Source organism: Streptomyces lavendulae subsp. lavendulae, from assembly GCF_002803845.1.
GTDB classification, from domain to species: Bacteria; Actinomycetota; Actinomycetes; order Streptomycetales; family Streptomycetaceae; genus Streptomyces; species Streptomyces lavendulae.
Map to the genome: position 1 here is coordinate 1 of NZ_CP024986.1, position 110284 is coordinate 110284.

At 71.9% G+C, this 110284-nt stretch carries 111 protein-coding genes and 5 pseudogenes (1 of these 116 cut by a window edge); 49 read left to right on the forward strand and 67 right to left on the reverse strand.

Annotated features, from left to right (window positions below):
* Positions 1-388 precede the first annotated feature (388 nt).
* Entirely contained in the window at positions 389-1159 is a 771-nt protein-coding gene (locus tag SLAV_RS39425) for an IS5/IS1182 family transposase (RefSeq protein ID WP_031943809.1), read from the reverse strand.
* Between the two features lie 350 nt (positions 1160-1509).
* Here SLAV_RS39425 and SLAV_RS39430 point away from each other — a divergent pair, with 350 nt between their 5' ends.
* Positions 1510-1971: a hypothetical protein gene (locus SLAV_RS39430; RefSeq protein WP_031943808.1), complete on the forward strand. Its 462-nt coding sequence runs from the start codon at positions 1510-1512 to the stop codon at positions 1969-1971.
* A 1418-nt stretch (positions 1972-3389) separates the two neighbouring features.
* On the opposite strand, the gene SLAV_RS39435 is transcribed toward SLAV_RS39430, so the two are convergent.
* The 3 genes from SLAV_RS39435 to SLAV_RS41410 all read right to left on the reverse strand — a co-directional run bounded on the left by SLAV_RS39435 (position 3390) and on the right by SLAV_RS41410 (position 4914).
* A complete protein-coding gene (locus tag SLAV_RS39435) occupies positions 3390-3698 on the reverse strand; it encodes a hypothetical protein (RefSeq protein WP_030240997.1) in 309 nt (102 codons plus the stop codon).
* A 231-nt stretch (positions 3699-3929) separates the two neighbouring features.
* Positions 3930-4727, reverse strand: coding sequence for a helix-turn-helix domain-containing protein (locus tag SLAV_RS39440; RefSeq protein ID WP_031943807.1), 798 nt, complete (start codon positions 4725-4727; stop codon positions 3930-3932).
* Between the two features lie 10 nt (positions 4728-4737).
* The gene (locus SLAV_RS41410) at positions 4738-4914 is read right to left on the reverse strand and encodes a hypothetical protein (RefSeq protein WP_159038078.1); all 177 of its coding nucleotides are present in this window, start codon (positions 4912-4914) and stop codon (positions 4738-4740) included.
* Between the two features lie 883 nt (positions 4915-5797).
* On the opposite strand from SLAV_RS41410, the pseudogene SLAV_RS42995 reads away from it, so the two are divergent.
* The 3 genes and pseudogenes from SLAV_RS42995 to SLAV_RS39450 form a co-directional block, all read left to right on the forward strand.
* Positions 5798-6046, forward strand: a pseudogene (locus SLAV_RS42995) (TniB family NTP-binding protein); the annotation flags it as partial.
* Positions 6047-6141: 95 nt separating this feature from the next.
* Positions 6142-6984: a hypothetical protein gene (locus SLAV_RS43000; protein ID WP_031943805.1), complete on the forward strand. Its 843-nt coding sequence runs from the start codon at positions 6142-6144 to the stop codon at positions 6982-6984.
* 1109 nt (positions 6985-8093) lie between these two features.
* Positions 8094-8867 carry a class I SAM-dependent methyltransferase gene (locus SLAV_RS39450; RefSeq protein WP_030240989.1) on the forward strand — a complete coding sequence of 258 codons (774 nt, stop codon included), beginning with the start codon at positions 8094-8096 and terminating at the stop codon, positions 8865-8867.
* Positions 8868-9041: 174 nt separating this feature from the next.
* On the opposite strand, the pseudogene SLAV_RS39455 reads toward SLAV_RS39450, so the two are convergent.
* Positions 9042-9236: pseudogene (locus SLAV_RS39455) on the reverse strand (MFS transporter); the annotation flags it as partial.
* A gap of 2 nt (positions 9237-9238) precedes the next feature.
* On the opposite strand from SLAV_RS39455, the pseudogene SLAV_RS39460 reads away from it, so the two are divergent.
* Positions 9239-9538, forward strand: a pseudogene (locus SLAV_RS39460) (MarR family winged helix-turn-helix transcriptional regulator); the annotation flags it as partial.
* Between the two features lie 306 nt (positions 9539-9844).
* Positions 9845-10660 (forward strand): SAM-dependent methyltransferase, encoded by an 816-nt coding sequence (locus SLAV_RS39465; RefSeq protein ID WP_030240982.1) that lies wholly within the window; start codon positions 9845-9847, stop codon positions 10658-10660.
* A gap of 8 nt (positions 10661-10668) precedes the next feature.
* Here SLAV_RS39465 and SLAV_RS39470 read toward each other — a convergent pair.
* Positions 10669-11210 (reverse strand): annotated as a pseudogene (locus tag SLAV_RS39470) (LOG family protein).
* A 348-nt stretch (positions 11211-11558) separates the two neighbouring features.
* Positions 11559-12731 (reverse strand): hypothetical protein, encoded by a 1173-nt coding sequence (locus SLAV_RS39475; protein ID WP_030240979.1) that lies wholly within the window; start codon positions 12729-12731, stop codon positions 11559-11561.
* Between the two features lie 204 nt (positions 12732-12935).
* Here SLAV_RS39475 and SLAV_RS39480 point away from each other — a divergent pair, with 204 nt between their 5' ends.
* Positions 12936-13502 (forward strand): 2'-5' RNA ligase family protein, encoded by a 567-nt coding sequence (locus SLAV_RS39480; RefSeq protein WP_051841507.1) that lies wholly within the window; start codon positions 12936-12938, stop codon positions 13500-13502.
* Here SLAV_RS39480 and SLAV_RS39485 read toward each other — a convergent pair.
* Entirely contained in the window at positions 13476-13913 is a 438-nt protein-coding gene (locus tag SLAV_RS39485) for a DoxX family protein (RefSeq protein ID WP_030240973.1), read from the reverse strand. The genes SLAV_RS39480 and SLAV_RS39485 overlap by 27 nt on opposite strands.
* Positions 13914-14011: 98 nt before the next feature.
* Here SLAV_RS39485 and SLAV_RS39490 point away from each other — a divergent pair, with 98 nt between their 5' ends.
* Entirely contained in the window at positions 14012-14611 is a 600-nt protein-coding gene (locus SLAV_RS39490) for a TetR/AcrR family transcriptional regulator (RefSeq protein WP_031943800.1), read from the forward strand.
* 45 nt (positions 14612-14656) lie between these two features.
* Here SLAV_RS39490 and SLAV_RS39495 read toward each other — a convergent pair whose 3' ends face one another.
* Positions 14657-15145 carry a GNAT family N-acetyltransferase gene (locus SLAV_RS39495; RefSeq protein ID WP_030240969.1) on the reverse strand — a complete coding sequence of 163 codons (489 nt, stop codon included), beginning with the start codon at positions 15143-15145 and terminating at the stop codon, positions 14657-14659.
* A gap of 141 nt (positions 15146-15286) precedes the next feature.
* Positions 15287-16225, reverse strand: a complete 939-nt coding sequence (locus SLAV_RS39500) for an NADP-dependent oxidoreductase (protein WP_030240967.1) — start codon at positions 16223-16225, stop codon at positions 15287-15289.
* Between the two features lie 134 nt (positions 16226-16359).
* On the opposite strand from SLAV_RS39500, the gene SLAV_RS39505 reads away from it, so the two are divergent.
* On the forward strand, positions 16360-17226 hold the full coding sequence (locus SLAV_RS39505; protein WP_051841506.1) for an endonuclease/exonuclease/phosphatase family protein: 867 nt from the start codon (positions 16360-16362) through the stop codon (positions 17224-17226).
* Positions 17227-17280: 54 nt separating this feature from the next.
* Here SLAV_RS39505 and SLAV_RS39510 read toward each other — a convergent pair whose 3' ends face one another.
* Both SLAV_RS39510 and SLAV_RS39515 read right to left on the reverse strand, forming a co-directional pair.
* Positions 17281-17673, reverse strand: coding sequence for a nuclear transport factor 2 family protein (locus SLAV_RS39510; protein WP_030240963.1), 393 nt, complete (start codon positions 17671-17673; stop codon positions 17281-17283).
* 55 nt (positions 17674-17728) lie between these two features.
* Positions 17729-18967: an alpha/beta hydrolase family protein gene (locus SLAV_RS39515; RefSeq protein WP_030240961.1), complete on the reverse strand. Its 1239-nt coding sequence runs from the start codon at positions 18965-18967 to the stop codon at positions 17729-17731.
* A gap of 104 nt (positions 18968-19071) precedes the next feature.
* On the opposite strand from SLAV_RS39515, the gene SLAV_RS39520 reads away from it, so the two are divergent.
* The 5 genes from SLAV_RS39520 to SLAV_RS39540 all read left to right on the forward strand — a co-directional run bounded on the left by SLAV_RS39520 (position 19072) and on the right by SLAV_RS39540 (position 22871).
* The gene (locus SLAV_RS39520) at positions 19072-19641 is read left to right on the forward strand and encodes a TetR/AcrR family transcriptional regulator (protein ID WP_030240959.1); all 570 of its coding nucleotides are present in this window, start codon (positions 19072-19074) and stop codon (positions 19639-19641) included.
* 65 nt (positions 19642-19706) lie between these two features.
* Entirely contained in the window at positions 19707-20231 is a 525-nt protein-coding gene (locus SLAV_RS39525; RefSeq protein ID WP_030240949.1) for a hypothetical protein, read from the forward strand.
* A gap of 2 nt (positions 20232-20233) precedes the next feature.
* Positions 20234-21445, forward strand: coding sequence for a sensor histidine kinase (locus SLAV_RS39530; RefSeq protein ID WP_030240946.1), 1212 nt, complete (start codon positions 20234-20236; stop codon positions 21443-21445).
* Positions 21442-22116: a response regulator transcription factor gene (locus SLAV_RS39535; RefSeq protein WP_030240944.1), complete on the forward strand. Its 675-nt coding sequence runs from the start codon at positions 21442-21444 to the stop codon at positions 22114-22116. Before SLAV_RS39530 ends, SLAV_RS39535 begins: the two co-directional genes overlap by 4 nt.
* Before the next feature lie 104 nt (positions 22117-22220).
* Complete coding sequence (locus SLAV_RS39540; RefSeq protein ID WP_031943796.1) at positions 22221-22871, forward strand: GNAT family N-acetyltransferase; 651 nt, start codon at positions 22221-22223, stop codon at positions 22869-22871.
* A gap of 105 nt (positions 22872-22976) precedes the next feature.
* Here SLAV_RS39540 and SLAV_RS39545 read toward each other — a convergent pair whose 3' ends face one another.
* Positions 22977-23834 carry a DUF8189 domain-containing protein gene (locus tag SLAV_RS39545; protein WP_030240939.1) on the reverse strand — a complete coding sequence of 286 codons (858 nt, stop codon included), beginning with the start codon at positions 23832-23834 and terminating at the stop codon, positions 22977-22979.
* A 146-nt stretch (positions 23835-23980) separates the two neighbouring features.
* Positions 23981-24439 (reverse strand): hypothetical protein, encoded by a 459-nt coding sequence (locus SLAV_RS39550; RefSeq protein ID WP_030240936.1) that lies wholly within the window; start codon positions 24437-24439, stop codon positions 23981-23983.
* Between the two features lie 372 nt (positions 24440-24811).
* Between SLAV_RS39550 and SLAV_RS39555 the strand changes: the two genes are divergently transcribed.
* The 3 genes from SLAV_RS39555 to SLAV_RS39565 all read left to right on the forward strand — a co-directional run bounded on the left by SLAV_RS39555 (position 24812) and on the right by SLAV_RS39565 (position 26262).
* The gene (locus tag SLAV_RS39555; RefSeq protein WP_030240933.1) at positions 24812-25162 is read left to right on the forward strand and encodes a hypothetical protein; all 351 of its coding nucleotides are present in this window, start codon (positions 24812-24814) and stop codon (positions 25160-25162) included.
* 171 nt (positions 25163-25333) lie between these two features.
* Complete coding sequence (locus tag SLAV_RS39560) at positions 25334-25582, forward strand: DUF4241 domain-containing protein (protein ID WP_030240925.1); 249 nt, start codon at positions 25334-25336, stop codon at positions 25580-25582.
* Positions 25583-25860: 278 nt separating this feature from the next.
* A complete protein-coding gene (locus SLAV_RS39565) occupies positions 25861-26262 on the forward strand; it encodes an SgcJ/EcaC family oxidoreductase (protein ID WP_030240922.1) in 402 nt (133 codons plus the stop codon).
* Between the two features lie 71 nt (positions 26263-26333).
* Here SLAV_RS39565 and SLAV_RS39570 read toward each other — a convergent pair whose 3' ends face one another.
* The 12 genes from SLAV_RS39570 to SLAV_RS39630 all read right to left on the reverse strand — a co-directional run bounded on the left by SLAV_RS39570 (position 26334) and on the right by SLAV_RS39630 (position 37269).
* Complete coding sequence (locus tag SLAV_RS39570; protein ID WP_100661376.1) at positions 26334-27188, reverse strand: IS5 family transposase; 855 nt, start codon at positions 27186-27188, stop codon at positions 26334-26336.
* A 407-nt stretch (positions 27189-27595) separates the two neighbouring features.
* A complete protein-coding gene (locus tag SLAV_RS39575) occupies positions 27596-28381 on the reverse strand; it encodes a hypothetical protein (protein ID WP_030241466.1) in 786 nt (261 codons plus the stop codon).
* Positions 28382-28460: 79 nt separating this feature from the next.
* Positions 28461-29201, reverse strand: coding sequence for a dienelactone hydrolase family protein (locus SLAV_RS39580; RefSeq protein ID WP_030241468.1), 741 nt, complete (start codon positions 29199-29201; stop codon positions 28461-28463).
* A gap of 170 nt (positions 29202-29371) precedes the next feature.
* Entirely contained in the window at positions 29372-31024 is a 1653-nt protein-coding gene (locus tag SLAV_RS39590; protein WP_031943792.1) for a serine/threonine-protein kinase, read from the reverse strand.
* A 40-nt stretch (positions 31025-31064) separates the two neighbouring features.
* The gene (locus SLAV_RS39595; RefSeq protein ID WP_031943791.1) at positions 31065-31490 is read right to left on the reverse strand and encodes a hypothetical protein; all 426 of its coding nucleotides are present in this window, start codon (positions 31488-31490) and stop codon (positions 31065-31067) included.
* A complete protein-coding gene (locus SLAV_RS39600) occupies positions 31487-32260 on the reverse strand; it encodes a methyltransferase domain-containing protein (RefSeq protein WP_031943790.1) in 774 nt (257 codons plus the stop codon). Before SLAV_RS39600 ends, SLAV_RS39595 begins: the two co-directional genes overlap by 4 nt.
* On the reverse strand, positions 32257-33003 hold the full coding sequence (locus SLAV_RS39605) for a DUF2071 domain-containing protein (RefSeq protein ID WP_030241485.1): 747 nt from the start codon (positions 33001-33003) through the stop codon (positions 32257-32259). Before SLAV_RS39605 ends, SLAV_RS39600 begins: the two co-directional genes overlap by 4 nt.
* Positions 33004-33032: 29 nt before the next feature.
* Positions 33033-33407, reverse strand: a complete 375-nt coding sequence (locus tag SLAV_RS39610) for a metalloregulator ArsR/SmtB family transcription factor (protein ID WP_030241487.1) — start codon at positions 33405-33407, stop codon at positions 33033-33035.
* Between the two features lie 55 nt (positions 33408-33462).
* Positions 33463-34188, reverse strand: a complete 726-nt coding sequence (locus SLAV_RS39615) for a hypothetical protein (protein WP_031943788.1) — start codon at positions 34186-34188, stop codon at positions 33463-33465.
* 111 nt (positions 34189-34299) lie between these two features.
* Positions 34300-35820 (reverse strand): FtsX-like permease family protein, encoded by a 1521-nt coding sequence (locus SLAV_RS39620; RefSeq protein WP_030241492.1) that lies wholly within the window; start codon positions 35818-35820, stop codon positions 34300-34302.
* Between the two features lie 57 nt (positions 35821-35877).
* Positions 35878-36465 carry a Rossmann-fold NAD(P)-binding domain-containing protein gene (locus tag SLAV_RS39625; RefSeq protein ID WP_030241493.1) on the reverse strand — a complete coding sequence of 196 codons (588 nt, stop codon included), beginning with the start codon at positions 36463-36465 and terminating at the stop codon, positions 35878-35880.
* Between the two features lie 138 nt (positions 36466-36603).
* The gene (locus SLAV_RS39630; RefSeq protein ID WP_030241495.1) at positions 36604-37269 is read right to left on the reverse strand and encodes a DUF4232 domain-containing protein; all 666 of its coding nucleotides are present in this window, start codon (positions 37267-37269) and stop codon (positions 36604-36606) included.
* 187 nt (positions 37270-37456) lie between these two features.
* Between SLAV_RS39630 and SLAV_RS39635 the strand changes: the two genes are divergently transcribed.
* Positions 37457-37813, forward strand: a complete 357-nt coding sequence (locus SLAV_RS39635; protein WP_030241497.1) for a hypothetical protein — start codon at positions 37457-37459, stop codon at positions 37811-37813.
* Positions 37814-37996: 183 nt separating this feature from the next.
* Here SLAV_RS39635 and SLAV_RS39640 read toward each other — a convergent pair whose 3' ends face one another.
* The 6 genes from SLAV_RS39640 to SLAV_RS39665 all read right to left on the reverse strand — a co-directional run bounded on the left by SLAV_RS39640 (position 37997) and on the right by SLAV_RS39665 (position 43314).
* On the reverse strand, positions 37997-38263 hold the full coding sequence (locus SLAV_RS39640; RefSeq protein ID WP_030241498.1) for a DotH/IcmK family type IV secretion protein: 267 nt from the start codon (positions 38261-38263) through the stop codon (positions 37997-37999).
* 32 nt (positions 38264-38295) lie between these two features.
* Positions 38296-39138, reverse strand: a complete 843-nt coding sequence (locus tag SLAV_RS39645) for a hypothetical protein (RefSeq protein ID WP_030241500.1) — start codon at positions 39136-39138, stop codon at positions 38296-38298.
* A gap of 73 nt (positions 39139-39211) precedes the next feature.
* The gene (locus SLAV_RS39650; RefSeq protein ID WP_030241501.1) at positions 39212-40312 is read right to left on the reverse strand and encodes a serine hydrolase domain-containing protein; all 1101 of its coding nucleotides are present in this window, start codon (positions 40310-40312) and stop codon (positions 39212-39214) included.
* A gap of 63 nt (positions 40313-40375) precedes the next feature.
* Positions 40376-41047 carry a DUF4097 family beta strand repeat-containing protein gene (locus tag SLAV_RS39655; protein WP_030241503.1) on the reverse strand — a complete coding sequence of 224 codons (672 nt, stop codon included), beginning with the start codon at positions 41045-41047 and terminating at the stop codon, positions 40376-40378.
* A 281-nt stretch (positions 41048-41328) separates the two neighbouring features.
* On the reverse strand, positions 41329-42117 hold the full coding sequence (locus SLAV_RS39660) for a maleylpyruvate isomerase family mycothiol-dependent enzyme (RefSeq protein ID WP_030241506.1): 789 nt from the start codon (positions 42115-42117) through the stop codon (positions 41329-41331).
* A gap of 66 nt (positions 42118-42183) precedes the next feature.
* Positions 42184-43314 (reverse strand): FAD-dependent oxidoreductase, encoded by a 1131-nt coding sequence (locus SLAV_RS39665; protein ID WP_030241507.1) that lies wholly within the window; start codon positions 43312-43314, stop codon positions 42184-42186.
* Between the two features lie 143 nt (positions 43315-43457).
* Here SLAV_RS39665 and SLAV_RS39670 point away from each other — a divergent pair, with 143 nt between their 5' ends.
* A complete protein-coding gene (locus SLAV_RS39670; RefSeq protein WP_031943785.1) occupies positions 43458-44207 on the forward strand; it encodes a TetR/AcrR family transcriptional regulator C-terminal domain-containing protein in 750 nt (249 codons plus the stop codon).
* Positions 44208-44901: 694 nt separating this feature from the next.
* Here the strand turns inward: SLAV_RS39670 and SLAV_RS39680 are convergent.
* From SLAV_RS39680 to SLAV_RS39700, 5 genes are all read right to left on the reverse strand, one after another.
* Positions 44902-45354, reverse strand: coding sequence for an iron chaperone (locus SLAV_RS39680; protein ID WP_030241515.1), 453 nt, complete (start codon positions 45352-45354; stop codon positions 44902-44904).
* A gap of 29 nt (positions 45355-45383) precedes the next feature.
* Positions 45384-46013, reverse strand: a complete 630-nt coding sequence (locus SLAV_RS39685) for a VOC family protein (protein ID WP_030241517.1) — start codon at positions 46011-46013, stop codon at positions 45384-45386.
* A gap of 5 nt (positions 46014-46018) precedes the next feature.
* The gene (locus tag SLAV_RS39690) at positions 46019-46366 is read right to left on the reverse strand and encodes a helix-turn-helix domain-containing protein (RefSeq protein WP_031943783.1); all 348 of its coding nucleotides are present in this window, start codon (positions 46364-46366) and stop codon (positions 46019-46021) included.
* A 30-nt stretch (positions 46367-46396) separates the two neighbouring features.
* Positions 46397-46807, reverse strand: coding sequence for a VOC family protein (locus SLAV_RS39695; protein ID WP_030241522.1), 411 nt, complete (start codon positions 46805-46807; stop codon positions 46397-46399).
* A 97-nt stretch (positions 46808-46904) separates the two neighbouring features.
* A complete protein-coding gene (locus SLAV_RS39700; protein ID WP_031943782.1) occupies positions 46905-47195 on the reverse strand; it encodes a DUF4287 domain-containing protein in 291 nt (96 codons plus the stop codon).
* Between the two features lie 148 nt (positions 47196-47343).
* On the opposite strand from SLAV_RS39700, the gene SLAV_RS39705 reads away from it, so the two are divergent.
* From SLAV_RS39705 to SLAV_RS39715, 3 genes are all read left to right on the forward strand, one after another.
* The gene (locus SLAV_RS39705) at positions 47344-47811 is read left to right on the forward strand and encodes a DUF3515 family protein (protein WP_031943781.1); all 468 of its coding nucleotides are present in this window, start codon (positions 47344-47346) and stop codon (positions 47809-47811) included.
* Between the two features lie 130 nt (positions 47812-47941).
* Positions 47942-48355, forward strand: a complete 414-nt coding sequence (locus SLAV_RS39710) for a rodlin (protein ID WP_030241530.1) — start codon at positions 47942-47944, stop codon at positions 48353-48355.
* Between the two features lie 101 nt (positions 48356-48456).
* Entirely contained in the window at positions 48457-49242 is a 786-nt protein-coding gene (locus tag SLAV_RS39715) for an aminotransferase class IV (RefSeq protein ID WP_233109173.1), read from the forward strand.
* A 39-nt stretch (positions 49243-49281) separates the two neighbouring features.
* Here SLAV_RS39715 and zapE read toward each other — a convergent pair whose 3' ends face one another.
* The gene (gene zapE, locus SLAV_RS39720; RefSeq protein ID WP_030241535.1) at positions 49282-50334 is read right to left on the reverse strand and encodes a cell division protein ZapE; all 1053 of its coding nucleotides are present in this window, start codon (positions 50332-50334) and stop codon (positions 49282-49284) included.
* 296 nt (positions 50335-50630) lie between these two features.
* Between zapE and SLAV_RS39725 the strand changes: the two genes are divergently transcribed.
* Positions 50631-51266 (forward strand): TetR/AcrR family transcriptional regulator, encoded by a 636-nt coding sequence (locus tag SLAV_RS39725; protein WP_031943780.1) that lies wholly within the window; start codon positions 50631-50633, stop codon positions 51264-51266.
* The gene (locus tag SLAV_RS39730; RefSeq protein WP_030241539.1) at positions 51266-52114 is read left to right on the forward strand and encodes an alpha/beta fold hydrolase; all 849 of its coding nucleotides are present in this window, start codon (positions 51266-51268) and stop codon (positions 52112-52114) included. Before SLAV_RS39725 ends, SLAV_RS39730 begins: the two co-directional genes overlap by 1 nt.
* Before the next feature lie 3 nt (positions 52115-52117).
* Here the strand turns inward: SLAV_RS39730 and SLAV_RS39735 are convergent, their stop codons facing one another.
* From SLAV_RS39735 to SLAV_RS39750, 4 genes are all read right to left on the reverse strand, one after another.
* A complete protein-coding gene (locus SLAV_RS39735) occupies positions 52118-52999 on the reverse strand; it encodes a polysaccharide deacetylase family protein (RefSeq protein ID WP_051841536.1) in 882 nt (293 codons plus the stop codon).
* Positions 53000-53238: 239 nt separating this feature from the next.
* Positions 53239-54294 carry a 2-oxoacid:ferredoxin oxidoreductase subunit beta gene (locus tag SLAV_RS39740; RefSeq protein WP_031943778.1) on the reverse strand — a complete coding sequence of 352 codons (1056 nt, stop codon included), beginning with the start codon at positions 54292-54294 and terminating at the stop codon, positions 53239-53241.
* On the reverse strand, positions 54287-56152 hold the full coding sequence (locus tag SLAV_RS39745) for a 2-oxoacid:acceptor oxidoreductase subunit alpha (RefSeq protein ID WP_031943777.1): 1866 nt from the start codon (positions 56150-56152) through the stop codon (positions 54287-54289). Before SLAV_RS39745 ends, SLAV_RS39740 begins: the two co-directional genes overlap by 8 nt.
* 1 nt (position 56153) lies before the next feature.
* Positions 56154-56894, reverse strand: coding sequence for a 2OG-Fe dioxygenase family protein (locus tag SLAV_RS39750; RefSeq protein ID WP_244225302.1), 741 nt, complete (start codon positions 56892-56894; stop codon positions 56154-56156).
* A gap of 139 nt (positions 56895-57033) precedes the next feature.
* Here SLAV_RS39750 and SLAV_RS39755 point away from each other — a divergent pair, with 139 nt between their 5' ends.
* From SLAV_RS39755 to SLAV_RS39775, 5 genes are read left to right on the forward strand one after another with little or no spacing between them, the layout of a single operon-like run.
* Positions 57034-57330, forward strand: coding sequence for an acyl carrier protein (locus SLAV_RS39755; protein WP_167456843.1), 297 nt, complete (start codon positions 57034-57036; stop codon positions 57328-57330).
* A 16-nt stretch (positions 57331-57346) separates the two neighbouring features.
* Complete coding sequence (locus SLAV_RS39760; RefSeq protein WP_100661365.1) at positions 57347-61318, forward strand: type I polyketide synthase; 3972 nt, start codon at positions 57347-57349, stop codon at positions 61316-61318.
* Between the two features lie 38 nt (positions 61319-61356).
* Entirely contained in the window at positions 61357-62958 is a 1602-nt protein-coding gene (locus tag SLAV_RS39765; RefSeq protein ID WP_031943773.1) for a long-chain-fatty-acid--CoA ligase, read from the forward strand.
* A 6-nt stretch (positions 62959-62964) separates the two neighbouring features.
* Positions 62965-63735 carry a thioesterase II family protein gene (locus tag SLAV_RS39770; RefSeq protein ID WP_031943772.1) on the forward strand — a complete coding sequence of 257 codons (771 nt, stop codon included), beginning with the start codon at positions 62965-62967 and terminating at the stop codon, positions 63733-63735.
* Positions 63736-63772: 37 nt separating this feature from the next.
* Positions 63773-64234, forward strand: coding sequence for a nuclear transport factor 2 family protein (locus SLAV_RS39775; RefSeq protein WP_031943771.1), 462 nt, complete (start codon positions 63773-63775; stop codon positions 64232-64234).
* A 76-nt stretch (positions 64235-64310) separates the two neighbouring features.
* On the opposite strand, the gene SLAV_RS39780 is transcribed toward SLAV_RS39775, so the two are convergent.
* The gene (locus SLAV_RS39780) at positions 64311-64910 is read right to left on the reverse strand and encodes a TetR/AcrR family transcriptional regulator (protein ID WP_031943770.1); all 600 of its coding nucleotides are present in this window, start codon (positions 64908-64910) and stop codon (positions 64311-64313) included.
* Positions 64911-65134: 224 nt separating this feature from the next.
* Between SLAV_RS39780 and SLAV_RS39785 the strand changes: the two genes are divergently transcribed.
* The 3 genes from SLAV_RS39785 (at position 65135) to SLAV_RS39795 (ending at position 68384) form a co-directional block, all read left to right on the forward strand.
* A complete protein-coding gene (locus tag SLAV_RS39785; RefSeq protein WP_159038079.1) occupies positions 65135-66496 on the forward strand; it encodes an MFS transporter in 1362 nt (453 codons plus the stop codon).
* A gap of 359 nt (positions 66497-66855) precedes the next feature.
* Positions 66856-67635: an AfsR/SARP family transcriptional regulator gene (locus SLAV_RS39790; protein WP_233109171.1), complete on the forward strand. Its 780-nt coding sequence runs from the start codon at positions 66856-66858 to the stop codon at positions 67633-67635.
* A 14-nt stretch (positions 67636-67649) separates the two neighbouring features.
* Positions 67650-68384 carry a sirohydrochlorin chelatase gene (locus SLAV_RS39795; RefSeq protein ID WP_031943767.1) on the forward strand — a complete coding sequence of 245 codons (735 nt, stop codon included), beginning with the start codon at positions 67650-67652 and terminating at the stop codon, positions 68382-68384.
* A gap of 29 nt (positions 68385-68413) precedes the next feature.
* Here the strand turns inward: SLAV_RS39795 and SLAV_RS39800 are convergent, their stop codons facing one another.
* From SLAV_RS39800 to SLAV_RS39830, 7 genes are read right to left on the reverse strand one after another with little or no spacing between them, the layout of a single operon-like run.
* Positions 68414-69313 (reverse strand): ABC transporter permease, encoded by a 900-nt coding sequence (locus SLAV_RS39800; protein WP_031943766.1) that lies wholly within the window; start codon positions 69311-69313, stop codon positions 68414-68416.
* Positions 69300-70085 (reverse strand): ABC transporter ATP-binding protein, encoded by a 786-nt coding sequence (locus SLAV_RS39805; RefSeq protein WP_031943765.1) that lies wholly within the window; start codon positions 70083-70085, stop codon positions 69300-69302. The genes SLAV_RS39800 and SLAV_RS39805 overlap by 14 nt, the downstream gene beginning before the upstream one ends.
* A 5-nt stretch (positions 70086-70090) precedes the next feature.
* A complete protein-coding gene (locus SLAV_RS39810) occupies positions 70091-71230 on the reverse strand; it encodes an aliphatic sulfonate ABC transporter substrate-binding protein (protein ID WP_233109170.1) in 1140 nt (379 codons plus the stop codon).
* Positions 71218-72498 (reverse strand): sulfate adenylyltransferase subunit 1, encoded by a 1281-nt coding sequence (locus SLAV_RS39815; RefSeq protein WP_031943763.1) that lies wholly within the window; start codon positions 72496-72498, stop codon positions 71218-71220. The genes SLAV_RS39810 and SLAV_RS39815 overlap by 13 nt, the downstream gene beginning before the upstream one ends.
* Before the next feature lie 2 nt (positions 72499-72500).
* A complete protein-coding gene (cysD, locus tag SLAV_RS39820; RefSeq protein WP_233109175.1) occupies positions 72501-73370 on the reverse strand; it encodes a sulfate adenylyltransferase subunit CysD in 870 nt (289 codons plus the stop codon).
* A 53-nt stretch (positions 73371-73423) separates the two neighbouring features.
* Entirely contained in the window at positions 73424-73969 is a 546-nt protein-coding gene (cysC, locus tag SLAV_RS39825) for an adenylyl-sulfate kinase (RefSeq protein WP_100661368.1), read from the reverse strand.
* Positions 73970-73995: 26 nt separating this feature from the next.
* Positions 73996-74679, reverse strand: coding sequence for a phosphoadenylyl-sulfate reductase (locus SLAV_RS39830; protein WP_031943760.1), 684 nt, complete (start codon positions 74677-74679; stop codon positions 73996-73998).
* A gap of 407 nt (positions 74680-75086) precedes the next feature.
* On the opposite strand from SLAV_RS39830, the gene SLAV_RS39835 reads away from it, so the two are divergent.
* The 3 genes from SLAV_RS39835 to SLAV_RS39845 are packed head-to-tail and all read left to right on the forward strand — an operon-like array spanning position 75087 to position 79705.
* Positions 75087-76799 carry a hypothetical protein gene (locus SLAV_RS39835; RefSeq protein ID WP_031943759.1) on the forward strand — a complete coding sequence of 571 codons (1713 nt, stop codon included), beginning with the start codon at positions 75087-75089 and terminating at the stop codon, positions 76797-76799.
* Positions 76796-77974: a hypothetical protein gene (locus tag SLAV_RS39840; RefSeq protein ID WP_031943758.1), complete on the forward strand. Its 1179-nt coding sequence runs from the start codon at positions 76796-76798 to the stop codon at positions 77972-77974. The genes SLAV_RS39835 and SLAV_RS39840 overlap by 4 nt, the downstream gene beginning before the upstream one ends.
* A gap of 33 nt (positions 77975-78007) precedes the next feature.
* Positions 78008-79705: a nitrite/sulfite reductase gene (locus SLAV_RS39845; protein WP_030237769.1), complete on the forward strand. Its 1698-nt coding sequence runs from the start codon at positions 78008-78010 to the stop codon at positions 79703-79705.
* Positions 79706-79818: 113 nt separating this feature from the next.
* Here SLAV_RS39845 and SLAV_RS39850 read toward each other — a convergent pair whose 3' ends face one another.
* The 3 genes from SLAV_RS39850 to SLAV_RS39860 form a co-directional block, all read right to left on the reverse strand.
* Positions 79819-80448, reverse strand: a complete 630-nt coding sequence (locus SLAV_RS39850; protein WP_030237773.1) for a DUF4865 family protein — start codon at positions 80446-80448, stop codon at positions 79819-79821.
* Positions 80449-80608: 160 nt separating this feature from the next.
* Positions 80609-81493 (reverse strand): DUF2268 domain-containing putative Zn-dependent protease, encoded by an 885-nt coding sequence (locus SLAV_RS39855; RefSeq protein WP_030237776.1) that lies wholly within the window; start codon positions 81491-81493, stop codon positions 80609-80611.
* 197 nt (positions 81494-81690) lie between these two features.
* Complete coding sequence (locus tag SLAV_RS39860) at positions 81691-83100, reverse strand: pyridoxal phosphate-dependent decarboxylase family protein (protein ID WP_030237779.1); 1410 nt, start codon at positions 83098-83100, stop codon at positions 81691-81693.
* Positions 83101-83270: 170 nt separating this feature from the next.
* Here SLAV_RS39860 and SLAV_RS39865 point away from each other — a divergent pair, with 170 nt between their 5' ends.
* Positions 83271-83627: a nuclear transport factor 2 family protein gene (locus SLAV_RS39865; RefSeq protein WP_030237782.1), complete on the forward strand. Its 357-nt coding sequence runs from the start codon at positions 83271-83273 to the stop codon at positions 83625-83627.
* Between the two features lie 98 nt (positions 83628-83725).
* On the opposite strand, the gene SLAV_RS39870 is transcribed toward SLAV_RS39865, so the two are convergent.
* On the reverse strand, positions 83726-84106 hold the full coding sequence (locus SLAV_RS39870; RefSeq protein ID WP_030237785.1) for a cupin domain-containing protein: 381 nt from the start codon (positions 84104-84106) through the stop codon (positions 83726-83728).
* Positions 84107-84264: 158 nt separating this feature from the next.
* On the opposite strand from SLAV_RS39870, the pseudogene SLAV_RS41420 reads away from it, so the two are divergent.
* The 3 genes and pseudogenes from SLAV_RS41420 to SLAV_RS39880 all read left to right on the forward strand — a co-directional run bounded on the left by SLAV_RS41420 (position 84265) and on the right by SLAV_RS39880 (position 86444).
* Positions 84265-84349, forward strand: a pseudogene (locus SLAV_RS41420).
* Between the two features lie 298 nt (positions 84350-84647).
* On the forward strand, positions 84648-85757 hold the full coding sequence (locus SLAV_RS39875; protein WP_031943757.1) for an iron-containing redox enzyme family protein: 1110 nt from the start codon (positions 84648-84650) through the stop codon (positions 85755-85757).
* Between the two features lie 3 nt (positions 85758-85760).
* Entirely contained in the window at positions 85761-86444 is a 684-nt protein-coding gene (locus SLAV_RS39880) for a hypothetical protein (protein WP_030237790.1), read from the forward strand.
* Positions 86445-86483: 39 nt separating this feature from the next.
* On the opposite strand, the gene SLAV_RS39885 is transcribed toward SLAV_RS39880, so the two are convergent.
* Together SLAV_RS39885 and SLAV_RS39890 are read right to left on the reverse strand one after the other, a co-directional pair.
* On the reverse strand, positions 86484-87062 hold the full coding sequence (locus SLAV_RS39885; protein WP_030237803.1) for an HD domain-containing protein: 579 nt from the start codon (positions 87060-87062) through the stop codon (positions 86484-86486).
* A gap of 14 nt (positions 87063-87076) precedes the next feature.
* On the reverse strand, positions 87077-88192 hold the full coding sequence (locus tag SLAV_RS39890; RefSeq protein WP_030237806.1) for a helix-turn-helix domain-containing protein: 1116 nt from the start codon (positions 88190-88192) through the stop codon (positions 87077-87079).
* Between the two features lie 118 nt (positions 88193-88310).
* Here SLAV_RS39890 and SLAV_RS39895 point away from each other — a divergent pair, with 118 nt between their 5' ends.
* The 3 genes from SLAV_RS39895 to SLAV_RS39905 all read left to right on the forward strand — a co-directional run bounded on the left by SLAV_RS39895 (position 88311) and on the right by SLAV_RS39905 (position 89585).
* Complete coding sequence (locus SLAV_RS39895; RefSeq protein ID WP_030237808.1) at positions 88311-88637, forward strand: DUF6415 family natural product biosynthesis protein; 327 nt, start codon at positions 88311-88313, stop codon at positions 88635-88637.
* 180 nt (positions 88638-88817) lie between these two features.
* Positions 88818-89324 carry a glycine-rich domain-containing protein gene (locus tag SLAV_RS39900; protein ID WP_037688299.1) on the forward strand — a complete coding sequence of 169 codons (507 nt, stop codon included), beginning with the start codon at positions 88818-88820 and terminating at the stop codon, positions 89322-89324.
* A gap of 33 nt (positions 89325-89357) precedes the next feature.
* Positions 89358-89585, forward strand: a complete 228-nt coding sequence (locus SLAV_RS39905) for a hypothetical protein (protein ID WP_030237815.1) — start codon at positions 89358-89360, stop codon at positions 89583-89585.
* An 84-nt stretch (positions 89586-89669) separates the two neighbouring features.
* Here SLAV_RS39905 and SLAV_RS39910 read toward each other — a convergent pair whose 3' ends face one another.
* Positions 89670-90386 (reverse strand): TetR/AcrR family transcriptional regulator C-terminal domain-containing protein, encoded by a 717-nt coding sequence (locus SLAV_RS39910; RefSeq protein WP_030237818.1) that lies wholly within the window; start codon positions 90384-90386, stop codon positions 89670-89672.
* A 69-nt stretch (positions 90387-90455) separates the two neighbouring features.
* On the opposite strand from SLAV_RS39910, the gene SLAV_RS39915 reads away from it, so the two are divergent.
* Positions 90456-92180 carry a CocE/NonD family hydrolase gene (locus SLAV_RS39915; protein ID WP_030237820.1) on the forward strand — a complete coding sequence of 575 codons (1725 nt, stop codon included), beginning with the start codon at positions 90456-90458 and terminating at the stop codon, positions 92178-92180.
* A gap of 25 nt (positions 92181-92205) precedes the next feature.
* Here SLAV_RS39915 and SLAV_RS41675 read toward each other — a convergent pair whose 3' ends face one another.
* The gene (locus tag SLAV_RS41675) at positions 92206-92361 is read right to left on the reverse strand and encodes a hypothetical protein (protein ID WP_031943754.1); all 156 of its coding nucleotides are present in this window, start codon (positions 92359-92361) and stop codon (positions 92206-92208) included.
* Positions 92362-92375: 14 nt separating this feature from the next.
* Positions 92376-93389 (reverse strand): bifunctional lysylphosphatidylglycerol flippase/synthetase MprF, encoded by a 1014-nt coding sequence (locus SLAV_RS39920; RefSeq protein WP_030237822.1) that lies wholly within the window; start codon positions 93387-93389, stop codon positions 92376-92378.
* A gap of 271 nt (positions 93390-93660) precedes the next feature.
* Here SLAV_RS39920 and SLAV_RS39925 point away from each other — a divergent pair, with 271 nt between their 5' ends.
* Genes SLAV_RS39925 through serS form a run of 6 tightly spaced genes read left to right on the forward strand, consistent with a single transcriptional unit; the run spans position 93661 to position 99717 of the window.
* The gene (locus SLAV_RS39925) at positions 93661-94803 is read left to right on the forward strand and encodes an acyl-CoA dehydrogenase family protein (RefSeq protein WP_030237824.1); all 1143 of its coding nucleotides are present in this window, start codon (positions 93661-93663) and stop codon (positions 94801-94803) included.
* Between the two features lie 45 nt (positions 94804-94848).
* Entirely contained in the window at positions 94849-95385 is a 537-nt protein-coding gene (locus SLAV_RS39930; protein WP_030237826.1) for a hypothetical protein, read from the forward strand.
* Entirely contained in the window at positions 95382-95975 is a 594-nt protein-coding gene (locus tag SLAV_RS39935) for a flavin reductase family protein (RefSeq protein WP_030237828.1), read from the forward strand. Before SLAV_RS39930 ends, SLAV_RS39935 begins: the two co-directional genes overlap by 4 nt.
* Positions 95972-96955: a ferritin family protein gene (locus SLAV_RS39940; protein ID WP_030237831.1), complete on the forward strand. Its 984-nt coding sequence runs from the start codon at positions 95972-95974 to the stop codon at positions 96953-96955. Before SLAV_RS39935 ends, SLAV_RS39940 begins: the two co-directional genes overlap by 4 nt.
* A gap of 4 nt (positions 96956-96959) precedes the next feature.
* A complete protein-coding gene (locus SLAV_RS39945; protein ID WP_030237832.1) occupies positions 96960-98426 on the forward strand; it encodes an APC family permease in 1467 nt (488 codons plus the stop codon).
* Between the two features lie 13 nt (positions 98427-98439).
* Positions 98440-99717, forward strand: coding sequence for a serine--tRNA ligase (gene serS, locus SLAV_RS39950; RefSeq protein WP_030237834.1), 1278 nt, complete (start codon positions 98440-98442; stop codon positions 99715-99717).
* On the opposite strand, the gene SLAV_RS39955 is transcribed toward serS, so the two are convergent.
* From SLAV_RS39955 to SLAV_RS39990, 8 genes are all read right to left on the reverse strand, one after another.
* Positions 99704-100429 (reverse strand): 4'-phosphopantetheinyl transferase family protein, encoded by a 726-nt coding sequence (locus tag SLAV_RS39955; protein WP_106979784.1) that lies wholly within the window; start codon positions 100427-100429, stop codon positions 99704-99706. The two genes, serS and SLAV_RS39955, sit on opposite strands and share 14 nt — an antisense overlap.
* Before the next feature lie 66 nt (positions 100430-100495).
* Complete coding sequence (locus tag SLAV_RS39960; RefSeq protein ID WP_030237838.1) at positions 100496-101566, reverse strand: C45 family autoproteolytic acyltransferase/hydrolase; 1071 nt, start codon at positions 101564-101566, stop codon at positions 100496-100498.
* Entirely contained in the window at positions 101563-102168 is a 606-nt protein-coding gene (locus tag SLAV_RS39965; RefSeq protein WP_030237841.1) for a GNAT family N-acetyltransferase, read from the reverse strand. Before SLAV_RS39965 ends, SLAV_RS39960 begins: the two co-directional genes overlap by 4 nt.
* Before the next feature lie 3 nt (positions 102169-102171).
* A complete protein-coding gene (locus tag SLAV_RS39970; RefSeq protein ID WP_030237844.1) occupies positions 102172-102447 on the reverse strand; it encodes an acyl carrier protein in 276 nt (91 codons plus the stop codon).
* Positions 102440-104038 (reverse strand): AMP-binding protein, encoded by a 1599-nt coding sequence (locus SLAV_RS39975; RefSeq protein WP_031943752.1) that lies wholly within the window; start codon positions 104036-104038, stop codon positions 102440-102442. The genes SLAV_RS39970 and SLAV_RS39975 overlap by 8 nt, the downstream gene beginning before the upstream one ends.
* Entirely contained in the window at positions 104035-107325 is a 3291-nt protein-coding gene (locus SLAV_RS39980) for a non-ribosomal peptide synthetase (RefSeq protein ID WP_030237850.1), read from the reverse strand. Before SLAV_RS39980 ends, SLAV_RS39975 begins: the two co-directional genes overlap by 4 nt.
* Complete coding sequence (locus tag SLAV_RS39985) at positions 107322-109616, reverse strand: class I tRNA ligase family protein (RefSeq protein WP_030237852.1); 2295 nt, start codon at positions 109614-109616, stop codon at positions 107322-107324. Before SLAV_RS39985 ends, SLAV_RS39980 begins: the two co-directional genes overlap by 4 nt.
* Positions 109613-110284, reverse strand: the 3' portion of a protein-coding gene (locus tag SLAV_RS39990; protein WP_031943751.1) for an NAD(P)/FAD-dependent oxidoreductase. The gene runs 507 nt beyond the window's last position; only the last 672 of its 1179 coding nucleotides appear in the window; its start codon lies off the right edge, out of view; it ends in the stop codon at positions 109613-109615. The genes SLAV_RS39985 and SLAV_RS39990 overlap by 4 nt, the downstream gene beginning before the upstream one ends.

The following is a 110284-nucleotide window of genomic DNA, read 5'->3' on the forward strand; positions in this document are numbered from 1 at the left end:
CCCGCGGAGCGGGTCCCACAGCGCTGCGCGCTGTGCCAACGAACCGCTTCGCTTCGCTCAGCGGGAGGGCGCTTCGCGCCCTCAGGGCCGGCCCTTCGGGCCCCGTCCTTCTCTTCGCTCCGGACGGGTTCGGGATTCCGCTTCGCTTCATCCCGAACAGCCTGCTTCGCAGGCCAGAGTGACCCCGTTTCACGGGGTCTAAGCCTTCGGCCCATTGGGTGGATCCGCTCCGCTCCTCCACCCCGGGTCCCTCCGGCTTCGCCTCCAGGACCATCACGGCACGTCAGGAGCACAGCCCCCAACCCGGTGGAACGATGCGGTCACAGCACTAAAGGTTGTTGCAGAAGGTCTGTCTCGGGCAGGTCGGAGTTGTGCTTGACCTGCTGTTTCACCCTGTCAGGGCGAGGTTGTGCATGGTGGCGATGGCCTGGACGGCGTGGTGGAGGCCGTCGCCCCTCTGACGGCAGTCGCGGAGGATCTTCCAGTTCTTCATACGGGCGAAGGTGTGCTCGACGCGGGCGCGAACGCGCCGGTGCTCGGCGTTGTCCTCCTCCTGCCCACGCAGGAGCGGGCGGCCTGCCCTTCTGCGGTGCGGAACGATCAACCCTGTCCCGAGGCAGGCGCCGTCAGCGATCACCGTGGTACCCACGGCTTTCGCCGGCAGGTCTGACTCCCGCCAGACATGGGCGTCGGCCTTGTTGCCCGGTGCCGGCCGAGCGCTCGCGACGACCAGACGGGTATCGGCGTCAACGATGACCTGCACATTCGCCGAAAACCGGTAGCTACGGGAAGACGCCGCGACGCTACGGTCGCGGACCGGGATCAGCATGCCGTCCACGATCCACAACCGTTCGACGTCCGCGACGGGCCGCGGCGTTGACTCCAACGCGAGGAGCGGACGCAGGCGCTGGATGACCCTGCAGACGGTGGCCGGGGAGATACCGAAGAGCGGGGCAAGCTGCCGCATCGTGAGGCTCGTGCGGTAGTACACAGCCACCAACAGAACCCGGTCAGGCAGCGGCAGGCACCACGGCCGACCACCCCCGGGCCCGTTCCCGCCCCGCTCCCGCACCACCTTCACCAGCCTCGCGAACCGGTCGATCCGCAAGCCCGTGAACGTCTCCACCCACACCGGCTCAGCCCGCAACACCCCACCCATACAGGGAAAATGCCCAAGACTGAGCCTTCTGCAACAACCTTTAGCAGCGCCTGTCTGCTCTCGCAGAGCCGGCGATTACCCTGCGCCACAGCCTGCACTGCTTGAAGCATCTCTGAGTCAGACCGCGGGGCGCGGCTGGGCTGAGGCGGCAGCTGTCCCTTCCGAAAGTCGGGCACCTCAGCCAGTCGCTTCAGCAAGCCCGTGATCTCCTCGGACACACGCTGAGGATCACTCACTCAAAGAGACCAGGGACGATCGATTCAGCTTGCTGTGTTCGAGTGACACGAGGGGTGGGCGAGGATCCGAGGGTTATCAGCGTCCTGGCAGCACAAATCTTTCGGGAGGTCATCATGCGACGTATTCGTACCACCGCTCTCGTGGTCGCGGCGGCCCTGGCCGCCGGTGCCGGAATCGCCTACGCACAGCAGGACGCATCCAACTCTGCGACTTCACGACAGATCACCACTCATGTGGTGTGGGGACACATCGACCTGAATCCCGGAGCGGTCGGCACGGCCCGAACGGATGACTGTCCGGCCGGTCAGCTCGTCACGGGGGGAGGCGGATTTCTCGCGTTCCGCGACCTCGGCGCCTTCGCGATGAGCGCAAGCTCGATTGCCTGGAACAACGGACCGAAGGGCTGGTACGTCACCGGCAGGAACAACGGCAGTGAGCGCGCCACCCTCTACACCTACGGCCTGTGCACCGCGGCCGCTACCGACCTCCCGGCTGCGGCAGACATGGAGGGGCTGGTGCCGGGAATCGGACTGAACCCCGTGCCTGACAAGCCTGATACCCCCGCGACGAGCTGAGTCTGGCACCCTGCTGCCCGCCTCCTTCAGGCAAACGATTCCGGCGTGGACGTGCGCTTGACGCCGACGTCCGGCTCGTCGGAAGACCAGGATGCCGACAGAGTCGGTCAACGGCAGGCGGGATCGGTGATGATGCTTCGGCAGGTACGGTCTTCCCATGATCAGGGGGCGTCGAGAATTTCATGATCTTGGAAGTCCGTGCCTGCTACCTTCCAGGGCCTACCAAGCTGACAGATCGCCACGGACCAGGCCTCACACGAGAACGCTGAGGACCCTGCCTGTCGGGTATCCACCATCGGGACTTCATCGGGGTTCTGCGTCGCAGCTGGAGGCACGGACTCGCTGCACAGGGCCCGGCATCCGTGTCAGCACCTCAGCACCGCCTCGCGCTCGCACATCACCTCCACAGCGTCAGGTAGTCGAGGAAGCGGCCCGGGGTGGGCCTCCCGGATGAGCTTCACCGCATGAAGCCGTCGACCACCTCTGATCAGCTCGTCCACTTCTTCCCGAACCACCGGCAGCAACGCATCCCAGATCGAGTTCCCCATGCGGCGATCCAAGCAACTCACCCTCTCCCACCACCATCGAATTGAACGGTACGACCGCGCGAAGACCTACTCAGTGAGCCGGTGGTAATAACGGGCGACACCCCCACCGCGAGGCCTCACATCAGCACCCCAAAAAGCCCGTCCCTGCTCTGTATGCGGACCGCCGCCAGCGCATATGGGCAATCCACTCAAGCCGTGACCATGCCGAAGCCCTGCCCCTTACCGCAGAACACCAGCCTCTCCAGCACGCCCCCTCCGTCTGGCGGAGAAGCCAGACGGAGGAATCCCACTGCTTCACTCTATCCAGCAGATGAACTCTGGGATCCAGGCCATGCTCCCACAGCCTCCGGCTCGCACCGAACTTGTCGCGGATCGCTGAACCTGCGCAGTACTCAATCAACCTGCGCAACCAGGCCCCACGCTGAAAAATCCGCAGGTCAGACGGCTGCCATACCCGGGAACTGCGCAGATCCAGTGAGCCAACGTGACGCCACCCGCACGGTCAAAGTGCACAACCCCAGGTCAGAAGCATGACAACTGCTCAGTTTCACTGACCGGCGACACAGAGGGCCCGGCTGTGAACTGGCACGCCCATGGCAGCCGGCACTCTTCGCGATTGGCGCCTGACGGCAGCAGCCTGGTCACGCCATGACAGCCATGATCACTGCTTTGCGCAGCGCGAACAGGGACACTCCCCCTGTCCTTGCTGACACCCATCCAGTGCCACCGCCGCACCCATTCACAGCCCCTCCAGAGTGACTATCGTTTCAGGTCTCGCTCGACGCTACGGGCCATCCGTTCTGCTCCGGCCCTTGTCCTGCGCCATTCCCCGGACCGTTCGGCGGGAATGCTCTTCACTCCGCAAGGCGATCACAAGCCGCTGTCGATACCGGTCACAGCTGGCGGGCCGAGCGGGGCATCAGACTCTGAGAGTCCGGCATCCTTCAAGGCTGCCGTGACGATCCGCATGGCGTCGAGCTCCGCCTCGTACTTATCCGGGGCCTCGACCTCGAGTCGGATGGAGAAGGTGGCGTCCTCATTCAGCGTGAGGAGTTGCAGTCCCTCGTTCTCACTGAACTCCGTGTGCCGCGGGGCCAGCTTCCGTTCGACGGCAAGGGGCACGGAATCGGCAACGTCCGACACGAACGTACCGGGGACCGTGATGACGAAGCTGGTCACGGCAACTCCTTACAGCAGGGGAAACTCCAGTGCCATCCGACTGCCCCCAATTCTTCCCAGTGAACTCGAACCATGCCATCTCAGACGCGAGGACCAGCCCGCCCCACATCGCCGACAACAACATGACCGACCACGAGCGGCCCACTTTGATTCAAAATGGCAGTCGGATACAGACATGAACTGGTGGCTCGTAACGAGGAGACCTCGCCACACAGCGGTCGAAAAGGAGGATCAGCGGATCAGCGTGGCACTCACCTTGCCGAACACCTCGTAGTCGAGGGTGACAAACGACTCGTAGAGCAGGCGGTCCCACATGGTCGAAGGCCCAGATCGGCCAGCGGCCCCGGGACGGGGCGGTATCGAGTCGCTGTACGTGACCTCGCTGAGCACCTGAGAGTCCCCGTGGACGACAGCGTTCCTGAGCAGCCGCCACTTCTCCAGACGCTCGCTCCTGACGACAGCGAACCGCCCCGGTCCAACGAGTCTGGACCATGTGTCCAGCCAGGGTCCTTGCTGCTTCTCGGGGACGCTACATGCCCGCAGGAACGCCTGCATCTGTGCGGGGGTGGTCGGGAGAGCCTGACGGTTGATGATTCTCGAAGCGCTACTGATAGCGAGCCACTCCTTGCCCGCGCGGCGTTGCATCTCACGGAGTGAGGGGGCGCCGTCCCTCTGGTAAAGACACACCAGCGCCTGACTCAGTTCTCCCTGCGTACCGATCAGCGAGGCACTGGGCGTACTTCTACCCACGAAACCGCGTTCGGCAGCACGGGCCCGACGCCAGTAGACCTTTCCGGCAGCAATCTCGGGGCCTGAGCCACCGCATGCCTTGAGGTACCTGACAACGGTGGCCTCGGTCGGGGTCTTGCTGCCTGAGGCCGCACGCTTCAGCGTGGCGGACGACAGCCCACTCCGAACAGAGAGCTGTTGGTAGGTCAGCTCAGCGGAAAGACGGGACTCCCGAAGCTGCGCGGCCAGGTGGCCGCGCTCAGGAACGGAGTAGTCCACCGGATTCTCGGAGCGGCCCATGGCAACCCCTTCACTGACTCACGCGGAGCACCAGCTCCGCAAGCCCGGTGATCAGCTTTCTTCCTCCACTGGCCGAGACGAGCACTCCGGTACCAATAGCTCCGCAGTACCCGAGGAGGGGGTAGATGTCTGCGGTCGGCATGCCGGCGATGGCCAGCACGGTGCCGAGAGCAGGGAAGGAGATCACACCGGCTACAAGAGGAAGGGTGAGGCGAGTCGGCTCAGCGGCGGGCACTTGGGGCGTAGCCCGTTCGAGCGTGCCGGAACCGGGCTTAATGGGCTTCCTGGGCAAGATCCATTCCCCTGACTGTGACTGAGCTGGCAAGGCACTGGCAGGCGCCTCGCCAGCTGCGGCTACTGGCTGCAAAGGGCATGCACGCAGGGGTATTTGGCGTTCCCCCCACGAGTTTCGTACAGCCCCAATCATCTCAGCCCGGTAGGCACGAACAGGCGGACGGACCGGTTGACGGGCTGCTTTGGCTCACACCCGTTCCAGTACATAGGCTTATGCGCTGTCGTAAATGGGCCAAGGCTCAAGCGGTTGTCGCTCGTAACTGACCTGCGGGTTTTGCCGTCGGCGTCCGTCGGCAAGTCCACCCTGGCGAACTAAAAGCGACCTGTTTCAGCCAGTGCCACGGCTACAAGCCATACGTTGGCTCGGATCTGTCCAACTCAAAGTTGCTCTACCGGGATCCTCTGAATGACGCTGGAGCACATCAGGCCGGTAGACACCGCCTGGACTGTCCCCCTGACGGCTACTGGCTGCAAACCATGCTGATCGGGACTTCGGCTGCTCCGCGTTGGCGCGCGGACCCGCCCTGAGGCTGTCACCTCTCCCGAGGTGACAGCCTCAGCGTTTTCCCAGGCGGATCCATGCACACACGCAGACATACATGATGCGAACGCTCAAGTACGCCTGCTCAATCGCTACGTGTTCGGCTTCCCTTCAGCGGCCGCCGGCTGCAGCAACTGGGCCGGACCTTCCAGCTCGCCGACCGGTCCCGCCGCGGCACGCAGGAGGATCATCTGCCGGTCGTATTCCTCTCTGTCTCCCGGCCTCGACCGCAAAAATGCTCGTGTCCGAACTCGCCCGGTACCTCGACCTGCCCATCACCGCGAGCATGAACCAGGCCCGCATCACCGACATCGCCTGCGCCACCCTGAACGACCTGGGCACCCGACTCGTCCTCATCGACGACGTCCACCTCCTCAACACCCGCACCCGCACCGGCGCCGAGACCTCCGACCAGATGAAACACCTCAGCGAACGCATCCCCGCCACCTTCGTGTACGCAGGGGTCGACCTCGACTCCTCACCGCTGCTGACGGGAGTGCGCGGCGCGCAGATCGCTGGCCGCTTCAAAGCCCTCCGCAACCCGCCCCTGGGACACGGCAGTCCTGCCCAACGTGTTTCGTGGTTCGAGACCAACGCTTCCTTCATCGAACGCCTCGCCAGCGCACACCACCTCACACCAGCGAGCTCCTGTGCGGGCTGCGCATCCACCCGCCCAAGGTCCATCCCGTCCGGGGACGCGAGTGGGGGCCGCACGCGCGCAGCGAGCTCTACCTCAACTTCCGCGCGCGGGCCCGCATCAGTCAGTACATCGGCATCTCCAAAGATCGTCTCGCCCGCGCCCTTCCCTGCTGGACGGAACACCGGGACCGGGGCGCAGCCGGACGATCCGGAGCCGGCGGCGTCATACGGCCCTTCAGCCTGCCGGCCGTCATCGGCTGCCCGCACTGCACCACCACCCGCACCGGACACACCCAGCCCGTCCCCCGCTACATCCCCCACCACCGGCTTGTATGCGCCCGGCACCACACCTGGGCGCTGGGCCCCCACACCCTGAACGGCATACCCGTCCCCCACACCCACGCTCTCCTGCACCAAACACCCGAGATCATCCGCGCACACCACACCCACCAACGCCTGGCCCGCGAAGCGATCACCTACCCCGAAACCATCGCCCTGGCCGGACTCCTCATCCGCAAGCCCTCGACCCGCTACCACCAGACCCGGCCCGGCCAGCCCCACCCCCTCCACACCACCATCGCCCGCCTCCTGAACCGGCGATGGCTACAAAACCCCGCCCACTACCCCGAAGACCTCTCCCGGTACATCCACAGCGCCCCACGCCACCCCACCAACGACACCGCCTACCGCCACCACACCAAACCCACCAGCCGCGAAGGACACAGCGTCGAACTCACCCAACTCGGATACCGGCCACCCCGACCACATACCAACAACCAATGAACCTGCGCAGTACCCAACCAACCTGCACAACCAAGAACCCAGAACAAGAAACCCACAGGTCAGAGCGATCACGCATCCCGACACTGCGCAGATTCAGTGAGCCACCCAGCCACAAAACCACTCAACCAACCTGCACAACACCAGGTCAGGAACATGACGACTACTCAGATCTACTGATCAGCGACATCCGTGCAGGCGTCCGAGCCGACATGCGCCCCTCACACCGGACCACCGACAGCCAGTTCCACACCGTCCGCTTGAAAATGTCCAAAGTCAAAGCAGTCAAGCGCACATGTACCGGCACGCGGCCCACCGAAAGCAGCAGCGGCCCGTGCCCAGATCAGGGGCGAACTGCTCGGACGTGGTCGGCTGAGAGATGGAGCTCGTACGGCAGGCAGCAGTCGGAGCAGAGAGTCGCGACGAGGGTTCCACAGGCGCACAGCTGGTTCATTCCGCCATCCGGGGTCGCTCCGCAGCAGGCGGGGGATGCATGCTGCAGCTTTAGACCGCGGGCGTCGTCCGGGTTGATGACGATGTTGCCTCGCGGGCCCTGCGACACCAAGGGCTTCCCGTCCACGTTCCAGTGGCCTCCGTGGCGCGGCATCACCGGCCCGGGCGCCTGGGCGACGACCAAAGGCCCACCGTACGGCTCTGTCTCGATCGCGTAGCAGCCTGACGGCACGGTCGCCGGCGAAGGGCCTTGCTCATCGGCGTCCCACCAGGCGTAGTAGGGAGGCTCGGGAACTTCGGGCAGTCGTGTGAGCGGCCCCGTCAGGGCGACGCCGCATGCTGCACACACGAACACCACCGCTTCAGCCTCTGTGGCCCCGTCGGTGATGTCGGCAGGCAGAGGGGCCTGCCGGTGGTCTCGCTGATCGTGCATTCGCTGACCGTACGCGGCGCGCTGCCGGGCGCGGCGTCCACCCCCGGCTGAACAGCAGACGACAGCGTTCCGAGTCAGGCAATCAGGTGCTGCTGAAACTCGGCAGCATCGTTCCGCTTAGCAGCGGGCTGCTCTCGTACCCAGGCAACAAACGCTCTCGCTTCTGGGTTCTGGGTCACCAGGGCGACCAGCGCCTCCAGGGAATCTGGCAGAGTAATCTCAGGTCATGCCTGAGACATCAGTGGCGCACTTCTATGACGAACTGGCCGACGACTACCACCTGATCTACTCAGACTGGGACGCGAGCATCCGTCGGCAGGGGGACGCCCTGGACGCACTGATCGGCCAGGATCGCGCGGCGGTGCTCGACTGTTCCTGCGGCATCGGCACACAGGCCATCGGTCTGGCGCTGCGCGGGCACCGGGTCACCGGGACCGACATCAGCCCTCGCGCCGCCGCCCGCGCTGCCCGGGAGGCTGCCCGCCGGAGCCTGAGCCTGCGCACGGCCGCCGCCGACATGCGGCGCCTCCCGTTTGCCGACGGGCAGTTCGACACGGTCGTCTGCGCCGACAACTCGCTGCCCCACCTGCTGGCGGAGCAGGATGTGAACGCCGCCCTGGCCGAGATGCGCCGAGTGCTGCGCCCTGGCGGCCGGCTGCTGATCAGCACACGGCCCTACGACGACCTGCTGCGTGATCGCCCGGCTTCGACGTCTCCGCAAGTCCACGGGGTCGCCGAAGCCGACGGGGGAGAGCGAACCGTCACCTTCCAGCTCTGGCACTGGCACGAGGACGGCGAGCACTACGACCTGCAGCACTTCCAACTCCTCCCGGAAGGAGGGGAATGGCGCGTCCAGGCCCGCCGGACCACCTACTGGGCACTCGGCCAGGACCGGCTGGCCGGCCTCGCAGCCCAGGCCGGGTTTGTCGACCCTCAGTGGCGGATGCCGCAGGAGACGGGCTTCTTCCAGCCGCTGCTTGTGGCCCGCGCCGGCGAGTAGGTGGTCCCATCGCTCGGCGGCCGCCGCAACCGCCGCTGAAGAGTGGCCCGTAGTCCAGAAGCGGCCTTCGCCCGGGCTCTTCCTGTGGCGTGCAGTCGGGTTGGGTTGGGTTGGGTGGACGGCCCATGTCGGTGCTGGGAGACCGCTTTCGTGGGTGCTCTCCCCGGCTGTGTTTCACACGGTGAGGCGTTGCTTCGCGTCGGAGTCGGTGGCGATGCCGTGTTGCTCGTCGTCGGGGCGGCCCTTCTTGGGCAGCAGGAAGGTGATCGCGAGAAAGGCCACCAGCAGGCATGCCTGGACGATCAGCGCACGGTGGAATCCGCGGGTGAAGTCACCGGTCTCGGCCTGGGCGAAGAACACCGAGCCGAAGCGGGACCCCGCTGTCACCGGACCGGCTGAGCGAGCGGATCTCCCTGTCCACGGGCGCCACCACCGCGCTCCTGAACCGTCTCGAAGCGGCCGGGCACATCACCCGCACCCGCGAGCACTCCGACCGGCGCATCGTCACCCTGCGCGGCGGCCCGCACATCCAGGAGCGGGCGGACGAGTTCTTCGGCCCGCTCGCCGGCCGCCTCGATGCCACGATGTCCCCCTACCCGCCACGGCTTCTGGAACGGTTCGAGCAGTTCATGACCGATCTGAACGCCACCATGGACGCCCACCTCGCCTAGCGGAGCCCGGAGGCACCGTGCCCTCCCGGCGGCCCCGGCGCGGCCTCGGATTCCTAGGCCCCGCGCGGCCGGTCCTTTCCTCTGTCGTGTCGAAGACCCTGATCGGGTGCGGGCACAGGAAAGCCGGCCGGCCTGACGGAACACCACCGCCACGCACGCGCCCATGACAGGGAAGCGCTCGTCGCGTCGCAGTCACACCATCGGGTGGAATCCGGGACGTCCCGGCGATCGATGCCCCGTTCGGCCTACCGGCCCGACTAGTGTCCGTTGGCCGACCGACCCCGCCGAGACCGCCCGCGAGGCCCCATGTCCAGTGCAACGACCCCTGTCGATCCGACGAAGCCCAGTATCGCCAGGGTGTACGACGCCTTCCTGGGCGGCACCGACAACTACGAGGTGGACCGCGAGGTGGTCCGGGGTGTGAAGAAGGCCGCTCCGGAGGCCGCCGACCTGGCGGTCGAGAACCGCGCCTTCCTGATCCGCGTCTGCCGCTTCCTCTCGTCCCAGACCGGCATCACCCAGTACCTGGACTGCGGGTCGGGCCTGCCGACCGCGGAGAACACCCACCAGGTGGTGCAGCGCGCCGACCCGGGCGCCCGGGTCGTCTACGTGGACAACGACCCCCTGGTGCTGGCCCACGGCCGCGCGCTCCTGGACGGCAACGAGAGCACCGTCATCACCGCCGGGGACATCTTCGAACCGGAGAGGCTGCTCGGGAACGAACTCGTACGGTCCCACCTGGACTGGGACGAGCCGATCGCGCTGCTCCACATGGGCACGCTGCACCACTACAACGGCGAGGACACGCGCCCGCGCAAGGACATCGTGCGCGCCTACCTCGATGCCCTGCCGTCCGGCTCCTACGTGGCGATCAGTCACTTCCTGGATCCGGAGGACGAGTACAGCGCGACCGCGCGGAAGATGGAGGACATGTTCCTGCACAGCATGATGGGCAGCGGCACCTTCTCCACCAGGGCCGAGCTGGAGGAGCTGTTCAACGGCCTGGACATGGTCCGTCCGGGCCTGGTGCGGTGCGCCGACTGGTGGCCGGACGGCCCGCGGCTCAAGCCTCTCAACGCAGCCCAGCGGTGCATCGCCGGCGGCGTCGCCCACAAGCCGTAGGCGTCGGATCAGGTACTCGTGACGGTGTTTTCCAGGAAGGCGAGCGCGTCGGCGGGTTCGTCGGCGATGAACACCAACTCGGCCAGAGGGATTGGGAGGAAGCCCTCTTCCTGCATACGGTGCAGTTGCTCACGGAGGCCGTCGTAGAAGCCGGCCGTGTTGAGCAGGACGACCGGCTTGCCGGTCCTGCCGTGCTTCTTCAGCTCCAGGATCTCGGTGGCTTCGTCGAGCGTTCCCATGCCGCCCACCATGATCACGAAGGCGTCGGCCTGTTCCATGAGCGTCGCCTTGCGCTCGGCGAGGCTGCGGGTGACATCTCGTCGGGGGCCGACACCGGTCGTGCCTTGGCCGCCAGGAAATCAACCGAGACTCCCGAGAGCCTTCCGCCCGCGCCGCTGACACCGTCGGCGACGACCTTCATCAGACCGGTGTCGGAACCACCCCAGACCAAGGTGTGGCCGGCCTCGCCGAGGAGCTCGGCGAACCGGCGGGCCGGCCCCGTATATCGCACGTCGAGGTCGGAGGCAGAGAGAAAGACACAAACGTTCACGGGACCACGGTAGTAGTGCCCCCTCACGCCCGGACACCCCGCGTGCGCCATGGCCCGCAGACGGCTCCGCCGCGGGCTGACCGTACGGCTCCTCGTCGGCAAGAAGGCCGCGCGCGACAGCCGCGCGTATGCCCGCCTCCAGGGGCTCTGCCGGGACGGGGCGCAGGTGCGCCTCGCCGACCGGACCCCCGGCAACCTGCTGATCTGCGACCGCCGCCAGGCCACCGTCTTCCACAGCGATGCCGGGACGAACGGCTCGGCGTCACCGACCGCCCCGAAACCGCTCTCGTCGCGCAGCGCCACCGACGGGGACCTGCCGCTGAGCAGAGTCCGCGGAAGGGGGCGCGATCAGCGGTCGTGGAGAAGGGCCGCCGCTTCGGTGAAGTCGGCGTGCGCGGGTCCGAAGGAGCGTGCCGCGACGAGGAACATCGACCGGTCGGTGAGGGCGCGGGCGAGGCGTCCGGGGGCGTCGGGCAGGCGGCGTGCGAGCGTCACGGCCTCGTCGAAGTACGGCGTGAACCGCTCCTCGAACAGGTGGGGGTGGTCGCCTTCGCGGACGGCCGCGCGGGTGGCGATCCTGCGCTGGACGTCGACCAGCTCGGGCAGCCGGCCGGCCCCGCGCAGCCTCGCCGCCTCCGCTTCGAGGCCCGGCAGCATGCCGAGGAAGCCGTCCCGCACGTCGTCCGACCATCCGTGCTGCGTGCCGAACGGCGGCATCGGGGACTCCGGGCTCGCGGCGGGTTCGGCTGCCCGCCCCGACAGGACGAAGAGCGTGCTCCACCACGCGAGGATGCAGCTCCAGGTCTTCGGCTCGCCCTTGGCCGCGAGCTCCTCCAGGACGCTCAGGGCCTCTCGCCGGGCGGCCGCGGCACCCGCCCCGTCCCCGGCGGTCTCCCGCATCCGGGAGAAGTGGACCAGCTCCCAGGTGAGTATCGCCAGCGCGGTGCGCTGTTCGGCTGCCTCGCGCCGGGTCTCCCCGAGGAGCTCCCGGAAGACGGTCGCTGCGGCGTCGTGCAGTCCGGCGCCCTCCAGGTTCGCCGCCCACCGCAACCTGTTCCAGGAGGAGTGCTCAGGGATCCCGTTCCGGGCGGCCTCTTCGTCGAGTTCCGCGGCCTCCTCGAAGCGTCCCTCCTCGGCCAGAGCTCTCGTCAGCGGCTCGCTTCGGCCGGCCTCGGCCAGCTCCTCACAGACCGCGCGTCCTTCCGCCCTGCGCCCGAGGGCGAACAGGGAGGCCTGGTGGTCGTCCAGGGCCCGGCGCAGCAGCTGCGCCCGGTTCGGCGCCCCGGCCTCCATCCCGCGAGCGGCCCGGGATGCCTCGGCGGTCAGCGCGACGGCCGCCTTCGGATCCCGGAGCTCGTAGTGCAGCGCGAGCAGGGCGTCGACCAGTTTCGGCACGTACGCCTTCGGACTCACCTCGGCCAGGACCCGGTACGCGCCGACCAGCTCGGCCCGGCTCGGCCGGCCGGACCCCAGCAGCAGCACACGGGCCCGAAGCACCGCGTCGTGATCGATCGTCACCATTCCCCCTGTCTCCGGATGACGCACGAAGGAGATTCTGAGAGGCGGGGAACGGATCGGACAAGCCTCGCGAACTGTGCGTTCCGTCCTACGGAAGACGGCGCTGACCTGTCATGATGGACATGCTTTCGTCCTGAATCCACGAGCGGGGCCTCGGGCGGCAGCGGGTGGCGGCGCGAGCCCGGGCCGGCCTGCGATGATGGCCGCGTGCCAGAGCCGGGGACCACCGCCGTCGTGATCGTCCTGCCCGATGCCGCCCCGCTCCTCGATGCGGCGTGGCGCATCGACCCGGCCCTGGTGCGTCGTGGGGTGCCGGCGCACGTCTCGCTCCTCTACCCGTTCGTTCCGGAACCGGCGCTGACAGGTCGGGACGAGGAGGCCGTGCGTTCCCTGGCGGCCCGTTTTCCGGCAGCCGATCTGTTCCTGGAGGAGGTCGTGACGGCGTCCGGCTTCGTCGCCGTCGGCGTTCCGGGACTCCAGCCGATCGTCGATGCGTTCCGCGCCCGGTGGCCCGGGTTGCGCCCGTACGGGGGCCGCTTCGGGGCGCGGCCCGCCGCCCATGTCACGGTCGCCATGGGTGCGGACGACCCGGCGGCCGCCGCCCGGGTGGGCGCCGCGATCGGCAGCCTGCTGCCGCTGCGCACGCGTGCGGCGGCGGTCCGGCTGGTGGTGCAGACCGAGGGGGGCTGGCAGCCGCGGTTCACCGCACCGCTCGGCGCCGGCTTCCCCGGTCCGGCCGATGACGCGTCAGAGCGCGGCGAGGACGCACACTGACACGAAGGCCACCTGGAGGAGTGTCCGCGGGATCAGCGGCATGACCGGCTTCCCGTCGAGCGTGAGCGCCGACCGGGCGGCGTAGACGTTGGCGGGGAACATCGCCAGCAGCAGGACCGTGAGCGCGATCGCGGCCGGGGGACGGGTCACGGGAATCAACAGGCCTATCGCTCCGGCCAGTTCGAGCACGCCGGTGGCCGTCACCAGCAGATCCGCCCGGGGCAGCGCAGGCGGGACCATGGCGATCATCTCGGCTCGGCGGCCCGTGAAGTGGGCGACGCCGGTGAGCGTGAACATCAACGCCAACGCGACGCACAGCGCGGGCTGCCAGCCGTCCAGGACGGAGAGGCCGAGCAGTCCGACGAGGCGGGCCAGGATCCAACCGACGACGAGCACGATCACGGGAGCCATCGCGTGTCCATCCTTCCGATTCCACAATCTTGACACTGGAAAGATTCACCGACGGCGCTCATCTTGTCAATGCCTAGATCTGGGTTAGGCTCGGTCCCATGACAACCCCTGCCCCCGCGTCCCGCTCCGCCGCAGACCGCCACGGCTACCACCACGGCGACCTGCGCCGCGCGCTCCTGAACGCGGCCGTCGAGGCCATCGAGGAGTCGGGGGCCACCGCAGTGAGCCTGCGCGACCTCGCCCGGCGCGCCGGGGTCTCCCATGCCGCACCCGCCCACCACTTCGGCGACAAGGCGGGCCTGCTGACCGCGGTGGCCGTCGAAGGGTTCGAGCTGTTCGCCGACGCGCTCGACGCCACGTGGGAACGGACCGGCGACTTCGCCGAGGTCGGTGTCGCCTACGTACGGTTCGGGCTGGACCATCGCGGGCACTTCGAGGTGATGTTCCAGCCCGCCCTGTGCCGCACGGACGCCGCCGACCTGACCGCCGCCCGTGCCCGCGCGGCCGATTCGCTGCGCAGGGGCGCGGCCCTCCTGGCCGCCCGCACCGACGGCGGGGACCGGCAGATCGCCACCCTGGCGGCCTGGTCACTGGTGCACGGGTTCACGGCACTACAGGTCAGCGGCACGCTCCCGCTACCGGCGGACGCCGACCCGGAGAGCGTGGCGCGGCAGGTCACCAGGTTCCTCGGCCGGTAGGGCGAGTTCGGACCACAGGGCCCGGGCGCGCCGTCGAACGCGGCATCAACCGCTTGAAGCGGCCCCCGTGCCGGTGACGTGTTGGCGGTCCACGACGAATCGCAGCTCCGGGCGTTCCCAGGTGACCTTCGGCGGCGTGGCGGCGACCACACCGACCCGCTCGGCGCCCATGCGCAGGTAGAAACGTTCCGCCGGGGGGTTCGACACGACACGTACATCGGTCAGCCCCGCACGGCGCGCCTGGCCGAGCATGTGCTCCATGAGCAGTCTCCCCACCCCCGTCCCCTGCGCCTCGTCGGACACGAACGCCAGGTCCAGCTCGGCGGGCTCAAGCACCAGGGAGTAGAAACCCAGGAGGCGACCAGCGGTACCAACCGCTGCGAAGACCCGATGCCGCTCGATGTACGCGGCGGTCACCCGGTAACCGGCGATGACGGTGGCGTACCGGCCGCGATAGGCACGGGACTCCTGCACGAGTGCCGTGAGCCTCTCCGCGTCCTCCTCGGTGGCACGCCTGATCGTCGTACGCTCCACTGCCTTGCTCCTTCCCGAACACGCCCGAGCGGCCCGGCGGTTCAGCCGGAGTCGGGGTATCCGTCCTCTCGGTCCGGTCGGTCCGGTCGGTCCGGTCCGGTCCGTCGGTCCGGTCCGTCGGTCCGGACCGGGACGCCGGGACTACGGTACGAGGACGATCTTGCCCTGGACCCGGCCGGTTTCGCTGAGCTCGTGGGCCTTCGCGGCCTCGGTGAGCGGGAGGGTCTCGGAGATCGTGGGACGTACGCCGTGGGTGTCGACGAGTTCGGCGAAGGCGGCCAGCACGGCGGGGGTGGGTTCCAGGAAGAACTCCACGAACCGTAGGCCGAGTTCGGCGGCCCGGGCCGTCACCTCGGTGCGGTCCACGCCGACGCCGACGACGTCGACCATGATGCCGCCCGGCTTGAGGGTGGGCAGGGAACGCGGACCGTAGTCGTTGCTGACGGTGTCCAGCACCGCGTCGATGTCGCGCAGGGCCGAGAAGTCCTCCACCGTGTAGTCGATCAGCTCGTCGGCCCCGAGTCCGCGCAGGTAGTCGTGCTTGGCGGCGCGGGCCGTGCCGATGACGTAGGCACCCCGGGCGTTGGCGATCTGCACGGCGAGATGGCCGACGCCGCCGGCCGCGCCGTGGATCAGCACCCGCTGGCCGGGCCGTACGTCGGAGAGGGTGACCAGGGCCTGGTAGGCGGTGAAGCCGGAGATCGGCAGGGCGGCGGAGCCGACGTGGTCGAGGGTGCGCGGCTTGGGCGCGATCCGGTCCTCGGTCACCACGACGTGGTCGGCGTGGCTGCCCTGCGGCGGTACGGTCCAGCCGTAGACCTCCTCGCCGACCGCGAAGCGGGCCACGCCCTCGCCGATGGCCTCCACGGTGCCGCTGAACTCGTGGCCGAGCACGAACGGCGGCGGGCCGAAGAAGTCCACCTTGCCGATGCGGACCTTCCAGTCCGCGGGGTTCATACCGGTGGCCCGTACGCGCACCAGGACCTCGCCGGGGCCCGGCGAGGGAAGGGGTACCTCGGCGAGTTCCAGCACGTCGGAGCCGCCGATGGCGTGCTGTGTGATCACCCGTGTCGTCGTCATGCAGGACATTCTGTGTTTGATGATCATGAGATGGAAGCGGTTTCCCGTCCACCGCGGCGAGGCGGCGGCCGCGGGGCACTTCGATGGTGCGTCGAGAGCGCCGTGTGATGATGTGCGTCCGCTGTGGGGAGGCGATGGTGCTGAGAAGGGGCGCGCGGTGGGCCGCGGGCGCGATGGCCGCGGTCTGCATGGTGCTGCTCCTCGGTCCCAGCGCGCCGAGCCGTGGCTTGCCCCTCGCCAGGCCGCTGCCGTCCGACGCTGCCGCCGGGGAGGTCGTGCCCGACCGGGTCGGCACGTGGAACATCTGCAATCCGTGCGGTGGGAGCGGGCTCAACTTCGGCCGGGCGACGGAGATCGCCACGGCCGCGCCGCAGGTCATCGGTCTGCAGGAGGCGTGCGTACGGGACGTCGAGGAGATCCGCACGTACCTGGAGGAGGTCTACGGGCTGGTCTACCGGGTCGCGTACGGGTCGGTCCTGCGGAACTGGAACCGCTGCGGGGGGCTGCCGTGGCGGCCGGGCGGCTTCGGTCAGGCGATCCTGTCGGCGGCTCCGATGACGGACCGGGTGAGCGACGAATACCCCGACGGCGGCTCCGAGGACCGCGGCTATCTGGCCGTCACCACGCTGGTGGGCGGCCGACCCGTCCGCGTCTTCGACACCCACCTCGCGGAGCGCCGGCAGGGAGAGGTGCGGGCGGCCCAAGTGAAGGTGCTCGCCGCGGAAGTCGCCCGCCACGACCGTGCGATCGTCCTCGGGGACTTCAACGCCGTGCCGGACGCGCCGGAACTCGGCCCGATGTGGGCCCTGGCCCGCGACACGGACCCCGGCTGCCGCCCCTCGACCGTCGGCGGCGCAGCCGGCACCTGTACGACGACCACCGATTGGAACAGCAAGTTCGACTACGTGTTCCTGCGCGGCATCACCCCGCGCACGCACCGCGTCCGCCCCGGCCCGTACTCGGACCACCACTTGCTGCACACCGACCTGAACCGGGACTAGGCCCTGTCGGGCGTACCCCCGTGGCTCTCCTGTCCGGCCCCGGGTGGTGGGCGGTCAGCGGGCGCTGCCGAGGTTGCGGTCGGCGTCGGATCCTTCGAGCATCAGGGTGGTCTCCTCGATGCGCCGGAAGCGGCCGTCGGGGGCGAGGTCGGCGAACACGTAGACCTCCATGCTCACGGTCGTGCCGTCCTTCTTGGTGATGTGGCAGGTGTGCCGGTCGGCGTACCGGTCGCCGTCGTGGAGCTCTTCGTGGACCTCGATCTCTCCCGCGGCGACGAAGGTGCGCAGATGGGCGATGTGGTCGAGGAACCGGGAGCGGTCGGCCCACTCGCCGTCGGTGCGCTGGCGGTAGTCGGGGGTGAAGTGCCGGTCGGCTGCCTCGGTCAGGGTGATCTCCTCGTTGAGGAGCAGGTCGGTGAGAGCGGCCTTGATGCCGGTGCGGGTCATGTGGGGTCCTTCGTGTGGATGCGGGGGTTCTTGGCGGTGTCTTGCGGGCCTGGGGTCAGGCGCGGGTGTCGGTGAGGGTGCCGTCGAGGGTGTCGCCGAGCCAGTCGTAGATGCGGGCGATGGCGTGGCGCATGGCGCCGGGGTGGCAGTGGGCTCCCGCGCCTTCCGCGGCGGTGAAGAGCATCAGGGTCTTGGGGCAGGTGAGGTGCTCGTAGAGCTGTTCGGGCTGGCCCTTGAAGAACTCGTCCTCCGCGGCGTCGCAGACGAGGGTGGGGCACTGGATCTTCTCGGCGATCCCGTCGGCGAGGGTGTAGTCGAGGTAGGAGGCGTTGAAGGCGCGGGGGGTGTCGACCCCCATGACGTACATGCCGTGGTTGAGGGCCCAGCGGGCGATCGGGTCCTTGGCCATGATCTGGTCGAGGGCGGCGTCGAGTTCGGGGGCGGACTCGGCCCGCAGGAGGCGTTCGGCTTCCCGTCGGGTGCCGGGGATGTTGCGGACGGAGGTCTCGCCGAGGTCGTAGAGGCCGTCGACGGCTATCAGCGCGGCCAGCCGGTGCTCGAACGCGGCTGCCCGGGGGGCGAGTACTCCGCCCATGCTGAGACCGAGGAGGGCGATGCGGCTGTTGTCGACCTCCGGGATCGTCTCGGCGAAGTCGATCACCGGGGTGATGACGTTCTCCCAGTCGGGGCGGAAGACCAGGCCCTGGTGGTGGCGCGGCCCGGGCATTCCGGGGCCGTCGAAGGCGAGCACGGTGTAGCCCCGCTCGACGGCGGCCAGCGCGCCGAAGAAGTGCAACTCCTCGGCGGTGCCGTCGAATCCGTTGTGCATGATCAGCGTCGGCCGGGGGGTGCCCGAGTCGTCCACCCGGTAGAGGTAGCCGGGCAGCGTGGTGTCCTCGTAGGGGATCTCGACCGGCTCGATGCGCGGGGTGGTGTAGAGGGCGGCGGCGGCCTTGAAGCACTCCACGGAGCGGTCGTAGGCGTGGTCGTGGCGCGGATCGCAGTCCTTGCCGTGCAGGAAGAACTCCGCCGACCGGTAGTAGTTCGAGGCGCGGAGGAAGGCGTCGCGGGCGCTGATGCGGTGACCGGCCGCCAGGGCCTTCCCGGCCTCCGACGACACCCGTTCGGCGGTGGCGAACCACTCGGTGTACCAGCTGTCGTAGTCGCCCTCCGTGACCCGCCCGGCGGTGGAGACGACCTCGCCGAAGTCGGCGCCGCCGTAGGCGATGTGGCTCATCGAGCGCAGGGTCTCGTACCAGAACTGGGTGTTGTTTGGGAACAGCAGCGGCTTCATGGCGGTTTCCTCCGACCGGGACTGCAAGCACAGATCTGTGCTTGTGGGATGGACTGTAGACCCCCGGCCGCCCGGAAGCAAATATTTGTGCTTACGATGGGGGTGTGAATCGGAAAGAACCCGCCCCGCGCACCCGCAGGAGTCCCGAGCAGGTCCGCACGGCCGTCCATCAGGCGGTCATCGACCTCCTCTCGGCCCCGGAGGGCGAGGAGCTCAACATCCCCGCGATCGCACAGCGCGCCGGCGTCAACCACACCAGCGTCTACCGGCGCTGGGGCAGCCTCGACGCACTGCTGGCCGACACGGTCACCACCCGCCTCGAACGCGACTCGCCGCTGAACGACACCGGCAGCCTGCGCGGTGACCTCATCGCCTGGGCCGAAGCCAGCGTCGCGAGCATGCACACGCCCCAGGGACGCGCTCTCGTACGCGCCGTCATCCTGTCCATGCCGAGCAGCACGCAGACGCAGAGCGACCGTGCCGGGCAGTTCCGGCGCCGCATGCGGTCCATCGAGCAGATCCGGGAGCGGGCCGTCGCCCGGGGCGAGGACCCGCCACCGCTGGAGGAGATCCTCGACCAGCTGATCGCGCCGTTCTACATCCGGACGATCTTCGGCATCGACCTGCCGGCCACCGGCTACCCGGAGCTCCTCGTGGACAGGCTCCTCGGCTGATCTCCACCCTCTTCTCCACCCGCGGGTCCAGGTGCGGCGAGCGGTGTCGCAGCAGTCTGGAGGGCATGACAGCAACCGAGTGGATCACCGACATCGCCCTCGTCCTGATCGTCTTCCGGCAACTGCGGGAGGGCCGTCTCGACCACAAGACCTTCCTGCTGCCGCTGGGCATCGTGGCCTTCGTGGCGTACTCGTACCTGGACTCCGTCCCCACCGGCGGCAACGACCTCGTCCTGATCGCGGCCCTGACGGCGGTGGGCGCCGCACTGGGCATCGCCGGGGGGATCTACACCCGGATCCGCGCCCTCGACGGAAACCTCCTGATCAAGGCGGGTGCCGTCTCGGCGGTCCTGTGGATCGCGGGCATGGGGGCGCGGATGGGGTTCCAGACGTGGGTGGAGCACGGCGGCGGCGCCGACGACGTCGCCCGGTTCAGCCTCGCGCACCACATCACCGGCCAGCAGGCATGGGTGACCGCCTTCGTCCTGATGGCCCTCACCGAGGTCGTCACCCGGGTGGCCACGATCTTCGTACGCAGCCGGGCGGTGCGGGCGGGCACCGCGCTGCCCGTGCTCGGCCGTACGGCCTGACCGTGCCGTATCGTCGGCCTGTGCCCGCAGAAGAGAGCGTCCCGTCCCCCGGCGACGACAGCGGCCGGGGTGCGGGTGCGCGCCCCGTCCCCGGGCACGACCCGCGCGTACAGTGGGTGGTGTCGCTCGCGGTCGTCGTCGCGGGAATCCTGACGATCCGGCCCATGGGCTTCAGCGGCCGGGGTCTGGCGGTGGCCCTCCTCTTCGCGGTCAACTCCGCGGCGCTGCTGGCCCGGCGGCTTCCCGAGCACCGGGTCTCCCCGCGGCTCGCCCTCGTCTGGCTCACGCTCGGGGTCGTCGCGGCGGCAGCCCTGATCGGCCTGAGCAGCAGCGGGACGGGCTACCTCTTCGCCTTCTTCATCGCCGGTCACATCGGGTACCGGCTGGAGACCCGGCCGGCCCTCGTCCTCGCCGGGCTCTGCAGCCTGCTGTGCGGCGCCGTGCTGTACCTGCGCCTCGGGCCGGGGCACGAGCTGCTGCCGTGGATGCTGGGCGTCGCGGCCGGCGCCCCGGTCGTGATCGGCATCGTCAACCGCAGCCAGCGGCAGGCCGTGCGGGCGGCGATCGAGGCGGCGGAGTCGGCCGAACGCGCCGCCCGGGCCGAGGCGCGCACCGCCGTACTGACCGAGCGCGGCCGGATCGCCCGGGACGTGCACGACGTACTGGCCCACTCGCTCGCCGGGATCAACATGCAGCTGGAGCTGGCGGACGCGCTGATCGACACGGGGGACCTGGAGAAGGTCCGGGAGGCTCACAGCAAGGCCCACGGCCTCGTCAAGGAGAGCCTGAAGCAGGCCCAGTGGACCGTGCACGCCCTGCGTGAGGACGCGCTGCCGCTGCGCGAGACGCTGACCGCGATGCTCGCGTCCTCGGGCCACCGCGACGCCCTCACCGTCACCGGGACCGTGCGCGAGGTGCCCGCGCAGGCGGTCCAGCACCTGCTGAGGATCGCCCAGGAGGCCCTGACCAACGCGGCCCGGCACGCTCCCGGAGGAGCCGTCGCCATGGAGCTGGCATTCGCCCCGGCGTCGACCGCGCTGAGGATCCGCAACCGACCCGCCACCCGCCGGGCGGCCCCGGGTACGGGCAGCGGGATGGGCCTGATCGGTATGCGCGAACGCGTCGCCCTGCTGGGGGGAACGCTCGCCGCGGGCCCCGTCACCGAAGGCCCGCACCAGGGCGACTGGCAAGTGGAGGCAGTGATCCCGCAATGACCGGACGAGCAGCAGAGCAGCAGGGGCAGGAGCGGTTGAGGGTGGTGGTCGCCGACGACCAGGCCGCCGTCCGCGAGCCCCTCGCCGCGGTCCTCGCCCTGGCCGAGGGCATCGAGGTCGTCGCGGCCGCCGCGAACGGCACCGAGGTGCTGGCGGCCGTCGCCGCCGGTCCGGTGGACGTGGTGCTGATGGACCTGAGGATGCCCGTCATGGACGGCATCGAGACGACCCGGCGACTGGCCGGGGAGCACCCGGAGGTCGCGGTGGTCGTCCTGACCACCTTCGCCGACGACGACTCGATCCTGGGCGCGCTGGGCGCGGGAGCGCGCGGCTACCTGACCAAGAACGCCGGACGCCAGGACATCACCCGCGCGATCAGGGCCGCGGCCGCCGGCCAGTCCGTACTCGACCGCGAGGTCCAGGACCGTCTGCTCGCCACCGTCAGGTTCAAGACGCCGGCGCCGGCGCAGCCGCTGCCCGAGGACCTCACCCCCCGCGAACGCGAGGTGCTCGCCCTGATCGGCCAGGGCCTGCCCAACCGGGGCATCGCCGAGCGGCTCTTCATCAGCGAGGCCACGGTCAAGACGCACATCAACAACCTGTTCGCCAAGGCCGGGATCCGCGACCGTCCGGACGCCGTCCGCCGCGCCATCGCCTCGGGCCTCGCCTGACGTCGGCCGCCCCCGCCACCGTGTTCCGGACGGCCGGGGGATCCGCGCGGCGTGTCCGCGGGACGTCCCGGGAGGGGCGGGGGCCCGCTGCCTACGGTGGCGCCATGAACGCACGGACAGAACGACCTGCCGCCGGCTACGGCATCCGGTGTGCGCGGCGGGCCGAGTCGGGGGCGGTGGCCGCCCTCCTCGCGCGGGCCTTCGCGGACGACGCGGTCATGGCCTGGATGTTCCCCGATCCCGGCGGCCGGGCCCGCAGGACGGCCCGCTTCTTCGAGCTGCTCCAGCGTCAGCAGCGGCCGCGGGCGGGCGCCGTACGGGTGGCCGCGACGGGTGGCGGACAGCTGCTGGCGGCGGCGCTCTGGTCGGGGCCGGGGCACGGGCAGCCCGGCGCCGCGCGGGAGCTGGCGACGGTGCCGCGCTACGCGTACGTGTTCGGCGTGCGGGGGCTGTCGCGGGCGGCGGGCGTGCAGAACGCGCTGCAGGAGGCCCACCCGGACACCCCGCACTGGTATCTGCCGACCCTGGGAACCGATCCGGCGTTCCAGGGAACGGGGGTCGGCTCGGCGCTGGTGCGGGAGCAGCTGGCCCGGTGCGACCGGCTCGGGCAGCCGGCCTACCTGGAGTCGAGCATGGCCTCGAACATCCCGTTCTACGAGGGTCTCGGCTTCCGCGTCACCAGGGAGATCAGGCTGCCCGGCGGCGGACCGGAGCTCTGGCCCATGTGGCGCGACGCCGGGCGCGGGCGGCGGTAGGGCGGGTGCGATGACCGGATTTCGCTCCCTCGCGGGCCCGCGCCGACGCTGTTGTGCCGACCGAGCGCGGCCGTTGCGGGCCCCGCCCGTCGCCGGGGAGCTTGACTAGGCCGCCGTCCAGGAGGCCTGCGCTGCGTCCGCCTTCGGCCGGGGGCCGATCGCGGTGGCCCCGGCAGGGGCGGCGGCCCGCAGGGGTGATGCGGCGGCCGGGGCGGCCGGCTGCCAGGGGCCCCAGTTTCCGCCCGGCGCCGTTTGCCGGATCTCCCACGTGCGGTCCCTGTTCCACTCGCGTGCCGTCACGTGGAGCCTGCCGTCGGGCAGTTGTTCCACGGTGCTGGGCTGGCTCAGGCCCACGCCTGCGTCCGGCACCTGGCCCATGGACTGTTTCGGGCCCCAGCCGGCGCCCGCGTTCTGCTGGTGGCGCAGCTCCATCGAGCCGGCGCCGTACGCCCCGGAGGCGAAGGCGTCGATGCTGCCGTCCCGCTCCTTGAACAGCACGACCCCGCCGTGGTACGGCGTCGGCGCGAGGCCGAAGCCGTCCACTGCGCTCCAGCCGCCCGGACCGCCGTCGTCCTCCACCGTGTGGCAGAAGGAGCCGTAGGTGGAGAACAGCAGTTCCAGCTTGCCCGCCGAGTTTTCGATCGCCGTCATGGCGTAGCTCTTCGGGCCCACGGTCGCCGCGCTCACCCGCTGCCACACGCCGTACGCGCCGCCCGGTCCGTTCTGCTCGCGGTGCCAGACGAAGGGCAGGCCTCTGGTCGCCGTGGCGTCGTAGAAGAGCTGGAACTGCGCGATCCGGCCGTCCGCACGCGCCACGGACACCAGAGTGTCCGCCACCGGCGAGCTCGCCAGGCCCGTGGCCCCGGTGTCGGTCGAGCACGCGGCCGATGCGGCCTGCGCCACCGCCGTGGGGGCCATCGCGGCTCCGGTGCACGTGAGCGCCACCGCGATCGCTCCGCGCACCCATGCCCCGACCCTTTTGTCCCGTAGCTCTCTCCGGAGCGATCTCATGAGTTCCCCGTTCTCCAGACCGGCCCGTGTGGCCGCAGAGAATCCTCCTGAGGCGCGGCGGTTCGCGCCAGCCCACGAATTCGGCCAGTGGCACTGCCTCACGGCAGGTCGGTGCGGCCGAGCCACGCCGGTTTCACCGGCACGCCGTCCGCGTCGCGATCCTCCGTCGCCGATGCCGGTGCCGGTGCCGGTGGGGGTTGGGGTGGGCCGTCCGGCGTCGGCGCCGTGACCGGTGGGGCCTCCTCGGCCGGTGCGTCGCCGACCGGTTTCGCGGGTGCGGGACGGTCGGTGTCGTCCAAGAGCTCGGCAGCGGAGAAGCGGGTGGCGTGGGACTGCCAGGCTCCGTCGACCACCAGCAGGAATCCGTCCCCGTCGCGGAAGAGCCGACGCCGCCTGGGGCTCCTGGGATGCTCCGGTGTGTACGCTCGCGCCCGCCTCTCCAGCTCTGCCAGAGCCGCCTCCCGCTCACCCTCCACATGCGCGATCACATAGGCCTCGGTGTGTTTGCGCTCCCCCGAGCCGACCGTCGTCTCCAGGATCAGTCCCCATGTAGCCATGGCCCTCGCCCTCCCTCGTTTTCGTCAAGCGGCAGCAGAACGGCAGACGTCGACGGGCTCGGCCACCGCACGTCCAGGGCGTGGGAGAGGTGACCGTAGACTCGCTCGCCGTGGAAGACGTGTTCAGGCTCGCAGACGTCAGCTGTCCGTCGGGGACGCTGGTCGTCGTTGACGGCGGGCATCTGGGGGTGTGGAGCGGTGAACGGTCCCCTGCGGGACCGATCCCGCCCTGCTCGGTATCGACGATCCGGTGATGGCTGCCGAGGTGCTCGGCTCGGTCGACTTCGCCGTGGTCGGTCCGGACGCCTCGGCGGCGGCCCGCACCTTCGACCGGCAGCCGGGGGCCGTGCTGCACGACGACCCTCCGGCCGGGTGGCCGAGCTCACGACGATGTTCGACGAGCACTGCCGGACCGCAGGACTGGACGCCCGTCTGGCGGCACTGCCGGAACGCGAGCCCCATGCCCGACGCGCGCGCCGTGCCGCCGCTGAAGGCGGCGGCGGTTTCCTGGTGTTCGGGGTGCCCGTCGTCGCGGTGGGAGGGGTGCCCGCCGATCGGCATCTGCCGGTGCCGGCTTCGCGGGTCGACCACGGCGAGGGCCTCGGGCCTCGGTGGTGCGAGATGTCGGTCCGGATGGGCGAAGCCGAGACGCAGTCTCCGTGCGGCTGGGTGATGTCGGCGTCGACTGGGCCCGGGTGCTCTTCGGCGATCTGGATGCCCTGAGCGCGTGGCAGCACGACGAACCCGTGGACGGCTTGGCCGACGTCGCGTTCTGGGGCGCCGCCGCGGAGGAGGCCGCCGCGCGGTTCTCGGCACCGGAACTGGGCGAACCCGGCGAATGCCGTGTCCGCGGACGGGCCGGGCTGCCCGTGGCCGATGCCTGGGAGAAGGGCCGTGCAGAGCTGGAAGGAGGAGACCGGGCGGCGCATAATGGTGGACTTCCGGCCCCATTCCCACCACTGGCAGGTCGTGCGGCAGGTGCGTGCCTCTGAGGCCGAGGCCGGAATCGTGGACATCGGCGACGCCCGGCTGTTCTGCGCGATGACGGGCTGGGGCGACGGCTGCTTTCCCGTGTTTGCCGATATGGATGCCTCGGGTGCCGTGGTCGCGGTGCGGGTGCGCTTCTGCGACGTGGACGAGTAGCGGTCGATTCCGGGTGTGGCTGCGGATGGACCCCGGCGCCGGGCGCGCTTTCTCCCTCGTCCCTGGGGCAGCAGGGTGTTTCCCCGTCCCTCAGCCGGAGCGATTCCCGGCTGAAGGACCTCGACTCCTCTGCCGGAGGACTCGATCAAGAGTCATGCCGGGCAGTGCGGAGCAATTCCGGAAGAGGATCGATCGGCAAGATCGGGGAGCGGCTGGGTCCCCTCCGGCCCCTCCCGACGCCCACGGGGCTTGACCTCAACCGGAGTCGAGGTATCAGGATGATCCGCATGAACACCGAAACCGCAGAGATCAGGGCCATCGCGCAGGTGGTCGCCGACGTCGAGCGCACCCAGCGCGCCAAGGACGTCGAGGGGTTCCTCTCGCTCTTCCACCCCGACGCCCTCTGCACCACCGCCCACGGCAAGGTCCTCATCGGCCGCGACGCCATGGCCGAGTTCACCCGCGCCGTCCTGCCCGCCGCGAGCTGGGACGGCGAGGTCACCTACGAGGCGGTGCACACGCAGTTCCTGCGGCCCGACGTCGCGGCCGTCAAGGTCCGGCAGGTCTACCACTCGGCCGAGGGCGACACGGAGGGCGCTCCGCTGTACGTCATGACCAAGCAGGAAGACGGCGCCTGGCTGCTGAACGCCTGCCAGAACACCGAGGTGCGGGGCGGCTAGGCCGTCTCTTCCGGATCCTGCCTGGCACGCGCCGCCGGGAGGATCCGAAAGAGACGGCCTAGGGTCCGTCTTCAAATTGATCTTGCCCAGAGCAGAAGTGATGCGAGTGTGACCGCTGCTTCGTAGGAGGTGGCGGTTTTCTCGTAGCGGGTGGCGATGCCGCGGAAGCCTTTGAGTTGGCTGAAGCAGCGTTCGACGGTGTTGCGGCGGCGGTGGATCCTGCTGTCGAATGCTGTCGGTCGGCCACCTCGGCGGCCTCGGTTGCGGCGGTGCATCTTCTGGTCGTTCTTCTCCGGGATGGTGTGTCCGATGCCGCGTCGTCGCAGGTAGGCGCGGAAGCCGCGTGAGCTGTAGGCCTTGTCGGCGATGACGTGGTCCGGTCGGCAGCGGGGCCGGCCGGTGCGGGGTACTCGGATGCGTTCGGGCAGAGGCCTCGCGCAGACGCCGTCATGCCGTTGCCCCGGGGTCAGCAGGACGGCCAGGGGCCGACCGCGGCCGTCGCAGGCGAGATGGATTTCGGTAGTCAGGCCTCCTCGGGATCGGCCGAGGGCGTGATCGTCCGGTTCGTCCGTCCGGTGCTTCCCCCTTTTTCGGCCGGTGGCGGCGGCGTGCTGGTGGGCGCGGACAATGGTGGAGTCGATCTGGACCAGCCAATCGATGTCACCGGCTGCGTCGGCCTGGGCCTGGATCTGCTGCAGTGCCCGGGTGAACACACCGTCGATGGCATAGCGGCGGAAGCGCGTGTAGACCGACTTCCACGGGCCGTAACGTTCCGGCAGGTCACGCCAGGAAACCCCGGTCCGGATCTTGTAGACCATCCCGTTGATCACCCGACGGTCCTCCGCCCGAGGCCGGCCCCTGCCCGCACTCGGTATCAGCGGAGCCAGCAACTCCCACTCGACATCAGTCAGTTCATGGCGACGAATCACGAAAACATGATCCACCATCGAACGATCTTTTGAAGACGGACCCTAGATCTGACCGTTGGTGTTGCAGAAGTACCAGTCACCCGACTGACGCTCAGGAACATAGCAGGTCGCCGCGTAGCCGACGTTCACGCCGTTCTTCAGGCCGTAGACATCGACAGCGCCCTTCCACCAGTACCCCTGGATATCCGTCCACGTCGGGCTGGAGACGTTCCTCCAGCCAGAACATACCCGGACACCGTTCTGGTTGTTGAGTACTGGCCCTGCCTGCCATGGGGGTCGGGCATGGGCAAGCCTAGGAAGGAACAGATCAACACGGTGTGCCTTCCGTGCAGTACTCGTTGACGATCAGCGCAGGGGTCGACGTGCGGCCACACCTGGTCGTTGCCAGGGGTGGGCCGTCGGGGTCAGGTGGACCAGGGCAGTCGCAGGGCTTCGAGGTGGGTGTCGTCGAGGAGGGCTTCGATGAGTGGGGTGGGGCCCGCGACCTTGGTGGCCCAGAGGTCGTGGTCCGTGCAGAGGACCCAGGACCGGTCCTGGGCCCAGAGGTTGGACGGGGTCCAGCCGTCCTCCTCGGGGTGGTCGTAGAGCGCCTTGGCGTCCGCGAGCGTGCCGGACCGGACGTGGACCTTGTCGAAGTCCTCGGCCCGCTGCAGCAGCGGGTTGTAGTAGGCCAGGCACCGGGTTCGCGCGCCTTGGGGGCTGTGCTCGGTGAGGGCGTCCACCAGGCGGTCCCAGTCGGGGCGGTCCAGCCGGCCCTCGGACGGGGCCTTGATGCCGACCGGCCAGCCGCCCGGCCTGATCGAGGGGAAGGAGGTGGGGCACGGCAGGTGCCCCTCCGGGACCAGGGGGTCCTCGGTCCGTCGGGTGAGTTCCGCCCAGGGAAGGCGGCGCCAGCGGGGTCCGGGGTGTTCGCCCGGGGTGTCCGTGAACACCTCCGCCGGGTCGAGGCCCGGGATGATCTCGGGTCCGCCGCCGTTCAGTACGGCCCGTTGGTACGCGAGGTAGGGCGTGTCGGTCGGACCGAGTTCGTGTTCGTACATGGAGTGGAGCACCCAGGCGGCGTCGGGCAGGCCGGGCGGCATGAAGCCGGTGAGCCCGTCGTCGTCGGTCAGTTCCCGCAGCCAGTCGGTCTCCCCGGCCGCGGCCGGCGGCCAGCGGGTGGCCGCCCGAGCGGCGGAGGTTTCGTTCATCCGGTCAGGATCTCACCTGTTCGCAGGGCCGGCGCCGCCCCGGCCGGCCGGCCGGGGCGGCGCCGCCTGTCGTCGGCTGCTAGCTCAGGTGCCGGGTGAGGAACCGGGCCGCGGTGTCCCCGGCGAACTGCGGGACGCCGGTGTGGCCGCCCATGTTGGCGTGCAGGGACTTCTCCTCGGAGCCGAAGGCGTCGAACAGGTCCAGGGCCGCCTGCCGGTCGTTCCCCTCGTCGTCCCACTGCAGCAGGACGTGCAGCGGAATGGTGACCCGGCGGGCCTCGTCGAAGATGGCGCGGGGCACGAAGCTCCCGGCGAACAGGACGGCGGCCGAGATGCGCGGCTCGACCACCGCCAGCCGGATGCCGATGGAGATCACGCCCCCGGAGTACCCGACCGGGCCGCCGATCTCCGGCAGCGACAGGAGGGCGTCCAGGGCGGCCTGCCATTCCGGGACCGCCTGGTCGACGAGCGGGAGGACGAGGGCGTCGACGATCTCGTCGGTGACCGGCTCGCCGGCCTCCATGGCCCGCCGCAGGTCGGCGCGGGCCTGCTCGGCGGCGGGCCGGCGAGGGCGCTCGCCGCTTCCGGGGAGCTCGATGGTGGCTGTGGCGAAGCCCTCCGCCGCGCAGTGCCGGGCCCGGTCCACCAGTCGGGGGTACATCGTGCGCAGCCCGAGGGGAGGGTGGCCGAGCAGGATCAGCGGAGCGGGCGCGGATGCGGGTGTGGTGGCCGGCGTCCACAGGATGCCGGGGATCTCGCCGAGGGTGAATTCGCGTTCGAGGACGCCGTCGTCGAGGTGCTGTTCGGAAGTGAAGTGCACGGTCGTGCCTTTCGGGAGTGCGCAGAGACGGCGCTCCCGGACGACGACCTATCGTCCGACCGTGACCCCGGAGGGGAGCACCCACGTCGATTGGTTCACGGGTACCACCTCCTGGTTTCGTTGCACGGCTCCCGGCAGGTTAGCAGGACGGGGGGGGTGTCGGTTGTCTGTTATTCGGCGATCTTCCAGAGGGTCAGTGTGGTGACGTAGTCGGGCATGTCCGAGGAGGCGCCGCCCGTGGTGTGGGGCTGGACGTCGGTGATCCGCAGCATGGCCAGGTTGTTGTCGGTGGTGACGGTGCACAGGATCGTGTTCTTGGCGAGGGGCCCGCCCTGCTTCAGGTCCTTTTCGGGGATCGAGGCCGGCAGTGTGTCGGTGTCCACGCCTGCCCGGCACTCCTCGGGAGTGGTGCCGCTGCTCCTGCCCGTCGGGGTGAGGAAGCGCAGGTCCGCGTCGCCCCAGTCCTGGTACGTGAGCTCCATGCCGGCGGCCTGGCCGATCTTGCCGTCCGGGAAGGACTTCGGCGCGTCCAGGTCGACGTGCGTGCCGGTGTTGAAGGAGGGTGCGCGCAGCGTGAAGGGCTTGTTCTCGAAGACCGGGGTGTACGCCGCCCGGTGGGAGGAGGGCGGGGGCGAGGGTGAGGTGGCCGGGGTGGAGGTCCCGGTAGCGGGTTTGTGGTCCGCGCGGGTGTCGTCGGCGCCGTCTTCGGGGCCGGCGAGGGTCCAGGTGACGACTGCGGTGAGGGCTACGGCGAGGGCGGTGGTGCCGGCCAGGAGTGCGGGGCGGGTCTGCCGGGCGGGGTGGGGAGGTGGCGGTGTCGGCGGGGTGGCGGGTCTTGGTGGGGCCGTTGCCGTGGGCTGGGTGGACCAGTGTCCGTCGGTGGCCGTCGGGGTGGGCTCCGGGGGGCGTGCGGCGGCGGCCTCGCGGCGGGCGATCCGCTCCATGAGGGGGGTGGGCAGCCAGTCGTCGAACGAGGACAGCGGCCGCCCCGCCGCCGCCTCGCTCAGCGCCGCGAGTTCGTCCGTCGTGATGCGGGCCGACGGGTCGGCGGCGAGGGTCCTTTCCAGCAGGGGTCGCAGCGGCTGCGGGTAGGCGCTCAGATCGGGGGGCGTCCGCTCGGTGTTGGCGATGCGTACGGCGAGCGTGGTGCCGCCGCCCTCGCCGTAGGGGTGCCGTCCGGTGGCCGCGACGGCCGCGATCAGGCCGAGGGAGAACACGTCGGCGGCCGCGGTGACGGGTTCGCCCAGTGCCTGTTCGGGCGACATGTACTGCGGAGTGCCGATCACACCGCCGCTGTGCGTCAGCTGCGTGGTGTCGGCAGCCCGCGCGATGCCGAAGTCGATGACGTACGGCCCTGTCGAGCCGAGCAGGATGTTGGCGGGCTTGAGGTCGCGGTGGACGACTTCCGCCGCGTGGATCGAGCCGAGCGCCCGCGCCGCGCAGCCGACCAGCTGGAAGACGGCGGGCAGGGGAAGGGGGCCGTACGCGGTGAGCGCGTCGGCGAGCGTGAGTGCGGGCACGAAGGCGGAGGCGATCCAGGGCAGCGGCCCCGTCGTGTCGTGGTCGACGACCGGCACCAGGTGGTAGCCCTGGACGCGGCGGGCGGCCCGCACCTCCTGTTCGAAGCGGCGCCGGAAGTCCGGGTCCTGGCCGTACTCCTGGCGGATCACCTTGAACGCCACCGGCTGCCCGCCCCTCGTGTGCGAGAGGTACACGGTTCCCATGCCCCCCTCGCCGAGTCGGGCCAGCAGTCGGTAGCCGGCCGTTTCCCGCGGGTCGAGGGGGCTGAGCGGGGCCGGTATGTCGTCGATTCCGTTCGTCACGCCGGCCAGCCTATGGTGTGTGACCTCGTGTCAGGTGGGCTCAGGCCGGGGCGGCGAGGAGGGCGTAGGCGAACACGGCCGTCACCCAGGTCCACAGGACCGCGAGTGCGAGGTGGCCGAAGGTGCGGAAGCGGTCCCCGCGCCACAGTGCGGGTGAGAAGTAGACGAACTGGAAGGCCCAGCGGGCGCCCCAGAACAGGGTCTGGCCCGCGAGCAGGGCCGTGCCGAGGGAGGTCCCGGCAAGGAGCTCGGGGGTGTAGCACAGGGGCAGCAGGCCGAGCAGGACGCAGGTCAGGCCGATGAAGAAGAGGTGTGCGTAGGAGACCTGGCGGGTCAGCAGGCTGGTGCCGGCGAGGTCGGCGGGCCAGTCGACCAGGCGGGGCAGGACGATGTGGAAGGCGCCCATGGCGGTCAGGGCGAGGCCGACCAGCCGGAGTTGGGACTCCAGGGTGAACAGGTGGTTCACGCGGCGCTCCGCCGGAAGGTGAAGGCCGTGACGAGGTGCGCGATCCGTGTCTCGGTGACGGGGTGCAGGCCCGCGCCGCGGGCGAGCCGCAGCCATTCGCGGCGGGGCAGGAAGTGCCAGGCCCCGGGCCCGAAGGCGGCGGTGTTGGCACGGTCGCGCAGGTGCTCCACCAGGACGAGCGTGCCACCGGGGCGCAGGGTGCGGGTGATCTCGGCGAACAGTGCCTCCCGGTCGCGTGCGAGGCGCAGTTCGTGGGCCGCGAAGACCGCGAAGACGGTGTCCCGGGAGCCGGTGGCGACGGGCAGTCGGGCCGGGCTGCCGGGCAGGGTCCCGGGGCGCGGGGGAACGCGTCGGCGGGCGCGCCGGACGGAGCCTTCGGTGGTGAGCGCCGGATCGTAGAGGTCGACGACGGTCTGAGCGGTACCGGGGTGGCGGAGGGCCAGGGGGTGGCTGGTTTCGTCGAGGCCCGTGGATATGAGGAGGTGGTCGCCGGGGCCGTCGGGCAGCAGGCCGGTCAGCCAGTCGAGGGAGTACAGCTCGGAGCGGTCGTACACCCACCAGCAGGCGGCGGTGCTGCCGATGAGCAGGGCGGCCGCGGCCAGCGCGCCCGTGCGGGCGAGGGCGGCCGGGACGCGGGGCAGGCGCGGGGCGAGGGCGAGGCCGGCGGTCACGGCGGACAACCCGCCCGTGTACAGGGGCCAGTTGTACGCCAGGACCTCGCGGGCTCCGGAGGGGCGCGGGGGCGGTGGGGTGGTGGTGGGGGTGTTCACAGCGCTCCTCCGTCCGGGGCCCGCCGGTAGCCGCGCTCCCAGCCGTAGTCGAGGTCGCCGACGTGGAAGGCGTTGGCGAGGACGGGCTCGGTTCCGGCGAACGGTCCGTGGTCGAAGAAGGTCAGGGTGGGGACCTCGACGGCGACCGGGACCGGCTCCCAGTGCGTACGGGTGGCCTTGACCACGATCACCGTGCCGGTCTGCGGCTCGTACTCGAAGGTGTACGGGAGCGGGCCCGCGTACCGGCGGGCGTCCTTGGCGCTCGCGAAGGGGCTTCCCGCGGGAAGCGGGGCGGGGGTGTCCGCCAGGTCGGCGCGGACGTGGAGGTCGGCCCGGCCGTCGGCGCTGACCACCTTGAACTCCAGGGTCCGGCCGGCCGTCCGGGTGCCGATGCGGGCGAGGCGGTAGTTGTAGCGGGAGAAGAGGTTTCCGCCGAGGACCATCATCCGGTGGTCGGTGTCGCTGCGCAGGATGCGCAGGCCGCGCATGGTGCGGCCGCCGGGGGTGGAGAACCGGGTGAAGATCCGGTAGCCGGTGAGGACGAGGTCCCGGCCGAGGCCGGCGGGGAGGAAGGAGGGACGCAGTGCCCGGGTGTCGACGACCGCGGCCGCGACGAACCCGTGCTCGGTGCCGTTCGCGTCGCGGTAGGTGTCGAGGGCGAGCCCGGGAGGGACCAGCGGGGTGAGCAGCTCGGGCGGCAGCGCGTAGGTGAGTACCAGGGAGTGCGCGAACGAGGTCCGCATGGGGAAGGGGTGGCGTTGCAGGAGGTGTCTCACGGGCCGGCCGCCCCGTCGGGCGTGCCGGACGGGGCCGCCGGGTGCTCGTTCCCTTCGGACTTGCGCCACTTGGTGTGCCGCAGCACGACCTGTTCGGGGCAGACGGCGCTGAGGAACCGTCCGATGTGCATGGCGAGGCGTTCCTCGGCCAGTGCGTAGAGGATGCGGTTGCCGTCGCGTCGTTCGGTGACCAGCCCCGCCCCCTTGAGCACTCCGAGGTGCCGGGAGATGGAGGGCGCGCTGATCGCGAACCGGCTCGCGATCTCGCCGGCCGCGAGCTCGCCGCCCCGCAGGTCTTCGAGGATCTGACGCCTCGTGGGGTCGGCCAGCGCCCGGAACGCGCCCGCCTCGTCTTCGCTTGATGTGCCCATGCAGCGGAACTTAGCACATTAGCTAAATACGAAAATAGGGTGTGGGTGACGTTGCTCAGCGGGGCGGCTCGCAGCGGCGGGGAAGGGTCACGGTGCCGGGGCGGTGCTCGAAGGTGTCCATGACCAGCCACTCGTCCAGTTCGGGGTCGTAGAGGTTCTGGACCCCGAACTGCAGCACCTGCCAGAAGGTGCCCGGATCGCGCTCGTCCACGTAGATGTCGCCCAGCGCGAGCGGCAGGCGGGGATGGTTCCCGGGCGGCAGTTGCGGGAGGACCACGCCCACCCTCCAGTGGTTCACGCGCCGTTGCGGCGTGCGCCGCAGGGTCTCCGGCCCGACGAACCTGGCGTTCTCGAACCCCTGGTTCAGCGCCTCCAGGTTGAAGCCCGGGATGCGCGAGCAGGGATGCTCGGTCAGGCCGGGCCATTTGTACGTCAGCGTGTAGAGCGTGTCGTGGTAGATCAGGTTGGTGAACCAGATCGGGTACTGGGGGCCGCCGGCCGTCATCTGGCTGTCACCGTCCCGCCCCTCCCAGGTGAACGGGACCTCGATGTCCAGGTCACGGACGATCCACTTGCCCTTGCCGCGGAAGTCGCGGGGCAGGCGGGGCGGGGGCGGCGTCGGGGAGGCCTGCTGACGCGTGGCCGTGGTGGCGAACGGCGGTACGGTCCCGGCACCGGTTCGGGGCGCGGCGGCGACCGGTGGCGGAGCCGCCAGTACGAGGGCGGCCACTCCGGCAAGGGCGGCGGACGTGACCGTCCGACGCGTGCCTCTCCAACCCATGGTCTCCCTCGGCTGTCGTGTCGGCGCCGTCATGGCGCGAGGACAATCACGGTGATTCTGGGACACCGTCCCCGGAATTGAGGATTCCGAAACCGGCGGCAGGGCTGGTCCCTACTCGCGGACGCCCGCGGCTTCGACCGCCCGTCGGCGGGTCGCGCGCCGGGCCGCTCGCGACGCGGTGACCACGGTGACGAGGGCGCAGAGTGCGACGGTCGCGACGGTCGGGGTCCAGGGGATGACCGTCGGCGCGCCGGTCACCAGCCTGTTCAGCGAGGCGTGCTGGGTCACCGCGGTGAGGCCGGTGGCCACGGCGGCGAGTACGGCGGCCACGGCCACCGCCACGGCCGACTCGGCCACGGCCACCCCCACGATCTGGCCGCGCACCGCGCCGGCCAGCCCGAGCAGGGCGAACTCCCGCCGCCTCCCGGCCATCGCCATGATCAGGGTGTTGGCGACCGCGATCAGCGCGTAGGCCAGCGCTATGCCCAGGACGACCACCGCGGCGTTGTCCGTCTGCTCCGCGGCGTGCGCGCGCTGGGCCTCCAGGTAGGCGTCGTAGGTCATGAGCCGTGCGCCGGAGCCGGCCAGGGCCCGTTCGACCGCCGCCGTCTGCCGCTCGTCGAGCGGCAGGCCCGTGCCCGCGCTGGAGTCGAGGTAGACCCTGCTGGGCGTCATCGCGCCGGTCAGCGACGCGGACAGGTAGGTGTCGTCGCCATTCAGGCCGCGTGCGACGACCGCGGCGATGACGGTCGGTACCCGCGCGCCGGTGGGCAGGGTGACCACCCGGTCCCCGACCGAGAGCCCGTCGGACTCGGCCGCGTGTTCGTCGATGACGAGGAAGTCCTCGGGCGGCGAGGTGAGCGAGCCGGAGAGCACGGGCGGGGTGACGGTGGCGCCCAGGGCCGCCGCGGGCACCGCGTTCGTGCTCAGCGAGTCGATCTGCTCTCCTTCCGCGGTGCCGATCCGGATGTTCATCGAGGTGACCGGGGTGATGCGGACGCCGGGCACGGCCGCCAGCCGCGCCAGCGTCCCGGAGTCGATCCCGGGCCCGCCGGGGACCACCACGTTCGCCGCGTGGATCTCCTGCCGCTGGCGGGCCAGCACCACGGCGTCACCGGACTTCTGCACCGTCAGCAGGGTGGCGACCAGCCCGACGGCCCCCACGATCGGGGCCACGGTGGCGGCCGTGCGCCGCCGGGAGGTGAGGACGTTCTCGCGCACCAGCAGCGGACCGGCCTTCGCCGAGCCGCGCAGCGGGCCGACCAGCAGCCGGACGACCGGCCGCAGCAGGATCGGCGCCAGCAGGGCGACCGCGCCCACGTACAGGACCGGGACCGCCTCGTACTTGCGGGCGCTCGCCGCGAGGTGCGGCTCGGTCCGGCCGATGACGGTCCCCGCGACGACCGCGCCGATCAGCATCCCGGTCCCCAGCAGCCACCGCACCGGCGTCATCCCGCGGCGTTCCACCGCGCTCTCGCGCAGGACCTCGATGGGCCGGACCAGCGAGACCCGGACCAGGGTGGCGGCCGAGCCGGCCAGCGCCGCGGCCACGCCGATGACGAAGGAGACCAGCAGGGGCAGGGGGTCGACGGGGATGGTGAACCAGGACGGGGCCACGTCGTGGTCGAGCATCCAGGAGCGCAGCGGTACGGCGCACCGGGCCGGTGTGCGGCAGGTTCGGCCGGAGGGTCATGCCGACGGGCGGTCCTCCCAGGGGCGCACCCGTCCGACGACACGGAGCCGGTCGCCCTCGGGAGCCCGCAGCGCGGCGAGTACGCCCGTACCGATCTCCCCGTGGTCGAGCCACCGGGTGTGCGGCCCGTCACCGGTGAATCCTAGGACGACGGTGCGGTGGCGGGTCCGGCGGTCGAAGGCTTCGGGCGGCCGGGGTGGGGGTGCGGTGGGAGCCAGGGCTCCGCTGCCGACGACCTCGATCACCGACGCGTCCTGGGCCAGGGTGTCGGCGACGGCGGCATACGCGTGCGGCCGGCCCTCGGCGTGAACCCACAGCACGGCCTGCCGGAACGGTCCCGTACGCGCGGCGGCACGGCGCAGGGTACGGGCGAACCGCTCGGGCTCGGTGTAGTCCGCGCCGACGGGTATCAGCACGCCGCCGGCCGTGCCAAGGCTCCCGAAGGCGGCCGGGGCGGGGGGATTGCGCGACACGACCACGGTGGTGAGCCCCTCACGGACCAGGGCGCCCACGACTCCGGCCAGCATCCCCGTACCGCCGACCACCAGGACCGGGCTTGCGACAGCCGGCTCGGTGACATCCATTCCGGCATGCTCGCATGGGTCGGCGGATTCCTTTCCGCGCCGAAGCGGGGCCGTCGCCGTCCACTTCGGTGAGCGGCGGGTTCCTTCCTGCGCCGAAATCCGCACCGCGATGTCCCGATTGTTCGCCGGGGGCCTTGCTCAGACTGCGGGAACGGCGTCCTTCGCGGAGGTGTGCCAGTTGGTGACGACCGGCTTGTCCACGGTGATGGTGCCCACGGGGAGGGATTCCGGGTTGGGGTCGCTGTCACCGACCGCGACGATGATGCTGTTGAATTCCTTGCCGCCGTTCGCCTTCGTGGTCTTCGGGTTCACCCCTGCGTAGGCGGCGGTGTTCCCGGTCAGCGTGATCTGCTTGCCGGCGGCCTGCTCCGCGGGACCGGCCTGGGTGCCGTCGGAACCGAACGCGACGGTGGGCAGCGCGGCCGGCAGGACGCAGGTGATCCCCGCCTTCGCCTTCGCGGTGATCAGGATGTATCCGCCCGCCTGGGTCTCGGACTTGGTGCTCCAGGAGATGTCGTTCGCGCCGCAGACCTGCCCGACCGGCTTCTTCTCGCCGTTGCCGCTGTCGGCACCGGAGCCGGTCCCGCCCTTGGTCCCCTTGCCCGCGGTGCCGGACCCCTTCGAGGCGCCCGCGGCCGGCGAGCCGGCCGGGGCGGCCGCGCCGGCGGCCGCGGGGGTGGAAGCGGAACCCTGCGCGGCGCCCGCGCCGGCGGCCGCGTCCGTGTCCTGGCACGCCGTCATCAACAGGGCGCCGCACGCTACGGCCGTGGAGACGAGGAGGGCCTTGCGACGGTTGCCGGACATGAAATCCCCTTGGGTGAAAGGTGCATGATGCACGGGTGCTGTTCGATCACTATGAGGGAGCTGTGAGCCGCGGGGATACCGGCGTCTTCGTTCCAGGACAACGCTGTCGCAGACCGGTTACATGATCGCGACGAACCCCTCGGGCGCGGCAGCATGGCCGGTTTTATCGAACGCGTGAACGGCTCAGCTGTCCTCCCCCGTCCCACCGGCCCTGGCCGGCGAGGTACTGCGCGCCCGCTACGCCGGCCGGCTGCCGGCCTCCCTCCGCGACCTGGCCGGTCCCGTCTCGGGCCCGGTCGAGCTGCCGCTCCACGTGGCCTGGTCCGGGCTGCGGACGTACGACCTGGACCGGCCCCGCCAGCGCATGAGCCTCTACCGCACGGTGCTCGCCGAGGGTCAGTACGAGGACCTCGTCGCCTTCCTCGACCGCGATCTGCTCACCGCGCAGTGGCCGGCCCTGCGCACCCTGGTCAGCCGGCACGTCCGGCAGGTGTGGGAGGAACGCTTCCCGCAGCTCGCGGCCGGGGCGTCGTCCGCCGCGTGAACCTCAGCGGACTGCACCGGCGGCTGCCGGCCGCCTGCCGGGCGCGGGCCTGCCGGGCCCGCCGCAAGCCGGGGGTCGAGGGCGGCGGGGCCGCCGACGGCGCGTGGCGAAACACGGTCCCGTCACGAAATCCCCCGTGCGGGCCCGCGGGGGCGGGGCGGATCGCCGACGAGGACCACCGGCTCAGAGGCCTTCGATCTCCAGCCGGACCGATCGTCCGTCCGCGAAGCCCAGCAGGTGACGGGTTCTCGGCATCTCGTAGGCCCTCGTTCCGTCGGGGGAGGACACCGTCGCCGTCCAGGCCGGAGAGATGAGGGTGAGGCGCGTCCGGAGGTAGACACGGTGGTCGAAGAGCCAGGCCTGCACGGGGCCGCCGCGCACGGTCAACGCCACGGCCCGCCTCGGGACCACTCCCTCCAGGACGTTCAGCAGCGTGACGTGTTGTGCCATACGGGAACCCTACGTCCGGGGCGGGCCGCCGCCTACGGTCGTTCGAAGGCCTGGAGCACGCCGCCGATCGAGAAGCACAACGCGCCGCACAGGGTGCCCCAGTTGGCGATGTCGGCGTTGATCAGGCTGCCGGTGGCGGGACGGGTGAACGCGGCCAGCGCGGAGACCATGAAGAGCACCGACCCGCACTGGTTCACCGCGACGACCCACCAGCCGAGGCTGCGCGAGCGCAGGCACGGCCGGGCCCGGTGGCAGATCTCGACGAACGCGAGGTGCCCCGAGGCCAGGAACAGCAGGCAGCCGACCACGTCGGGGGTCCAGATCAGCCGGTTGGTCTGCTGGACGGTGAGCCCCTGGAGGAAGGAGTCCAACAGGTTGACGCCGAACACGAGCGTGCCGACGAACAGCACGAAGGCGCTCAGCCAGGCCACGCGCATCGGTTCGTACCCCCACCACCGCCAGCCGGCCGTGACCAGCGGGCCGCCCCCGTGGGTGTGGCGGGGCGCATTCAGTACCTGCAGGAGCGAGGTGTAGCCCCCGGTGTTGAAGAACAGGCCGCCCGCGAAGTAGATCGCGGCGCTCTCCAGCGGGTCACCCGAGCCGAACTGGGCCACGGCGGCGCCGAGGGCGAAGAGCGCTCCGCCGATGACGAACGCGGCCGAGGCGACGGCGTTGAGCCTGCGCAGCCTGCCGACGGCTTCGGCGTCGGCCGCCGGGGACAGGGTGAGCGCGTCTCCCGGGCCGCGGACCGACAGGGCCCCGCGCCTGCGGGCGACCCGCGACTCCCACACCACCGTTCCCCCTTCGGGGCGGTGCCAGGTGAGCCGGGTGGTGAAGGGTCCCGCGCCTTCGGCGCGCTGCTCGGGCTGTCCCACGGCCCGAGCGTAGACCTGCGGGCGGCCCGGGGTGGGGCAGGCCCGCCGTGCGGCGGCGAGGTCGCGCCGGGCGTCAGCCCGCGGCCCGCCCGTCGCCGAACACCTCCTCGACGAGCCGCTGCGTCGCCTGCTGGAACGGGACCGCCAGGGACAGCCCGGCGTCGTCCACGTAGTTCAGTGCGGCGGTCAGGGTCGTGCTGCCGTCGGGCGTGCTGTACAGCAGTGCCGCGTGACCGGCGATGCCGCCGTTGTGGGTGATGACCGTGCCCTCCCCGTCCGGGCCGGGCTGTACGAACACCCCCAGGCCGTAGCCCGCCTTGGGGTGCGGCTCGCACATCTCGGCAAGCAGCGGGGCCGGCAGGAGCCTGCCGCCCAGCAGTGCGGAGACGAAGGTGTGGAGGTCCCGGGTGGTCGAGATCATGTCGCCGCCGGTGGAGATCCAGGAGGGGTTCTGGCGGGTGACGTCGACCGTCTTGCGTTCGCCGTCCTCCTCGTACCGGTAGTAGGCGTGGGCGTGCGGTTCGGGGACCTCCGTGCGGGTGTCCGGCACCAGGGTGTCCGTCAGGCCGAGCGGCCCCAGGACGAGCCGCTGCATCTCCTCGGCCAGCGAGCGGCCGGTGACCCTTTCGATCAGCAGCCGGGCCAGTACGTAGTTGGTGTTGGAGTAGCTCCAGTCCGTCCCCGGCTCGAACCGCGCCGGCTCGGACAGCGCCAGCCGTACCAGTTCCTCCGGCAGGTAGGTCTTGAACCGGTTCTCCACCCACTCGCGACCCTGCCAGGGGATGCCGGGCACGACCGTCCCGTCGTCGAGGTACTCGCCGGTGAAGTTGAAGACGCCGCTGGTGTGCTGGAGCAGCATCCGTACGGTGATCCGCGGGTCCAGCCCGAGTTCGGGCAGGTGGCCGGCCACCGCGTCGTCGAGCCCGGTCCTGCCCTCCGCCACCAGCCGGAGCACCGCGGTGGCGGTGAACGGCTTGGTGACGCTGCCCACCCGGAGGTATCCGTCGACGGGCGGCGGGGCGCTGTCGCCCCGTTCGGCGACGCCGGCTGCGGCGACCCACTCGCCCCGGTGGTCGTTCACGCGCAGGTGCACCCCGGTGAAACCGGAATCGATCATCTCCTGGATGACCTTCCGCAGCTCCGGGCGGTCCTGGACGGTGGGGGTGACGGACATGGTGGTGTGCTCCCTGAAGGTGAGGGCGGCTCGGGTCGAAGGCTGCGGGTCGAAGGCTGCGGGTCAGAGGCTGCGGGCGGTGATGTCGCCGTAGGAGGTGGTGGCGTGGATGTCGAGGGCGGCGTGGGCGCCGTCGGTGTTGCCGAGGGCGTTGTGGACGCGGCCGTGGGCGGTGCCGGCGTCGAGGGTGGCGGAGGTCCCGCGGGCGGCGCCGACGGTGATGTCCCCGTGCTCGGTGCGCAGTTCGACGGTGCCTCGGTGGGCCTCGGCGATACGGAGGTGGCCCTTCTGGGTGCTGATCCGGGCGGGGCCGGTGAGGCGGCCTACGGTGATGTCGCCGGCCTGGACGGTCAGGTGGGTGCTCGCGCTCTCGTCGAGCTCGACGGTGGCCTGAGCGCCTTCGAAGGTCACGTCGCCGAGGCGTCCGACGCCGCGGAGTTCGGCGGCGGCCGCCTTCGCCTCTACGTGGGAGCCGGCGGGGAGCTGGACGGTCAGCTCGACGGATCCGGAGTTGCCGAGCAGCCGGTTGCCGGCCTCGGCGGCCCCGATGCGCAGGACTCCGTCGGCGTATTCGACCGTGGTCCGCTCGGCGGCCTTCACGTCGCGGCTCTTGGAGCCGTCGGCGGGCCGGACCTCGACGGTGGTGCCGGCCCGGTCGGCGGCGACGAGCCGGATGCGTCCGGCGGGGATGTCGAGGACGACGGAGACCGGGGCGGTGGTGTCGAACTTCTGCATGATGCTTTCCTTCACCTCGTTGTTTCTGATGATGGAAAGCTACGTTGCGTTCATGGAGTTGGCAACACATTCGTTGCGTCAGATCTGTATATACGCAGGTAGAAGATGCGAAATCGTTGCAACGGCGCTGAGCGTAATGCAACGTCAGCCGTGCAGGGCGTTGCAATGGGGCGAGAGTGAACGCTATGGCGACCGGTCCGGGGCAGCACGAAGGCCCGCCCCCGCGGCACGATGGCCGCGGGGACGGGCCCGCTGTGATGCCCGGGGTCCCCGTCGCTGTCCTAGCCCTCCGGCTCCCAGGCGAAGAGCCGGTCGAAGATGCGCAGGTCACCGTCGGCCTTGAGGGCGTCGACCGGAATGCGGCCGTACAGGAACAGGACCAGCTCGCCGGCCGTTCCGCGGGCCGAGACGTCGGCCGCCGGCGCGTCCGGCTCCTCGCCCTCGGCGGTCGCGGGTACGCGGGTGACCCGCGCACCGTCGGCGGAGAGCCACAGCCGCCAGGAACGGCCTTCGGTGGCGTGGTAGTCGACGACCGCGGGCTCGTGCGGCCAGGCGGACGTCGTCGCGCAGCAGGTGAACAGGAAATCTTCGACGCCGTCGAGCGCCGCCTCTTCCGGCAGCGGCTCCGGGGCGCCCAGGGCGAGCTGGGCGTCGTAGGTGTGCACGGCGACCTGCTGGAGCTGGTGCCGGGCGACGGCGCCGGAGGTCTGCGGCGACTGCGAAGCACCCCACCAGGTCCAGCAATCGCGGTCCGGGCCGGCCTCCCGCAGCGCGTCCAGCAGGTCCTGCATCGAGGCGGCCAGCCAGGCCACCAGGGCCTCGCGCTCCCGGGGTACGGGCGGGGCGTCCTCCGGTATGAGCCGGGAGGTGGCGGCGGGCCCCGCGGCGACGGTGGCGGCCCAGGAACGGCGCCCGTCGCCCAGGTGCTGCGCCAGGTCGAACAGCGTCCACTCGGGACAGCTCGGCACCTGCGCGTCGAGGTCGGGCGCGGCGGCGACGGCCGCGCGGAAGGCGGCGGACCGTTCGTCGATCAGCCGCAGCAGATCGGAGAAGTCGAGGTTCTTGTGCACCACGGCTTTCTACCAGTGCCGTCCGGCGGCTGAACAGCGAATTTCCCGTTCGGCGGGCGGGAGTTGCTAGGCCGGCTGGAGGATCGCCACCAGGCGGTGCGCGGCGTCGGGGGACATCAGGATCTCGTGGATGCGGGCGGATCGTCGGGCGGCCTCCCGGGCGCGGGGGAACATGGCCCGCTCGTACCGGTGCGCGGCCGCGTCGGGGGCGTCCGGGTCCGCGGCGAGGGCGAGGCCGAGTTCGGCCCCGTCGAGCAGGGCCGCGTTGGCGCCCTCGCCGGCCGGCGGCATCAGGTGGGCGGCGTCGCCGAGCAGGGTGACGCCGGGTACGTGGGCCCAGGTCAGCCCGACCGGCAGCGTGGACAGGGAGCGGACCGTGAGGGCCCCGTCGCACGCGTCGATCAGGTCGGTGAACTCCGCTGCCCAGTCGGCGAACCGCTCCCGCAGCAGCGGCCGGGCACGGGCCGGGTCCTCGAAGGGGATGCCGCAGGTCGCGGGCCAGTCCTCGGGGCCGTGGAAGGTGAGGTAGACGCGCAGCCGGCCGTCGCCGCCCAGCTGGGCGGACAGGGAACGACCCGGGCCGAAGGCCCAGTAGTTGCCGCGTCCCACCAGGGCGGCGAGGTCGGGCCGGGTGCGGACGAGGCCGGGGATGCCCAGTTCGACGACATGGGCGCCGAGAGGGGTCGGTCGGGCGTCGGTGACGAGGGGGCGTACGCGGGAGTTGGCGCCGTCCGCCCCGACGAGCAGGTCGCATTCGGCGGTCCGGCCGCCGGTGAAGTGCAGGCGGTGGCGGCCCCCGGGCAGCGGTTCGGCCCGCTCCAGGCCGTGGTCCCAGGCGACGGCGGTGGGAGGCAGCGAACCGAGGAGGATCGCGCGCAGGTCCGCGCGGTCGACCTCGGGGCGGTCCATCGGGGCGTCGTCGGGGGTGTCCTGGCGCAGCAGGACCGTGCCGGTGTGGTCGAGCAGCCGGTGGTCCTGGCCCTCGCGCCGGGCCATGGTCAGGAACTCCGCCTCCAGTCCGGCCTCGCGCAGCGCGCGCTGACCGGTGTCGGTGTGCAGGTCGAGCATGCCGCCCTGGGTCCGGGCGGTCGGCGAGGCCTCGCGCTCGTACACGACGGCCTCGATGCCGTACAGGTGGAGGACGCGGGCCAGGAGCAGGCCGCCGGGCCCGGCTCCGATGACGGCGATGTGCGGCATGGGTGTGCTCCCTCGGGTGGCATCGGGGGCGGTGTCGGTTTTCGATACACCGTATTTCTACGATACAGCGTATCGATCACCTGTCGATACGCTGTATCGAAACTGGGGTGGTCCGAGGACCCGAGGGAGAGGCAGGGAAGCCCGTGCTCATCTGGGAACGGCCCGAGCCGGCCGCACGGTCGTCGCTCAGCCCGTTGAGCCGCGACCGCATCGTGCGGGCCGCGGTCGGGCTGGCCGACGACGACGGACTGACGGCGGTCTCGCTGCGCAAGGTCGCCGCCGCGCTGGACGCCGGCCCGATGCGGCTCTACCGCTACGTGGACACCAAGGAGGAACTCCTCGACCTGATGCTCGACGCGGTGTACGCCGAGATCCCCCTGCCCGAGCCCGCCGAGGGGGACGAGGGGGACGAGGGCGACTGGGAGGCATCCGTACGGACCCTCGCCCACGGGCTGCGCTGCGCGGCACTGCGCCACGAGTGGTTCGCCGACCTCCTCGGCGGCCGCCCGCAGTTCGGTCCGGCGGCCCTCGGTCACCTGGAGGCGGTCCTGGCCGCCCTGCGGCGGGCTCCGGGCATCGCCGACGACGACCCGAACGCCCTGATGCACGCCCTGCAGGCGGTGAACGGCTACGTGTTCGGCGCGGTCCGCCACGAGATCGTCGAACTGCGCGTGGAACGCGAGAGCGGGCAGACGGAGCACGAGTGGCAGGCCGCCTCGGGCCCCTACCTCCGGCGCCTCATCGCCACCGGCCGCTACCCCGCCCTCGCCCACCTCGTCACCCGTGGCGCGGACCAGGACCCCGCCGCCATGTTCACCGCGGGCCTGGACGTCATCCTGACCGGCCTGGCGGCTCCGTCCCGGCCGGCTGCGGGCGGCGGGCAGGGGACCTGACGCACCGGGCGGGCCGCCCCCGGGCCCCGTGCGAGCATCGGCGGACGCAACCTCGGCGATCATCCGCAGGACAAGGAAGTGGACCATGCGTCTTCCGCTCGCCCGCATCGTGCCCGTGACGGTGGCCCTCGGAGCCGGAGTGCTGCTCGGCGTGCTCGGCGCGCTCCCGGTGAGATTCGACGGCCCGGTGTTCCAGGTCGTGGGGATCGTGTTCTCCGGGGGCTGGTCGTGGGCGTGCTTCGCCTTCCTGGTGGGCGGATCACGCCCCTCGAAGGCGGAGGCGGCCCTCGTGGCCCCGGTGGCACTGGCCGTCGGTGTGGTCGTCTACTACCTGATCAAGGCGGTGGGGTCCGAGGCGCCGGGAGGGGATCCCACCACGCAGATCCTGGTGTGGGGCGTGGCGGCCTTCCTGTTCGGCGCCCCGATGGGACTCTTCGGGAACCTGGCGCGGAACCCCGGCGTTCCCGGCCTGCCGCTGCGGCTCCTCGTTCCGCTGATCGCCTGGTACGAGACCTCCCGGCGCCTGGAGGTGGAGGCGGCCGCGGCGGGGCCGGTCGCCACGGGCACCTGGAGCACGGTCCGCGTGGTCGCCGTCCTCGCGGCCGTGGCCCTCGTGGGACACACGGCGTGGAGGTGGCGCGCCCGGCGCGACGGCCGCGGCCCCGGGGCCGGTCCGGCGGCGGAACGGGGCAGGTCAGTTCAGGGACTGCCCGACGAGGGCGGCGATACGGGTCTCGACCTCCGGCGTCACCTCGGTCAGGGCGAAGACGGCCGGCCACATCGCACCGTCGTCCAGCCGGGCGAGGTCGCTGAAACCGAGGGTGGCGTAGCGTGACGTGAACTTCTCGGCGCTCTGGAAGTAGCAGACGACCTTGCCGTCCAGCGCGTAGGCGGGCATGCCGTACCAGAGCTTCGGGGCGAGGCCCGGGGCGGCGGCCGTGACGACGGCGTGGACGCGCTCGGCCATGTTCCGGTCCGAGTCCCGCATCCCGGCGATCTTCGCGAGCACGTCCCGCTCGGCTTCGGCCGCCTTGTCCGCGGTCGACCTGCGGCGCGCCTCCTGCTTCAGTTCGCGGGCGTGCTCCTTCATCGCGGCCCGTTCCTCGGCGCTGAATCCCTCGTGGGTGGTGGTTTCGGTACCGGCCATGGCGGACTCCCCCTGGTGTGGTGTGGGTGTCAGTGCAGGACGTCGGACGGCGGGGCCGTTTCCCAGGCGAAGCCGTCCGGGTCGGTGAAGTCTGCGGCGGACGCGCCGATCGTGAGGCGATGGGAGCCGGTGCCCTCCGGGGCCACGCCGGCGTCCTTGGCGAGGGCGCGGCGCTTGTAGAGGGCGAGCTTGACCGGGCCCTCCCCGGCGGCGAACTCCACGTACGTGCCGGGGATGTTCTTCGACACCGTCAGGCCCTGCCCGGTGTAGAAGCGCTTGCTCGCGCCGATGTCCGCGACGCCGAGGAGGAGCACGATGGCGTCGACCTGCCGGGTGACCGGGCCGGTGTCCTTCTTCGCGGAGGTGGCGACCTTCCAGATCGCCCCGTCCGGCGCCCGTACGACACCGCCGTAGCCCCACAGGGACTTCGCGGCGGGCTTGACCGGTGTGGCGCCGGCGTCGAGGGCGGCGTCGACGAGGCGGTTGACGTTGCCCGGCTGGGAAACCGTGAGCGACAGCGTAAAACCGCGGAATCCGGTGGTGGGTGCCTGGGCGGCCCGCAGGCGGATGCGCCGGCCCAGACCGAAGGCGGTGGTGTAGAAGCGGTCGGCGGCCGAGGCGTCGGCCACGTCGAGGGTGACGCATTCGATGGAGGTCATGGTCATCACGCTAGTTGCGGCTGCGGGAGGGGTGCTTCTCGATTCCTGACCGGTTCGCCCGCGTGCTCGGCCCCCTGCGGGGCGGCGGCGGCGCCGAGGTCGCCGAGGTGCAGCAGGACCGTGGCGCGCTCGACGCGGCGGGCCAGGAGGTAGGCGTACGGGCACAGGCCGTACGCGAGCCGGAACCGGCGGCTGAGTTCACCGGCGGGGAGGCCGGCGCCGCGGGCGAGGGCCTCGACGTCCAGCGGCCGCGCGTACTCCCGGTCGATCCGGTCGCGTACGCGGCGCAGTCGGGCGAGGTCGTCCAGGTGCCGGGCCGCGGCGCGGGCGCGGCCCCATGCGGGGTGGCACACGAGGGGGCTCCTGTCGTCGGGGCGTACGGATCAGCGCAGTTGCTGGATGCGGATCAGGTTGCCCGCGGGGTCGCGGAAGGCGCAGTCGCGGATGCCGTAGGGCTGCTCGGTCGGCTCCTGGACGACCTCGGCGTCGGCGGCCCGGACCTTGTCGAAGACGGCGTCGAGGTCCGGGGTGGCCAGGAGGATCCAGCCGTAGGTGCCCTTGGCCATCATCTCGGCGATGGTGCGGCGCTCGGCCTCGGTGATCCCGGGGTCGGCGGCGGGCGGCGCGAGGAGGATGGACGTGTCGGGCTGCCCCTGGGGGCCGACGGTGATCCAGCGCATCCTGCCCTGTCCGACGTCGCTGCGGACCTCGAAGCCGAGGACGTCGCGGTAGAAGACGAGGGAGGCGTCCGGGTCGTCGTGCGGGAGGGCGCTGGTGTGGATGGTGAGGTTCATGACGCTCACGCTAGGGGTGGCCGGGCGGCCCGCGCTTCTCGAATCCTGACCGGTCGTGAGGCGGGCCGCCGGGGGGCGGGGTCATGGCGGGGCGGGGTCAGGCGGGGCGGGTCGCCTTGCCGTCCAGCCACAGGGTGTCGGAAGCGTCGCGGTGGACGCCGGTGGTCCCGACGTGCTTGGCGTCGATCTTCGGGCCGTTCTTGATGACGTGGACCAGCGCCATGCCGTGGCCGCGGCCCAGGCCGTAGTCCTCCTTGAGCCAGGCGAGGACCGTTCCCGCCTTGGTGGACGGGTCGTCGTAGCCGCGCTCGTGGGCGAGGGCGACGAAGGCGCGGGGCGTGAGGCCCGTCTTGGTCTCGATGGTGTCGAGGTAGGCCTGGAACGACATGGGGACTCCCGTTGGTCGGAGGGACGTTGCGCAGTGTGGACCGGGGCCGGGAGCGAAACTCATCGGTCGGTGGGGAAGAATTTTCCGCGGCGCCCAGGGTGGGTGCGGGAAGGCGCTCGACGGAGCGCCGGTAAGGGGGAGCGCGGTGGTGCGGGGGCGGCAGACGGTGGTGTGCGCGGCCCTGGCGGTGGGAGCCGTCGTGCTGGGCACGCTGACCGACTACGACGTGCCGGCCGGGCCGTTCGCGGGCAGCGGCCCGTGCGCGGACGTGGTCGCGGGCCTGCCGGGGGCGCTCCTCGGGCAGGGGCGTGACGCGGTCGGCGGCGCGGGGGCGGCCGGGTGGGGTGGTGGGGCCGTCGTGCTGCGGTGCGGTGTGCGGCCGCTCGCCCCGACCGTGGACACCTGTGTGAACGTCGACGGTGTCGACTGGGTGCTCGACGACGAGCGGGCCGGGCGCAGTGGCGTGTGGGTGTTCACCACCTACGGGCGCGAGCCCGCCGTCGAGGTCGCGTTCAGCGGGGGTGCGCGGTCGGCGGGTGATGCTCTGATCGCGGTCAACCACGGGGTACGGGGGTTCCCGCAGAAGTCCAAGTGCCTGGCGCTGGGCGACACGTGAGGGAGCGCCGCGGGAGGGCGGAGCCTGCGCATTCGGGTGACAGGCCGCCACGGGTGGTGGCACGCCGGCGTTAGAAGGTCGACTTGCCCAACACGGGCCCGTTTCCGCTCTAGCGAAGGATTGCTTGAGAATGCTGAAGAAGATGATGGTCACCGCAGCAGCCACCGCCGCCGCGATCGGCGCGGGCGCTGCCGCTGCCGCGCCGGCCATGGCCATCGGCAACGACAACGGGATCAACACCGTCAACGGCAACGGCGCCTCCCAGATCTACGGCAACCAGAAGACCGCCGGTGACATGAGCCCGCAGCTCAGCGCCGTCCAGGGCACCCTCAACAAGCCCTGCATCGGCCTGCCGGTCAAGGTCAACGCGCAGTCCCTGATCGCGATCCTCGCCAACGTCGGCGTCCAGGACGTCAACGTCCTCGCCAACCCGCAGAACCAGCAGTGCACCGAGAACTCCACCCAGGCCAAGGGCGACGAGCCGCTCTCGCACATCCTGGACAACATCCCGGTCCTCTCCGGCAACGTCTCCGCCAACAGCTGATCCACCGGCAGGGCAGGGCCGGTCGTGGGGGTCCGCACGAGCCCCCGCGGCCGGCCCTTCCGCGTGCCCCGGCGGGCCGCCGACGATCTATGCTCCGGGTCATGACGACGGGGTCGGCGGGTGCCGGTGGGAGCGGGGAGCGGGTCCTCCTGTACGGGGCGGACGGGCTCGTCGAGGGCGAGGAGGCGGCCGGGGCGCCGGCGGCGGCCGACTCCTGGCTGGTCGAGGAGGGACGGGTACGGGAACTGCCCGCGCACTGGCGCCGGTTCGCGGCGGCCGTCGCCGAGGCGGGCGGGCCGGAGCCGGGGGGCTTCCCGGAGGCCGTCGTCGCTGCGCTGCCCCGCACGGGGTGCTGGTTCCCCCGGGTGGAACTGGTCGGCGGCCGGTTGCAGGTGCGGGTGAGGCCGGCGCCCGCGCGGACGGACGCGGTGCGGCTGTGGGCCGGGGGCGAGGATCCCCGCCGCGCGCCCCGGCGCAAGGGGCCGGACCTGGCGGCGCTGGGGGCCCTGCGGGCGGCGGCCGTCGCGGCGGGCGCCGATGACGCGCTGCTCGTCTCCGACGACGGGGTCGTGCTGGAGACCGCCACGGCGAGCCTGGTGTGGTGGGAGGGGGACGTCCTGTGCGTCGTCGATCCCGGACTGCCGGTGCTCGCGGGCGTGACGGCCGCCTGGGTGGTGCGGCGGGCCGGGGAGCTGGGTGTCGCGGTGCGGCGGCGTCGGGCGCGCCCGGCGGAGCTGGACGGCCGCGAGGTGTGGGCCGTCAACGCGTTGCACGGGCTGCGGCCGGTCACCGGGTGGGTGGGGGCCGACGTGGCCGTCGGCCCCGCACCGCGGGTTCAGGAGTGGCGGGCCGCCTGGGCGGACGCCGCGGTGCCGCTGCCCCGGTAGCGGCACGGGTCGAGCAGGATCATGGCGTCCGGGCCCCGCTCAGTGCGCGTCGGAGTCGGCCGTGGCGGACAGCAGCGACAGGCGGCTCGCGGTCCGGTTGACGTCGAGCGGCAGGGACTCGCCCCGCAGCACCTCGTCGAGCGGTGCCTCGCCGATCAGGACGAGGCGTACGTCGCGGTCGCAGAGCACGTCGACGAGGTTGGCGAACCGCTGGGCCGCGTCGCGGTCCTCGCCGGCCAGGCGGGGCAGGCCGGAGAGCACCCAGACGGGGTGGCGGTCCGTCAGTGCGAGGTAGTCGCCGGTCGAGTTCGGCCGGTCGCACAGGTCGTGGAAGTCGAACCAGATCCGCTCGCCGTCGACGGCCAGCGCCTGGACGGTGCGGCCGCCGGTCACCTCCACCTGCTGCCGGTCGCCGGGCCGCGGGAGGCCGAGGCCGTGTTCGGCGAGCTGCTCCTCGGTGCCGGGCCAGAGGTAGGCACCGCGTTCGAACTCGGAGCGGGCCGTGCCCGACGCGTACTCGGCCCGGTAGTCCCGTCCGCCGCCGAGTTCGACGACGTCCATGGTCTCTTCGAGCATCTTGATCGTCGGAAGGAACATCTCGTGGAAGACGGGGTTGGGGAGCAGTCCGGCCGGAGGGTAGTTGGAGGTGGTGAGCAGGGTGATCCTCTGGTCGAGGATCGACCGCAGGACGCGGCCGATCAGCATCGCGTCGCCGGCGTCGTGGACGTGGAACTCGTCGAAGACGAGGAAGCGGCAGTCGCCCAGCAGCTCGGTGACGGCGAGGTCGGTGACCCGGCGGTCGCCCTGGTGGCGGTGGTAGGCGGCGTGGAACTCGCGGAAGAAGTCGTGGAAGTGCAGGCGGCGCTTGTTCCGCAGGGGCACGGCCTCGTAGAGGGTGGTGGTCAGCCAGCTCTTGCCGCGGCCGACCGAGCCCCACAGGTACACCCCGCGCGGGGGTTCGGCGCCGCGGCCGAAGAGTCCCCGTTTGCGCGTGACGTCCGCGCCGAGTTCACCGAGCCTGAGGGCGGCCTGTCGCTGGGCTTCGTCCAGGACGAAGCCGGCCTGCCGGGCCGCGTTCTCGAACTCCCGCATCACCTGATGATCACCCGTTTCCCCTCGGTACCGAATCCCTGATCCGCACGAGCGATCAAGAGCTGATCATCATTCCTGACGCGTACGACCCCCTCCAAGACCGGATCGCCACGGGCGGCGTCTCCGATCGCGGTGACGGGGCGTGGTGAGCGCCGCCTGACCATGTGGCTTCGGGATTGGGCATCCGCCGGCCAGCACGTTCCCGCGAACGCACCTCGTATGTGGCTGGACAACCAGAACCTAGACCCCCTAGGTTTCTACCTGGATGATCTAGGCAACGATCGAGGGGATGTCCCGTGGTGCGTGCGGGGCTGAGTGCCGCCGTCCTGCTGGAGGCGGCGTCCGCCATGGCGGACGAGACCGGTATCGAGAAGGTGACGCTGTCCGCGCTCGCGCGGCGCTTCGGGGTCAAGGACGCGAGCCTGTACTCGCACGTGCGGAACCTGCGGGACCTGCGGGTGCGGGTCGCGCTGCTGGCCTCCGAGGAGATGACCGGGCGGATCGCGGACGCCGTCGCGGGACGCTCCGGCAAGGAGGCGCTCGTCGCCTTCGCCGACGCCTACCGGGCGTACGCCCTGGCGCACCCCGGCCGGTACGCGGCGACGCAGATGCGCTTCGAGCCCGAGGAGGTGGCGGACTCCGCCGGTTTCCGCCGCAGCGTCGAGCTGACGTACGGGATGCTGCGCGGCTACGGGCTGCGGGAGCCGGACCTGACCGACGCGGGCCGGCTGCTGCGCAGCTCCTTCCACGGCTTCGTCCACCTCGAACTCGGGGGCGGCTTCGGGCACTCCCGCGCGGTGGGGGAGTCCTGGGCGCGGGCGCTCGACGCGCTGCACGTGGCCCTGGAGAACTGGCCGTCGCGCGACGGCACGCAAGACGGCACGCAAGACGGCACGCAAGACGGCACGGAAGACGACGGGGAGAACCGCTGATGGACACGCCCACCGCCCGCACCCTCAAGGTGCCCGGCGCGACCCTCTACTACGAGACGCGGGGCAGCGGCCCCGTACTGCTGCTGATCCCCGGCGGCGGAGCCGACGCCGCCGTGTACGCGGCGATCGCCCCCGCGCTCGCCGACGCCGGGTACACCGTCGTCGCGCAGGACCCGCGCGGCCAGTCCCGCAGCACCCTCGACGGGCCGCCCGCCGGGCAGCGGCCGGCGGACTGGGCCGACGACGCGCGGCGCCTGCTCGACGAGGTCTCCCCGCACGGGCCCGCGTACGTACTGGGCTGCAGCGCGGGTGCGATCGCCGCGCTCGACCTGCTGGCCCGGTACCCGCACCGGGTGCGCCGGGTGGTGGCGCACGAGCCGCCGCTGGTGGAGGTGCTGGAGGACCCCGCACCGTACCGGGCGCTGTTCGCCGAGGTCCGGGCGCTGTTCCTGGCGGAGGGCGGCGGACCCGCGATGGCGCGCTTCGGCGAGGGCCTCGGGCGGCCCGACCAGGAGCGGGAGCCGGACGAACCGGCCCCCGAGGTGCTGGAGATGATGCCGCGCGCGTACGCCAACACCCCGTTCTTCCTGGAGCACGTGCTGTGCCCCTTCACGGGCAGCGCTCCCGACCTGCCGGCCCTGCGGGAGGCCTCCGCGCGGCTGGTCACGGCCGCCGGACGGGACTCGCGCCCCCAGCCGGCGCTCCACGGGCCGGCCCGGCGGCTGGCGGAGCTGACGGGGGCCCGCTTCGCCGAGTTCCCGGGCGGACACCTGGGCTGCACGCAGCGGCCGGCGGAGTTCGCGGAGCGGCTGCTGGAGGTCCTGGCGGACGGGGACGGGGACCGCTGAGGTCTACGGGGTGGCGCGGACCGGGAAGGTGAAGGCGTAGCCCCGCGCGGAGAGCCAGGGCAGGTACTGCTTGAGCGCCGCGACGGTCTCGCTGCGGTCGCCGCCGCCGTCGTGGAAGAGGACGGTCGGCTGCTGCGGCAGCTTGCCCTCCACGGCGGACACGATCGCCGGCAGGCCCGGACGGCTCCAGTCCTTGGGGTCCACGCTCCAGCCCAGGGGCTGCATCCCGCTCTCGGTGGCCACCGCACGGCTGTCGGGGGTGAAGGCACCGCCCGGCGCGCGGTAGTAGTCGACGGCAACGCCCGGCACGGCCTTCTGGATCATGGCCTTGCCGTCGAGTATCTGCTTGCGCTGGTAAGCGACGGGCTTGTGGTCCATGGTCACGTCGTGGTCGGCGGAGTGGTCGCACAGCCGGTGCCCGTCGGCGGCGACCGCGCGCACCAGCTCCGGGTACTTCTGGGCGTTGGTACCGATCATGCAGAAGGTGGCCTTGACGTGGTTCTTCCGCAGCACCTGGAGGACCTGGGGGGTCCAGCGGGGGTCGGGGCCGTCGTCGATGGTGATGGCGACGGCGTGGCCCGGGCCCTGGGCCAGCCGGGTGATCCCCAGCGGGGTCCGGGCGGCACCCTCGACGGCACCCCGGGCGGTGGTGTGTGCCTCGGTACGGGCCGCGGCGTGGGCGGAGCCCTGCGCACCCCGGGCGGTGGTGTGCGCCTCCGTGCGGGCCGCGCCGTGGGCGGAGCCCGCGGGAGCGCCGGCCGCGGGGTGGCCCGCCGGGCCGTCCGTGGCGGCGAGGGCCGGTGCGGCGGCTGCCGCCAGGAGGCCGAGGACGGCCGCCGTCACGGCGGATCCCGCACGCCGACGACGCACGGAACTGGTGGTCATGCCCATGGACGCGCTCTTCCTTTGCGCTCGGCCCCCGGATCTCGTACTGCCGTTCCAGGCTAGGTCAGGCGTCTTCGCCGCCGCCTCCACCGAACGGCCCCCGGGGCGGCGCGAGCGCCCGGAACCGTTGCGGCGATCGGCCCCTGGCCGCAGGGGTGTCATTGGTCACGCCGGTGGCCGGGCCGCTCCCCGGTCACCGAGGGTGCCAGGCCGCGCACTCCCGCGCACCGCCGGCGGCCTCAGCGCGACGGGGTCACCGTCCAGGAGTCGGTGCCGGTGAGGAGCGCCCCGAGGTCCGCCTTCCCGTGCTGCTCCACCGCCGCTTCCAGCTGGTCGGCCATGAGGGTGTCGTAGACGGGGCGGGTGGTGTCGCGGAAGACGCCGATGGGGGTGTGGTGGAGGGTGTCGGGGTCGGCGAGGCGGGAGAGGGCGAAGGCGGTGGTGGGGCTGGTGGCGTGGGCGTCGTGGGTCAGGACGCGGTGTTCGTTGTCGGGGGTGACGGTGATGACTTCGAGGTCGCCGGTGTCGGGGTTGCGGGTGACGCCCTTGGTGTCGTCGGTGCCGAAGCGGATGGGCCGGCCGTGTTCGAGGCGGATGACGGCTTCGCGGGCCTGTTCCTGGTCCTTGAGGGCGTCGAAGGCGCCGTCGTTGAAGATGTTGCAGTTCTGGTAGATCTCGACGAGGGCGGTGCCGGGGTGGTCGGCTGCCTGGCGCAGGACCTCGGTGAGGTGTTTGCGGTCGGAGTCGATGGTGCGGGCGACGAAGGTGGCTTCGGCTCCGAGGGCGAGGGAGACGGGGTTGAAGGGCGCGTCGAGGGAGCCCATCGGGGTGGATTTGGTGATCTTGCCGACTTCGGAGGTGGGGGAGTACTGGCCCTTGGTGAGGCCGTAGATCCGGTTGTTGAAGAGCAGGATCTTGAGGTTGACGTTGCGGCGCAGGGCGTGGATGAGGTGGTTGCCGCCGATGGAGAGGGCGTCGCCGTCGCCGGTGACGACCCAGACGGAGAGGTCGCGGCGGGAGGAGGCGAGTCCGGTGGCGATGGCGGGGGCGCGGCCGTGGATGGAGTGCATCCCGTAGGTGTTCATGTAGTACGGGAAGCGGGAGGAGCAGCCGATGCCGGAGACGAAGACGATGTTCTCCCTGGCCAGTCCGAGCTCGGGCATGAAGCCCTGTACGGCGGCGAGGACGGCGTAGTCGCCGCAGCCCGGACACCAGCGGACCTCCTGGTCCGACTTGAAGTCCCTGGCCGCGAGCGCCGCCTCCGCCCTGGGGATCAGACTCAGTGCCTCAGTCATCGATGGCCTCCTGGAGGACCTCGGCGAGCTGCTCGGCCTTGAACGGCATGCCGTTGACCTGGGTGTGGGAGCGGGCGTCGACCAGGTACCTCGCCCGGATCAGGGTGGCGAGCTGCCCGAGGTTCATCTCGGGGACGACGACCCGCTCGTAGCGGGCGAGTACCTCTTCGAGGTTCGCCGGGAAGGGGTTGAGGTGGCGCAGGTGGGCCTGCGCGATGGCCGTCCCCTGGGCGCGGAGCCGGCGGACGGCGGCGGTGATGGGGCCGTAGGTGGAGCCCCATCCCAGGACCAGGGTGCGGGCGGTGCCGGTGGGGTCGTCGACCTCCAGGTCGGGGACGGCGATGCCGTCGATCTTGGCCTGGCGGGTGCGGACCATGTGGTCGTGGTTGGCCGGGTCGTAGGAGATGTTCCCGGTGCCGTCCTGCTTCTCGATCCCGCCGATCCGGTGTTCCAGCCCCGGCGTCCCCGGGACCGCCCACGGCCGGGCCAGCGTCTGCGGGTCCCGCTTGTAGGGCCAGAACACCTCGGTGCCGTCGGCCAGCGTGTGGTTGGGGGCGGTCGCGAACCGGGTCCGCAGATCAGGCAGTTCGTCCGGATGGGGGACGCGCCAGGGCTCGGAGCCGTTGGCGAGGTAGCCGTCGGAGAGGACGAAGACCGGGGTGCGGTAGGTGAGCGCGATCCTGGCCGCCTCCAGCGTGGCGTCGAAGCAGTCGGCGGCGGTGCGGGGGGCCACGATCGGGACCGGGGCCTCACCGTTGCGCCCGTACATCGCCTGGAGCAGGTCGGCCTGCTCGGTCTTGGTCGGCAGCCCCGTCGAGGGCCCGCCCCGCTGGATGTCCACGATCAGCAGCGGCAGCTCCAGCGACACCGCCAGCCCGATCGTCTCCGACTTCAGCGCCACACCCGGCCCGGAGGTCGTCGTCACCCCCAGCGCCCCGCCGAACGCCGCCCCCAGCGCCGCACCGATCCCCGCGATCTCGTCCTCCGCCTGGAAGGTCCGCACCCCGAAGTTCTTGTGCCTGGACAGCTCGTGCAGGATGTCCGAGGCCGGCGTGATCGGGTACGAACCCAGGTACAGCGGCAGATCCGCCTGCCGCGCCGCCGCGATCAGCCCGTACGACAGCGCCAGGTTCCCCGAGATGTTGCGGTACACACCCGCCGGGAACGCCTTCGTCGCCGGAGCCACCTCATAGGAAACCGCGAAGTCCTCCGTGGTCTCCCCGAAGTTCCAGCCCGCCCGGAACGCCACGATGTTCGCCTCGGCGATGTCCGGCTTCTTCGCGAACTTCTGCCGCAGGAACTTCTCCGTGTTCTCCGTCGGCCGGTGGTACATCCACGACAGCAGACCCAGCGCGAACATGTTCTTGCTGCGCTCGGCCTCCTTGCGCGACAGACCGAAGTCCTTCAGCGCCTCCACCGTCAGCGTGGTCAGCGGCACCCCGTGCACCCGGTAGGCGTCCAGCGAACCGTCCTCCAGCGGAGACGTCGCGTACCCCACCTTCGCCATCGGCCGCTTCGTGAACTCGTCCGTGTTCACGATGATCTCCGCACCCCGCGGCACATCGGCGATGTTCGCCTTCAGCGCCGCCGGATTCATCGCCACCAGAACGTTCGGCGCGTCCCCCGGCGTCAGGATGTCGTGATCCGCGAAATGCAGCTGGAACGACGACACACCCGGCAGGGTCCCGGCAGGCGCCCGGATCTCCGCCGGGAAATTCGGCAACGTCGAAAGATCATTACCGAACGACGCCGTCTCCGACGTGAAACGGTCACCCGTCAACTGCATACCGTCACCCGAATCACCCGCAAAACGGATGACCACACGGTCGACGCGGCGGACCTCGGTCCCGTTCGCCATGTCAGCCGCTCTGCTCGTCGCGGCGCAGCTCCGGCGCGTGCCGGTAACCCAGGATCAGGACGTCGCGGACGGCCGGCTTGGCCGGGTCCTGCGCGTGGATGGGGCGCACCGCGTGGAGGATCCGGGCGTCCGCCCAGAACATGGTGTCCATCTGCTCGGTGAGGGTGAACTCGGCCATGAGCTCCTTCTCCAGGCTGTAGACCTGGGATTCCCCGCCCCGGGCGTTGAAGCGGCCCATCAGGTGGATCGCGCCGAAGTCGACCTCGTCGCGGTGCGGGCCCTCGGGGGTCGGCTCCCCCGTCTCGTCCGGGGTGCTGATGATCCGGAACTGGTGGCACTGGACGTCCCAGGGGTCGTCGAGCCAGGAGTCCGCGGGGACCGGGAACTTCTCGAAGTCGGTGCGCAGGAGCCGGGTCAGGAGCGGGTTGTCGAGGGTGGCCCGGCTGAGGGGGGCCACGTCGCGGTCGATGCCGCCGGCGTAGTCGTTGGCGTTCATCGACTGGAAGTAGGGCCGGTGGGGGCGCAGCCGGACCTCTCCGGTGCGGGGCACGAAGAAGAACCGGTCGTAGCGGCGCTCGCGGAAGCGCGACCCGCCCTTCAGGTACCGGTCCGTCTCCAGGTTCTCCCACTCGGCGGCCAATTCCTTGACGTGCTGCCTCAATTCGGCATCGATGACGAGCCGGTCGGCCGGCAGCAACGAATATCCATTGGCCCGCAGTTCTTCTCGTGCTTCGGTCTGCATGATTCGCTCCTCCACGCCGGATCTCACGCACTCGTGCATCCCGAGGTTCCCACAGCCGTACTGACGCTGAACTGACAGGGCCGACGGGTCAGGAGGACGTCAGCCGGTCGTCACGGCACCTGTGCTTCACTCGACCGGTATGACAGAACAATTAGTGTCCTCGCCCAGATCGGAACGCCGGACGGTTCTGGAAGAAATCGTCGTGGCGGAATTCAAGACGGCACTTCTCATGCCCGACGACGAAGAGCTGCCGCTGGAGGACAGCTTCTTCGAGCTCGGCATGACGTCCCTGCTGCTCACCCAGGTCAAGCAGCGGCTCGAAGACCGGCTGGGACGGGGCATCAGCAGCACGGCCCTGTTCAACCAGCCCACCGTCGAGCGGCTGACCGACCATCTGGCCTCGGACGTGCTGGCCGACATCTTCGACGCGAATTGAGAGGAAGGTCGCCGCCATGCCGGGAACGCCGGACCCGCAGGATCCGTACGTCATGCAGGGGATCGAGGAGATGAAGGAAAAGACCCTCGGGCAATTCCTTCTCGAAAAGCACGAGCCGATCGCCGTGGTCGGCGTGGGAATGCGCCTGCCCGGCCGGAACAATTCCCTTTCCGATCTCGATTCCTTTCTGCGGGACGGGCGTTCCGGTATCGGTCCGCTGCCGCGCGACCGCTGGGTTCCGGAGGTGGCGGACGGCGACATCACCGCCGTCGCGGGCGGTTTCCTCGACCGTATCGACGAATTCGACGCACAGTTCTTCAACATTCCCCCGAAGCAGGCTCCCTTCATCGATCCGGGGCAGCGGCTGCTGCTGGAGACGGTGTGGGAGGCCCTGGAGGACTCCGGCATCGATCCGGCCGTGCTGCGGCACGGCGACGGCGGGGTCTACGTGGGCGCCTCCCCCCTGGACTTCCCCCTGGAGCTGGAGGGGCTCTCGGACGAGCAGCTCGACGGGAACCTGGCGACCGGGCTCGGGGCGTACTCGCTGTCGGGGCGGCTCTCGTACTTCCTGGGCTGGCGCGGCCCGAGCCTGACGACGGACACCGCGTGCGCGGCCTCGCTGACCGCCCTGCACCTGGCGGTGCAGGGGCTGCGGCGGCGCGAGTGCGGGATCGCCTTGTGTGCCGGGGTGAACACCCTGCACAACCCGCGTTCGTACGTGATCCTCTCGCACGCCCAGATGCTCGCCCCGGACGGACACTGCAAGACCTTCGACGAGAGCGCCGACGGGTACGCGCGCGCCGAGGGCTGCGGGGTGCTGGTCCTCAAGCGGCTGTCGGACGCGGTGGCCGCGGGCGACCGGGTGCTGGCCCTGGTACGGGGCACCGCCATCGGGCAGGACGGGGAGAGCGCGGGCCTGAGCGCGCCCAACGGCACTGCGCAGGAGGCGGTGATGCGGGCGGCGCTGGCCGACGCGCGGCTGGAGCCGGGCGACATCCAGTACGTGGAGGCGCACGGCACGGGGACTCCGCTCGGCGATCCGATCGAGATGGGTTCGGTGAACGGGGTGTTCGGTGCCTCCCACGCCAAGGACGACCCGCTGACCATCGGCTCGCTGAAGGCCAACCTGGGGCACATGGAGCCTGCGGCCGGGCTCGGCGGACTGATCAAGGTGATCACGCAGATGCGGGCCGGCACCTTCTTCCCGCACGTGTGGCGCAACCTCTCCGGCCGGATCCCCTGGGACACCTATCCGATCGAGGTGGCGGCGGAGGAGCGGCCCTGGAAGGCCCCGGTGCGCCGGGCCACCGTCAACGGCTTCGGCGTCGCCGGGGCCATCGCGGTCGCGGTACTGGAGGAGGCCCCCGCCCGGGACGCCGACCGGGACACCGCGCCCGCCGCGCCCGACCAGGAGTACGGGCAGGTCTTCACGCTGTCCGCCAAGTCCCGGCCGGCGCTGCGGCTCCAGGCCGAGCGGTACGCGCGCTTCCTCGCCGAGCACCCCGGCACCTCCCTCGCCGACCTGTGCCGCACCCGGGCCACCGCCCGCTCGCACTTCCGCTTCCGGGCGGCGGCGGCCGTCTCCTCCCTGACCGAGCTCGGCACGCTGCTGGAGCGGTGGAGCGCGCCCCCGCGCGGCGAGGAGAAGCCCGACGCGTTCCGCAAGGTGGCCTTCCTGTTCACCGGGTCCGGTTCGCAGTACGTGGGCATGGGACGGGCCCTGTACGGGCGCCACACCGTGTTCACGCGCTGCGTCGACGAGTGCGACGCGCTCTTCGCCCCGCTGCTCGGGCGCTCGGTGGCCGCCGTGATGTTCGGCGACGCCGAGGACGCGGAGGAGACCCTGGCCCGTACGTCCTTCACGCACGCGGCGCTGTTCACCCTGGAGTACGCGCTGGCCCGGCTGTGGCTGTCGTGGGGGGTGCGGCCGAGCGTCCTGATCGGGCACAGCGTGGGCGAGATCGTCGCGGCCACGGTCGCCGGGCTGTTCTCGCTCGCCGACGGGGTGACCTTCCTCGCCGCGCGTTCCCGGCTGATCGAGTCGGTGTCGGCGCCGGGCGGGATGGCCGCGGTGGCCGCGCCCGCCGAGGAGGTGCGCCCGCTGCTCCTGCCGTGGCCCGAGCTGGCCGTCGCCGCCGTCAACGCGCCGGAGCAGTGCGTGGTCTCGGGCGGCGCCGGGGCGCTGGCCGAGGCGGTGGAGGCGCTGCGCGCCCGGGAATGGACGGTGACCCCGCTGCACGTGACGGCGGCGTTCCACTCGCCGCTGCTGGAGGAGGTCGCCGAGCCGCTGGCCGAGGTGCTGCGCGGGATCTCCTTCGGGGAGCCGCGGCTGCCGATCGTGTCCAACCTGACCGGCCGGATCGCGGCGCCGCGGGAACTGGCCACGCCCGAGTACTGGGTGCACCACATGACGCGGTCGGTGGAGTTCGCGGCCGGGGTGCGGACCATCGCCGAGCGCGGCCGGCACGTGTTCCTGGAGGTGGGTCCGTCCACGGCCCTGACCTCGCTGGCCCGCCAGTGCGTACCGCAGGAGCAGCACCGGTGGCTGAGCTGCCTGCGCCGCAAGGACACCACGGGCGCCACCCTGGACGCCGCGCTGGCCGGTGCGTACACGGCGGGGCTGAACATCGCCTGGGGCGAGGTCCACGCGGACGGGCCGGGGCGGCGGATCCCGCTGCCCGGCTACGCCTTCGACCGGCGTTCCTACCGGCTCCCGGCCCGCCCCGCGGCGCGCGCCGGGGCCGCCGGCGCCGGCCATCCGCTGCTGGGCCGCGAGGGCGGATCCGGGGACGGCCGGCGGGAGTTCACGGCCCGGATCAGTGCGGCGGCCCCGGCGTACCTGGCGGACCACGTCATCGGAGGCCAGGCCTTCCTGCCCGCGGCGGCGTACCTGGAGCTGCTGCTGGCGGTCCAGGACGAGGTCCACGGCGACACCGGCCGGGCGGTGGAGGACGTCCGCTTCCACGAGGCGCTGTTCCTCTCGGACCGGCCGACGCTGCTGCTGACCCGGGTGCGCACCGAGCCGGACGGACGGCTGTCGGTGGAGGTCTCCAGCCGGTCCGGGGACGAGCCCGGGGGCGTGGAGAGGCTGCACGCGACGGCCGCGATCGCCGCGGAGGCGGCCGCCCCGGGCTCGCTGTCCGATCAGGGCCGGGCCCTGGTGGGTCTGCTGGGCGCGGTGCGGGGGGTGCGTTCCTCGAAGGCGCTGGACGCCGAGGACGTGCGGGCCGCCTACGCCGAGGCCGGGCTGGAGTACGGGCCGCAGTTCCGGCGGGCCCGCTCGGTGACGGCGTACGGGCCGAACTTCGCGGTGACGGAGCTGTCCGGCGCGGACGTCTCGCGGGCCGAGCACCTCCCGCCGCCGCTGCTGGACGGCGCGACGCACGCCCTGGCCGCCCTCGCCGACGACGGCCGCCGCTACGTGGCCACGAGCGTGGGCCGGCTGCGGACCTTCAAGAAGCCGCGCGGGGAGGCGTTGCGTTCCGCCGTGCGGGTCACGTGGGCCGACCGGCCGGACACCGGGACGGGCGGGGGCCCGGCCTTCACCCTGGACCTGCTGCTGCTGGAGGACGGCCCCGAGGGTGCCGGCCGGCCGGTGGCGGAGCTGTCCGGGATGGGCTTCACCCGGCTGCCGGACCGGCCGGTGGAGGTGGCCGCCGGGGCCGCGGAACCGGCCGCGTCCGCGCCGGTCGACGTGGAGGCGCTGACGGCGGCGCCGCCCGAGGAGCGGCGGGCCGCGCTGGTCACGCTGGTGCGGGCCACCGTCGCCGCGCTCCTCGCGGTGGACGACCCGGAGTACGTCGACACCCAGGCGAGCTTCCTGGAACTCGGCGTGGACTCGCTGACCGCGATCGTGCTCAGGACCCGGCTCCAGACGCGGCTGCGGGTCCCCCTGGTCTCGTCGGCGGTCTTCGACCACCCCTCGGTGGAGGAGCTCGCCGAGGTCCTGTCCCACCGGCTCGCGCCCGCGCCCGTGGTCGCGGCGTAGGCCCCCTGAGCAACAGCCAAACGACACGAGGGAACCCCATGGACAACCGTACGGAGGACCGGACCCTCGCCGCCCGCGCGGCGCTGCACGCCCGGAACCGGCCCGACCGGCCGGCGGTGATCTGCGAGGACCGCACGCTGACCTACGGGCAGCTGCACCGGGAGAGCAACCGCACGGCGCACGCGCTGCTGGACTCCGGTCTGGCGGCGGGCGCGCGGGTCGGCTACCTGGGCCGGGAATCGGAGCACTACTACGACCTGGCGCTGGGCTGCGCGAAGAGCGGCGCCGTGCTGGTGCCGGTGAACTCGCGGCTCACGGCCGGTGAGGTCGAGCATGTCCTGCGCGACTCGCAGGCCGAACTCCTCTTCGTGGAGAGACAGTTCAGGCAGGTGGTGGACAGGCTGCGGCCGTCGCTGCCGCGGCTGGTCCGGATCGTGGAGATGGACTCGGACCGCCATGTGGCGGGCGGGTTCCTCGACTGGAAGCGGGGGCGGCCGCAGACGGAGCCGGACCCGGCCGCCGCGGCCGGTTTCGACGACCCGGTCGCGCAGCTGTACACGAGCGGGACGACCGGCCTGCCCAAGGGGGTGGTGCTGGCGCAGCGGACCTTCTTCACCTTCATCGCCGACACCCGGGCGGCGGGGGTCGACTGGATCGACTGGCGGCCCGAGGACCGGGGGCTGAGCTGCTTCCCCGGTCTGCACACCTCGGGCTTCGGCTGGTTCATGCACTCCTTCAACGCCGGCGCCACCACGGTGATCATGCGTCAGTTCATCGCCGACGAGGCCACCCGGCTGATCGAGCACCACCGGATCACGACGCTGTGGGCGGCGCCCGCGATGCTGCGGATGATGCTGACCGAGCGGGGCACCACCCGCGAGACCTTCCGTTCGCTGCGCAAGGTGGTCTACAGCGGCTCCCCCATCGACCGCGAACTCCTGCTGACCTGCATCGACGTCCTGGGCTGCGAGCTGGCGCAGGGCTACTCCTCGGCGGAGGCGGGCAGTTTCGTCACCTGCCTGGCGCCGGAGGACCACACCCCGGACAGCCGGGTCCTCGCCTCGGCGGGCCGGGTCTGCCCCGGCAACGAGGTGCGGATCCTGGACGGGGAGGGCCGGCCGCTGCCGGCGGGCGAGGTGGGCCGGGTGGTCGTCAGGAGCCCGGCGCGCTTCCTCGGCTACTGGCAGCTGCCGGAGGTGACGGCACAGGCCCTGTCGGGCGCTTCGGGCGAGTGGCTGTCCATGGGCGACATGGGGCACCTCGACGCCGACGGCTACCTGTTCCTCGTCGACCGGGTCAACGACACCATCATCGTCGCAGGTCAGAACATCTATCCGACGGAGGTCGAGAATGCCCTGCGGGCCCACCCGGCGGTCGCCGAGGTCTCCGTGTACGGAGTCCCGCACCCCGACTGGGGGGAGGCCGTACGGGCCGCGGTGGTGCTGCGTCCGGGAGCCGAGGCCACCCCGCGCGAGTTCCTGCGGTTCATGAACGGGCGGATCGCCGGGTTCAAGATCCCGACGGGGTACGACATCGTGACCGCCCTGCCGCGCAACCCCACCGGGAAGGTGCTGCGGCGGGTGCTGCGCGAACGGCACACCCAGGCGGCCGCGTCGCCCGCCCCGGCCACGGCCGCGTAGAGCCCGATGGAGACCCTGGGCCCGCTGCCCGAGGTGCAGGGCGCGTCGCGGTGGCTGCACCCGGCCGACGCGGAACCGGACGCGGAGCTGCGGCTGTTCCTGCTGCACCACAGCGGGGGCGGCGCCTCCATGTACCGGGAGTGGCCCGCGCGGCTCCCGGGGTCGGTGTCCTGCCAGGCGGTGCAGCTGCCCGGCCGTCAGGAGCGGCGGCGCGAGGCCCCGTACACGCGGCTGGGCCCGCTGGTGGAGGCCCTCGCGCGGGTGGTCTCGGACGAGCTGGACGGGCGCGCGTACGCGGTGTTCGGGCACTCGATGGGGGCGCTGCTGGCCTACCGGCTGACGGTGGAGATGGAGCGGCGGGGCCTGCCGGCCCCGGCGCTGCTCGCCGTGTCGGGGTGGGCCCCCGAGGGGTTCTCGGCGCCGGCGGCGCTGTCCGCGGACCCCCTCGAAGCGCTGCGCCTGCTGGGCGGGCTGCCGGCGGCGGTCGAGGCGGACGCGGAGCTGCTGGCGGCGGCGGTCCGGGCGATGGGCGCCGACGGCGCGGTGTGCGCGCAGTTCTCGGACGACGGGGCGGCCGTGGGCGTCCCCGTCGTCGCGTACTCCGGGCGCGAGGATCCGCTCCTCGCGCCCGGTGCCATGCGGTCGTGGGCCGGGCGGACCGACGAGTTCCTGGGGTGCCGGACCTTCCCCGGGGACCACTTCTACCTGCGGACCCACGCCCGCGCCATCACGGCCGACCTGGCCCAGCTGCTGCCGCGGTACGCCGCGGGGCCCTGACCGGGCGGCGTCCCCGCAGAACCGGAGGTACACCGTCATGCTGCCCCGACCCAATGAACTCCTCGCGCGCTACGTCGCGTTGTGGAACGAGACCGACGCGCAGCGCCGGCGCGACATGGTGCACGCCCTGTACGCGCCCGACTGCACGTACGTCTTCTACCGCAAGGACCCGATCCGGGGGCACGCGGCGCTCCTGGAGCAACTGGCGTACACGCACCAGGTGTACGGCCCGATGGGGTACGAGTTCCGGTCCTCGAACAACGCGACCGGCCACCACGACGTCGTCCGGTTCAACTGGGTGATGGTCTCGGCGGCCTCGGGCGAGATGGAGATGTCCGGCCAGGACATCGTCGTGCTCGCCGAGGACGGGCGAATTCAAGCCGACTACCAGTTCCACGACAGGATGCCCTCGTCGTTCGTCTACAACGACGGTTACGAGGAGCACGGCGTCGCCGTCCGCGCGGCCCAGCCCCGGCGCACCGGTGTCGCGGGCCCCTGACGGGAGCCTCGGGCGCGGACGCACCGGCCCCGCGGCACCTCGGTGCCGCGGGGCCGGTCCCGTGGGGCGGGGCGGGTCAGAGAGCGGCGCCCGCCAGGGCGTTGGGGCAGTGCTGGCGCAGTACGAGCTCGGCGGTGGCCAGGGCCATCCGGGCGGGCCCGTCCACCCCGAGCACCTCGCCGTTGGCCAGGAGGCCGCCGATGACGAGCATCAGCGTGTCGGCCAGGGCGTCGGGGTCCTCGGCGCCGGCCTGGGCGCCCATGTCCCGCAGCCAGTTGCGCAGGCCCTTGAGGTGCAGCGTCGCCTCCTGGCGGCCCGGGTGCGCCGGGTCGCGGAACTCGCTGGAGGTGTTGTAGTAGATGCAGCCGTGGAAGTCCGGTTCCCTGACGCTGGCCTGGAAGAACTCCATCAGGGCCATGATCTGCCGGGCCGGGTCGCCGCTGTGGGGGGCCGTCACCTCTTCGGCCTGCTCCCACCACTGCGCGTCGCTCTCGCGCAGCCAGGCGGCGATGAGCTCGTCCTTGCTGGCGAACTCGCGGTAGAGCAGGCTCTTGCCCACTCCGGTCGCGTCGATCACCTGCTGCATGCCGACGGCCCGGACCCCCTGCTCACCGAAGAGTTTGGCCGAGGCCTCCAGAATCCGCCGCCTCGTACCTGGTGCCGGTGTACGCGCCATGTCTGAACTCCTTCCCCTCTCCCCCGCGGATCCCAGCATACGTTTGACAGCGGGGTTTGTGAGCGCTAGAAATGGACCGATCAGTCCCGGACTGATCGGTCCGTCATTCTTCACCATGTTGCGGCCCACACTGCTTCCGACGACACTCCGATCGGAGTCTGATCATGACCGAGGCATCACCGACCTCTCCCCCCATCGCACGGACGGCGTTACCGTCCGCCCCCGTGGTCAAGAGCCTGCCCCTGCTGCTCCTGGTCGTGTGCGCGGTGCAGTTCCTGGACGCGATGGACATCGCGAGCATGGGACCGGCCCTCCCCCTCGTCCAGGCGGACCTGGGCATGTCGACCTCCGCCCTCCAGTGGGTCGTCTCCGCCTACGCCCTCGGATTCGGCGGGTTCCTGCTGCTGGGCGGCCGGCTGGCCGACCTCTACAACCGCAAGAAGCTGCTGATCGGCTTCCTGGCCGTGTTCGTCCTGGCGAGCGTCCTCGGCGGCATCGCCGACAACGGAGTGCTCCTGGTCGTGGCCCGTCTCCTCAAGGGCGTCAGCGCCGGCATCACCGCACCCGCCGCCATGGCGATCCTGCTCGACGCCTTCCGTGACGAGCAGTCACGCAACCGCGCGCTCGGCACCTTCCTCGCCGTGGCCTCGGCCGGTTACTCGCTCGGCCTGATCCTCGGCGGCCTGATGGCGGGCGTCTCCTGGCGCCTGGTCCTGTTCGCCCCGGCCGTGGCCGGTGTCCTGGTCGCCCTGCTCGCCTCCTCCGTGGTACCCGCCCAGCAGGAGAAGGGCAAGAGCGGCAGCCTCGACATCCTCGGCGCCGTCACGGTGACGGCCGGCGCGGTGGCCCTCGTGTACGGGCTCAGCCGGGCCGCCAGCGATGGCTGGAGCGACGCGCAGACGATCGGCTCGCTCATCGCCGCCGCCGTGCTCTTCCCGCTGTTCGCCGTGGTCGAGAGCCGGCACCCGGCACCGCTGGTACCGCTCTCCGTCTTCCGCAAGGGCCAGCTGACCCGCGCCCTGGTCTCGATGCTCTTCTTCGGCGCCTACGTCTCCTTCCAGTTCGTGCTCACCCTCTACTACCAGGAGCAGCTGGGCTGGACCCCGCTGGAGGCCGGTCTCGCCTTCCTCCTCGGCGGCGTGCTGACCGCGGGCACCGCCCGCTACGGCGCGGCCCTGGTCACCAAGTACGGCGCCTGGCCGGTCGCCACCGGCGGCCTGGTCCTGCTGAGCATCGGCTACCTCGGCTGGGTCCTGCTCATGGGTCAGGTCGACCCGCTGGTCACGCTGTTCGCGCAGCAGCTCCTCGGCGGCCTCGGCTTCGCCGCGGTCTACCCGGCGCTGAACATCGCGGCCGTCGGCACCGCCGAGCCCGACGAGCAGGGCCTGGTCTCGGGCCTGTTCAACGCCGGCGCGCAGATCGGCAACGGCGTGGTCATCGCCGTCACCGCCACCGCGTTCTCGCTCTCCACCGGCGGGATCGCCCCGTACCGGGCGGGCCTGTGGACCGTCACGGTCATCACCCTCGCCGTCACCCTCGTGGCCCTGGCGGGCGCCGCCCGCTACCGCCGGAAGGCCGCGGCCTGACCGGAGGGCGTCGCCGCCGCGGCGGCGACGCCCTCCCCCCGATCGGCCGTGCAACACGTCTGGCGCACCCATTGGATCCCCCGCATCCGGCGCCGGACGTGTTGCACGGCCTTCGTCGCGTTCACCCCCCCCGGCGGGGCCTCCGGACGGAGGGCGGGGGGTCATTGGCTTCATTGACACGCTCCTACCTGACCAAGTACGGTCGGGACCGATCGGTCCACTAGGAATTCAGTACCGCTTGAGTACCGCTTCCGGCACCGAATCGATCACCCGGCGCCAGTGCACACGACACCGTTCTCTTTCCATCTCGCGGGGAGATGTTTGTGTTGCTGTTCTCAGTCCTAGGCTCCATAGAAATAATGAAACAGCGGGTCGCCGTGCGGCTCGGCGGCGCCATGCAGCAGACGCTCCTGGCGACCCTGCTCGCGGCCGGCGGATCGCTGGTCACCGTCGACTCCCTCATCCTCGAACTCTGGGGGACCACACCCCCCAACAAGGTCGAGAACGCCCTCCAGGCGCAGGTCAGCCGGGTGCGCAGAACCCTGGCCGCGGTGGAGCCGGACCGGGAGGGATCGCGGGTGGTGACGAGCACCTCCGGCTACATGTTCCTCTTCGACCGGTGGGAACTCGACGCCTACCTCTTCCTCGACACCGTGGACGCGATCCACGCGAGAACCGGCACGGACACCCTGTCCGAACACCGCCAGAACGTCGCCGATCTCCGCGCCGGACTCTCCCGCTGGCGGGGTCCCGTATTCGGCGGACTGGCCGGCGGACCGATCTGCCGGACGGCCTCCACGAGATATATGGAGGCCCGGAATTCGGCGCTCATTCTGCTCTACGATCTCGAACTGCGCACCGGCGGTCACGAACGGATCCTCCCGGAGCTGACCGAGCTCTACTCCCGCAACCCGAACCACGAACAGTTCTGCATGCTCCTCATGCGGGCCCTGTACCGCTGCGGCCGCCAGCTCGACGCCCTGACGGTCTACCGCCAGTGCCGCCACAACATGATCGAGTCACAGGGGATCGAGCCCTCCCCCGTACTGAGCCAGTACGAACGGGCGATCCTCACCCACGACCCGATGCTGCTCCAGAACGAGCCCTACTGGCCGGTGCCGGCCCTCGTCGCGAGCTAGGGAAGAGCCCCGACATGGGCGACGCCCTGCTGCTGGTCGCGCACGGCAGCCGCGATCCGCGCCACGCGGCCACGGTCCGCGCCCTCACCCGCCGGATCCGGTCGACGAGGCCCGGACTGCGCGTGAGCACGGCCTTCCTCGACTTCGACGCCCCCTCCGTACCGGAGGAGCTGGCGCGGGCGGCCCGCCACGGAGCCCCCCGGCTGGTGGTCCAGCCGCTGCTCCTGACCCGGGCCTTCCACGCGAAGACGGACCTGCCCGACGCCCTGCGCCGGGCACCGTCGTCCCTCACGGTGCGCCGGACCCCCGTCCTGGGACCGGATCCCCTGCTGATCGCCGCGCTCGAACGCCGGCTGTACGAGGCCGGGCTCGCCCCGGACGACCGCGCCACGACCGGCGTGGTCCTCGCGGCCGCGGGCAGCGGCGACCCCGAGGCGGCCGCCGCGCTCGCCGGGATCGCCCGGCGGTGGCAGCGCACCGGCGGCTGGCACTCCGTACGCCACGCCTGCGCCTCCCGCGGCCCCCGCACCGAGGACGCCGTACGGGCGCTGCGCGCCGGGGGCGCCCGGCGGATCGCGGTCGCCCCGTACGTCCTGGCGCCGGGACGGCTCCCGGACCGGATCGCGGAGGGCGCCCGCAGTGCCGGGGCGGACGTCCTGGGCGCGGTGCTCGGCGCCGCCCCGGAACTGGCCCGCCTCGTCCTGCTCCGCTACGACGCGGCCGTCCGCGTCCCGGCCCTGACGGGCTGACCGGGGCCGGTCCCGGTCCGCCCGGCCCCTCACGGGCGCAGGCCGCGCCGGCGCAGCATCCGGCGTTCCAGCGGGCCGAAGACCAGCAGGTCGACGACGACGCCGACCAGCAGGATCAGGACGATGGCGAGGAAGATCCGCGCCATGTCGGAGGTCTCGCGCCCCGACTCCAGCAACTGGCCCAGGCCCAGGCCCAGGTCGGGGGAGCTGGCGATGATCTCGGCGGCCATCAGGGAGCGCCAGGAGAAGGCCCAGCCCTGCTTGAGGCCGGCCAGGTAGCCGGGCAGGGCGGCGGGCATCACCACGTGCCGGGCGCCGCGCAGGCCCGTGGCGCCCAGGCTGCGGCCGGCCCGCAGGAACAGCGGCGGGATCTGGTCGATGCCGGAGACGAGACCGCCCGCGATGGAGGGGGTGGCGCCGAGCAGGATCACGGCGTACATCATCGAGTCGTCCAGGCCCAGCCACAGGACCGCCGGGGGGACCCAGGCGACCGAGGGCAGGGACTGCAGGCCCTGGAGGATCGGCCCGATCGCGGCGCGCACGAACTTCACGCGGGCGACGAGCAGGCCGAGCGGGGTGCCGATGGCCAGGGCCAGCAGGAAGCCCGACAGCCCGCGCCAGACACTGGTCCACACGACGTCGAGGAGGGTGCCCCGGAACCAGAGGTCGCTCAGGCTGTGCCAGACGGCGGAGGGCGGCGGGAGCATGTAGTCGTCGGTGATCCGGGCCCAGGTGAGCGCCTGCCACACCGTCAGCACCAGGGCGACGGCGACGGCGGGCGGCAGCACCTTGCCCGACAGCACCCGGCGCAGGGAGGTGCGGGCGCCCTGGTGGGTGTCGAGGGCGTCGAGTCCGGCCAGCTCGTTCGAGGCGGCGCGGAGCTCTCGGGACGGCCGGGTCCCCGCAGGCCCGAGGTCAGTGCCAGCCATGGCGGCGGATCTCCCCACGCAGGTGTTCGGTGATCTCGACGGAAAGCTCCGCGACGTCCGCGTCCTCGATGCGGCGCGGCTGCGGGATGTCCACGGTCCATTCCTTGGCGACCCGGCCGGGCCGGGAGGAGAGCAGGACCACGCGTTCGGCGAGGCGGACGGCCTCGCGGACGTTGTGCGTGACGAAGAGGACGGAGAGTCCCGTCTCGGCCCAGATGCGGGTGAGTTCGCCGTGCAGGACGTCGCGGGTGATGGCGTCGAGGGCCGCGAAGGGTTCGTCCATCAGCAGCAGGCGGCTGTCCTGGGCCAGGGCCCGGGCCAGGGCCACGCGCTGGCGCATGCCGCCGGACAGTTCGTGGACGCGCTTGCCGTAGGCGCCGCCGAGCCGGACCAGCTCCAGCAGCCGTTCGGCTTCGGGCCTGCGGTCGTTCTTGGCCACTCCGCGCAGGCGCAGGGCGAGTTCGATGTTCTTGCCCGCGGTGAGCCAGGGGAAGAGGGCGTGCTCCTGGAACATCAGGGCCGGACGGCCCTCGGTGGTGACGGCGCCGGCGGTCGGGGTGTCCAGTCCCGCGACCAGGTTGAGCAGGGTGGACTTGCCACACCCCGAGGCCCCCAGGATGGTGACGAACTCCCCGGGAGCGACATCGAGGCTGATGTCGTCCAGGACGGACTGCGGTCCGGCCGGGCCGGGGAAGGACTTCGAGACGTGCTCGATGCGGACGGCCCGGGCGAGGGCCGTGGTGTGCTCCGCGTTGATCAGGGCGGTCGCCATCGCGGTCACCTCCCTTGGTCGTCGGAGCCCGGACCCGGCGGGGTGACGGGGGGCCTGTGCAGGGAACCGAGGACCTCGTTCAGCGGCCCGAGGTCGTAGATGCCGGTCAGGTCGGGCCGCTCCAGCAGGCCCGCGGCTACGGCGTGGTCGGCCTGGGCCCGCAGGGTGGCGGCCAGCGGATCGTCGGTGACGACGATGCCCGGCCAGGCCCGGTCGATGACCTCGGGCTCCAGCTCCTTGCCGCTGAGCGTCTTCAGGGCGGCGTTGGCGGAGGCCTTGGCCTCGTCCCGGTGGGCGTTGATCCACTCGTTGGTCTTCACCGTGCCCCTGAGAACGGCCTCCACCACGTCCGGGTGCGCCTTGAGGAACTCCTGCGACACGACGACGTTCGTGATCACGAACTTCCCGTCGGGCCACAGGTCGCTCTCGTCGAGCAGGACGGTCGCACCCTCGGTGACCAGCTTGGACGCGGTCGGCTCGGGCACCCAGGCGCCGTCGACGGAACCGGACCGGTAGGCGTCGGGGGTGATGGCGTTGTTGGTGCGGACGACGGACACGTCGCCCTTGCCGCTGGCCGCGTCGACCTTCCAGCCGCGCGTGGCCGCCCAGTTGAGGAAGGCCACGTCCTGGGTGTTGCCGAGCTGCGGGGTGGCGATCCGCTTGCCCTTGAGGTCGTCGAGGGTCTTGATCCGCTCCGGGTTCACGACGAGTTTGACCCCGCCGGAGGCGGAGCCGGAGACGATCCGCAGGTTGCGGCCCTTTGACTTCACGTAGCCGTTGACGGCGGGCGAGGGGCCGATGAAGGCGATGTCGACGGAGCCGGCATTGAGGGCCTCGACCTCGGCCGGACCGGCGTTGAAGGTGGTGGTCTTCAGGGCGGTGCCGCCCAGTTCCCGCTGGATCAGCCCTTCCCGTACGCCGACCAGGGCGGTGGCGTGGGTCAGGTTCGGGAAGTAGCCGAGGGTCACGGAGCCCGTCGAGAGCTTCGCGCCCGCCCCGCCCGCGGGGGCCTGGGCGGCGGCGGGGACCTGGTCGGCCCGGGAGCCGTAGCCGCAGGAGGTGAGGGCGGCGAGCAGCAGGAGGAGGGCCGCGGCGGGGCGCGTACGGCGGGCGCGGCGGGCGCGGAACATGCTCAGAGGCTCCATTCGTGCTCCGTGAAGGCGTCGCCGGCCATGCCCGCGGTCAGGGTGGTGCCGTCGGCCGGGTCGATGAGGAGGAAGGAGCCGGTGCGGCGGGAGTCGGCGTAGGCGTCGAGCGCGAGGGGTTCGGCGGTGCGGACGACGACGCGGCCGATGTCGTTGGCGACCAGCTGCCCGGGGGCCGGGTGCTGGGAGAGGTCGTCGAGGGTCAGCCGGGAGGGGATCTCCTTGACGATCGCCTTGACCGTGCGGGTGGTGTGTTTGAGGAGGACGCGCTGGCCGACCGTGAGGGGCCGGTCGGCTACGTGGCAGACGGTCGCGGCGACGTCCCGCGTGGTGGTGGGGGCGAGGGCGGTGGGGGCGATCAGGTCGCCGCGCGAGATGTCGACGTCGTCCTTCAGCCGGAGCGTGACGGACTGCGGGGCCCAGGCGGTGTCCACGGGCCTGCCGAGGGCGTCGATGCCCTCGATGGTGCTGGTGCGGCCGGAGGGCAGGACGGTGACGGCCTCGCCGACGCGCAGGACGCCGGAGGCGATCTGGCCCGCGTAGCCCCGGTAGTCGGGGTGGGCGGCGGTCTGCGGGCGGATCACGTACTGGACGGGGAAGCGGGCGCGGGCGGCGGTGGACTCGTCGGTGACGGGGACGGTTTCGAGGTGTTCGAGGACGGTGGGGCCGCCGTACCAGGTCATGTGTGCGGAGGGCTCGACCACGTTGTCCCCGGCCAGGGCCGAGATCGGGATGGCGGTGACGTCGAGGATCCCCAGCTCGCGGGCGTACGCGGTGAACTCCTCGGCGATCTTCGCGAAGACGGTCTCCCGGTAGCCGACGAGGTCCATCTTGTTGACGGCGAGGACCACGTGCGGGACGCGCAGGAGGGCGGCGACGGCGGCGTGGCGGCGGGTCTGTTCGATGACGCCGTTGCGGGCGTCGACGAGGACCACGGCCAGGTCGGCGGTGGAGGCGCCGGTGACCATGTTGCGGGTGTACTGCACGTGCCCGGGGGTGTCGGCGAGGATGAACCGGCGCCGGGCGGTCGCGAAGTAGCGGTAGGCCACGTCGATGGTGATGCCCTGCTCGCGCTCGGCGCGCAGACCGTCGGTCAGCAGCGCCAGGTCCGGGGTGTCCTGGCCGCGCCGGGCGGAGGCGGCCTCGACGGCCTCCAGCTGGTCGGCCAGGACCGATTTGGAGTCGTGCAGCAGGCGGCCGACCAGGGTGGACTTGCCGTCGTCGACGGAACCGGCGGTCGCGAAGCGCAGCAGCGCGGGAACGTCCATGGTTAGAAGTACCCTTCGCGCTTGCGGTCTTCCATCGCGGCTTCGGAGAGCTTGTCGTCGGCGCGGGTGGCGCCCCGCTCGGTGAGGCGGGAGACGGCGATCTCGGCGATCACGGCGTCGAGCGTGGTCGCGTCGGAGTCGACGGCACCCGTGCAGGACATGTCGCCGACGGTGCGGTAGCGCACGAGGCGCTTCTCGACGGGTTCGGTGTCCTTGGGGCCGCCCCACTCGCCCGCGGTCAGCCACATGCCGTTGCGCTGGAAGACCTCGCGTTCGTGGGCGAAGTAGATCTCCGGGAGTTCGATGCCCTCGCGGTCGATGTACTGCCACACGTCGAGCTCGGTCCAGTTGGAGAGCGGGAAGACGCGGACGTGCTCGCCGGGGGCGTGGCGGCCGTTGTAGAGCTGCCACAGTTCGGGGCGCTGGCGGCGGGGGTCCCACTGGGAGAACTCGTCGCGCAGGGAGAAGACGCGTTCCTTGGCGCGGGCCTTCTCCTCGTCGCGGCGGCCGCCGCCGAAGACGGCGTCGAACCTCAGCTGCTGGATGGCCTCGGTGAGGGGGACGGTCTGCAGCGGGTTGCGGACGCCGTCGGGGCGTTCGCGGAGCTTGCCGGCGTCGATGTACTCCTGGACGGAGGCCACGTGCAGGCGCAGTCCGTGCTTCTCGACGGCGCGGTCGCGGTAGGCCAGGACCTCGGGGAAGTTGTGGCCGGTATCCACGTGCAGCAGGGTGAAGGGTACCGGCGCGGGCGCGAACGCCTTCAGCGCCAGGTGCAGCATGACGATCGAGTCCTTGCCGCCGGAGAACAGGATCACCGGCTTCTCGAACTCACCCGCCACCTCACGGAAGATGTGCACCGCCTCGGACTCCATCGAGTCCAGGTGGTGCAAGGTCCTGGCCGCCTTGCGCAGGGGAACGACGGTGGTCACACGAGACCCCTCTGGTCGAGCAGCGCGTAGAGCTCCGCTGCGGATTGGTGGACGGTCCGGTGGTGCGACTCGATGCGCAGGTCCGGTGCCTCCGGTGCCTCGTACGGGTCGTCGACCCCGGTCAGGCCGGAGATCTCGCCCGCGGCCTGCTTGGCGTACAGGCCCTTCACGTCCCGCTCGGAGCACACCTCGACCGGGGTGGCCACGTGCACCTCCAGGTACGGGGTGCCCGCGGCGGCGTGGCGCTTCGCGACGGCCTCGCGGCTGTCGGCGAAGGGGGCGATCACCGGGACGAGGGCCTTCACGCCGTTGCTGGCCAGGAGTTCGGCGACGAACCCGATCCGCTGCACGTTGGTGTGCCGGTCCTCGCGGCTGAAGCCCAGCCCGGCGGAGAGGAACTCGCGGATCTCGTCGCCGTCGAGGACCTCCACCCGGTGGCCCTCGGCGCGCAGCCGCTCGGCCAGCGCGTACGCGATCGTGGTCTTCCCGGCGCTGGGCAGCCCGGTCAGCCACACGGTGGCGCCCTGGTCGCTCACGCTCATCTGCTCGCTCTCCGTATGTCGGGTCATCAGCCGTGCAGTCCGCACTCGGTCTTGCCGCGTCCGGCCCACCGGCCGGCCCGCGCGTCCTCGCCCTCCGCCACCCGGCGGGTGCAGGGGGCGCAGCCGACGGAGGCGTAACCGTCCATCAGCAGCGGGTTGGTCAGCACCCCGTGCTCGGCCACGTACGCGTCCACGTCGTCCTGGGTCCAGCGGGCGATCGGGGAGACCTTGACCTTGCGGCGCTTCCCGTCCCAGCCGACGACCGGGGTGTCCGCCCGGGTCGGGGACTCGTCGCGGCGCAGGCCCGTCGCCCAGGCGTCGTACCCGGTCAGGCCCTCCTCCAGCGGCTTGACCTTCCGCAGGGCGCAGCACAGGTCCGGGTCCCGGTCGTGGAGCCCGGGGCCGTACTGCGCGTCCTGCTCGGCGACGCTCTGGCGCGGGGTCAGGGTGATGACGTTGACGTCCATCACCGCCTCCACCGCATCACGCGTACCGATCGTCTCGTCGAAGTGGTAGCCGGTGTCCAGGAACACCACGTCCACCCCCGGGAGCACCCGGGACGCGAGGTGCGCGACCACCGCGTCCTCCATCGAGGAGGTCACGCAGAATTTCCTCCCGAAGGTATCGGCGGCCCACCGCAGGATTTCCGGCGCGAGCGCATCCTCCAGTTCCCGGCCCGCCCGTTCGGCCAGCATTTCGAGATCGGTCATCCGGCGGCTCCTTTACTGGGGAAAGCGGCGCACGGGCAGGAATTCGCTCCGCCGAGATTAGCAATGCGGACACGTAAAGCACTGACGGTTCGCTGATCGCGGCCATTTTCGGCCCGAACGGCCAGAAGGAGCGACCATGGGCCTCTCACCTGGGATTTCGAGCATTTCTGGGGATTTGCGGGGCGCGGTCAGGGAGCGGTAAGGCGGCTATCAGCGGACCGCCAGCACCCCTGTGCCATAGTGGGCCGAAAATTGCGTCGAATCCCGTGCTGGCCGACGGGCCAGAAGGTGCGGATCCAGCGAACAAAGCCACCCACTGGCCGGTTTTAGTATTCTGGCCGACATCCCCGGAGAGGGCACGCGGAGAAATGAGACTGCAAGGACAAGGACTGCGGCGAGGAAGGCTGATGCGCCGCCTCGCGCTCTGTCTCTCGGCGGTGGGACTCACCGCCTCCATGCTCACCGGAGCGGAACCCGCCGCCGCCGGCACGCCGGTGACCTGGACTTCCACCTTCCAGGGCACCGACGGCGTCACCTACTCGGCGACCAACCACCTGGTACCGGCCTCCAACGGCCCCGGACGGCAGTGGATGCTCGTCTGGGCCGGCCCGGCCAAGCAGCCCGCGCCCGACTTCCTGACCGTCATCGACGCCACCCCGGGCTCCCCCACGTACGGCAAGGTCGCCAACACCGTCACCGTCGGCCCGAACAACGGCAACGAGCCGCACCACATGCAGTACGTGTGGCACAAGGGCGACCGGATCTACGCCGGCGGCATCATGAGCGACACCACCTTCGTCTTCGACGCGAAGGCGCTGCCCGCGCTGACCATCGCCGGGGTCAACTCCACCGTCGACACCCCCTGCGGGACCCTGCCCGACGCCTACCAGGTGCTGAGCGACGGCACCGCGTACGGCACGTACATGGGCGGCCCCAACGTGACCGGCCCCTGCACCTACACCAACGGCCAGGTGCGGGTCGGCAACGGCGCCGCCGGCTCCCCCGGTGAGATCGTACGGATCGGCCCGGACGGCAGGACCCTCGCCGAGATCCCGGCGGCCACCGAGGCCGGCGAGGACCCGGCCCAGTGCGGCAACGTCCCGGCGCTGCCCGCCGCGACCTGCGCGAACCCGCACGGGGTGGCCGTCCGCGAGGACCTGAACGTCATGGTGGCGAGCGACTTCGCCGAGGCCCGCAACTTCATGACGCCCGACTCGGTGCTGAAGGAGAACCTGGCCCGCCAGACCGTCCGCGTCTTCGACATCACCGACCGGAACAACCCGGCGCTGCGCTCGGTGTCCAAGGTCGCCGACGGACCGCGCGGGGCACAGGAACCCCGTGCCTTCTTCCGCGAGTCCCGGGTGGTCATGGAGACCGCGCTGACCAACCGGCCCGGCCACAAGGGCGCGTTCGTCTCCTCCATGGCCGGCGGGGCCGTCTTCTACACCCCGGACATCACCGCGCCCGCCCCGCAGTGGAAGGAGGTCTTCGACGACACCACCGCCTACCGCAGCTTCCAGCGCGACACGGGTGTCACCGGCAGCGGGGACAACGGCAGCTGGCTGGCCGTCAGCCCCGACGACCGGTTCCTCTTCCACACGGTGATGGGCCAGTCGGTGCCCTACGGCAAGCCCCTCGACCAGACCACCGGCATGATCTACGTCCTCGACATCCAGAAGCTCCTCGCCGCCGGCAACGGGGCCCAGTGCTCGGTCGACGAGCTGGCCGAGGCGAGCCGCGGCGGCCACGAGCGGGACTGCCCGGAGCTGGTCAGCACCGTGCCGATCCGCGACGTCAGCTCGGGCGGCCCGCACTGGGGCGCCATGGACAACTTCCGGCGGGGCGCGGACGGCGTCTACCGCGAGACGCAGAACGTCAGCCGGATCGCGGTCGCCAACTACTTCGTCGCCGGGTCCTTCGGCGGCGGCGGCGACCACCGCGTGTGCATGTTCGACCTCGACCGGCGCGGCCAGGTCTCCCTGGACCGCTCCTTCCGCGACGAGAACACCGGCAAGCCCTGCGTGGGCTTCAACCGGGCGTCCTGGCCGCACGGCGACACCGGCGACGCCCAGCCGCACGGCGTGCTGTTCGTGGTGAGCGACAGCGTCGTACGACGGTGAGCGCCGTCCTCGCGGCGGCGGTCGTCCTGACCGCCGCCCTGGCACTCGGCCTGGTGCTGCTCCTGCGCACCGGGCTGCTGCGCCGCCGCACCACCGCCTCGGCGTACTTCGCCGCGGCGGTGGCCTGCGCGGTCGCGGCCGGGCTGTGGTTCCCGGGCGGGCCCGCCGGACCCGGCGCCCCGGCGCGGCCGGTCGCCGGGGGTCCGCTGCTGGGCTCGCTCGGACTGGGCGCCCGGCAGGTCCCGGTGCTGGTGGTACCGAACCGGCCCGGGTACAACCTGGTGGCCGTCGGCGCCGACGGGGCCTCCGCGGGGACGGGCCGCGACCGGCTCGTCAAGGGCGAGCGGCGGCCCGGTTCCACCCTGACCTGGGTACCGGTCGAACTGCCCGCCGGACCCGCGCGGGTGTGGGTCTCCGCAGGCGGGGCCCTGGCGCCGCTGGCGGTGGACACGGGCCGGGCGGGCGGCGGGGGCCCGCGCGCCGACGTGCGGGGCGCCGACGGGCCGGAGTGCGCGAGCGCCGCCGCCGGAGCCGTCGTCGGCGGCAGCCCCGGGCCGCTGGCCGGCTGCCCGGCGGACCGGCTCACGGACGCGGACGCCGCCGCGCTGCGCGAGACCGTCGGCTTCCTCGCCGGGCGCGGGGCCCGCTCCCTGGCCCTCGCCGAGGACGGCTCCCCGCGCGGCCGGGCCGCCGCCGCCGAGGTGCGCGCCGCGGCCGCCCGCGCGGGCGTCTCCGTAGGACGGCCGGACTCGACCCGCCGGCCGCTGGTCGTCACCGCCGGCTGGGCGGGCGCGGAAGGCGCCGTACGCGACGTGGAGGCGGGCCGGACCACCGCCGAGGGCACCTACCTGGCGCCCTGGCTGTTCACCGCCCCGCTGCTGTCCCCCGGCGCGGGCCAGCTGGTCCCCCTGCGGTACGCGCCGAACGGCCCCGCCGCCGTCGAGTACCTGACGGCGCTCGGCGCCCGCCTCCCGGGCGAGCCGCCCACCGCCTCCGGGTACGAGGCCTGGCGCCTGGCGCGCGGCACCTCGGGCCCGGCGCCCGCCCGGCTGTACGCCACCGCCGTGCTCTACGTACCCGGCAGCGGCGGCTCCGGCGGCCACCACCACGAGGGGACGACGAGCTGGCTGCCCAGCGGAATGATCGTCCCGGTGGCGAACCTCGGCACGGCCTGACCCCCTCCCCCCTCCCCGTAGGAGCACGGACTCATGACGGAAACAGTCGCGCCGCCGGTCCGCACCGCGCGGACCGCCCGGCCCGCCGCCAAGCGCCCCGAGGGCCAGTGGGCGCTGGGCGAACGGGAACCGCTCAACGCCAACGAGGAGTTCAAGCAGGTCGAGGACCCGCTGCTGGTGCGCGAGCGCATCGAGCGGATCTACTCCCGCGAGGGCTTCGCCTCCATCGATCCCGACGACCTGCGCGGCCGGATGCGCTGGTGGGGGCTGTACACGCAGCGCAAGCCCGGCATCGACGGCGGCCGGACCGGCTCGCTGGCCCCGGAGGAGCTGGAGGACGAGCACTTCATGATGCGGGTGCGCAGCGACGGCGGCACCCTCGACGCCGACCAGCTGCGGGCGATCGCCGACGTCTCCGTGCGCTTCGCCCGCAACACCGCGGACGTCACCGACCGGCAGAACATCCAGCTGCACTGGGTGCGGATCGAGGACGTGCCCGCGATCTGGCGCAGGCTGGAGGAGGTCGGCCTGTCGACGACCGAGGCCTGCGGGGACTGCCCGCGCGTCATCGTCGGCAGTCCGGTGGCCGGGGTGGGCGCCGACGAGGTCCTCGACGCGACCCCGGCCGTACGGGAGATCGCCGCCCGCTACATCGGCGACCCGTCGCTGTCGAACCTGCCGCGCAAGTACAAGACGGCGGTGTCCTGGCTGCCGGACGTCCCGTACGAGATCAACGACCTGGCCTTCCTGGGCGCGGTCCACCCCGAGCACGGGCCGGGCTTCGGCATGTGGGTGGGCGGCGGCCTGTCGACCGTCCCGGTCCTGGCGCGGCACGTCGGGGTGTGGGTGCCCCTCGCCGAGGTCCCCGACGTGTGGGCGGCGGTGGCCCGCCTGTTCCGCGACTACGGCTACCGGCGGCTGCGCGGGCGGGCCCGCCTGAAGTTCCTGATCGCCGACTGGGGCGTGGAGAAGTTCCGCCGCGTCCTGGAGGAGGAGTACCTGGGCCGCCCCCTCCTCGACGGCCCGGCCCCCTCGCTCCCCCCGGCCCCGATCGACCACATCGGTGTACACCCGCAGAACGACGGCCTGTCGTACGTGGGCGCGGCGCCGGTCGCCGGCCGCCTGTCGGGGACGCGGCTGGGGGCACTGGCCGACCTGGCGGAGGCCCACGGCAGCGGGCGGGTACGCCTGACTCCGTACCAGAAACTGCTGGTCCTGGACGTGGCCGATCCGGAGCCCCTGATCACGGACCTGGCGGAGATCGGCCTCCAGGCCCGCCCCTCCCCCTGGCGGCGGAACACGATGGCCTGCACCGGGATCGAGTACTGCAAGCTGGCGATCGTGGAGACGAAGGAGCGGGCGGCGACGCTGGTCGCGGAGCTGGAGAAGCGGCTGGCGGGCGAGGACGTGGGCCTGACCGTCAACGTCAACGGCTGCCCCAACTCCTGCGCCCGTACGCAGGTCGCGGACATCGGCCTCAAGGGCCAGCTGGTCGCCGACGAGGACGGCCGGCAGGTCGAGGGCTTCCAGGTCCACCTGGGCGGCAGCCTGACCCTCGCGGCGGACCAGGAGGGCGGCTTCGGCAAGAAGCTCCGCGGCCTGAAGACGACGGCCGCGGACCTCCCGGACTACGTGGAACGCCTCACCCGCGCCTACCTGGCGGGGCGCACGGACGAGTCGGAACCCTTCGCGGCCTGGGTAGCCCGCTGCGACGAGTCCGCCCTGCAGTAACCCGCCCGCAAGCACATCCGGCGCCTGCCGGCCGCCCGCACCCCGCCCTCGACCGCCGACCGCCGACCGCCGACCGCCGACCGCCGACCGCCGACCGCACACGAGCACTCCAGCTACCGCCGGGGCGATGCGAGGGCTCGTCCTTCGGGCAGGTCGGCAAGGCCGGGGGCGGACAGGTGCAGGACTTCGTAGTGTTCGGTCGCGCTCTGGTCCGGGACGGAGGTGTCCTCCCACAGCACGAACCGCAGCAGTTGCCAGTGGTGGGGGTCCACGGCCAGTACTGCGGTGTGGACGCCGCTGTGGCAGGAGAGCTGCCGTAGTTGCTCGGCCTCCCGCTCGATGAGCCTCGACGTGCCCAGTCCGGTGCCGTCCAGGTCCGCGTCGTAGGGCAGGGGGGTCACGCGGCGCGAGGCGGCCCGGGGAAGCGCTGTGCGGGCGGGGCCGGCGTGGCAGGCGATGCCGGTCCAGTGGAGGGCGGCAGGGCGGCCGAAGTCCCGGATGATGTTCTGGAATCCGCCGCCGCCGACGAGGAAGTGGGCCATCGCGCCGGTGTCGTTCCAGAGGTAGAAGGGGGCGTACTGGTTGACCGGCGAGTTGTCGGTGCCGCGTTCGCGGATGAGGTACGCCTTGAGGCCCAGCCCCGCGCGGTCGTCGAGGACGTGGCCGCCTGCGGCGACCCGCTGGCGGATGATCTTCATGTCGTAGTCGGCGGGCAGGGTGATCTCGTACTGCTTGGCGTACACGAGAGGTGTTGCCTTCCTCAGTCTGTGGTCTGTGGTCTGTGGTTGGTGGTCGGTTGGCCGACGGGCCGGTGCGGTCTGCGTGGGACATGGGCTTCGGCAACCTGGAAGCAGGCAGGGCCGGTCGTCCCGCCGCCCCTCGCCGAGCGAACCGCGGGGTGCGTCACGCGCCGCTCGGTACGCCTGCGTTCGTGAGAATGTCGCGTGCCGGCAGCGCCGTGCTCTGGGCGGCGGTCAGACCGGAGGCCGCCAGGTGGGCGTCCACGATCCGAAGGCCGGCCGCATATCCGGCGAAGTCAGGCAGTCCGACGGGCTGGTGCCCCATGTGCCGTGCGGTGGCGTCGCCGTACACGTACGCGGGCAGGTTCTGCATCCCGGCCACATCGATCCCGGCCGCGACCTTCTCGTAGACGTCGTCCAGTTCCGGGCCGGACAGCGTCGTCGCCCAGGGCCCCATGGCCGGCGCACCCGCCAGTTCCCGCACGAACGCCTCCGCCAGCCCCTCGGCCACGACCTGCTCGCCGACCGTGACCGTCATCGGATTCCAGACCACATTGGCATAGCGCACGTTGTGGTGGAGCTCGTGCGCCGCGACGTAGCCGATCTTCGCCAGGCTGGTCTCGGTGGGCCACATCGTCAGCTGGATCGCCCCCGGGATGCCCCCCATACCGAGGTAGCCGGCGTTGCGAACCGTCAGCAGGTCGTCATCGGGGTCTCCGAGTACCAGGACGACATGCACGGTCTCGGCGGTCTTGACGCCGGGCACCGCACCGCTCAGTCGCTCCCACGCCGCGGCGAGACAGTCCGCGATCCGGCCCCACACGTCCGCGTCCCGCATCTGACCCAGGGCCGTCAGGTAGCGCGGGTCCTCACGGTCGATCCGGAAGCCGCTGCCCATCCGGTGCATCTGGACCACGTCGATGCCCACCGCGGACATCACGCCGTGCAGAGGGCTGAGCATGTCCCGTAGGGCCTCGGGCCGCTCCGTCAGCGGGCGCTGCAGGAGATCGAGCATGGCGGACGCCGTGTCATGAACAATGATCTTCATGACCTGGGACCGTAGGGCCTCACGTTACGGGAGGTTCAACCGTCAGGTTCTCCGCCCCGGTTCCTCCCGCACCACCACCTGACTCACCCGGTCGATCACGACCCGACGGACAGGGGACGGCTCCGCTCCGCGCAGCGGAAAGCGCCGGGCCGGGCCCTTGACGGGGACCCGGCCCGGGTGGGGGGTGAACAGGGGGGTCAGGAGGAAGGGGCGGCGGCCAGCTCCGCGGCAAGGGCTTCGCGGATGACGGCCGCACTGCGGTCCACGTCGTCCTCGGTGGTGCGCCAGTTGACGACCGAGATGCGCATCGCGGCCCGGCCCTCCCACACCGTGCCGCCGAACCAGCAGACGCCGCTCTCCTGGATCCGCGCGATCACGTTCCGGGTGACCCGGTCGTCGTCCCCGAAGCGGACCAACAGCTGGTTCAGGACGACGTCGTTGAGGAGCTCCACCCCCTCCACCCCCGCCAGGTGCCCCTCGAAGCGCCGCACGTGCGCACAGCAGCGTTCGACGAGGTCCGCGACCCCCGACCGGCCCAGGGAGCGCAGCGCGGCCCAGACCGGCAGGCTGCGGGCGCGCCGGGAGAAGTCGGGGACCCACTCGATCGCGTCGCGTTCCCCGTCGGTGCCGGGCGGGAGGTACCCGGCCCGCTCGTTGAGCATGGCGGCCCGGTGCGCCTCGGGGTGCGCGATGACCACGATCCCGCAGTCGTAGGGGACGTTGAGCCACTTGTGGGCGTCCAGCGCCCAGGAGTCGGCCCGCTCCACGCCCTCGACGAGGGGGCGCAGCCGCGGGCTGGCGGCGGCCCACAGGCCGAAGGCACCGTCGACGTGCACCCAGGCCCCGTACCGGTGCGCGATGTCGCAGACCTCGCCGACCGGGTCGATGGCGCCGGAGTTGACGTCGCCGATCTGCGCGCAGACGATGACGGGCCCGTCCAGGCCGGCCAGGGTGCGCTCCAGTTCGGCGGGGATCATGCGGCCCTTGTCGTCGACCGGCACGTTGCGGATGCGGGCGGTGCCGAAGCCGAGGTAGCGGGCGGCCAGGTCGATGGTCATGTGGTGCTGGGCGCCGGCGACGATGGCCACGTCGGGCGCGCCGCCCAGGCCCTCGCGCTCCACGTCCCAGCCGGCCTCGGCGAGGAGTTTGTGGCGGGCGGCGGCCAGGGAGGTCAGGTGGGCCATGGTGCAGCCGGTGGGGAAGCCGACGGAGGCGTGCGCGGGCAGGCCCAGGAGTTCCAGGACCCACTGCGCGGCGACGTCCTCGGCGACGGCGATGGCCGGTGAGAGGTTGTAGAGGCTGGCGGTCTGGTCGTAGGCGGCGACGAGCCAGTCGGTGGCGATGGCCACGGGGAGGGTGCCGCCGGTGACGTAGCCGAAGTAGCGGGGGCCGTTGGCGGTGGGGATGCCGCCCTCGGCGACGGCCCGGCCGATGAGTTCGATGGTGTCGGTCGCCGTGCCCGGCCCGGCGGGCAGCGGGCCACCGAACATTTTCAGCAATTGTTCGGAACCGGCAGTGGCACCGACCGGCCGATCGGCGAGACCCGCCAGATATTCGGTGGCCTGCTGATAGGCCAATGCGAGAGGCGCACTGTCTGCTGTGGTCATAGTACTAACCTAGGGCGCGGGCACTGACGTACGACTGACGAATTTGGCCGGAACAACCGGTTACCCCGACTCCGTGGACTTCACGGGCCGTTGGACTGTATTACTTTCTCCTGTGGCCCGGTCCGACCGGCGGGCCGCCCGTGCCGAGCCATGAGACATGAGGAGTCCCGATGTCCGACGAGCAGACACGCAAGGTTATCGACCAGTTCAACCAGGCATTCCAGCAGCACGACCCCAGCCTGCTGAAGGACCTCCTCGCCGAGAACTGCCGGCTGGAGAACTCCGGCCCGGCTCCCGACGGTTCCAAGCACGTCGGCTACGACGAATGTCTGCAGTTCTGGAGCGCCATCGCGGGCAACGAGGGAATGACCTTCGAGGTGGAGGAGGTCTGGACGGCCGGCGAGCGCGCGGTGTGCCGCTGGACGCTGCGCTGGGGCGGCGGTCCGCAGGACTTCGTGCGGGGCGTGAACGTGACCCGCCTCGAAGGCGGACTGATCGTCGAGAGCTTCGGCTACGTCAAGGGCTGATCCCCGGAAAACCCGAAAAGGAGGGGGCACGGGCCGCATGCGGCCCGTGCCCCCTCCTTTCGCGCTTCCGCGCTTTCGCGCGCCGTTCCCCGCCGGTGTCAGCCGAGCTGGGAGACGATCATCACGCAGTCCTCCAGCGCCTTCGTGGCGTGGCCCTTGCCGTGCGTGTCCTCGACCAGCTGGGTGTTGCCGGGCACGAAGGTGCGCCAGGTGCCGTCGCTGACACCGCACTCCATCCGGCCGCTGACCAGGGTCATGATCTGGCGGCGCGGCGCCGGGTGGAAGTCGCCGAACCATCCGGCCGGGATGTAGAGGTAGACGGCCTGCTTGGCCGGCACGCCCTCGGAGACGAAGAGCGACGGCGCGGGCGGGGCGAAATTCACCGCCGTCACCTCAAGCGTCTCGTCGATGAAATGCGATTCCCCGTTCTCGTCGGCGTACAGACGCGATACGGCAATCTTGGCGGTCTCGGCGCTCACGGGAACTCCCCTGGTACCAGATTCGTAGTGGCTCGATCGTCTTCGACTATCCCAGTCACCACTGATGGCCCCCTGACCGGTGCCCGTATTCCCTTCTCAGATATTCATCAGCACGCTGTCAGCCGTCCCGTGCCAAGCTGATGTCACAGAAAGGCCGAGGAGAGGTTCCCAAAGCGGCCTAATGGGGTCCGGAAACTCGCCGGACGGGCTCTGCCCACGCAGGTTCGAATCCTGCCCTCTCCGCTGGTGCTCATCCCAGGCACGCGCATCCCGATCCGGTACCAGGGGTGCGCGTGTCTTTGGCATGAGGGGCCCCGCACCCACCCGCAGCAGTGTGCGGGGCCCCGCGAGCGCCTCCCTTCGTCCCCGGACCCGCGGCACGCGGCGCGCGGTGCGGGCGCGGCCGGCCGGCACTCCGCCCACCGGCATCCCGCCCGCCCCGGGCCCTTCCGCCCGCGGGTCCCGTCGACGGATCCGCACCCACTTCCCCATCTCCGGCGCGACCCGAACAGGCGTCGTTTTCCGAGCGACCCCGAGAGACATGGAGACGCAGTTGCCCAGCACCGACAACCACACCGTGCCCACGATCCGCAGGACCGACGCCGCCGCGCTCGTGGAGGAGGTCTCCTCCTGGCTGACCGTGGACGCCGACGAGATCGACGCCAAGTTCCTGGGCGAGCGCTCGCGCGTCGTCGAGGCGGTCGGCGAGATGAACTCCGCCGCCGTCGCCGGCCCCGACCGGGCCGACGCCCACTACCACCAGCAGCTCCTTCTGTCGCGCATCTACCAGACGGTGATGCAGATACCGGACCAGCCGACGGCCGAGGGCTCGGTGCTGCTGCACGAGGTCACCCGGATGCTGGAGAACGCCACCCTGGCCGCCGAGGACGCCCACCTGGAGCCGGGTCTCCTGGAGTCGGCGCCCACCGAGCCCAAGCAGTTCCTGTCCTGGCTCAAGCAGCTGGTGCGCAAGCACCGCGCCTTCAAGCACCCCTACTACACCGACTTCATCAACCGCGAGGCGCAGCGCGAGGACCTGCGCACCTACGTCATCCAGGAGTCGCTGATCGACGGCCGCTTCGACGACTTCCTCGCGATGATGCAGATCGGTACGGCCGGCGCCAGCAAGATGGAGATCGCCGGGAACTACTGGGACGAGATGGGCAACGGCGATCCCGAGGCCGTGCACACCCACCTCTTCAACAAGATCTACGAGGTGTTCGACGTCCGCACCGAGGACCTCGAAGCCGCCATGACCACCACCGACCTGCACTCCGGCAACCTCGCGGTGCTGCTGTGCCGGTACCGCCACCTCTACCCGGAGGCGGTCGGCTTCCTCGGCATGACCGAGTGGCTGGCCCCCGACCGGTTCCGCAACGTCGTCCGGGCCTGGGAGCGCCTGGGCCTGCCCGAGGTCGGCATCACCTACCACCGGCTGCACATCACCATCGACTCGCAGCACGCGGCGGGCTGGTTCCACAACGTGGTCATCCCGAGCGCCGACACCGCGTACATGCGCCGCGGCATCGCCCGGGGCGCCCTGTGGCGGGCCAACTCCTCGGCCCGGCACCTCGACGAGCGCCTGGACCTGGCCCGGCCCGGCACGGACCGGGCCGCCGCCGCCGAGCGCACGCCCGTCGCCGCGGGCTGAGCCGTGCCGACGGGTGCGCACGGGCTGCGCGAGCACGGCTTCGCGCCGGTCGTCCTGCCGCCGGTCCCGGCGGCGGTCACGGCGGGCTTCCGCGACCACCCGTACCGCACGCTGCGGCTGCGGATGTCCTGGACGGCGGACGACGACTGGCTCTTCCAGTACGTCCCGCCGTCCGGGGCGCCCGCGCCGGGCGGTCCGGTACGCGACCTCGCGGACCGGCGCCTGGCGGCGGGACTCGGCTCCCTCCTGCGGGGCACGCTCAGCGGTCCGTGGCTGGACGTCCACGCCGACTGGCTGATCGCCCTGCACCGCATCCGGACGGTCGCCCCGGCGGGGACGACGGTCCGGTTGGCCCCACCCGAACCCCCCTCACCGGACTGCGAATTCACCCTCCTGGCCCTCCTGGGCCGGGAGGGCGAGGGCAGCCTGCGCTCCCGCCTCCACGGCCCGGCCGGGTCCTCGGAGACGGCGCTGCGTCCCGGCCAGGGTCTCCTCCTCGACCGCCGCACCGTCATCGACGACCTCCACGACCTGCTGGCCGGCCCCGGCGGCCCGGTGACCCAGGACCTCCTGACCGCCCACCTCTCCCCGGCCTCCGGCCCGCCGGCCTCGGCCCTGCGCATCCGCCCGATGCTGGTCCGCGGCCCGACCGGCACCCTCCTCCACACCCGCCCGGCCCTGCGCTGACCGACACCCGACCCCCTCCCGCCACCCGGCGGGAGGGGGTCACCCCTTCTCACCCAGCGCGTTCCGCAACCAGTCCAACGGGCCCTGCCCCAGCAGTTCGTCGGCGAGCCGCCGCCCGGTCTCCGTCGTCAGCCGTCCCCGGCTGTTGTCGACCCACCGCTGCGCGGCCGCGTACCCCTGCGCGCGGTACTCGATGCCCTGGAGCATGCACTCCAGCTTGTCGGCGTCCCGCGCACAGACCGCCTCCGGCGAATCCCCGGCCTCGTACTCGGCGACCAGCTCCCGGATCGCCGAGGCCAGCACGTCGGGCATGCCGGCGGTCTGATCGGCCGTCACGGCCTTCGGGTCGCCCGCCGGCGCGTACTTCTTCCCGAGGTGGTTCACGTCCCCGGTCCGGGTCTCCTGCGTGTCGTGCCACACCGCGAGGAACGCGGCCCGCGCGGGATCGGCGCCCTCCAGCTTCGCGATGACCGAGGCGATCAGCGAGGCCCGCCACGAGTGCTCGGCAACGCTCTCGGGCTGCTTGACCCCGGCCATCCACCAGCCCGTACGGGCCGTGTTCTTCAGCGTCCCCGCCTCGTAGAGGAACCGTGCCACCGCGGACAGGTCGTCAGCCACGTCTGTTCTCCTTCTCACGCCTCGGCGAGGCGGAATGCGTACCGGATCCCCTCCAGCTCCCGACGCGCTCGCGTCGAGGGCCTGGTGACATCCAACAGCACCGGAAGTCGATCGCGGAGGGCGCGTACGGGCGTGGACGTCGTCCGGAGAAGGCCGGGCCGCGCCGCGAGCAGCGCCCACAAGGTGTGCACATTCAGGTCGAAGAATCCGCGCTCCGGAGCCAAGCTCGCCACGAGGTGCTGGAACAACTTATGGCCGTGCCACGCCGGGGCGGAAGAATCGGCGATGAAGTCGTCCGACAGTTGAAGGTGCGTCGACTCGCCGACCCAATAAGCCCAGTAGCTCAGGTTCGCGCTTTCACCCGCGTCGTTGTCCTCCAGGGTGGAGGTGATGAAGTGGCTCATGCGGTCTCGGTCCCCCCGGCGGGCGGCGACGGCGGCCACTGAGCGGGCGTTCAACCACTGGGTGAGCCAATTGTCGGGCCGCTGTGCCTTCTGCTGCTGTGCGAGCCAGTCAAAGGTGTCCGCCGCGTCGTCGTATCCGGCCAGGTAGAGGGCTTGGCGGCGCAATAGGAACTCGCCCGCACGTGCTTCCTCAGCTGTGTGCCGTATGCGGCGGAAGAACCGGTGCCGGTCGTCCGCGGAGAGTTCCGGCCCGGTGGGCACCGGACCACGGCGTGGGCGAGCCAAGCCTTGGACGCTGCGCATCGATTCGGGTGTCACGCCGTTCAAGGGCCAGGTCAGCACCTCAACCAGGTCGCGCTGCATGACCCACACACCCAAGGGGTTCTCGTACGCAGGCCCGTCGTCGTGGAGGGCGCTCGCCAGGACTACATCGGCCTCCAGAGCCTTGTCCAGGGCGATGAGCAGCGGCGGGCTGACGCCCATCCGCATGAGGCGGTGCCGGTGGATGAGCATCTGGCCGACGGCCAGCGAGGTCAACGGACGCCTCCCGGATTCCCAACCGGCAATCGTGTCCATGGACACGCAGAAAGCCTCAGCGAACGACTCTTGCGTGTGGTCGAGCTGCTCCCGGATGACTCGGAAGACATAGCCGGACACTATGCCACCGCGACGGCGCTGCTGACTTCCCTGACTGCTGGTACGGGTGGATTTCTGCGTGCCGGTCATGACCGCTCCTCTGCCTGCAACCAGGGCCAAATTACCCGTACCGCAGGTCACTTCGAGCGATATGACGCCATATCTACGCTCGTCTCACCACTCGCTGACGACAGCAGGGAGCACCGCCATGGACCCAGGCGAGACGCAGACGATCGAGCACCTCATCCGGCGGGCGATCGTGCCCTACTCGGAGCGGCCGGACGCCGAGGCCGTCGCGTGCCTCATCGACGGTCTGATCACCCACGGGCAGGCGCTCCACGCCCAGGTGACCGCGATCCCCGGCACCCGGCGGACGGAGCGCACCGCAGCGGCCCTGGCCGAGTGGTCGTACTTCGTCGACGCCGGCCCGACGGGGCGGGGCGACCACGCGAACTGGAACCACGCCCGCGCCCTGGCCCGGATCCTGCGGAACCTCCACTCCACCCGCGCCGAACAGTCGAGCAGGACCCGGTGACCGAGCGGCTGCGTCAGGTTCTCTACGTGCTCATCCTGCTCGGCGCACTCGCCGTCATCGTCGTCGGCAGCCACTGACCAGCACCTTCCCGCACACGACAGAGGGAGACGCACCATGACCAGCCCTCACCCGACCCCACCGCCGTGCGGCACGCGGCCCGGCAGCCCCGTACCGCCCGCCGTGACAGTCGAACCTTCCCGGCCGAACGCGCGGGCGCTCCTCAGTGACGCCGACTTCAACGCCGTGCTGGCGACGGTCCTCGACAACAATCGGGGAATGGACATCACGACGGCGAGCCGGATCGTCGTCGAGGCACTGAAGTTCACGGCCGCCGCCGCCCGGTTCCCCACGGTGCGCATCGCCCCGTCGCGCGAGGTCGACGAGGGCTGGCACGCACTCATCCTGCACACCCACCTGTACGCCTCGCTGTGCCACCGGCTCGGCCGGTTCGTGCACCACTTCCCCGAGCGGCCCGACCCGTCCCGCTTCGACGGCGACGTCCTCACGCACACCATCGCGCTGATCGAACAGGCGGGGTACACGGCCGATGCCGAGTTGTGGACGGGGCCCGACCGGTCCCTGGTCACCGTGGCGGCGAACTGCAACCACACCCCCGTGCCCGGCGGCTGCGGACCGATCAACCCCGGCGGCTGCGCCACGCACGGTGGGGGTGACGGCGGGGAATAGGCTGCCCCGGCAACAGCTACGGAAGGGTGGTCCATGGACGCGGACGAGGCGCGAGAGCTGGAGATGACACTGCGGCAGCTTCGGATCCCCGGGATCGTGGCGCCGGAGGATCCGCAAGACCCGCACGGTGCCTGGCGGGTCTATGACGAGGCCGACCCCGGCACACGACGGGACATCACCGCCGACGTGCTCGTGGCCGTCGCCGCCGCGCGGCGTCGGCAGGGCCCCACCCGCGGGTTCGTCATCCCCCGGGCGGGCTAGACCCTCCGACCCGCTCCGGCCGACACCTCGCGTCGGCCGGAGCTTCGATCAGACCGCGCAGCCTTCCCCCGCGGCCCAGCCGGATCATTCGGTGTCGAGGCCGTCGATCAGGCGGTTGAGGAAGCGGGTGAAGGTGGCTTCCGGTGTGAGGGGGCGGCCCGGGGCGGTCAGGACTTCCGCGAGTTCGGGGTGGTGGCCGTCCGCGGCGACAGCGGCGAGGTAGCGGGCTTCGGCCGCGAGCCGGTCGGGGGAGCGCAAGGCCGCGGCCCCCGCGATCTCGTGGGTGACGTGCCCGGCCACGAAGGCGGTGAGCTGCGCGAAGACCTCCAGTTTCGCCGCGCCGTCCAGCCCGCTGGGCCGCAGGGCGGCGAGTGCGCGTTCCAGGAAGGCCAGGGTGTTGGGGCCGGGGGTGCGGCGGCCGGCCAGGGCGGCGGGCAGCCAGGGGTGTCGCAGCATGTGGGCGCGCTGGAGGTGGGCGATGGCCTTCAGCTCCGCGCGCCAGTCCCCGCCGGGCGTGTGCTCGGCCGGCAGTTCGCCGGTGACGTGGTCGACCATCAGTTCCAGCAGCGTCTCCTTGTCGGGGGCGTAGCTGTACAGCGACATGGCGCCGGCTCCGACCTCCGCGGCGACCCTCCGGATGGTGACCGCTTCGAGTCCCTCCGCGTCGGCCAGGGCGACGGCCGCCGCCGTGATCGCCTCCCGGCTGTAGGCGGGCTTGCGGCCCCTGCGGGGCCGGGTGGAACCCAGCCAGAGCTGCTCCGGGTCGACGCCCGGGGCGCCGGCCTCTCCTGTACGGGGCATGTTCCGCGTTCCCTTCATGATCCACATGAGCTATTCTCGTACATCGTACGGATAAAGAGGAGGGGAACGATGGCAGCACGCACGCACGGTCCTGCGACGACGTCGACCTGGGCACCGCCTTCCGGCAAGCCGCCGCTGGCCTCACGGATCATGAGGGCGACCTGGCGCGGCCTCCCGGCCAAGCGGTACGACGTCGGGTGGGAGCCGGGGCTGCGGGTGCCGGCCGCCGACGGCGGCCCGCTGATGACGGACCACTACTTCCCCCGCGCCGAGGGCGACTTCCCCACCCTCCTGGTGCGCTCTCCGTACGGAAGGGGCCTGCCGTGGTCCCCCATGTACGGCGTGCTCTTCGCAGAACAGGGCTTTCACGTGGTGCTGCAGAGCTGCCGCGGCACCGGCGGTTCCGGCGGCGGGTTCGACCTGTGGCGCAACGAGGCCGCCGACGGCCGGGCCACGGTGTCCTGGCTGCGCGAGCAGCCCTGGTTCGACGGCTCCCTGGGGACCGTCGGCCCCAGCTACCTGGGCTACGTGCAGTGGGCCCTCGCCGCGGACCCGCCGCCGGAGCTGAAGGCGATGGTGGTGCAGGTGGGCCTGCACGACCCCCACGCCCTGTTCCACGCGCACGGTGCGCTCAACCTGGAGACCGCCCTCGCCGTCGGCACGGGCATGACCTACCAGCACCGGGGCATGGCAGCGTTCGTGAAGGCGACCCTGCGCCTGCAGCGGCGTCTGGGCGAAGCCACCACCGCGCAGCCGCTGCGCGGGGCGCACGTCGCGGCCCTCGGGGGCGAAGTGCCCTGGCTGGACGAGGTGATGACGCACCCGGACGCCGAGGACGTGTACTGGAACGGCGCGTCCCTGGGCGAGGTAGCGGAGCGGCACCGCGTGCCCACGAGCCTGATCACCGGATGGCATGACGCGCTGGCCGACCAGACCTTCGAGCAGTACGACCGGCTGCGTCGGGCCGGGTGCGAGACCTCCGTGCTCGTCGGCCCCTGGACCCACACGTCCGCACTCCAGCAGGGGTGGCCCGAGGTGTTCGCCGAGAGCCTCGCCTGGCTGCGCGCGCACCTGTACGGCGACCCCTCAGGTCTCCGTCCCACGAGGGTGCGCGTGCACGTCGGCGGCGCGGACGTCGGCGGCGCGGACGAGTGGCGGGACATGGAGGACTGGCCGCCGGCCGCGGTCGTCGGCCCGTGGTTCGCCACCGCGCGCAAGGACCTCACCCGGCAGGCTCCCGCGGATCGCGCCCCCCTGGCGTCGTTCCGCTACGACCCGGGCGACCCCACGCCCTCCCTCGGCGGCCCGCTGCTCTCCCGTACGGCCGGTTCCCGCGACAACCGCACCCTGGAGGCCCGGGACGACGTACTGACGTTCACCGGTCCTCCGCTGACCGAGCCCCTGGACGTCCTCGGCCCGGTCTCCGCGCGGTTGAGCGTCTCCACGGACACCGGTCACGCCGACGTCTTCACCCGCCTGTGCGACGTGGACCCACAGGGCCGCTCCGTCAACGTCTGCGACGGGCTGGGCCGGCTGAGGACGGACGGGCAGGAGGCCTCGGACGTCACCGTGCCGATGAGCCAGACGGCCCACCGCTTCGCCGTCGGTCACCGCGTGCGCTGGCAGATCAGCGGGGGCGCCCATCCGCGCTTCGCCCGCAACCCCGGCAACGGCGAGTCGCCGGTGGACGCCACCGCCTTCGCACCGGTGCGCATCACGCTCCACGCGGGCTCGGCGCTGATGCTCGCGGCGCCCGCCGACGGTGCCGGGCCCGACACCGCGGCGAACGGCTGACGGGCCGGACCCGGCGGCCGGCCGCTCAGACCTCCCCCGCCCCGCGCAGCAGTTCGTCCAGGCGGGTGAGGTCGGCGTCGCAGAGGCGGGCCGCGTCCAGGTCGTCGGGGGCGGCGGCGCAGGCCTGGAAGCGGTCCACGACCAGGAGGCCCTGGGTTTCGATCTCCTCGGGGGTCGGCATCTCGGGGTTCCTCCTCAGACCGCGTTGCAGGCGCGGAAGACGTGGACCAGCGCGGGCAGGCTGGCCCGGTGCTGGAAGGCGATGTACTCCGGCAGGACGGCGGAGGGCGCCCACTTCTGCTTGTACTCCAGCTGCGTGCGCGCCGGGTAGATGTGCGCGCCGTGCTCCCAGAGGTGCTCCATGAACCAGTGGAACCCGAGGCTGTGGCCCGGGAACTGCGGGGCCGTCAGGGAGGTGAAGGGCGTGAAGCCGAAGTGCAGCCAGCGGGTGCCCTCGGCGGTGAACACGTCGACGGCCGCCTTGTTGAGGGCCTCCATCACCCCGGGCGGGGAGTCGGGCTGCCGGCGGCTCAGGTCGTGCATCCAGCCCGGCTGGGGTCCGTACACCGGGGCGTAGGAGACGTAGCCGATCAGTTCGCCGTCGCGGACGGCGGCGAAGAGCCGGCGCAGGTGCTGGTAGCGGCCGCCGGTCTGGCCGACGAGGAACTCCAGCGGTTTGACGCCCTCGCCCTTGGTGGAGAGCCAGGCGGTGTCGAGGGCCGCGATCCGGTCCGCGTAGTCGTCGTAGGCGACCTCCTTGATCTCCAGGCCGCTGCGCAGCGCGCGCGAGATCTTGTTGCGCAGCTGCATGAACTTCGTGCCGGCCAGGGTGAAGGTCTCCAGGTCGACGGCGTACGAGGCGCCCATCTGGTTCACGGTGAAGCCCTGGTCGACGTAGACGTCGGCGTCCGCGCCCTGGAGCTGTACGGAGACGATCTCGCGCCCCTGCTCCGCGGCGAAGGCGGTGAATCCCGCGAGCAGGCGGGCGCGGGGGCCGGCCGGTCCGGCGGGTTCGAAGGGGGCGAAGGGGCCGCCGAACTGGACCAGGTAGCGGCCCACCGGCCGGTAGACGATCACCCCGGGCACGTCCGGCGACCGGAAGTAGCTGTTCCCGTCACTGAAGGCGAAATACGCGCTGGGATTTCCCGCGTCCGCGTACCGCCGGATGGCGTCGAGCGCGACATCCGTCTCCAGAATTGCTGCGGTCATTTCAGATCCATTCTCCCGCCGACACTTCCCCACGGCACTGCCCCACTTATGGCACGGGCGGCACCGCACCACAAGCCCACCCCACCCCCACGGTCAGTCGCACGTCAGCGGCGGGTCAGGAGAAAACGCAGGTCAGATGAGTGTCAGGCCTCAGTCAGACACTCAGTGAAACGATGCTTTCCGAATATTGGCTTTCGGATCGAAGGGATCACAGGAATACCTTTCCCCGGTCCGCAAGAGAATTCCCAGAGAGCCCGAGGTGAGCACGGCGATGCGTTCCCTGACGACAGCGCGCGGGATCTGCGAGCAATTCCACGCAGGTCTTCTCGACGCACTCGAAGACCTGCCGCTCGGCACCCGGGAGGGCGAGGACAGCCCGGTCCTGGAGCTGTACCGCAAGCACGGCGGCCCCGGGCTGCTGGTCCCGGCCGCGTACGGCGGCGCGGCGGCCGGCCCGCTGGAGGCGGTCCGGGTGCAGCGGGCGCTCGCCGCCGCCTCGCCCTCCCTGGGCGTGGCCACGGTGATGCACCACTTCACCGTCGCGATGCTGTTCCGGCTGGCGGAGGCCACCGGCCGGCTCACCCCGGCCCAGCTGGATCTTTTGTCGTCGGTGGCCCCGGACGGGCTGCTGCTGGCCTCCGGCTGGGCCGAGGGGCGCACCGACCAGAACATCCTGGCCCCCTCGGTGGTCGCGGAGCGGATCCCCGGGGGCGGCTACCGGGTCAACGGCTCGAAGAAGCCGTGCAGCCTCTCCGGTTCGATGGACGTGCTGACGGCCAGCGTCCAGGTGACGCATGACGACGGACGGTCCGGGCTGGCCCTGATGCTGATCCCGGCCTCCTCCCCCGGCATCACGACCCGCCCGTTCTGGGCCACCCCGGTGCTCGCCGCCTCGCAGAGCCACGAGGTGCGGCTGACCGACGTGGTGGTGCCCGAGGAACTGGTCATCCACAGCACCCCCGAGGACGCCGACCGGCTCGACGACCTCCAGACCGCCGGGTTCACCTGGTTCGAGCTGCTGGCCACCTCCTCCTACGTGGGCGCCGCGTCCGCGCTGGTCGCGCAGGTGCTGGCCGGGAAGCGCGGGACGCCCGCGGAGCGCGCGCAGCTGGCGGTCCGGCTGGACGCGGCGGTCTCCCTGGTGGAGGGCGCGGCCCGCTCCCTGGAGGACGGCACCGAGGGCGACGAGGCGGTGGCCGCGGTGCTCACCGCGCGCTACGCGACGCAGGACCTGCTCGCCCAGACCGTCGACCAGGCCGTGGAGATGCTCGGCGGCATGGCCTACATCCGCTCCGGCGACGTGGCCTACCTGGCCTCCGCCGTCCGCGCCCTGGCCTTCCACCCGCCGTCGCGCGCGAGCGTCGCCGCGGAACTGGCCGAGTACTTCGCCGGCGGCCCGCTGCGGCTGTCCTGACCCGCGCCACCGGTACACCGCCGCCCTGTCGGAAGGACACCCCTGATGGACATCAAGAACCCGGTCGAGTCACCGGTCACCTTCAACCTGCACCGCGCCGAGTACCTGGTCGCCTTCGCCGTGACGATCGGTTTCATCCTGTGGCACTTCACGGACATCAACTGGTTCGCGGCGATCGGCCTGTTCCTCTACATCGACCTGCTCGGCTACATCCCCGGCGCCATCGCCTACCGGCGCAGCGCCGACGGGCGGATCCCCAAGGCCTACTACGTCCTCTACAACACGATGCACAGCCTGCTCAGCGTGGCCGCCGTGGGCCTGCTGTGGATGTGGCTGATCGGCCCCGAATGGGCGCTGCTGGCCCTGCCGTTCCACGTCTTCGGTGACCGGGGCGTCTTCGGCAACTTCCTCAAGCCCTTCGGCCTGCCCTTCGAGCCCGAGACCACCCCGCTGGTCGACCAGGTGACGGCCATGCTCAAGCGGCGCGGCGCCACCGACGGCCCGGTCCCGCTGCCCTACGAGGAGCACCCGGCGACCCGTGCCGCCACCGGCTCCGCCCCGGCCGTCGGGGTGACCCGGTGAGCCGCTACCCGGCCTGGCTCACCGACCGGTCGGCCGCCGCCCCCGCCGAGGGGTACGAGGACCCCGAGGCGGCCCGCCTGGCGCTGCGCCGGCTCGCGTCCGGCGTGACCGTGCTGACGGTCAGCCGCGACGGCGTCCGGCACGGGACCACCGCCAGCGCCGTGGTCACCCTCTCCCGGGACCCGCTGGTGCTGGGCGCCTGCCTGCGGCCGACCTCCACCTTCGCCTCCATGGTCCGCCGGGCGGGCCGGTTCTCGGTGAACGTGCTCGGCTCGGCGCAGGACGACGTGGCCCGCCGCTTCGCCAACCCCGGACGGCCCCTCGGCGACGCCCAGTTCGAGGGCTTCGACTGGACCACCGACCCGCTCACCGGCGCCCCGCTGCTGGGCGGCAGCCTCGCCCACATGGCCTGCCGGGTGCTGGGCTGGCACCAGGTCGGCGACCACGACATGCTCCTCGCCGAGGTCACGGGCGGCAGCCACACCGTCGACTCCCCGATGCTCAGCTTCGCCGGCCGGATGCACAGCGCGTGCGTCACACCGGCCGCCTCCGTGTCCGTACCCGCTTCCCCCAGTGAGGTTGTGTCATGACCAGCGTTCCGCAGATCCCCGTCGAGGCCGACTGGGACCGCGCGCCCAACCTGCTCGACGGGGCGCAGGAGATGACCCTGACCGCCGACGAGTGCGACCTGGGGTACTGGCTGTCGGCCGTCGCCCAGGGCACCCTGCGCGGGCGGGCCGAGGCCGGCCACGACGCCGGGACCCCCGCCCACATGCGCGAGGACGGGCCGCTGCGCCAGGCCCTCGTCCTGGAGCTGGGCAACCGCTCGCTGGCCGAGACCCGCGCGGTCGAGGTGCTCTCGCACTACGTGATCGGCGCGCCCGGCGTCGTCGAGCAGGAGTTCTTCGCCACCCAGGTGATCGACGAGGCCCGGCACGCGATGATCTTCCGCAAGCACCTCACCGACCTGGGCGTGCCGCAGGCCGGGCTGCTGGACTTCATCAAGGAGCAGGGCGCCGACTACACGAAGCGGGTGCTGAACCCGATCGCCGAGTTCGCCACCTCCGTGGTGCGCGACGAGGGCGACTTCATCGGCGCCGTCGCGGTGTTCACCATCGTCATCGAGGGCGTGCTGGCCCCCGCCGCCGAGCTGAGCGAACGCAAGTGGACCCTGCTGGACCCGGCCGCCGCCGAGATCGCGCGCGGGGCCTCCATCGACGAGATCCGCCACCTCACGGTCGGCAGCTCCATCGTCCGCGAGCACCTGGCCCGCAACCCCTCGTACCGGCCGCGGCTGATCGAACTGATCCGCCGCGGGCGGCGGCTGTGGGACGAGCTTCCGTCGGAGGAGTTCGTGCTGGAGCGCGAGGAGCTCTTCCAGCAGGGCATGTTCGCGCACGCGGAACTCCTCGACGGCTACGAGGTGTTCCCCGGCTGCAAGCTGCTGGAGACCACCCCCAAGCAGCGCTACGACCTCGCCGAGCAGTGGACCGACGACATGGCCGAGGTACGGCTGCCGTACATGGGCATCCCCGAGGCCGTCGACATCATCCGCAACCACCCGAGGTGATCCGGTGACCTCGACGATCCCCGCGAGAGGCACCCGCGAGGCCGACGCCGCGCCGGCGCTGCGCCGGACCCTGACCACCCCCCGGATCGTGTTCCTCGTGGTCGCCGCCGCGGCCCCGATGTCCGGGGTGGTGGGCTCGGTCCCCCTCGCCTACGCGATCGGCAACGGGGCGGGGGTGCCCGCCACCTTCGCCCTGGCCGGGCTGATCCTGCTGTGCTTCTCCGTCGGCTACGCGGCGATGAGCCGGCACGTGGTCGGCGCGGGCGGCTTCTACACGTACATCGGTCAGGGTCTGGGCCGGCCGCTCGCCGTCGCCGGCGGGCTGACGGCCGTCGTCGCCTACACGGCGGCGGTCGCGGGCGTCGCCGGGGCCTTCGGGTACTTCGCCGAACTGGTCTCCACCGCCCACCACCTGCCGCTCCCCTGGCCGGTGTGGACGGGCGCGGCGCTCGCGCTGACGGCGGTCATGGGCTACCGGCGGATCGACCTCAGCGCCCGGCTGCTGGCGGTGCTGATGGTCGCCGAGGTGGCCGTGCTGGGACTGCTCGCGCTGGCCATCGGGGTGCGGCACGGTGCGGACACCCTGCCCGCGGCCTCCTTCCGCCCCGACACCGTCTTCTCCCCGGGCCTCGGGGTGGCGCTGATGTTCGCCCTGATCTCCTACGTGGGCTTCGAGGCGGCGGCGCTCTACGGCGAGGAGAGCCGCGACCCCCGGCGCAGCGTGCCCGTGGCCACCTACACCTCCGTCGTCCTCATCACCGTCTTCTTCGCGGTGATCAGCTGGGCGGCGGTCGGGGCGGTCGGCGCCGACCGGGTCACGGACCGGGCCGGGCGGGAACTGGGCGACCTGTTCTTCCACCTCTCCGACGACTACCTCGGCACCTTCGCCACGGGCGTGATGCAGGTGCTGCTCTGCACCAGCCTCTTCGGTGCCCTGCTCGGCCTGCACACCGCCGCGAACCGCTACCTGTTCGTCCTGGGCCGCGAGCGGGTCCTGCCGGCCTCCCTGGCCCGGATCCACCCGCGGCACGCGTCCCCGTACCGGGCGAGCGTGGTGCTGTCGGTGGCCACGGCCGTGGTCTGCGCCCTGTTCGCGCTCGCCGGGGCGCACCCGTACACGAACCTGGCCACCACCATGCTGGCGCTCGGCACGGTCGGGATCGTCGGCCTGCAGGCGGCCGTGGCGGTGGCGGTACTGGTCTTCTTCCGCCGGCACCCCGACGCCCACTGGTGGCGCACCCGGCTGGCCCCGGCCCTGGCCCTCCTCGGGCTGGTGGGCGCGCTGGTGCTGCTGCTGGACAACTTCCCCCTGGTCACCGGCACCACCTCCGCCTGGGTCAACCGGATCCCCTGGCTGATGGTCGGGGCCGCGCTCGGCGGGCTCGGCTACGCCGGATGGCTGCGGGCCCGAGCGCCGCAGCGCTACCGCGCCCTGGCCACCGCCGCGCACGACACCGCCGACATCCCCTAACCGAGGAGCCGTCATGCACGACCCGCACCGCCTGCTCCAGGACGAGGCCCACACCGCCCTGGCCCGACGCGGACACCACCTGGACCGGGCCGCCCTGAGCGACCTGACCGAACGGCGCGCCCGGCTCATCTCCGAACGGGACAAGCTGCGGGCCGAGCAGAACCGCTCCGCGCGCAGCGGCGTCCGCCCCGACGAGGCCGCCCGGGCCCGGATCCAGGAGGCCAAGGAACGCCTGCGGTCGGTGTCGGAGGAGCTCCGGGAGGCGGAGGAGGAGCTCGGCGCGCTGCTGCTGGCCGTGCCCAACCTGCCGCACGCGGACGTCCCCGACGGGACCGAGCAGGATCCGCCGGTGGTGCGCCGGGTCTGGGGCGAGGTGCCGGGCTTCGGGTTCACGCCGCGCGACCACGTGGACATCGGCACCCGCCTCGGGATCCTGGACCAGGTGCGGGCGGCAAGGCTGTCGGGCTCGCGCTTCGCGGTGACCCGGGGCGCGGGGGCCCGGCTGGAGCGGGCACTGGCCGCGTTCCTGCTGGACCTGCACACCACCGAGCACGGGTACACCGAGCACGGGGTGCCGCACCTGGTGACCCGGGAGACGATGACCGGCACCGGGCAGCTCCCGAAGTTCGAGGACGACCTGTTCCTGACGACCGCCGCCGACCGGGACCTGCTGCTGATCCCGACGGCGGAGGTGCCGCTGGTCAACCTGTACCGCGGGGAGACCCTCCAGGACGGCGGACTGCCGCTGGCGCTGACCGCGTTCACCCCCTGCTACCGGGCGGAGGCCGGCTCGTACGGGCGCGACACCCGGGGGCTGGTGCGGCTGCACCAGTTCGAGAAGGTGGAGCTGGTGCGGATCTGCCGGCCCGAGCGGGCCGGCGCGGAGCTGGAGCTGCTGACCGGGCACGCGGAGACGGCCCTGCAGCGGCTGGGGCTGGCCCACCGGGTGGTGGAACTGCGCGCCGGGGACCTCGGGTTCGCCGCCCGGCGCACGTACGACATCGAGGTGTGGCTGCCGGGCCAGGGCACGTACCGGGAGATCTCCTCCTGCTCCGACTGCGGGGACTTCCAGGGCCGCCGGGCCGGCATCAAGGTCCAGGGCCGGGACGGCCGCAAGGAGTTCGCCGCGACCCTCAACGGTTCGGCACTGCCGGTCGGCCGTACCCTCGTCGCGATCCTGGAGCAGTACCAGCGCGCGGACGGCTCAGTGACCGTGCCGCCCGCGCTGGTCCCGTACACGGGCTTCTCGGCGATCGCCGCGGACGGCACCCCGGTGGTCAGCCCTTCGTGAGTCCGGCCAGGGCCCGCGCCCGTTCCCGTACGGGGTCACGGGCGCGGTCCGGCCACGGCAGGACCGTGACCGGTGGGAGTTCCCGTGAGACGAAGGCCGTCATGGCCCAGGGGGTGTCCTGCTGGGTGGGCTGGAGCGCGGTGTGGCCGTGCCAGGGCAGGGTGCCGTGGCCGGTGATGCCGCGCAGGGAGACGGCGCCATCGGGGCCGAAGGCCAGGTCGACCTCGCGGGCGCCGTCGGTCAGGCCCCGGCCGGTGGCCTTCACGGCGGCCTCCAGCAGGGTCCAGGCGTGGAAGAAGGTCTCGGGGCTCACGCCCGCCGGAACGCCCGGGTAGACGAAGGTGAGCACGTCGAGGCTGGTGGTGGACGGGCGGACCAGCTCCACGTCCACCCCGATCGGCCCGGTCTCGGTGGCGCCGAGCAGCAGCAGCCCGTCGGAACGGGACCAGCTGACGTGGGTGCCGGGCTGGTCGGGCAGGTAGGGCTTGCCGGCCGGGTCGTAGTGGATGCGCAGGTCCCGCGCGGCGAGGCCCAGGCGGTCGGCGAGCAGGCGGCGGACGGTGAGCCGGGCGCGGAAGAAGCGGTGGGCGGCCCTCGCGTGGACGAATTCGGCGCCGCGCCGCAGTTCCTCCTCGGTGAGGCCCTCGGGATAGTGCGCGCTGATGTCGGTGGGGACGACCTGGTCGAGGTCGACCAGCCATGCGTCCATCATGCTCCTTTCTCGGACACAGGCCTTTCGTGGCCGCGTCCCGGCGCGGGACGCGGCCCCTGGGGGCGCCTACAGGCCGAACACCCGCGTGCGGGAGCGCGCGGGGTCGCCGGGCCGGACGTGCAGCAGCCCGGCGGCCGGGAACATGACGGCCGCGGCGACCGTGCGTTCGGCGCGGATGTCACCCCGGTCCGGGACGCGCACGGGCGGGCGGGACAGCAGCGCGAAGTGGTCCTCCGCCGAGGCGTCGGCGGGCAGGGCGGCCAGGCCCTCGTGGGCGGCGCGGAGCCGGCGCAGCGAGGAGTTGCGGGCGAAGACGTTCAGTTCGTCGGCCGGGGCGAAGTCCGGGTGGAGGAAGTGGTTGGTGTGGGCCAGGTCCCCGGGGGCGGCCTCGGTGACGCGCAGGTCGCCGTCGAGGTGTTCGACGTACAGGGCCCGTTCGGCGTCGCAGAGCATCAGGGAGCGGGAGCTGGCCAGGGGCAGGTCGGCGAGGATCTTCAGGGCCTGGTCGGTGTTCCCGGCGGTGTCCAGGAGGTGGCGGATGGCCAGGTACGGGGGTACTCCGGGGCGCCAGGTGCCGCCGAGGACCAGGTTCAGGCCGACGGCGAGGCCGTCGCTGTTGAGGCCGAGGTAGCCGAGGAGCCCGGCGAAGCTGAGGACCAGGGAGCGCCGGCCGGTGCCGGCGCGGGCGGTCTCCAGGACGCTGATGTGGGTGTCGAGGTCGCCGCTGAGGTCGACGGTCTGGGCGAGGACCGGCGGGCCGGCCGGGCCGGTGCGGGCGTAGGTGGTGCAGTCGCCGCCGGAGCGGACCTTGGAGTAGCCCATGGCCTCGCGGCGGATCTGGAGCAGCCAGGCCTCGTCCGCGCTGATCCGGGCCCCGTCGGCGAGGCCGGCCACCTCCTCGGCGAGGTCGGGCAGGGCCGCCTCGACCACGGCCCGGTGGGCGGCGATGAGGGGCCGCAGGCCGGCCATGGTCGGGGGGCGGTCGGTGAGGTGGGCCAGGCGGGCGAGCCCGTCGTCGAGGAAGGCCCGCAGCGGCCCGGCGAGGGCCGCGCCGTGGGCGCGGCCCATCTCGTACGGGGTGCCCGCCGCCCGTATGCGGGTGATGCCGGGGCGGGCGGTCCCACCGGTCCCGCTCATGCCGGTACGGCCTTCTTCGGGCCGCGCGCGAGGAGCGCCCGGACGGCGGGCCATTCGGCGCGCAGCACGCTGTAGAAGACGGCGTCGCGGCGGCGGCCCCCGGGCATGTAGTTGAAGCTGCGCAGGACCCCTTCCTCGGTGGCGCCGATGTTGGCGAGGCCGCGGCGGGCCTGGACGTTGAGGACGTCGGTCTTGAACTCTGCGCGTTCGGCGCCGAGGACCTCGAAGGCGTGCTCCAGGAGCAGGGCCTTGGCCCAGTGGTTGACGCCCCGGCCGCGGAAGTCGCGGCCGAGCCAGGACCAGCCGACCTCCAGGCGGCGGTCGGCCTCGGCCAGGTTGCCGAAGCTCATGCTGCCCGCGATGCGGCCGCTGTCCTTGTCGGTGATGGTGTAGACGAAGCGGCGGCCGGCGGCGTGGTCGGAGAGGTTGGTGTCGAAGAAGGCCTCGAAGTCGGCGTCGGTGTCGACGGCGGCGACGAAGTAGCGCCAGATGTCGGGGTCCATGGCGACGGCCCGGACGCCCTCGCGGTCGGCCTCGGTGATCGGGGTGAGCCGGACCCGGTCGTTCTCCAGGACGGCGGCGGCGTACTCGCTCCAGCTCATGGTTCAGGCTCCGGTGGTGGCGTGGTGGCGGGTGAGGGCGTCGGTGACGTCGCGCAGGGTCCGCATGTCGGCGAGGTCGTGCTCGGTGAAGTGGGCGAGGTCGACGCCGGTCTCCTCGCAGACCTCCGTGAGGAAGAGGACCTTGTTGAGGGAGGTCAGCCCGTAGGCGGCGACCATGTCGGCCGCGGGGTCGATGGCGTGGGGCTCGACCTCGGGGATCAGTACGAGGGAGAGCTGTTCGCGGGCGGCCGTTTCGATCTCGGACGGGTTCTCAGGCATGGATTCCGGCCTCCTGGGTGTGCAGCGGGGAGTGGTAGGCGGCCCGGATGTCGGGGCGCTTGGGCTTGTACTGGGAGGTCAGCAGGCCGTTGCCGATGCTGAACGGCGGGTCGGCGACCACGACCCGGCTGATCCGCTCGTCGGGGGTGGTGGCGGCGTTGGTCGCGGCGAGCCGGGCCGCGATGGCGCGGGCGTCCGCGGGCCGGGCGGCCGGGGAGACCACGGCGACGAGTTCGGTCTGGGTGGGGCTGAAGACCACGCACTCGGCGATCGCGGGGTCGGCGCGCATCAGTTCCTCGATGGGCCGTACGACGACCTTCTTGCCGTTGTCGAGGACGATGACGTCGTCGGCGCGGCCGTGGACGAAGAGGAAGCCGTCCTCGTCGAGGTGGCCGAGGTCGCCGGTGCGGACGGTGCCGTCGGGTGAGAAGACCTTCTCGGAGTCGCCGGGGCGGGCGTACTCGTAGTGGTTGTTGACGGGGTGGGTGCTGCGGACGCTGATGACCCCGTCCTCGCCGATCAGCACCTCCTTGCCGCGGAGTGGTTTGCCGACGCTGCCCTCGCGGTGGGCGCCGGGGTGGTTCTTGGTGACGATGCAGGTCTCGTTGAGCCCGTAGCCCTCGTAGATCGGCAGTCCGGCCCCGGTGAAGAAGCGCAGGACGTCGGGGGAGGCGGGCGCGGATCCGGTCCACAGGTAGCGGATGCGGTCGCCGAACAGGGCGCGGGCCACGTCGGGCAGGGTGCGGCCGGCGGAGCGGCGCAGCCTTCCCTCGATGGTGCGGCGGGCGGACTCGTAGAAGGCGGGGACGCCCATGACCACGGTGGGGCGGACCCGGCGCAGGGTCGCGAAGGCGGCCTCGTAGGTGGTGATGGTGACGTCGTGGCCGTGCAGCAGCGCGGAGTACACCCAGTAGCGCTGCTGGAGGAGGGAGAGCGGCAGGAAGACGAAGAGGTGGTCGTCCGGGGTGTGTTCGAAGATCTCCTGGACGGCGGTGAGGGCGCTGTCGATGCTGCCGGCGGTCGCGCCGAGGCCCTTGGGGACGCCGGTGCTGCCGGAGGTGAACTTGATGGTGGTGACGTCCCGGGCGCCCCAGGTGACGGGGGGCAGCGGGGCGTCGGCGGAGCCGGTGGGCTCGGTCAGGTCCCGGATCCGGTCGGTGGTGAGGGTGTCGGGGACGTCGGTGGGCTGGTCGGTGCAGAGCAGGTGCAGCCCGTAGCGGTCCATGAGGGCGGTGGACGGGGTGAACTTGCCCGGCTCCAGGCCCGCGGTCTGCGCGCCGAGGCGCAGTGCGGCCAGGTCGAGGAGCACCCACTCCAGGCTGTTGGCGGCGAGGATGCCGATGCGGTCGCCCGGGCCGATGCCGTAGGTGTCCCGCAGGTGGTGGGCGAGGCGGCCGGCGCGGTCGTGGAGCTCGCGCAGGGGCATGGTCCGTGTTCCGTCCAGGCGGGCGACGGAGATGTTCCCGCCGCCCGGCGCCCGGCTGACGATCCGCCGGATCGTTTCGGGGACGGCGTCGCCCCCGGGTGCTTCCGGCAGCGCCGGGCCCGCCGTGGCCGCCCGCGCCGGGGCGGCGGTCCGCGCGGCGGTCATCGGGTCACCCCCGGCATGAGTACGGCGGCCATCGCGCGGACGGTCTCCAGCTCCGAGAACTGGTCGAGGGTGAGGGTGACGCCGAAGCGCTTGCGGGCGGCGGTGAGGATCCGGGCGGCCGCGATGGAGTCGCCGCCGAGGGAGGCGAGGGTGTCGAGGGCTCCGACGTCGGGGCGGCGCAGGACGGTGGACCAGATGTCGCAGAGGATCTTCTCGGCCTGGGTGGCGGGGGCGCTGCCGCCGGTGGGCGGGGCGTCGGCGGGGGCCTGCGCGCCGAGTTCGGCCAGCCGGGTGCGGTCCACCTTGCCGTTGCGGGTCAGCGGCAGCTCGTCGTGCCACAGGACGGCCGCGGGGAGCATGTAGTCCGGCAGCTCGGAGCGCAGGGCCCCGCGCAGGTCGTTCAGGTGCGGGCGGTGCTCGCCGGCGGGCACCAGGTGGGCGACGAGGCGGTTGCCCTGGGCGGCGACGACGGCGCGGGTGACCTCGGCGAGGGCGGCGAGGCGGGTCTCGACCTCCCCGGCCTCGATCCGATAGCCGTTGATCTTGATCTGGAAGTCGCTGCGGCCCAGGATCTGGATGTCGCCGTCGGGCAGGTACCGGCCGAGGTCGCCGGTGCGGTAGAGGCGTTCGCCGCGGACGGGGTCCTCGTGGAACCGCTCGGCGGTGCGTTCCTCGTCGCGCCAGTAGCCGCGCGCCAGGCCGGTGCCGGCGGCGACGATCTCGCCGGTGACCCAGTCGGGGGCGTCGAGGCCGTGGCGGTCCAGGACGTAGGCGCGGTTGTTGGCGTTGGGGCGTCCGTAGGGGATGGACTCGCTGCCGTCCTCCTCCTCGCCGACGGGGTGCAGGATGTTCCAGATGGTGGTCTCGGTGGGGCCGCCGAGGGAGACCACCTCCAGCTCCGGCATCATCGCCCGCAACTGCGCGGGCAGGGCGGGCGGGAGCCGGTCGCCGCTCATCATGACCAGGCGCAGGGCGGGCGGTACGGCGCCGTCGGCGCGGGCCTGGCCGTGCAGCAGGCCGACGATGGCGGGGACGGAGTTCCACACGCTGACGTCGTGCAGGCGGCACAGGTCGAGCCAGTGGGCGGGGTCGACGGCCTTGTCGCGGTCGGGCATGACGAGGGCCGCGCCGGCCGCGAGGGCGCCGAAGACGTCCCAGACGGACAGGTCGAAGTTGAAGGCGCTGATGGCCATGAACCGGTCCTCGGGGGTGATCCCGAAGCGGGTCTGGCAGTCGGCGACGACGTTGGCGACGTTGCGGTGGGTCACCATGACGCCCTTGGGGGCGCCGGTGGTGCCGGAGGTGTAGAGGACGTACGCGAGGTCGTCCGGGTGGGATCCGGGGAGCCGGTCGGGGACCTCGGCGCGGCCGGAGCAGGGCTGGGTGAGGTCGAAGCAGGCGATGGCGGCGGAGTCGGGCCGGCCGGTGTTGGTCAGGACGCAGCGGACCTCTCCGTCGGCCAGCATGTAGTCCTGGCGGGCGGCGGGCAGGTCGGCGTCGACGGGCAGGTAGGCGGCGCCGGCGAGGACGGTGGCGAGGATGCCGACGATCTGCTCGGGCCCGCGCCGCATGACGAGGCCGACGAGTTCGCCGCGGCCGACGCCCTGTCCGCGCAGCCAGGTCGCGGCGGTCGCGGCCCGGTGCAGGAGTTCGCCGTAGGTCACGGTGCGGTCGGAGGTCAGGACGGCGGGGGCGGCGGGGGTGCGGGCGGCCTGGGCGACGATGGCGTCGCCGAGCATCTCGTCGGGCAGGACCACGGCGGTGTCGTTGGCCTCGTCGCGGCGGGCCCGCTGGGCGGGCGGCAGCAGGTCGAAGTGGTGGAGGTGCCAGGCGCTCTCGTCGACGAGGGTGGCGAGGAGGGTTCCGTAGCCGTGCGCGAGGTCGTCGAGGAGGCCCTCGCAGAAGAGTTCGTCGATGCCGTCGAGCTGGACGACGAGCTCGCCGTGCCGTTCCATCGCGAAGGCGTTGAGCCACACCTGCGGGGTCTGGCTGACGGAGAAGACCTCCTCGCCGAAGAGTTCCAGGGCGGAGCCGTCGACCTCGCTGCTGACGTGTCCGATGGCGCTGTTGAAGGTGAAGGGCATCCGGGCGCCGGCCACCCCGCCGCGGCGGCGGGCCAGTTCCTTGAGGACCTCGATGCCGGAGAAGTGCCGGTGGTCGATGTCGGTGTGCAGGCGCGTCTGGAGGGCCTTGGCGCGTTCCGCGAAGGGCAGGGAGCGGTCGACCTCGGCCTCGACGAGGAGGGTGTCGGAGAACTGGCCGATGGCCTCGAAGACCCGGGGGTGCACGGGCGGCCGGTGGGCGACGGTGGTGGTGAGGGTGAACCGCTCCCCCGCGCCCCAGGTGGCCAGGGTCTCCGCGTACGCGGCGAGCAGCAGCGCGGAGGGGGTCAGTCCGGCGGCGGCGGCCCGGTCCTTGAGGGCGCTCCACTCCTCGCGGCCCAGACGGACCGTGCGCTGGGTGAACCGGGTGCCGGTCAGGGCGGCCGGGCTGGTGCGCAGCGGCAGGTCGGGGTGGGGGGCGAGGTCGTCGCAGCGCTCCATCCAGTACTCGCGCGAGCGGCGGGCGGGGGCGCGGTCGCGGGCGGCTTCGAGGGCGGCGACGTAGTCCTCGTAGGGGAGTTCCTCGTGGACGTCGGCGGCGGGGCTCTGGTAGGCGTGCCACCAGGCGCGGAAGAACAGGAACATGCTGATCCCGTCCATCACGAGCCCGTCGTGGCCGACGTGCAGCACCATCCGGTCGTCGTCGAGGATGGTGGCGTCGACGGTGAGCAGGGGTGCCTGGTCGGCGGGGAGCACCTGGTGGGAGCGCATCTCGCGGAGTTCGGCGCGGATCAGTTCCTGCTGGCGGGGGCTGTGTGCGCGCAGGTCGAGGACGCCGATCCGCGGGGCGTGGTCGCCGTACTCGGTGACCTGGCGTTCGTCGGAGAGGAAGCGCGAGCGCAGGGCGCTGTGCGCGGCCACGACGGTGTCGAGGGAGGCCTGGAGGCGGTCGAGGTCCCAGTCTCCCTCGATCTCGTGGAAGACGTGGCTGGCGACGTCGCCGATCTCGAAGACGCCGCTGCGGCCGAGGTAGTAACTGCGCTGGAGCGGGGTGAGGGGGAAGCCGGGGCCGTGTTCGGCCTCGCGGGCGAGGTGGGCGACGAGCTCGGGCTTGGCGGCCTTGAGGCGGGCGATGAACTCGGGGTCCATGCGCTCGCGGTTGCCCTGGAGGCGCAGGTCGCCGTCGGTGAGGGTGACCGACAGTCCGCGCCGGGCTATCTCGCGCAGCATGTGGCGGGCGTTCATCGGGCGTCCTCCGGGGTCAGGGCGGCGACGGCGGAGGGCTCGGCGCGCTCGGCGATGACGGCGGCGAGTTCCGCGAGGGTGCCGCCGTGCAGGAGTTCGTCCATGGAGAGGTCGACGTCGAGGGCGTCGAGGATCTGGTACTGGACGGTGACGGCCTGGAGGGAGCCGGCCGCGAGCTGGGTGAGGGTGCGGTGGGCGATCTGCTCGTCGTCGCCGAGGCGCAGGACGGTGCGGGCGATCCCGGTGAGCCAGGGGGTGAGGGCCGGCTCGGCGGGCGGGGCGGGCGCGGCGGCCTGGAAGAAGACGGCGTCGGCGAGGGTGACGGCGCTGCCGGGGGCGAGGAGTTCGACGCTACGGGGCCAGGTGCGCGGGGCGTCAATGCCGAGGGCGGCGGCGAGCCGGTCGGCGAAGCGGGGCATGACGGGGGCGGCGGCGTGCGCGAGCAGCCGGGCGGCGGCCAGTTCGAGGGCGACGGCGGTGCGGTTCTCGGATTCCCAGCCGGGGGTGTCGGTGAGGAGGCCTTCGGCGCGGGCGAAGCGGACGGTGTCGCGGACGATGCCGTCGAGTTCGGCGGCGGCCTGGTTGAGGGAGAAGGAGTCGTTCTGCAGGGCTCCGGTGACGGCGGCGAGGCGGGTGCCGAGCCGGGCGAGGAAGGCGGAGTGTTCGGCGGTCCAGTTGCCGGCGTCGGGGGCGCGGCCGCCGTGGTGCTTGGCGACGCGGGCGCCGAGGTCGTTCAGCCACTGCTGCCAGGTGCCGATGAGGGTGTCGTCGAGGGTGGCCTCGTAGGCGGCGCGCCGGAAGTCGGTGCGGGTGCCCTCGGGGCGGGTGGAGGCGAGGAAGTAGCGGACGGAGTCGACGGTGTCGGGGGTGAGGATCTCCTTGCCCCAGATGGCGTGGCGGCGGCTGGTGGAGAACTTCTCGCCTTCGAGCAGGTAGAACTCGTTGACGTGGTAGTCGATGTCGGGGGTCCAGCCGGGGAAGGCGAGCTGGTAGAGGACCGGGTAGAGGACGCAGTGGTAGAAGCTGTTGTCGTAGCCGAAGAAGTGGACGATCTTCCAGTCGGCGGCCGGGTCCGCCGCCTTCCAGGGGCGGCCCAGGCGGGCGCCGAGGGACTGGATGCCGTGCAGGAACCCGTAGCTCATCTCGGGCCACACCCAGATGACCTGGCCGTCGGTGCCCTCCTCGCGCGGCTCGACGCCCCAGGTGGAGGGGTGGGTGAGGGGGATGGTCAGGTCGGGGCGGCGGAAGAGCCGGTCGGCCAGTTCGCGCAGCCGGGCCGGTACCCGGCCCAGGCGGTGGTGGGCGCGGACGTCCCCGGCGTAGGCGTGCAGGGGCAGGGTCCAGCGGGCGGCCGGCGCGGTGGCGGGCGGGGCGTCGGAGCGGGCCGAGCGGGGGCCGGTCAGGTCGGCGACGGTGTTGGGCTCGCCGCACTCCTCGCAGATGTTGCCGGAGGTGATGGAGCCGCAGCCGGGGCAGCCGCCCTTGACGTCGGCCTCGTAGAGGTAGCCGCCGGTGGTGGCGTCGTAGAGGGCGTCGGTCTCGGTGACGGCGATCTCGCCGGAGGCGACGACCTTGCCGAAGAAGTCCCGCAGGCCCTCGCGGTAGGCGGGGTCCTGGTCGGTGACGGTGTACTGGTCGAGCGGTATGTCCATCAGCCGCAGGGTCTCGGCGATCTCGGCGCTGTAGTGGGCGGCGGTCTCGGCGGGGGTGGTGCCTTCCTTGGCGGCGGCCGCGACCACGTAGCTCTGGTAGTCGTCGCTGCCGGTGAGGTGGTAGGCCTCGGCGCCGGTCATGCGCTGGTAGCGGGTGAAGGCGTCGGCGCCGAGGTAGGGGCCGGAGAGGTGGCCGAGGTGGAGGTCGCCGTTGGGGGTGGGCGGGGTGGAGAAGACGAAGACGGGGCGGTCGCCGAAGCCCTTGCGGACGGGGTCGGCGGCGGAGGTGGCGGCGCGCTGGGCGTCGCGCCAGTACTGGGTGAAGAAGACCAGGTCGGTGGCGTCCGCGTCGCCGTCGGCGGTGTTCTCCGGGCTGGTGTTTTCCAAGACGTGCGACTCGAAGGGTTCGAAGAGGACGACGGTGCCGGGGGCGGCGGGGTGGCGTTCGCCGTCGATGACGAACTCCCCGCGGCCCGAGACGATGACGAACAGCTCGGTCTCGTCGTGCCGGTGGCTCTCGGTGGCGCGGCCGGGCGCGACGCGGCCCCAGCCGGCGGCCGTGCCCAGCCCCTCCACGCCGCTCATGTCGATGCCGAACGCCTGCTCCAGGACGTCGGCGTCGTAACTCGCGATGATCATGTCGTGGCCTTTCGCGGAGACGGGAGGGAGGGGATCAGGTCGGCGGCGCGGGCGGCGAGGGCCGGGGCCAGCCGGTAGCCGGAGCCGCTCGCGGCGCCCGCGAACACGAGCCGGCCGTAGGGGTCGAGCGCGGTGACCAGGGGCGTGCCGCCGGGCCCGTACGCGTCGCAGAAGACCCGGCCGGAGCGGCAGTGGGCGGCCAGGTCCGGGGCGTAGCGGGTGAGCAGGGCGCGGGCCTCGCGCAGGTGGCCGGCGGTCAGGGCGGGGTCGACGGCCGCGGGGTCGACGTCCCACTCCCGGCAGGTGTAGCTGAACAGCCAGTGGCCGCGGTGGTGGAAGGGCAGCAGGAACGCGTCCTCGGCGTGCAGGACGACCGCCCGGTCCCCCGGATCGGGCGCCCGGTCTATGTGCAGGGCGACTATCTTCTTGACCCGGGCGCCGAGGGGGGCCACCAGGTCCCGCCAGGCGGGTTCGGCGAGCCAGGGCCCGGGGGCGATCACCACGTGTTCGGCGGTGAGGGTGGCGCCGCCGGTCAGGGTCAGGCGGGCGCCGCCGGGTCCGGCGGCGACGGAGGTGACGGCGACGCCCTCGCGGAAGGAGACCCGGGGGCGCAGTTCGGCGGCGAGGAGCTGGGTGAGGGCGTGCACGTCCGCGTACTGGCAGCCGTC

Bases quoted from the DNA above. Each gene is read 5' to 3' on its own strand.
- SLAV_RS39425 (WP_031943809.1), bottom strand. From the start codon at position 1,159: ATGGGTGGGGTGTTGCGGGCTGAGCCGGTGTGGGTGGAGACGTTCACG.
- SLAV_RS39430 (WP_031943808.1), top strand. From the start codon at position 1,510: ATGCGACGTATTCGTACCACCGCTCTCGTGGTCGCGGCGGCCCTGGCC.
- SLAV_RS39440 (WP_031943807.1), bottom strand. From the start codon at position 4,727: ATGGGCCGCTCCGAGAATCCGGTGGACTACTCCGTTCCTGAGCGCGGC.
- SLAV_RS39450 (WP_030240989.1), top strand. From the start codon at position 8,094: ATGCCTGAGACATCAGTGGCGCACTTCTATGACGAACTGGCCGACGAC.
- SLAV_RS39465 (WP_030240982.1), top strand. From the start codon at position 9,845: ATGTCCAGTGCAACGACCCCTGTCGATCCGACGAAGCCCAGTATCGCC.
- SLAV_RS39475 (WP_030240979.1), bottom strand. From the start codon at position 12,731: ATGGTGACGATCGATCACGACGCGGTGCTTCGGGCCCGTGTGCTGCTG.
- SLAV_RS39485 (WP_030240973.1), bottom strand. From the start codon at position 13,913: ATGGCTCCCGTGATCGTGCTCGTCGTCGGTTGGATCCTGGCCCGCCTC.
- SLAV_RS39490 (WP_031943800.1), top strand. From the start codon at position 14,012: ATGACAACCCCTGCCCCCGCGTCCCGCTCCGCCGCAGACCGCCACGGC.
- SLAV_RS39500 (WP_030240967.1), bottom strand. From the start codon at position 16,225: ATGACGACGACACGGGTGATCACACAGCACGCCATCGGCGGCTCCGAC.
- SLAV_RS39505 (WP_051841506.1), top strand. From the start codon at position 16,360: ATGGTGCTGAGAAGGGGCGCGCGGTGGGCCGCGGGCGCGATGGCCGCG.
- SLAV_RS39510 (WP_030240963.1), bottom strand. From the start codon at position 17,673: ATGACCCGCACCGGCATCAAGGCCGCTCTCACCGACCTGCTCCTCAAC.
- SLAV_RS39515 (WP_030240961.1), bottom strand. From the start codon at position 18,967: ATGAAGCCGCTGCTGTTCCCAAACAACACCCAGTTCTGGTACGAGACC.
- SLAV_RS39525 (WP_030240949.1), top strand. From the start codon at position 19,707: ATGACAGCAACCGAGTGGATCACCGACATCGCCCTCGTCCTGATCGTC.
- SLAV_RS39535 (WP_030240944.1), top strand. From the start codon at position 21,442: ATGACCGGACGAGCAGCAGAGCAGCAGGGGCAGGAGCGGTTGAGGGTG.
- SLAV_RS39540 (WP_031943796.1), top strand. From the start codon at position 22,221: ATGAACGCACGGACAGAACGACCTGCCGCCGGCTACGGCATCCGGTGT.
- SLAV_RS39550 (WP_030240936.1), bottom strand. From the start codon at position 24,439: ATGGCTACATGGGGACTGATCCTGGAGACGACGGTCGGCTCGGGGGAG.
- SLAV_RS39565 (WP_030240922.1), top strand. From the start codon at position 25,861: ATGATCCGCATGAACACCGAAACCGCAGAGATCAGGGCCATCGCGCAG.
- SLAV_RS39575 (WP_030241466.1), bottom strand. From the start codon at position 28,381: ATGAACGAAACCTCCGCCGCTCGGGCGGCCACCCGCTGGCCGCCGGCC.
- SLAV_RS39605 (WP_030241485.1), bottom strand. From the start codon at position 33,003: ATGCGGACCTCGTTCGCGCACTCCCTGGTACTCACCTACGCGCTGCCG.
- SLAV_RS39610 (WP_030241487.1), bottom strand. From the start codon at position 33,407: ATGGGCACATCAAGCGAAGACGAGGCGGGCGCGTTCCGGGCGCTGGCC.
- SLAV_RS39615 (WP_031943788.1), bottom strand. From the start codon at position 34,188: ATGGGTTGGAGAGGCACGCGTCGGACGGTCACGTCCGCCGCCCTTGCC.
- SLAV_RS39620 (WP_030241492.1), bottom strand. From the start codon at position 35,820: ATGCTCGACCACGACGTGGCCCCGTCCTGGTTCACCATCCCCGTCGAC.
- SLAV_RS39625 (WP_030241493.1), bottom strand. From the start codon at position 36,465: ATGGATGTCACCGAGCCGGCTGTCGCAAGCCCGGTCCTGGTGGTCGGC.
- SLAV_RS39630 (WP_030241495.1), bottom strand. From the start codon at position 37,269: ATGTCCGGCAACCGTCGCAAGGCCCTCCTCGTCTCCACGGCCGTAGCG.
- SLAV_RS39640 (WP_030241498.1), bottom strand. From the start codon at position 38,263: ATGGCACAACACGTCACGCTGCTGAACGTCCTGGAGGGAGTGGTCCCG.
- SLAV_RS39650 (WP_030241501.1), bottom strand. From the start codon at position 40,312: ATGTCCGTCACCCCCACCGTCCAGGACCGCCCGGAGCTGCGGAAGGTC.
- SLAV_RS39655 (WP_030241503.1), bottom strand. From the start codon at position 41,047: ATGCAGAAGTTCGACACCACCGCCCCGGTCTCCGTCGTCCTCGACATC.
- SLAV_RS39665 (WP_030241507.1), bottom strand. From the start codon at position 43,314: ATGCCGCACATCGCCGTCATCGGAGCCGGGCCCGGCGGCCTGCTCCTG.
- SLAV_RS39680 (WP_030241515.1), bottom strand. From the start codon at position 45,354: ATGGCCGGTACCGAAACCACCACCCACGAGGGATTCAGCGCCGAGGAA.
- SLAV_RS39685 (WP_030241517.1), bottom strand. From the start codon at position 46,013: ATGACCTCCATCGAATGCGTCACCCTCGACGTGGCCGACGCCTCGGCC.
- SLAV_RS39695 (WP_030241522.1), bottom strand. From the start codon at position 46,807: ATGAACCTCACCATCCACACCAGCGCCCTCCCGCACGACGACCCGGAC.
- SLAV_RS39700 (WP_031943782.1), bottom strand. From the start codon at position 47,195: ATGTCGTTCCAGGCCTACCTCGACACCATCGAGACCAAGACGGGCCTC.
- SLAV_RS39710 (WP_030241530.1), top strand. From the start codon at position 47,942: ATGCTGAAGAAGATGATGGTCACCGCAGCAGCCACCGCCGCCGCGATC.
- SLAV_RS39715 (WP_233109173.1), top strand. From the start codon at position 48,457: ATGACGACGGGGTCGGCGGGTGCCGGTGGGAGCGGGGAGCGGGTCCTC.
- zapE (WP_030241535.1), bottom strand. From the start codon at position 50,334: ATGCGGGAGTTCGAGAACGCGGCCCGGCAGGCCGGCTTCGTCCTGGAC.
- SLAV_RS39730 (WP_030241539.1), top strand. From the start codon at position 51,266: ATGGACACGCCCACCGCCCGCACCCTCAAGGTGCCCGGCGCGACCCTC.
- SLAV_RS39735 (WP_051841536.1), bottom strand. From the start codon at position 52,999: ATGACCACCAGTTCCGTGCGTCGTCGGCGTGCGGGATCCGCCGTGACG.
- SLAV_RS39740 (WP_031943778.1), bottom strand. From the start codon at position 54,294: ATGACTGAGGCACTGAGTCTGATCCCCAGGGCGGAGGCGGCGCTCGCG.
- SLAV_RS39745 (WP_031943777.1), bottom strand. From the start codon at position 56,152: ATGGCGAACGGGACCGAGGTCCGCCGCGTCGACCGTGTGGTCATCCGT.
- SLAV_RS39750 (WP_244225302.1), bottom strand. From the start codon at position 56,894: ATGCAGACCGAAGCACGAGAAGAACTGCGGGCCAATGGATATTCGTTG.
- SLAV_RS39755 (WP_167456843.1), top strand. From the start codon at position 57,034: ATGACAGAACAATTAGTGTCCTCGCCCAGATCGGAACGCCGGACGGTT.
- SLAV_RS39760 (WP_100661365.1), top strand. From the start codon at position 57,347: ATGCCGGGAACGCCGGACCCGCAGGATCCGTACGTCATGCAGGGGATC.
- SLAV_RS39765 (WP_031943773.1), top strand. From the start codon at position 61,357: ATGGACAACCGTACGGAGGACCGGACCCTCGCCGCCCGCGCGGCGCTG.
- SLAV_RS39770 (WP_031943772.1), top strand. From the start codon at position 62,965: ATGGAGACCCTGGGCCCGCTGCCCGAGGTGCAGGGCGCGTCGCGGTGG.
- SLAV_RS39775 (WP_031943771.1), top strand. From the start codon at position 63,773: ATGCTGCCCCGACCCAATGAACTCCTCGCGCGCTACGTCGCGTTGTGG.
- SLAV_RS39780 (WP_031943770.1), bottom strand. From the start codon at position 64,910: ATGGCGCGTACACCGGCACCAGGTACGAGGCGGCGGATTCTGGAGGCC.
- SLAV_RS39790 (WP_233109171.1), top strand. From the start codon at position 66,856: ATGAAACAGCGGGTCGCCGTGCGGCTCGGCGGCGCCATGCAGCAGACG.
- SLAV_RS39795 (WP_031943767.1), top strand. From the start codon at position 67,650: ATGGGCGACGCCCTGCTGCTGGTCGCGCACGGCAGCCGCGATCCGCGC.
- SLAV_RS39800 (WP_031943766.1), bottom strand. From the start codon at position 69,313: ATGGCTGGCACTGACCTCGGGCCTGCGGGGACCCGGCCGTCCCGAGAG.
- SLAV_RS39805 (WP_031943765.1), bottom strand. From the start codon at position 70,085: ATGGCGACCGCCCTGATCAACGCGGAGCACACCACGGCCCTCGCCCGG.
- SLAV_RS39810 (WP_233109170.1), bottom strand. From the start codon at position 71,230: ATGGAGCCTCTGAGCATGTTCCGCGCCCGCCGCGCCCGCCGTACGCGC.
- SLAV_RS39815 (WP_031943763.1), bottom strand. From the start codon at position 72,498: ATGGACGTTCCCGCGCTGCTGCGCTTCGCGACCGCCGGTTCCGTCGAC.
- cysD (WP_233109175.1), bottom strand. From the start codon at position 73,370: ATGGAGTCCGAGGCGGTGCACATCTTCCGTGAGGTGGCGGGTGAGTTC.
- cysC (WP_100661368.1), bottom strand. From the start codon at position 73,969: ATGAGCGTGAGCGACCAGGGCGCCACCGTGTGGCTGACCGGGCTGCCC.
- SLAV_RS39830 (WP_031943760.1), bottom strand. From the start codon at position 74,679: ATGACCGATCTCGAAATGCTGGCCGAACGGGCGGGCCGGGAACTGGAG.
- SLAV_RS39835 (WP_031943759.1), top strand. From the start codon at position 75,087: ATGCGCCGCCTCGCGCTCTGTCTCTCGGCGGTGGGACTCACCGCCTCC.
- SLAV_RS39845 (WP_030237769.1), top strand. From the start codon at position 78,008: ATGACGGAAACAGTCGCGCCGCCGGTCCGCACCGCGCGGACCGCCCGG.
- SLAV_RS39855 (WP_030237776.1), bottom strand. From the start codon at position 81,493: ATGAAGATCATTGTTCATGACACGGCGTCCGCCATGCTCGATCTCCTG.
- SLAV_RS39860 (WP_030237779.1), bottom strand. From the start codon at position 83,100: ATGACCACAGCAGACAGTGCGCCTCTCGCATTGGCCTATCAGCAGGCC.
- SLAV_RS39865 (WP_030237782.1), top strand. From the start codon at position 83,271: ATGTCCGACGAGCAGACACGCAAGGTTATCGACCAGTTCAACCAGGCA.
- SLAV_RS39875 (WP_031943757.1), top strand. From the start codon at position 84,648: ATGGAGACGCAGTTGCCCAGCACCGACAACCACACCGTGCCCACGATC.
- SLAV_RS39890 (WP_030237806.1), bottom strand. From the start codon at position 88,192: ATGACCGGCACGCAGAAATCCACCCGTACCAGCAGTCAGGGAAGTCAG.
- SLAV_RS39895 (WP_030237808.1), top strand. From the start codon at position 88,311: ATGGACCCAGGCGAGACGCAGACGATCGAGCACCTCATCCGGCGGGCG.
- SLAV_RS39905 (WP_030237815.1), top strand. From the start codon at position 89,358: ATGGACGCGGACGAGGCGCGAGAGCTGGAGATGACACTGCGGCAGCTT.
- SLAV_RS39910 (WP_030237818.1), bottom strand. From the start codon at position 90,386: ATGCCCCGTACAGGAGAGGCCGGCGCCCCGGGCGTCGACCCGGAGCAG.
- SLAV_RS39915 (WP_030237820.1), top strand. From the start codon at position 90,456: ATGGCAGCACGCACGCACGGTCCTGCGACGACGTCGACCTGGGCACCG.
- SLAV_RS41675 (WP_031943754.1), bottom strand. From the start codon at position 92,361: ATGCCGACCCCCGAGGAGATCGAAACCCAGGGCCTCCTGGTCGTGGAC.
- SLAV_RS39920 (WP_030237822.1), bottom strand. From the start codon at position 93,389: ATGACCGCAGCAATTCTGGAGACGGATGTCGCGCTCGACGCCATCCGG.
- SLAV_RS39925 (WP_030237824.1), top strand. From the start codon at position 93,661: ATGCGTTCCCTGACGACAGCGCGCGGGATCTGCGAGCAATTCCACGCA.
- SLAV_RS39930 (WP_030237826.1), top strand. From the start codon at position 94,849: ATGGACATCAAGAACCCGGTCGAGTCACCGGTCACCTTCAACCTGCAC.
- SLAV_RS39940 (WP_030237831.1), top strand. From the start codon at position 95,972: ATGACCAGCGTTCCGCAGATCCCCGTCGAGGCCGACTGGGACCGCGCG.
- serS (WP_030237834.1), top strand. From the start codon at position 98,440: ATGCACGACCCGCACCGCCTGCTCCAGGACGAGGCCCACACCGCCCTG.
- SLAV_RS39955 (WP_106979784.1), bottom strand. From the start codon at position 100,429: ATGATGGACGCATGGCTGGTCGACCTCGACCAGGTCGTCCCCACCGAC.
- SLAV_RS39960 (WP_030237838.1), bottom strand. From the start codon at position 101,566: ATGAGCGGGACCGGTGGGACCGCCCGCCCCGGCATCACCCGCATACGG.
- SLAV_RS39965 (WP_030237841.1), bottom strand. From the start codon at position 102,168: ATGAGCTGGAGCGAGTACGCCGCCGCCGTCCTGGAGAACGACCGGGTC.
- SLAV_RS39970 (WP_030237844.1), bottom strand. From the start codon at position 102,447: ATGCCTGAGAACCCGTCCGAGATCGAAACGGCCGCCCGCGAACAGCTC.
- SLAV_RS39975 (WP_031943752.1), bottom strand. From the start codon at position 104,038: ATGACCGCCGCGCGGACCGCCGCCCCGGCGCGGGCGGCCACGGCGGGC.
- SLAV_RS39980 (WP_030237850.1), bottom strand. From the start codon at position 107,325: ATGAACGCCCGCCACATGCTGCGCGAGATAGCCCGGCGCGGACTGTCG.
- SLAV_RS39985 (WP_030237852.1), bottom strand. From the start codon at position 109,616: ATGATCATCGCGAGTTACGACGCCGACGTCCTGGAGCAGGCGTTCGGC.